The organism is Nocardioides jiangxiensis, assembly GCF_030580915.1.
Classification (GTDB): Bacteria; Actinomycetota; Actinomycetes; order Propionibacteriales; family Nocardioidaceae; genus Nocardioides; species Nocardioides jiangxiensis.
Genome location: NZ_JAUQTA010000001.1, coordinates 1,134,214 through 1,247,276 on the forward strand (window position 1 = coordinate 1,134,214; position 113,063 = coordinate 1,247,276).

General features: G+C 71.6%; 110 protein-coding genes and 4 tRNA genes (1 of these 114 running past the window's edge). 43 read left to right on the forward strand and 71 right to left on the reverse strand.

All coding sequences use genetic code 11. The features are described from left to right. The first annotated feature begins 20 nt into the window (after window positions 1–20). Genes Q5722_RS05560 through Q5722_RS05575 form a run of 4 tightly spaced genes read left to right on the forward strand, consistent with a single transcriptional unit; the run spans window position 21 to window position 4,882 of the window. On the forward strand, window positions 21–815 hold the full coding sequence (locus Q5722_RS05560) for a PP2C family protein-serine/threonine phosphatase (protein ID WP_305027215.1): 795 nt from the start codon (window positions 21–23) through the stop codon (window positions 813–815). Next, window positions 812–2,422: an FHA domain-containing protein gene (locus tag Q5722_RS05565; RefSeq protein ID WP_305027216.1), complete on the forward strand. Its 1,611-nt coding sequence runs from the start codon at window positions 812–814 to the stop codon at window positions 2,420–2,422. The genes Q5722_RS05560 and Q5722_RS05565 overlap by 4 nt, the downstream gene beginning before the upstream one ends. Continuing rightward, window positions 2,419–4,188 (forward strand): serine/threonine-protein kinase, encoded by a 1,770-nt coding sequence (locus tag Q5722_RS05570; protein ID WP_305027217.1) that lies wholly within the window; start codon window positions 2,419–2,421, stop codon window positions 4,186–4,188. Before Q5722_RS05565 ends, Q5722_RS05570 begins: the two co-directional genes overlap by 4 nt. 4 nt (window positions 4,189–4,192) lie before the next feature. After that, window positions 4,193–4,882, forward strand: a complete 690-nt coding sequence (locus tag Q5722_RS05575; RefSeq protein WP_305027218.1) for a hypothetical protein — start codon at window positions 4,193–4,195, stop codon at window positions 4,880–4,882. A 34-nt stretch (window positions 4,883–4,916) separates the two neighbouring features. Here the strand turns inward: Q5722_RS05575 and Q5722_RS05580 are convergent, their stop codons facing one another. The 6 genes from Q5722_RS05580 to Q5722_RS05605 form a co-directional block, all read right to left on the reverse strand. Then, the gene (locus tag Q5722_RS05580; protein WP_305027219.1) at window positions 4,917–6,077 is read right to left on the reverse strand and encodes an acyltransferase family protein; all 1,161 of its coding nucleotides are present in this window, start codon (window positions 6,075–6,077) and stop codon (window positions 4,917–4,919) included. A 103-nt stretch (window positions 6,078–6,180) separates the two neighbouring features. Next, window positions 6,181–6,606, reverse strand: coding sequence for a phosphomannose isomerase type II C-terminal cupin domain (locus Q5722_RS05585; protein WP_305027220.1), 426 nt, complete (start codon window positions 6,604–6,606; stop codon window positions 6,181–6,183). Between the two features lie 134 nt (window positions 6,607–6,740). Beyond that, window positions 6,741–7,727, reverse strand: a complete 987-nt coding sequence (gene ygfZ, locus Q5722_RS05590; protein ID WP_305027221.1) for a CAF17-like 4Fe-4S cluster assembly/insertion protein YgfZ — start codon at window positions 7,725–7,727, stop codon at window positions 6,741–6,743. A gap of 15 nt (window positions 7,728–7,742) precedes the next feature. Continuing rightward, window positions 7,743–8,372, reverse strand: coding sequence for a hypothetical protein (locus tag Q5722_RS05595; RefSeq protein WP_305027222.1), 630 nt, complete (start codon window positions 8,370–8,372; stop codon window positions 7,743–7,745). A 168-nt stretch (window positions 8,373–8,540) separates the two neighbouring features. Continuing rightward, a complete protein-coding gene (locus Q5722_RS05600) occupies window positions 8,541–8,945 on the reverse strand; it encodes a Fur family transcriptional regulator (protein ID WP_305027224.1) in 405 nt (134 codons plus the stop codon). After that, window positions 8,945–9,460, reverse strand: a complete 516-nt coding sequence (locus Q5722_RS05605) for a heme-binding beta-barrel domain-containing protein (protein ID WP_305027225.1) — start codon at window positions 9,458–9,460, stop codon at window positions 8,945–8,947. Before Q5722_RS05605 ends, Q5722_RS05600 begins: the two co-directional genes overlap by 1 nt. Window positions 9,461–9,558: 98 nt before the next feature. Between Q5722_RS05605 and Q5722_RS05610 the strand changes: the two genes are divergently transcribed. Next, the gene (locus tag Q5722_RS05610) at window positions 9,559–9,918 is read left to right on the forward strand and encodes a DsrE family protein (RefSeq protein WP_305027226.1); all 360 of its coding nucleotides are present in this window, start codon (window positions 9,559–9,561) and stop codon (window positions 9,916–9,918) included. A gap of 45 nt (window positions 9,919–9,963) precedes the next feature. Here Q5722_RS05610 and Q5722_RS05615 read toward each other — a convergent pair whose 3' ends face one another. Beyond that, on the reverse strand, window positions 9,964–11,436 hold the full coding sequence (locus tag Q5722_RS05615; RefSeq protein ID WP_305027227.1) for a sugar transferase: 1,473 nt from the start codon (window positions 11,434–11,436) through the stop codon (window positions 9,964–9,966). A gap of 187 nt (window positions 11,437–11,623) precedes the next feature. Between Q5722_RS05615 and Q5722_RS05620 the strand changes: the two genes are divergently transcribed. From Q5722_RS05620 to Q5722_RS05630, 3 genes are read left to right on the forward strand one after another with little or no spacing between them, the layout of a single operon-like run. After that, the gene (locus tag Q5722_RS05620) at window positions 11,624–13,024 is read left to right on the forward strand and encodes a tyrosine-protein kinase domain-containing protein (RefSeq protein ID WP_305027228.1); all 1,401 of its coding nucleotides are present in this window, start codon (window positions 11,624–11,626) and stop codon (window positions 13,022–13,024) included. An 11-nt stretch (window positions 13,025–13,035) separates the two neighbouring features. Beyond that, window positions 13,036–14,358: an O-antigen ligase family protein gene (locus Q5722_RS05625; protein ID WP_305027229.1), complete on the forward strand. Its 1,323-nt coding sequence runs from the start codon at window positions 13,036–13,038 to the stop codon at window positions 14,356–14,358. A gap of 4 nt (window positions 14,359–14,362) precedes the next feature. Further along, window positions 14,363–15,580, forward strand: coding sequence for a glycosyltransferase family 61 protein (locus Q5722_RS05630; protein WP_305027230.1), 1,218 nt, complete (start codon window positions 14,363–14,365; stop codon window positions 15,578–15,580). A gap of 74 nt (window positions 15,581–15,654) precedes the next feature. Here Q5722_RS05630 and Q5722_RS05635 read toward each other — a convergent pair whose 3' ends face one another. The 4 genes from Q5722_RS05635 to Q5722_RS14935 all read right to left on the reverse strand — a co-directional run bounded on the left by Q5722_RS05635 (window position 15,655) and on the right by Q5722_RS14935 (window position 17,749). Beyond that, window positions 15,655–15,951, reverse strand: a complete 297-nt coding sequence (locus Q5722_RS05635) for a DUF1416 domain-containing protein (protein ID WP_305027231.1) — start codon at window positions 15,949–15,951, stop codon at window positions 15,655–15,657. A gap of 45 nt (window positions 15,952–15,996) precedes the next feature. Further along, the gene (locus Q5722_RS05640) at window positions 15,997–16,845 is read right to left on the reverse strand and encodes a sulfurtransferase (RefSeq protein ID WP_305027232.1); all 849 of its coding nucleotides are present in this window, start codon (window positions 16,843–16,845) and stop codon (window positions 15,997–15,999) included. Window positions 16,846–16,886: 41 nt separating this feature from the next. Continuing rightward, entirely contained in the window at window positions 16,887–17,354 is a 468-nt protein-coding gene (locus Q5722_RS05645; protein WP_305027233.1) for a DUF4395 domain-containing protein, read from the reverse strand. 131 nt (window positions 17,355–17,485) lie between these two features. Beyond that, a complete protein-coding gene (locus tag Q5722_RS14935) occupies window positions 17,486–17,749 on the reverse strand; it encodes a putative leader peptide (RefSeq protein WP_369415012.1) in 264 nt (87 codons plus the stop codon). On the opposite strand from Q5722_RS14935, the gene Q5722_RS05650 reads away from it, so the two are divergent. The 3 genes from Q5722_RS05650 (at window position 17,697) to Q5722_RS05660 (ending at window position 20,864) form a co-directional block, all read left to right on the forward strand. Continuing rightward, window positions 17,697–18,695 carry a hypothetical protein gene (locus tag Q5722_RS05650; RefSeq protein ID WP_305027234.1) on the forward strand — a complete coding sequence of 333 codons (999 nt, stop codon included), beginning with the start codon at window positions 17,697–17,699 and terminating at the stop codon, window positions 18,693–18,695. The two genes, Q5722_RS14935 and Q5722_RS05650, sit on opposite strands and share 53 nt — an antisense overlap. 73 nt (window positions 18,696–18,768) lie before the next feature. Further along, a complete protein-coding gene (locus Q5722_RS05655; protein ID WP_305027235.1) occupies window positions 18,769–19,764 on the forward strand; it encodes a hypothetical protein in 996 nt (331 codons plus the stop codon). Window positions 19,765–19,856: 92 nt separating this feature from the next. Then, window positions 19,857–20,864 (forward strand): hypothetical protein, encoded by a 1,008-nt coding sequence (locus tag Q5722_RS05660; protein ID WP_305027236.1) that lies wholly within the window; start codon window positions 19,857–19,859, stop codon window positions 20,862–20,864. A gap of 64 nt (window positions 20,865–20,928) precedes the next feature. Here the strand turns inward: Q5722_RS05660 and Q5722_RS05665 are convergent, their stop codons facing one another. From Q5722_RS05665 to Q5722_RS05690, 6 genes are all read right to left on the reverse strand, one after another. Further along, entirely contained in the window at window positions 20,929–22,119 is a 1,191-nt protein-coding gene (locus Q5722_RS05665; protein ID WP_305027237.1) for a glycosyltransferase family 4 protein, read from the reverse strand. A 23-nt stretch (window positions 22,120–22,142) separates the two neighbouring features. Next, on the reverse strand, window positions 22,143–23,120 hold the full coding sequence (locus Q5722_RS05670) for an NAD-dependent epimerase/dehydratase family protein (RefSeq protein WP_305027238.1): 978 nt from the start codon (window positions 23,118–23,120) through the stop codon (window positions 22,143–22,145). A gap of 103 nt (window positions 23,121–23,223) precedes the next feature. Then, window positions 23,224–24,090, reverse strand: a complete 867-nt coding sequence (locus tag Q5722_RS05675) for a sulfotransferase domain-containing protein (protein WP_305027239.1) — start codon at window positions 24,088–24,090, stop codon at window positions 23,224–23,226. Next, complete coding sequence (locus Q5722_RS05680) at window positions 24,077–25,381, reverse strand: lipopolysaccharide biosynthesis protein (protein WP_305027240.1); 1,305 nt, start codon at window positions 25,379–25,381, stop codon at window positions 24,077–24,079. The genes Q5722_RS05675 and Q5722_RS05680 overlap by 14 nt, the downstream gene beginning before the upstream one ends. Then, window positions 25,381–26,289 carry an FkbM family methyltransferase gene (locus tag Q5722_RS05685; protein ID WP_305027241.1) on the reverse strand — a complete coding sequence of 303 codons (909 nt, stop codon included), beginning with the start codon at window positions 26,287–26,289 and terminating at the stop codon, window positions 25,381–25,383. Before Q5722_RS05685 ends, Q5722_RS05680 begins: the two co-directional genes overlap by 1 nt. Next, window positions 26,286–27,317, reverse strand: a complete 1,032-nt coding sequence (locus Q5722_RS05690) for a hypothetical protein (RefSeq protein ID WP_305027242.1) — start codon at window positions 27,315–27,317, stop codon at window positions 26,286–26,288. The genes Q5722_RS05685 and Q5722_RS05690 overlap by 4 nt, the downstream gene beginning before the upstream one ends. A gap of 160 nt (window positions 27,318–27,477) precedes the next feature. On the opposite strand from Q5722_RS05690, the gene Q5722_RS05695 reads away from it, so the two are divergent. Beyond that, complete coding sequence (locus Q5722_RS05695; RefSeq protein ID WP_305027243.1) at window positions 27,478–28,572, forward strand: NAD-dependent epimerase/dehydratase family protein; 1,095 nt, start codon at window positions 27,478–27,480, stop codon at window positions 28,570–28,572. A 57-nt stretch (window positions 28,573–28,629) separates the two neighbouring features. Here the strand turns inward: Q5722_RS05695 and Q5722_RS05700 are convergent, their stop codons facing one another. Further along, a complete protein-coding gene (locus Q5722_RS05700) occupies window positions 28,630–29,709 on the reverse strand; it encodes a glycosyltransferase (protein ID WP_305027244.1) in 1,080 nt (359 codons plus the stop codon). A 69-nt stretch (window positions 29,710–29,778) separates the two neighbouring features. Between Q5722_RS05700 and Q5722_RS05705 the strand changes: the two genes are divergently transcribed. After that, a complete protein-coding gene (locus Q5722_RS05705; protein WP_305027245.1) occupies window positions 29,779–30,537 on the forward strand; it encodes a class I SAM-dependent methyltransferase in 759 nt (252 codons plus the stop codon). Between the two features lie 64 nt (window positions 30,538–30,601). Continuing rightward, complete coding sequence (locus Q5722_RS05710) at window positions 30,602–31,051, forward strand: thioredoxin family protein (RefSeq protein WP_305027246.1); 450 nt, start codon at window positions 30,602–30,604, stop codon at window positions 31,049–31,051. Between the two features lie 42 nt (window positions 31,052–31,093). Here the strand turns inward: Q5722_RS05710 and Q5722_RS05715 are convergent, their stop codons facing one another. Further along, window positions 31,094–31,681 (reverse strand): serine O-acetyltransferase, encoded by a 588-nt coding sequence (locus Q5722_RS05715; protein WP_305027247.1) that lies wholly within the window; start codon window positions 31,679–31,681, stop codon window positions 31,094–31,096. 50 nt (window positions 31,682–31,731) lie between these two features. Then, window positions 31,732–32,001 (reverse strand): MoaD/ThiS family protein, encoded by a 270-nt coding sequence (locus Q5722_RS05720; protein WP_305027248.1) that lies wholly within the window; start codon window positions 31,999–32,001, stop codon window positions 31,732–31,734. A 65-nt stretch (window positions 32,002–32,066) separates the two neighbouring features. On the opposite strand from Q5722_RS05720, the gene Q5722_RS05725 reads away from it, so the two are divergent. Both Q5722_RS05725 and mshD read left to right on the forward strand, forming a co-directional pair. Then, window positions 32,067–32,792, forward strand: coding sequence for an MtrA family response regulator transcription factor (locus Q5722_RS05725; RefSeq protein WP_305027249.1), 726 nt, complete (start codon window positions 32,067–32,069; stop codon window positions 32,790–32,792). Between the two features lie 73 nt (window positions 32,793–32,865). After that, window positions 32,866–33,711, forward strand: coding sequence for a mycothiol synthase (gene mshD / locus Q5722_RS05730; protein ID WP_305027250.1), 846 nt, complete (start codon window positions 32,866–32,868; stop codon window positions 33,709–33,711). A 67-nt stretch (window positions 33,712–33,778) separates the two neighbouring features. On the opposite strand, the gene pstB is transcribed toward mshD, so the two are convergent. From pstB to Q5722_RS05755, 5 genes are all read right to left on the reverse strand, one after another. Next, window positions 33,779–34,558 carry a phosphate ABC transporter ATP-binding protein PstB gene (pstB, locus tag Q5722_RS05735; protein WP_305027251.1) on the reverse strand — a complete coding sequence of 260 codons (780 nt, stop codon included), beginning with the start codon at window positions 34,556–34,558 and terminating at the stop codon, window positions 33,779–33,781. Between the two features lie 26 nt (window positions 34,559–34,584). Further along, window positions 34,585–35,643 carry a phosphate ABC transporter permease PstA gene (pstA, locus tag Q5722_RS05740; protein ID WP_305027252.1) on the reverse strand — a complete coding sequence of 353 codons (1,059 nt, stop codon included), beginning with the start codon at window positions 35,641–35,643 and terminating at the stop codon, window positions 34,585–34,587. After that, the gene (gene pstC, locus Q5722_RS05745; RefSeq protein WP_305027253.1) at window positions 35,640–36,578 is read right to left on the reverse strand and encodes a phosphate ABC transporter permease subunit PstC; all 939 of its coding nucleotides are present in this window, start codon (window positions 36,576–36,578) and stop codon (window positions 35,640–35,642) included. The genes pstA and pstC overlap by 4 nt, the downstream gene beginning before the upstream one ends. Before the next feature lie 125 nt (window positions 36,579–36,703). Then, complete coding sequence (pstS, locus tag Q5722_RS05750) at window positions 36,704–37,822, reverse strand: phosphate ABC transporter substrate-binding protein PstS (protein WP_305027254.1); 1,119 nt, start codon at window positions 37,820–37,822, stop codon at window positions 36,704–36,706. 182 nt (window positions 37,823–38,004) lie between these two features. Beyond that, on the reverse strand, window positions 38,005–38,892 hold the full coding sequence (locus tag Q5722_RS05755) for an NUDIX hydrolase (protein WP_305027255.1): 888 nt from the start codon (window positions 38,890–38,892) through the stop codon (window positions 38,005–38,007). Between the two features lie 48 nt (window positions 38,893–38,940). Between Q5722_RS05755 and Q5722_RS05760 the strand changes: the two genes are divergently transcribed. Then, window positions 38,941–39,990, forward strand: coding sequence for a hypothetical protein (locus Q5722_RS05760; RefSeq protein ID WP_305027256.1), 1,050 nt, complete (start codon window positions 38,941–38,943; stop codon window positions 39,988–39,990). A gap of 7 nt (window positions 39,991–39,997) precedes the next feature. On the opposite strand, the gene Q5722_RS05765 is transcribed toward Q5722_RS05760, so the two are convergent. Further along, window positions 39,998–42,079, reverse strand: a complete 2,082-nt coding sequence (locus Q5722_RS05765; protein ID WP_305028338.1) for an RNA degradosome polyphosphate kinase — start codon at window positions 42,077–42,079, stop codon at window positions 39,998–40,000. A gap of 157 nt (window positions 42,080–42,236) precedes the next feature. Here Q5722_RS05765 and Q5722_RS05770 point away from each other — a divergent pair, with 157 nt between their 5' ends. After that, window positions 42,237–43,262: an alpha/beta hydrolase gene (locus Q5722_RS05770; RefSeq protein WP_305027257.1), complete on the forward strand. Its 1,026-nt coding sequence runs from the start codon at window positions 42,237–42,239 to the stop codon at window positions 43,260–43,262. Between the two features lie 66 nt (window positions 43,263–43,328). Here the strand turns inward: Q5722_RS05770 and Q5722_RS05775 are convergent, their stop codons facing one another. The 8 genes from Q5722_RS05775 to Q5722_RS05810 all read right to left on the reverse strand — a co-directional run bounded on the left by Q5722_RS05775 (window position 43,329) and on the right by Q5722_RS05810 (window position 49,184). Continuing rightward, window positions 43,329–44,330 carry an inorganic phosphate transporter gene (locus Q5722_RS05775; RefSeq protein WP_305027258.1) on the reverse strand — a complete coding sequence of 334 codons (1,002 nt, stop codon included), beginning with the start codon at window positions 44,328–44,330 and terminating at the stop codon, window positions 43,329–43,331. Window positions 44,331–44,334: 4 nt separating this feature from the next. Continuing rightward, window positions 44,335–44,952 carry a DUF47 domain-containing protein gene (locus tag Q5722_RS05780; RefSeq protein WP_305027259.1) on the reverse strand — a complete coding sequence of 206 codons (618 nt, stop codon included), beginning with the start codon at window positions 44,950–44,952 and terminating at the stop codon, window positions 44,335–44,337. 76 nt (window positions 44,953–45,028) lie between these two features. Beyond that, on the reverse strand, window positions 45,029–47,221 hold the full coding sequence (locus Q5722_RS05785; RefSeq protein ID WP_305027260.1) for a heavy metal translocating P-type ATPase: 2,193 nt from the start codon (window positions 47,219–47,221) through the stop codon (window positions 45,029–45,031). After that, window positions 47,208–48,065 (reverse strand): DUF8832 domain-containing protein, encoded by an 858-nt coding sequence (locus Q5722_RS05790; RefSeq protein ID WP_305027261.1) that lies wholly within the window; start codon window positions 48,063–48,065, stop codon window positions 47,208–47,210. Before Q5722_RS05790 ends, Q5722_RS05785 begins: the two co-directional genes overlap by 14 nt. Then, complete coding sequence (locus tag Q5722_RS05795) at window positions 48,062–48,268, reverse strand: heavy-metal-associated domain-containing protein (RefSeq protein ID WP_305027262.1); 207 nt, start codon at window positions 48,266–48,268, stop codon at window positions 48,062–48,064. Before Q5722_RS05795 ends, Q5722_RS05790 begins: the two co-directional genes overlap by 4 nt. 18 nt (window positions 48,269–48,286) lie before the next feature. Further along, window positions 48,287–48,586 carry a metal-sensitive transcriptional regulator gene (locus Q5722_RS05800; RefSeq protein ID WP_305027263.1) on the reverse strand — a complete coding sequence of 100 codons (300 nt, stop codon included), beginning with the start codon at window positions 48,584–48,586 and terminating at the stop codon, window positions 48,287–48,289. Window positions 48,587–48,628: 42 nt separating this feature from the next. After that, a complete protein-coding gene (locus Q5722_RS05805) occupies window positions 48,629–48,796 on the reverse strand; it encodes a hypothetical protein (RefSeq protein ID WP_305027264.1) in 168 nt (55 codons plus the stop codon). Window positions 48,797–48,980: 184 nt separating this feature from the next. Beyond that, a complete protein-coding gene (locus Q5722_RS05810) occupies window positions 48,981–49,184 on the reverse strand; it encodes a cold-shock protein (protein WP_045548871.1) in 204 nt (67 codons plus the stop codon). Window positions 49,185–49,509: 325 nt separating this feature from the next. Between Q5722_RS05810 and Q5722_RS05815 the strand changes: the two genes are divergently transcribed. The 5 genes from Q5722_RS05815 to Q5722_RS05835 all read left to right on the forward strand — a co-directional run bounded on the left by Q5722_RS05815 (window position 49,510) and on the right by Q5722_RS05835 (window position 54,794). Next, a tRNA-Lys gene (locus Q5722_RS05815) sits at window positions 49,510–49,582 on the forward strand. A 239-nt stretch (window positions 49,583–49,821) separates the two neighbouring features. Next, complete coding sequence (locus Q5722_RS05820; protein ID WP_305027265.1) at window positions 49,822–50,178, forward strand: ArsR/SmtB family transcription factor; 357 nt, start codon at window positions 49,822–49,824, stop codon at window positions 50,176–50,178. Beyond that, on the forward strand, window positions 50,175–50,861 hold the full coding sequence (locus Q5722_RS05825) for an aquaporin (RefSeq protein WP_305027266.1): 687 nt from the start codon (window positions 50,175–50,177) through the stop codon (window positions 50,859–50,861). Before Q5722_RS05820 ends, Q5722_RS05825 begins: the two co-directional genes overlap by 4 nt. After that, a complete protein-coding gene (locus Q5722_RS05830) occupies window positions 50,861–51,271 on the forward strand; it encodes an arsenate reductase ArsC (protein ID WP_305027267.1) in 411 nt (136 codons plus the stop codon). The genes Q5722_RS05825 and Q5722_RS05830 overlap by 1 nt, the downstream gene beginning before the upstream one ends. Before the next feature lie 142 nt (window positions 51,272–51,413). Continuing rightward, the gene (locus Q5722_RS05835) at window positions 51,414–54,794 is read left to right on the forward strand and encodes a coiled-coil domain-containing protein (protein WP_305027268.1); all 3,381 of its coding nucleotides are present in this window, start codon (window positions 51,414–51,416) and stop codon (window positions 54,792–54,794) included. 95 nt (window positions 54,795–54,889) lie between these two features. Here Q5722_RS05835 and Q5722_RS05840 read toward each other — a convergent pair whose 3' ends face one another. After that, window positions 54,890–56,335, reverse strand: coding sequence for an NAD(P)/FAD-dependent oxidoreductase (locus Q5722_RS05840; RefSeq protein ID WP_305027269.1), 1,446 nt, complete (start codon window positions 56,333–56,335; stop codon window positions 54,890–54,892). Between the two features lie 197 nt (window positions 56,336–56,532). Here Q5722_RS05840 and Q5722_RS05845 point away from each other — a divergent pair, with 197 nt between their 5' ends. The 3 genes from Q5722_RS05845 to Q5722_RS05855 are packed head-to-tail and all read left to right on the forward strand — an operon-like array spanning window position 56,533 to window position 58,208. Next, a complete protein-coding gene (locus Q5722_RS05845) occupies window positions 56,533–57,471 on the forward strand; it encodes an ATP-binding protein (RefSeq protein WP_305027270.1) in 939 nt (312 codons plus the stop codon). Next, a complete protein-coding gene (locus Q5722_RS05850) occupies window positions 57,468–57,884 on the forward strand; it encodes a fluoride efflux transporter FluC (RefSeq protein WP_305027271.1) in 417 nt (138 codons plus the stop codon). The genes Q5722_RS05845 and Q5722_RS05850 overlap by 4 nt, the downstream gene beginning before the upstream one ends. Then, complete coding sequence (locus Q5722_RS05855; RefSeq protein ID WP_305027272.1) at window positions 57,885–58,208, forward strand: fluoride efflux transporter FluC; 324 nt, start codon at window positions 57,885–57,887, stop codon at window positions 58,206–58,208. 7 nt (window positions 58,209–58,215) lie between these two features. Here the strand turns inward: Q5722_RS05855 and Q5722_RS05860 are convergent, their stop codons facing one another. The 3 genes from Q5722_RS05860 to Q5722_RS05870 all read right to left on the reverse strand — a co-directional run bounded on the left by Q5722_RS05860 (window position 58,216) and on the right by Q5722_RS05870 (window position 58,935). After that, entirely contained in the window at window positions 58,216–58,569 is a 354-nt protein-coding gene (locus Q5722_RS05860; RefSeq protein WP_305027273.1) for a metallopeptidase family protein, read from the reverse strand. 79 nt (window positions 58,570–58,648) lie between these two features. Next, window positions 58,649–58,722, reverse strand: a tRNA-Asp gene (locus tag Q5722_RS05865). Between the two features lie 140 nt (window positions 58,723–58,862). Then, window positions 58,863–58,935 (reverse strand) — tRNA-Glu (locus Q5722_RS05870). A gap of 112 nt (window positions 58,936–59,047) precedes the next feature. Here Q5722_RS05870 and Q5722_RS05875 point away from each other — a divergent pair. From Q5722_RS05875 to Q5722_RS05885, 3 genes are all read left to right on the forward strand, one after another. After that, a tRNA-Phe gene (locus Q5722_RS05875) sits at window positions 59,048–59,124 on the forward strand. Window positions 59,125–59,216: 92 nt separating this feature from the next. Further along, complete coding sequence (locus Q5722_RS05880) at window positions 59,217–62,150, forward strand: SCO7613 C-terminal domain-containing membrane protein (RefSeq protein WP_305027274.1); 2,934 nt, start codon at window positions 59,217–59,219, stop codon at window positions 62,148–62,150. A 21-nt stretch (window positions 62,151–62,171) separates the two neighbouring features. Next, complete coding sequence (locus tag Q5722_RS05885; protein ID WP_305027275.1) at window positions 62,172–63,467, forward strand: hypothetical protein; 1,296 nt, start codon at window positions 62,172–62,174, stop codon at window positions 63,465–63,467. Window positions 63,468–63,473: 6 nt separating this feature from the next. On the opposite strand, the gene Q5722_RS05890 is transcribed toward Q5722_RS05885, so the two are convergent. The 6 genes from Q5722_RS05890 to Q5722_RS05915 form a co-directional block, all read right to left on the reverse strand. Beyond that, window positions 63,474–63,671, reverse strand: a complete 198-nt coding sequence (locus Q5722_RS05890; RefSeq protein WP_305027276.1) for a BldC family transcriptional regulator — start codon at window positions 63,669–63,671, stop codon at window positions 63,474–63,476. Between the two features lie 221 nt (window positions 63,672–63,892). Beyond that, the gene (locus Q5722_RS05895) at window positions 63,893–64,084 is read right to left on the reverse strand and encodes a DUF3073 domain-containing protein (protein ID WP_305027277.1); all 192 of its coding nucleotides are present in this window, start codon (window positions 64,082–64,084) and stop codon (window positions 63,893–63,895) included. A gap of 216 nt (window positions 64,085–64,300) precedes the next feature. Then, complete coding sequence (purM, locus tag Q5722_RS05900) at window positions 64,301–65,359, reverse strand: phosphoribosylformylglycinamidine cyclo-ligase (RefSeq protein WP_305027278.1); 1,059 nt, start codon at window positions 65,357–65,359, stop codon at window positions 64,301–64,303. Window positions 65,360–65,386: 27 nt separating this feature from the next. After that, complete coding sequence (gene purF / locus Q5722_RS05905; RefSeq protein WP_305028339.1) at window positions 65,387–66,964, reverse strand: amidophosphoribosyltransferase; 1,578 nt, start codon at window positions 66,962–66,964, stop codon at window positions 65,387–65,389. A gap of 62 nt (window positions 66,965–67,026) precedes the next feature. Next, on the reverse strand, window positions 67,027–68,385 hold the full coding sequence (locus Q5722_RS05910; RefSeq protein WP_305027279.1) for a dipeptidase: 1,359 nt from the start codon (window positions 68,383–68,385) through the stop codon (window positions 67,027–67,029). 47 nt (window positions 68,386–68,432) lie between these two features. Next, window positions 68,433–68,999, reverse strand: coding sequence for a TetR/AcrR family transcriptional regulator (locus Q5722_RS05915; protein WP_305027280.1), 567 nt, complete (start codon window positions 68,997–68,999; stop codon window positions 68,433–68,435). Window positions 69,000–69,106: 107 nt separating this feature from the next. On the opposite strand from Q5722_RS05915, the gene Q5722_RS05920 reads away from it, so the two are divergent. After that, complete coding sequence (locus tag Q5722_RS05920; RefSeq protein WP_305027281.1) at window positions 69,107–70,501, forward strand: MFS transporter; 1,395 nt, start codon at window positions 69,107–69,109, stop codon at window positions 70,499–70,501. An 18-nt stretch (window positions 70,502–70,519) separates the two neighbouring features. Here the strand turns inward: Q5722_RS05920 and Q5722_RS05925 are convergent, their stop codons facing one another. From Q5722_RS05925 to purL, 4 genes are all read right to left on the reverse strand, one after another. After that, window positions 70,520–70,879, reverse strand: a complete 360-nt coding sequence (locus Q5722_RS05925) for a sterol carrier family protein (RefSeq protein ID WP_305027282.1) — start codon at window positions 70,877–70,879, stop codon at window positions 70,520–70,522. Between the two features lie 41 nt (window positions 70,880–70,920). Further along, window positions 70,921–71,343: an alternative ribosome rescue aminoacyl-tRNA hydrolase ArfB gene (gene arfB, locus Q5722_RS05930; RefSeq protein ID WP_305027283.1), complete on the reverse strand. Its 423-nt coding sequence runs from the start codon at window positions 71,341–71,343 to the stop codon at window positions 70,921–70,923. Further along, window positions 71,336–72,631, reverse strand: coding sequence for an MFS transporter (locus Q5722_RS05935; protein ID WP_305027284.1), 1,296 nt, complete (start codon window positions 72,629–72,631; stop codon window positions 71,336–71,338). The genes arfB and Q5722_RS05935 overlap by 8 nt, the downstream gene beginning before the upstream one ends. Before the next feature lie 102 nt (window positions 72,632–72,733). Then, complete coding sequence (gene purL / locus Q5722_RS05940; protein WP_305027285.1) at window positions 72,734–74,992, reverse strand: phosphoribosylformylglycinamidine synthase subunit PurL; 2,259 nt, start codon at window positions 74,990–74,992, stop codon at window positions 72,734–72,736. Between the two features lie 260 nt (window positions 74,993–75,252). On the opposite strand from purL, the gene Q5722_RS05945 reads away from it, so the two are divergent. Further along, window positions 75,253–76,647: a glycoside hydrolase domain-containing protein gene (locus Q5722_RS05945; protein ID WP_305027286.1), complete on the forward strand. Its 1,395-nt coding sequence runs from the start codon at window positions 75,253–75,255 to the stop codon at window positions 76,645–76,647. An 82-nt stretch (window positions 76,648–76,729) separates the two neighbouring features. Here Q5722_RS05945 and Q5722_RS05950 read toward each other — a convergent pair whose 3' ends face one another. From Q5722_RS05950 to purS, 3 genes are read right to left on the reverse strand one after another with little or no spacing between them, the layout of a single operon-like run. Next, window positions 76,730–77,068 (reverse strand): DUF3817 domain-containing protein, encoded by a 339-nt coding sequence (locus tag Q5722_RS05950; RefSeq protein ID WP_305027287.1) that lies wholly within the window; start codon window positions 77,066–77,068, stop codon window positions 76,730–76,732. Beyond that, on the reverse strand, window positions 77,068–77,736 hold the full coding sequence (gene purQ / locus Q5722_RS05955) for a phosphoribosylformylglycinamidine synthase subunit PurQ (RefSeq protein ID WP_305027288.1): 669 nt from the start codon (window positions 77,734–77,736) through the stop codon (window positions 77,068–77,070). Before purQ ends, Q5722_RS05950 begins: the two co-directional genes overlap by 1 nt. Next, entirely contained in the window at window positions 77,733–77,981 is a 249-nt protein-coding gene (gene purS, locus Q5722_RS05960) for a phosphoribosylformylglycinamidine synthase subunit PurS (RefSeq protein WP_305027289.1), read from the reverse strand. The genes purQ and purS overlap by 4 nt, the downstream gene beginning before the upstream one ends. Window positions 77,982–78,100: 119 nt before the next feature. Here purS and Q5722_RS05965 point away from each other — a divergent pair, with 119 nt between their 5' ends. Next, window positions 78,101–78,997 carry an alpha/beta fold hydrolase gene (locus Q5722_RS05965; RefSeq protein WP_305027290.1) on the forward strand — a complete coding sequence of 299 codons (897 nt, stop codon included), beginning with the start codon at window positions 78,101–78,103 and terminating at the stop codon, window positions 78,995–78,997. A 201-nt stretch (window positions 78,998–79,198) separates the two neighbouring features. On the opposite strand, the gene Q5722_RS05970 is transcribed toward Q5722_RS05965, so the two are convergent. From Q5722_RS05970 to Q5722_RS06000, 7 genes are all read right to left on the reverse strand, one after another. Continuing rightward, complete coding sequence (locus Q5722_RS05970; protein WP_305027291.1) at window positions 79,199–80,770, reverse strand: long-chain-fatty-acid--CoA ligase; 1,572 nt, start codon at window positions 80,768–80,770, stop codon at window positions 79,199–79,201. A gap of 101 nt (window positions 80,771–80,871) precedes the next feature. Then, complete coding sequence (locus Q5722_RS05975; protein ID WP_305027292.1) at window positions 80,872–81,576, reverse strand: TetR/AcrR family transcriptional regulator; 705 nt, start codon at window positions 81,574–81,576, stop codon at window positions 80,872–80,874. Window positions 81,577–81,626: 50 nt separating this feature from the next. Further along, window positions 81,627–83,345 (reverse strand): aldehyde dehydrogenase family protein, encoded by a 1,719-nt coding sequence (locus Q5722_RS05980; RefSeq protein WP_305027293.1) that lies wholly within the window; start codon window positions 83,343–83,345, stop codon window positions 81,627–81,629. Further along, a complete protein-coding gene (locus Q5722_RS05985; protein WP_305027294.1) occupies window positions 83,342–84,511 on the reverse strand; it encodes an oxygenase MpaB family protein in 1,170 nt (389 codons plus the stop codon). Before Q5722_RS05985 ends, Q5722_RS05980 begins: the two co-directional genes overlap by 4 nt. Window positions 84,512–84,649: 138 nt before the next feature. Next, complete coding sequence (locus Q5722_RS05990) at window positions 84,650–85,540, reverse strand: phosphoribosylaminoimidazolesuccinocarboxamide synthase (RefSeq protein ID WP_305027295.1); 891 nt, start codon at window positions 85,538–85,540, stop codon at window positions 84,650–84,652. 33 nt (window positions 85,541–85,573) lie between these two features. Further along, window positions 85,574–86,065, reverse strand: coding sequence for an SRPBCC family protein (locus tag Q5722_RS05995; protein ID WP_305027296.1), 492 nt, complete (start codon window positions 86,063–86,065; stop codon window positions 85,574–85,576). A gap of 21 nt (window positions 86,066–86,086) precedes the next feature. Further along, entirely contained in the window at window positions 86,087–86,713 is a 627-nt protein-coding gene (locus tag Q5722_RS06000; RefSeq protein ID WP_305027297.1) for a TetR/AcrR family transcriptional regulator, read from the reverse strand. A 122-nt stretch (window positions 86,714–86,835) separates the two neighbouring features. On the opposite strand from Q5722_RS06000, the gene Q5722_RS06005 reads away from it, so the two are divergent. From Q5722_RS06005 to Q5722_RS06015, 3 genes are read left to right on the forward strand one after another with little or no spacing between them, the layout of a single operon-like run. Further along, complete coding sequence (locus tag Q5722_RS06005) at window positions 86,836–88,038, forward strand: DUF2306 domain-containing protein (protein WP_305027298.1); 1,203 nt, start codon at window positions 86,836–86,838, stop codon at window positions 88,036–88,038. Window position 88,039: 1 nt separating this feature from the next. Then, window positions 88,040–88,381, forward strand: coding sequence for a DUF2834 domain-containing protein (locus tag Q5722_RS06010; RefSeq protein WP_305027299.1), 342 nt, complete (start codon window positions 88,040–88,042; stop codon window positions 88,379–88,381). A 9-nt stretch (window positions 88,382–88,390) separates the two neighbouring features. After that, on the forward strand, window positions 88,391–88,708 hold the full coding sequence (locus Q5722_RS06015; protein ID WP_305027300.1) for an antibiotic biosynthesis monooxygenase family protein: 318 nt from the start codon (window positions 88,391–88,393) through the stop codon (window positions 88,706–88,708). 76 nt (window positions 88,709–88,784) lie between these two features. Here Q5722_RS06015 and purB read toward each other — a convergent pair whose 3' ends face one another. The 4 genes from purB to Q5722_RS06035 all read right to left on the reverse strand — a co-directional run bounded on the left by purB (window position 88,785) and on the right by Q5722_RS06035 (window position 95,100). Next, window positions 88,785–90,203: an adenylosuccinate lyase gene (gene purB, locus Q5722_RS06020; protein WP_305027301.1), complete on the reverse strand. Its 1,419-nt coding sequence runs from the start codon at window positions 90,201–90,203 to the stop codon at window positions 88,785–88,787. Between the two features lie 104 nt (window positions 90,204–90,307). Beyond that, window positions 90,308–91,606 carry a phosphoribosylamine--glycine ligase gene (gene purD / locus Q5722_RS06025; protein ID WP_305027302.1) on the reverse strand — a complete coding sequence of 433 codons (1,299 nt, stop codon included), beginning with the start codon at window positions 91,604–91,606 and terminating at the stop codon, window positions 90,308–90,310. Window positions 91,607–91,625: 19 nt separating this feature from the next. Next, complete coding sequence (locus Q5722_RS06030) at window positions 91,626–94,613, reverse strand: efflux RND transporter permease subunit (protein ID WP_305027303.1); 2,988 nt, start codon at window positions 94,611–94,613, stop codon at window positions 91,626–91,628. Continuing rightward, window positions 94,606–95,100 carry a hypothetical protein gene (locus Q5722_RS06035; protein ID WP_305027304.1) on the reverse strand — a complete coding sequence of 165 codons (495 nt, stop codon included), beginning with the start codon at window positions 95,098–95,100 and terminating at the stop codon, window positions 94,606–94,608. Before Q5722_RS06035 ends, Q5722_RS06030 begins: the two co-directional genes overlap by 8 nt. Before the next feature lie 173 nt (window positions 95,101–95,273). Here Q5722_RS06035 and Q5722_RS06040 point away from each other — a divergent pair, with 173 nt between their 5' ends. Together Q5722_RS06040 and Q5722_RS06045 are read left to right on the forward strand one after the other, a co-directional pair. Continuing rightward, window positions 95,274–96,515: a sensor histidine kinase gene (locus Q5722_RS06040; protein ID WP_305027305.1), complete on the forward strand. Its 1,242-nt coding sequence runs from the start codon at window positions 95,274–95,276 to the stop codon at window positions 96,513–96,515. Then, complete coding sequence (locus Q5722_RS06045; protein WP_305027306.1) at window positions 96,512–97,168, forward strand: response regulator; 657 nt, start codon at window positions 96,512–96,514, stop codon at window positions 97,166–97,168. The genes Q5722_RS06040 and Q5722_RS06045 overlap by 4 nt, the downstream gene beginning before the upstream one ends. 96 nt (window positions 97,169–97,264) lie before the next feature. Here Q5722_RS06045 and Q5722_RS06050 read toward each other — a convergent pair whose 3' ends face one another. Next, window positions 97,265–98,551: an adenylosuccinate synthase gene (locus Q5722_RS06050; RefSeq protein WP_305027307.1), complete on the reverse strand. Its 1,287-nt coding sequence runs from the start codon at window positions 98,549–98,551 to the stop codon at window positions 97,265–97,267. Between the two features lie 202 nt (window positions 98,552–98,753). Here Q5722_RS06050 and Q5722_RS06055 point away from each other — a divergent pair, with 202 nt between their 5' ends. Beyond that, entirely contained in the window at window positions 98,754–99,650 is an 897-nt protein-coding gene (locus Q5722_RS06055) for a diacylglycerol/lipid kinase family protein (RefSeq protein ID WP_305027308.1), read from the forward strand. A gap of 68 nt (window positions 99,651–99,718) precedes the next feature. On the opposite strand, the gene Q5722_RS06060 is transcribed toward Q5722_RS06055, so the two are convergent. Then, the gene (locus Q5722_RS06060) at window positions 99,719–102,043 is read right to left on the reverse strand and encodes an MMPL family transporter (RefSeq protein WP_305027309.1); all 2,325 of its coding nucleotides are present in this window, start codon (window positions 102,041–102,043) and stop codon (window positions 99,719–99,721) included. 169 nt (window positions 102,044–102,212) lie between these two features. Here Q5722_RS06060 and lysS point away from each other — a divergent pair, with 169 nt between their 5' ends. After that, window positions 102,213–103,940, forward strand: coding sequence for a lysine--tRNA ligase (gene lysS / locus Q5722_RS06065; RefSeq protein ID WP_305027310.1), 1,728 nt, complete (start codon window positions 102,213–102,215; stop codon window positions 103,938–103,940). Window positions 103,941–103,942: 2 nt separating this feature from the next. Here the strand turns inward: lysS and Q5722_RS06070 are convergent, their stop codons facing one another. Next, window positions 103,943–104,350: a DUF3151 domain-containing protein gene (locus Q5722_RS06070; RefSeq protein ID WP_305027311.1), complete on the reverse strand. Its 408-nt coding sequence runs from the start codon at window positions 104,348–104,350 to the stop codon at window positions 103,943–103,945. A gap of 80 nt (window positions 104,351–104,430) precedes the next feature. Between Q5722_RS06070 and Q5722_RS06075 the strand changes: the two genes are divergently transcribed. Further along, the gene (locus tag Q5722_RS06075; protein WP_305027312.1) at window positions 104,431–105,948 is read left to right on the forward strand and encodes a DHA2 family efflux MFS transporter permease subunit; all 1,518 of its coding nucleotides are present in this window, start codon (window positions 104,431–104,433) and stop codon (window positions 105,946–105,948) included. 35 nt (window positions 105,949–105,983) lie between these two features. On the opposite strand, the gene fbaA is transcribed toward Q5722_RS06075, so the two are convergent. From fbaA to Q5722_RS06090, 3 genes are all read right to left on the reverse strand, one after another. Beyond that, a complete protein-coding gene (gene fbaA, locus Q5722_RS06080; protein WP_305027313.1) occupies window positions 105,984–107,006 on the reverse strand; it encodes a class II fructose-bisphosphate aldolase in 1,023 nt (340 codons plus the stop codon). An 84-nt stretch (window positions 107,007–107,090) separates the two neighbouring features. Next, on the reverse strand, window positions 107,091–107,651 hold the full coding sequence (locus tag Q5722_RS06085; protein WP_305027314.1) for a hypothetical protein: 561 nt from the start codon (window positions 107,649–107,651) through the stop codon (window positions 107,091–107,093). An 84-nt stretch (window positions 107,652–107,735) separates the two neighbouring features. Beyond that, window positions 107,736–108,071 (reverse strand): hypothetical protein, encoded by a 336-nt coding sequence (locus Q5722_RS06090; RefSeq protein WP_305027315.1) that lies wholly within the window; start codon window positions 108,069–108,071, stop codon window positions 107,736–107,738. A 78-nt stretch (window positions 108,072–108,149) separates the two neighbouring features. Between Q5722_RS06090 and Q5722_RS06095 the strand changes: the two genes are divergently transcribed. Beyond that, window positions 108,150–108,500, forward strand: a complete 351-nt coding sequence (locus Q5722_RS06095; protein WP_305027316.1) for a hypothetical protein — start codon at window positions 108,150–108,152, stop codon at window positions 108,498–108,500. Window positions 108,501–108,520: 20 nt separating this feature from the next. Here Q5722_RS06095 and Q5722_RS06100 read toward each other — a convergent pair whose 3' ends face one another. Next, entirely contained in the window at window positions 108,521–109,201 is a 681-nt protein-coding gene (locus Q5722_RS06100; RefSeq protein ID WP_305027317.1) for a TrmH family RNA methyltransferase, read from the reverse strand. An 18-nt stretch (window positions 109,202–109,219) separates the two neighbouring features. Between Q5722_RS06100 and Q5722_RS06105 the strand changes: the two genes are divergently transcribed. Together Q5722_RS06105 and Q5722_RS06110 are read left to right on the forward strand one after the other, a co-directional pair. Continuing rightward, window positions 109,220–109,897, forward strand: a complete 678-nt coding sequence (locus Q5722_RS06105; RefSeq protein ID WP_305027318.1) for a DedA family protein — start codon at window positions 109,220–109,222, stop codon at window positions 109,895–109,897. A 13-nt stretch (window positions 109,898–109,910) separates the two neighbouring features. Further along, window positions 109,911–111,119: a pyridoxal phosphate-dependent aminotransferase gene (locus Q5722_RS06110; RefSeq protein WP_305027319.1), complete on the forward strand. Its 1,209-nt coding sequence runs from the start codon at window positions 109,911–109,913 to the stop codon at window positions 111,117–111,119. Window positions 111,120–111,128: 9 nt separating this feature from the next. Here Q5722_RS06110 and Q5722_RS06115 read toward each other — a convergent pair whose 3' ends face one another. Together Q5722_RS06115 and clpB are read right to left on the reverse strand one after the other, a co-directional pair. Beyond that, a complete protein-coding gene (locus Q5722_RS06115; RefSeq protein WP_305027320.1) occupies window positions 111,129–112,205 on the reverse strand; it encodes a hypothetical protein in 1,077 nt (358 codons plus the stop codon). Next, window positions 112,202–113,063, reverse strand: the 3' end of a protein-coding gene (clpB, locus tag Q5722_RS06120) for an ATP-dependent chaperone ClpB (protein ID WP_305027321.1). It continues 1,748 nt past the right edge of the window; the window shows 862 of its 2,610 coding nt (coding positions 1,749–2,610); its start codon lies off the right edge, out of view; the stop codon is at window positions 112,202–112,204. The genes Q5722_RS06115 and clpB overlap by 4 nt, the downstream gene beginning before the upstream one ends.

Sequence of the window (113,063 nt, forward strand, 5' to 3'; positions counted from 1 at the left end):
GGTGCATCACGGGAGAGCAGGTGGCTGTGCAGCTGGAGATGGGGGCGGCGTCCCACGTCGGCGCGGTCCGGGCCCTCAACGAGGACGCCTGCCTGGCCGCCACGCACCTGGCCGTGGTCGCCGACGGCATGGGCGGGCACGCGCGCGGCGACGTCGCGAGCCGACTCACCGTCGACGCGTTCCGTCCCCTCGCCGGTCGCCGCGACCTCTCCGCCGACGACGTACGCCGTGCGGTCGTCGCCGCCAACGCGGCCCTCCTCGCCGACGCCCGGACCAACCCGGAGCACGACGGCATGGGGACGACGCTGACCGGCATCGCCCTGATCGACCACTTCGGCTCTCCGCACTGGCTGGTCTTCAACGTCGGCGACTCGCGGGTCTACCGCCTCGGCGACGGCGGCATCCGGCTGCTCACCCACGACCACTCCGAGGTCCAGGAGCTCGTGGACGCCGGCCGGCTGACCGATGAGCAGGCGCGCATCCACCCGCTCCGCAACATCGTGACCCGGTCCCTGGGCTCCGACCCCGCGCCCGAGGTCGACGTCTGGATCTTCCCCCCGGCCGCGGGCGACACGTTCCTGCTGTGCTCGGACGGCCTCACCAACGAGCTCGACGACGCCACGATCCTGCAGATCGGCCGCGACTCCGCCTCCCCCGAGTCGGGAGCGGCACGGCTGGTCGCAGCGGCGGTCGAGGCCGGCGGCCGCGACAACGTCACGGCAGTCATCGTGCGCCTGCCCGGCACCGACCTCGCCGACGACGCCGCACTGGCGACGACCGGCCCACGCGCCCGCTTCCTGGAGGACGAGCGATGACCACCACGTTCACGCCCGGCGAGGCCGTGGCGATCTGCGGCGAGAGTGCCCGGATGCTCGTCGGCATCCGGATCGACGACCCGCGCCTCCCCCAGCTCTGGGACGCCGTCCGGCCGTCGTCCGCGACCGCCGTCGACGGTGTGCTCGGGCTGCTGCTCGACGAAGGCTTCGGCGCGATGCCGGCCTTCGCGGTCGTCACCGGTGACGCCGCGACCGCCCGGGTCGTGGTCCGCCACCCCGCGGTGGTCGAGGCGGTCGTGGACGGCACGCCCGTCACGCTGACCGCGACCCCCGGTGGGACCTGGGCCGACGTGACCCTCGAGGGCGCCACGTCGTTCGTGCTGCGGGCGGACGCGGGGGTCGGCACCACGGTCCAGCTGCCGCTTCACGTCGGTGTCACGCCTGCGGGCGCGGTCACGGTGGCGGTGGCCTCTGCGGATGCCGCGCTCGCGCCGGACGAGGCCGCCCCGATCGCATCCCCGACCGTCGATGAGGAGCGCTCACAGGGCGAGGTCGCAGCGGCGACCCCTCCCCGGGCGACCACTCCCGGTGCCCCGCAGCGTGAGCCGGTCACCGCGCCGGCCGAGGACGTGCCCGACGACGTGGCCGACGAGCTCGACGAGCCGACCGGCGACGCGGCCGACGACCCCGACCCACTGGCGGCGCGGGCGCAGACGTTCCATGCACTGCTGACCTCGGACACCTCCGACCGTGATGCGCTCCTGGCCCAGCTGGCCGAGGAGCCCGCGGAACCCGACGCACCTGCAACCACCGCGGTCGACGAGGAGGTGTCCGCGCCGGCGACCTCGCTGACGGCGGTGTGGAAGGCCGACGACCCGGTCGCGTCCGATGACCAGACGGATGAGGCGGACGAGCCCGAGGAGGCGGCCACGCCGGCCGCCGGCTCAGCTCCCGCTCCTGCTCCTGCTCCCAGCAACGGACTCATCGACGGTGTCCCGTGGCTCAGGGGCGACTGGACCCCTCCGCCGGCCGAGGAGCGTCGTGCGCCGTCGTTCGAGACTCCGGCGCGGCCGGCCCCGCCGCCCGCTCCCGCCGCGAAGCAGCCGGAGCCGGCGGCCGAGGGACGCGAGCAGCAGACGCTCAACCGTGCCGACCTGCTCAAGGAGCTCGGGTCGGCTGGCATCGTCGGACCGAGCGTGCTCGCGGTCGACTGCCCGGCCGGGCACCCCACGCCTGCGCACGAGCCGACCTGCCGGCTGTGCGGCACGCCGGTGAGCGACAGCCAGGAGCCCCGCCAGATCCCGCGGCCCGCGCTGGGTGCGCTGGTGCTGGCCAACGGTGACCGCCTCGTGCTCGACAAGGACGCGGTCCTGGGCCGTGCGCCGTTCGAGCCGGAGGGGTCAACCGAACGCCCCCACCTGCTCCGCGTCGGCGAGTCCGGCGAGATCAGCCGCCAGCACGCCCGGATCACCCTCGACGGCTGGCACGTCATCGTGCGCGACCTGGGCACGGCCAACGGCACGACGCTGACCCTGCCCGGCGGCTCGCCGCAGCAGCTGCGGGCCCACGAGGACTACCAGCTCGAGAACGGCGCCGAGATCGGCATCGCCGACATCGTGACGCTGCGCTACGAGGTGAGGCCGTGAGCGCCGACGAGCGGGGCCCCGAGCTCCCCGGCCTGGAGTTCCAGCACAAGCTGGGATCGGGCGGGTTCTCCGACGTCTACCTGTACGAGCGGCAGCGGCCGCGCATGCAGGTCGCGGTGAAGGTACTCAAGGCCGACATCATGGACGCCGCACAGCGGGCCCAGTTCGTGGCCGAGGCGGACACGATGGGCGAGCTCGCCGAGCACCCCTACATCGTCCCGGTCCTCGGCGCCGGCACGGCATCGGACGGCCGGCCCTACCTCGAGATGCGCTACTACCCCGGGCCCGACCTGGCCGAACGGGTCAAGGCGCAGCCGCTGTCGGTGCCCGACGCGCTGAAGATGGGCATCCAGCTGGCGAGCGCGATCGAGACCGCGCACCGGGCCGGGATCATCCACCGCGACATCAAGCCGCAGAACGTCCTGATCAGCTCCTACGGCGTGCCCGGCCTGACCGACTTCGGCATCGCCGGCCGCCCCGGTGACGCCGACGAGGACGAGAACGTCGGCGTCTCGATGCCGTGGTCCCCTCCCGAGGTCCTCACCGGCGCCTCCAACGGCTCGCAGGCCTCCGACGTCTACTCCCTCGGCGCCACGCTGTGGAACCTCCTGGTCGGGCGGTCGCCGTTCAGCATCCCGGGCGACGACAACTCGCAGCGGGCGCTCTTCACCCGCATCGTGCACTCCAAGCCGCCGATGACCGGCCGCGCCGACGTGCCGAGCAGCCTCGAGCGGCTGCTGGCGCAGGCGATGGCGAAGAAGCCGGAGCACCGTCCGCGCAGTGCGATGGACCTGGCCCGCCACCTGCAGCGGGTGGAGCAGGAGCTGCGGCTGGCCCGCACCGAGATCGTCGTCCTCGAGCACACCCACGACGCGGTCCGGGGCGCGGGCAGCGAGCCGTTCTCACAGACCCCGACGCAGACGCTTCCCGAGACGACGCCCGAGGGTGCCGAGCGGACGACCCTGCGTGTGCCGGTGGCCCCGTCCACCCCCGTTCAGGGACCACCGTCGGGCGGCAGCGCACCGACGGCCCGCCGGCCCGTGCGGGCCACGACGGGCGACGCGCCGACGACCGCCCGACCGACCCGGGCCGCACCGGGAACGGCACCGGGAACGGCGCCGGGAGCGGCGTCGCGGGCTGCGTCGGGAGCGGCGCCGACGACCGCCCGGCCGACGCGGCCCACCGGCGCGCCACCTGCCAGCGTGGGCGCAGGAGCTGCATCCGGGGCCGCCCCGACCATGGCCCGGCCGGCCCGAGCCGCAGCTCCTGCCGCTGCCCCGACGGCCGCGCGTCCGGTGCGTGCGGACGAGCGGCCGCGCGGCGACGGGTCCGAGGGCGCCACCGGAACCGGCCGCTGGCTCGCGATCGGCGCAGCCGTGGCGCTGCTCGCGGCGTCCGTCGCGATCGGCGCTTTCCTCTCCCGCGGCGGTGACGCGGACGAGCCGAAGCCCGGCACGCTCACGCAGGGCGGCGGGGCGAGCGGCCCGGCCGACGTCAACGTGGACCTGGACCCGGCCATCCCCGTGGTCCGGGTGGTGAAGGTCGCCGGCGACAAGGTCACCTTCGCCTGGGACCGTGAGCAGAAGGGCGACTGGTTCCAGTACGAGGTCGTCTCGAGCAACGGCGCGGTCGCCCGCCAGTGGAAGCGCACGGACAAGACGTCCGCGACCGTGACCGCGCTCCCCGACGGCGTCACCTGCATCGCGGTGCAGGCCCGCCGGGGCACGTCCGGTTCCACCGACGCCGGCCGAAAGTGCGCGAGGTGACGGCGTGAAGGCGACGGTCGACTACTGCGGCGAGATCCACGAGGTGACCGCCGACGCCCAGGTCTGCGTCGGTCGCGAGGGCGACCTCGTGATCGACGACAACCCCTACCTGCACCGACGCTTCCTGGAGTTCACCTACGTCGACGGACTGCTGTGGCTCGCCAACGTCGGCAACGCACTGACGGCGACGATCGCCGACGGCCACGGCCTGGTGCAGACGTGGCTCTCCCCCGGCGCCCGCGTGCCGCTGGTCTTCCCGCACTGCGTCGTGTGGTTCACGGCCGGCCCGACGACCTACGAGCTCGACGTCTCGCAGGACGCGGCGCCGTTCGCCACCGCCGTGGAGGAGCAGCCCGGCGACGGCGCCACGACCATGGGCCGGGTCAGCTTCACCCCTGACCAGCGCCTGCTGATCCTCGCCCTGGCCGAGGACATCCTCCGTCGGGGCAACCGGGGCGCGGGCGCCATCCCGCACTCCCGCACCGCCGCGGAGCGGCTCGGCTGGACGACGACGAAGTTCAACCGCAAGCTCGACAACGTCTGCGAGAAGCTCGCGAAGATGGGCGTCCGTGGTCTGGTCGGCAGCACCGAGCGCACGGCGAGCAACCGCCGCGTGCGGCTGGTCGAGTACGCCCTTGCGGCACGGCTGGTGACCATGGACGACCTGGTCTGGCTGGACTCGATCGACGCCTGAGGTCACCCTCAGGCTGACCGGTCAGAGTTCCCGCTCAGCGAGCCCGGCGGCCGCGGAGCACCGGCCGCTCGACGTACCTCCAGGTGAGGGCGGCGAGCACGTAGGTGACCGCGACGACTGACGCGACGTTGGCCAGGAAACCGACCGTCGTCTGGGGCGCGGTCCAGCCGAGGCGGCCGAACAGCAGGATCACCGGCAGGTGCCAGAGGTAGACGCTGTAGGAGATCTCGCCGGCCCAGTGCACGGGAGGCGCCGCGAAGAAGCCGGCGACCCGGCCCAGGCCCCGACCCGGCGGCCGTGTCGCGATGAGCAGGACGACGCCTGCCCAGAAGAGTCCCCAGCCGGTGTCGTACCAGGTGGGCAGCAGGGCAGCGACGGCCAGCCCACCGAGCACGAGAGCGGCGATGGCGCCGAGCCGCGCCACCGTGCGCGAGGTACCTCGCCAGCGGACGAACAGCACGGCACAGCCCATGCCGATGCCGAGCAGGTCCGCCTGCACGAGCACCGAACGGGCGAAGACGGCCTGCCAGGTCGGTCCCCAGTCGGCGAAGAACGCCTCGACCGGGTTCATGCCGGCCAGCACGAGGTGGACGTGCACCCACTTGGCCACGAGGCCGGTCGCGACCAGCAGCACCGGGCCGGTCCACGCCACCACCGGAGCGGGTACGCCGAGGCGGCGCGTGCCCAGCGCGAAGGCCAGCCCGGCGAGCGCCGGCAGCAGCAGGTAGAAGCAGAGCTCGACCGTCAGCGTCCATGCCGGCCCGATGCCGGTCATCACGGTGCCGGGCAGCAGGGTCTGCAGCAGCGAGCCGTTGACGACGGTGAGGACCGGGTGGGTCCAGAGCCAGCCGGTCTCCGGGAGCGTCGGAGGCATGCCAGCGTCGACGCGGAACGGCGCGACCGTGGCGACGCCCAGCACGAATCCCGACGCCCCCAGCACCAGGAGGTACGCCGGCACGATGCGCCGCACCCGGTTGGCGGCGTACCGACCGACGCGCGCGGGCTGTCCGGCGAAGCCGGCCGCCACGAAGGGGCGGTAGAGCAGGAACGCCGACAGCACGAAGAACATGACCAGGAAGAGCGGTGCCCGCTGGATCAGCGACGGCAGCGGACCCAGCGGCGCCGCGGTGCCGAGGTTGAGCCAGACGTGGGCGATGACGATCGCCAGGGCACCGAGGCCCCGCAGGCCGTCCATGCCGGCGAGGCGCCCGGCTCCGACGGCGTCGGGGGAAATGCGGTGCGGGCCCGGACCGGCAACCGGTCCGGGCCCGCTCACGAAGGTCAACGCGGGTCGTCCGTCAGGCGGAGGCAGACGCAGCCTGGACGGCGACCGTGCCGTCGCCGTGGTCGTCGTCGCACTCGCAACGGCCGTAGTCGTCCTCGAGCCGGACGATGTCGTCCTCACCCGTGTAGGCACCGCGCTGGACCTCGATGATCACGAGCTCCTCGGCGTGCTGGTTGGTGATGCGGTGGGCGGCACCCTGGGCGACGTCGATCGACTCACCCGGGCCGGCGATGACGTCCTTGCCGTCGACGACGCAGGTCGCGATGCCGAAGATGACCACCCAGTGCTCGGAGCGGTGCTTGTGCGTCTGGTAGCTCAGCCGCTGGCCGGGCTTCACGTGGATTCGCTTCACCTTGTAGCCGGCGGCCTCGTCGATCGTGTGCCACGAACCCCACGGGCGCTCGGCGTAGTCGGTCACCATCGCGGTGTTTTCCTCCACTGTCTTCCCCGTCCTTCTGAACGCGCCAAGCGTACGCGCAGAACGTGACCGTTGGTCGCGGCTCTGCCGAACGTTCGCGGTCTTGTCACGTTACCCCGCGCCGATAACCGGGACATTTCAGACAGGGACGGGGCTCAGCGCAGGTTCGGGCGGACGTGAAGGCCGATCTCCGGGTCGACGACGACCTCCTGGGCGGCCGGCATGCCGTCGACGCTCAGCACCGCGTCGACCGGGACGTTGCGCTTGACCAGGGCCAGCGCGATCGGCCCCAGCTCGTGGTGGCGGGCCGAGGTGCCGACGACGCCGACCTCCTTCTCGCCGTGCAGCAGGGGCGTGCCGACCGCGGGGAGCCGGTTCTCCGAGCCGTCGAGGTGGAGCAGCACGAGGCGGCGCGGCGGCCTCCCGAGCGTGTGCACGCGGGCCACGGTCTCCTGACCGCGGTAGCAGCCCTTCTCCAGGTGTACCGCCGCCTCGCCGAGCTCACCCGGCACCGAGGACGCCGGCACCCAGCCGACCTCGTTGGGGATCGTGCGGTGGTCGGTGTCGAGCCCGAGACGCGGCTCGCCGCGCTCGATGCGGAGGGCCTCGAAGGCCCACAGGCCCGCGGCAGGGCCGGCCGCCTCGGCGTACGACGCGAGGCGCTCGCGCGGCACGAACTCGTACTTGCCCTCGCCGGCCCCCGTGGCCCGCCAGGCGACCGCGAGCTCGTCGGTGGCGTCGGCGACCTCGACCCGGGTCATGAAGACCATGCGGCCGAGGAAGGCGCGCAGCGCCTCGCCGGCACCCGGCTCGGTGTGCGCGAGGAACGCCTCGCCGTCGTCGACTCCGGTGAAGGCGTGCTCGACGTGCCCCTGCGGGCTGAGGATCAGTGCCGTGACCCAGCGCCCGGCCGGCAGGTCGGTGAAGTGCTGGGTGGTCAGGTTGTGCAGCCACGAGAGCCGCTCGGGTCCGGAGATCCGGACGACGTCACGGTTCGACAGGTCGACGAACCCCTCGCCCCCGGCGAGCAGGCGCTGCTCGCCGTTGAAGGACCCGTAGTGCGCCGCGACGGGCGCGTCGATGCCGTCGCCGGCGACCGCGCCGGGGAGGTCGAGGAGGGGGCTGCGCCGGATGTCACTCACCCGACAAGACTACGGTCAGGCCGGAACGACGAGCTGGTCGGCCGCCGCGAGCGGGGCCGCGACGCGCAGGTGCTCCGGCATCCAGTGGAGGGCGAAGTCACCGGCCTCGTCTGCCAGCCGTGCGGCTGCGGCCATCGTCCGCCAGCGCTCGACCAGCGGGCTCGAGGCAGCGGTCGCGAGCCAGTGGTGCGCCGTGCGACGGGCGATGTCCTGGGCCAGCTCGTGCACGTCGACGTCGGTGTCGAAGGTCAGGGTGAGCACGGTGTAGTCGCCGTCATCGAGCTGGATGACGAGGCGCAGCGCGTCGCCGCGGAGGAAGCCGTGCCCCGCAGAGGCGCCGACGGCGACGATCCAGTCGAGGCGGACGTGGCCGGCCAGGATGCAGTCGGCGGCCGGTCGGCCGCCCGTGAAGACCACGCGCGCATCCGTGACGAGGACGTCGACACCGCCGCGGCGTACGACGATCCCGTCGCGCACGTGCCCGTCGCGCTGGGTGCGGATCGCCAGCGAGCGGGCCTCGAGGTCACGCACGGCGCCGTCCTCGTCGCGCAGCACGACCGGGAGCTCGGAGCCGGCCGGGTTCACGACCGGGTAGAGCTCGTCGGCCATCAGGCGGTGGGACCGGAGGGCGACAGGGAACGGCACGGCAGAACTCACTCACGTGGGACGGAAGCGTCCCCCGATGGACACCTTGGCGATGCCCGCTATCCAACTTTTCCGACACGTGCCGTGCAAGGCACAAGCGCTGTGAGACCGCGCACATCGGACATCCCGGACCAGGCTCGCTGATCGCGGCGATCGCCGGGCGACCGCTCAGCGGCAGTCCCGGCAGGTGCCGAAGACCGTCAGGTGGCCGACGTCCGGCACGAACCCGTGGTCGGTGTCGAGTCGGTCGAGCAGCGGGCCGAGCAGCTCGGGCCCCACCGAGATGACCGTCCCGCAGGTGCGGCACACGAGGTGGAAGTGCTCGTGGTCTCCGACGGAGTGGTACGTCGGGGCGCGGTCGCTGAGGTGCGCGTGCCGCACGAGCCCGAGCTCCTCGAGGACCTCGAGGTTGCGGTAGACGGTCGACAGGCTGAGCGACGGCTGGGCCTCACGGGCGGCGACCAGGACCTCGTCCGGCGTCGCGTGCCCGAGTCGCTCGACGGCGTCGAGGACGAGGCGGCGCTGCGGGGTGAGCCGCTTGCCGGCCCCCTTGAGCCGGTCGCCGAGGTCCATCAGCCCTTGGCGCGCTGCAACCGCGCCCACAGGTGCGGGGTGAGCGGCTGGTCCATGGCGGCCATGTCATAGGCGTAGAGCAGGTCACCCTCGACGTTGCCGTAGAGGCGCTTGCCGCCCTGGACCGGCTTGGCGGTCTCGGTGGCACCGACCGCGTCGGTCACGATCTCGAGCTTGCCGCCCTCGGCGTTGCCGACGTAGATCTCCACGAGGCCGGTGTTGTGCGCCAGCACGAGCTCGACCTTCCCGACACCCATGCCGGTCTGCTTGCAGCGCAGGAAGCCGGTCTCGATGGCCGCCTTGCGCACCTCCTCGCCCGTCTCGGGGTCGATGATCCAGCTGCGCGCCATGTAGTGGAAGAACGGGCGCCCGTCGTGCGTGAAGATCAGCTCCTGGCCGAACTGGAAGCCCTCGATCGTCGGGAAGTCACCGTGGCCGTTGCCGCGCCACGTGCCGAGCATCCAGGCCACGGGGCCCATGTCGGGGTGCAGGTCGGAAGGAAGCTCGAACACCATGGCGCGCAGTGTAGTTCGCGGGCCACCCGCACCCGCGGCCGGCAGGCGCAGACCCGGGCCGTGGCTCCGATCCGACCCGGCGCGCCTACGCTTGGCGCATGCGAGCGCTGAGGATCAAGGTCACCTGCGGCCCGGAGGACCCCGAACGCTGCAACCAGGCGTTCACGGTCGCGGCTACCGCCGTCGCCGCCGGCGCCGACGTGGGCCTCTGGCTCACCGGCGAGGCCGCATGGTTCGGCGTGGCGGGGCGCGCCGAGGCATTCGAGCTCCCGCTCGCCGCTCCCCTCGCCGACCTGCGCGACGCGGTGCTCGCGGGCGGTCAGGTGACGGTGTGCACGCAGTGTGCCGACCGTCGCGGCATCACCGCCGCCGACCTGATCCCCGGCGTCCGGGTGGCCGGCGCCGCCGTGTTCACCGAGGAGATCCTCGGCGACGGCGTCCAGGCACTCGTCTACTGACGACCCCGCCCCCGGCGAGCGAGCCTGCCGGGCGGACAGCTCCCGTCAGTACGCGCCGCGGCTCATGACGACCGCGCGGGCGGTCTTGAGCATGATGATGACGTCGCTGACGATCGACCAGTTGTCGACGTAGTAGAGGTCCATGCGGACCGCCTCCTCGAAGGGGAGGTCCGAGCGCCCGGAGATCTGCCACAGGCCGGTGAGGCCGGGGCGCACCAGCATGCGGCGGTGCATCTCGGGCGGATAGAGCTCCACCTCGCGAGCCAGCGGCGGGCGCGGCCCGACGAGCGACATGTCGCCGCGCAGGACGTCGAAGAGCTGCGGAAGCTCGTCGAGGGACCACTTGCGGATCGGCCCGCCGACCTTCGTCACGCGCGGGTCGTTGCGCATCTTGAAGAGCACGTCGTCGACGTCGTTGAAGTCGCTGAGCTCCGCCAGCTTCTCGTCGGCGTCGACCACCATCGAGCGGAACTTCGTCATCTTGAACGTCGTGCCGTTGCGGCCCATCCGCTCCTGGCGGAAGAAGACCGGGCCGCGGTCGCCCAGCTTCACCGCGAGAGCGATGGCGATCATCAGGGGCGACAGCAGGAGCAGCATCAGCGACGCCACGACGATGTCGAAGGCCCGCTTGGCGAGGCCACCGGCACGACGTACGCCGGGCTCCTCGATGTGGACCAGCGGCAGGCCGGCCAGGTGCCGCATGTGGACGCGCGGACCCGCGACGTCGATCAGCGAGGGGACGACGACCAGGTCGACGTTGCGGCCCTCGAGCTCCCAGCCGATCTGGCGCAGCGCGCGGGACGTCGACGTGCCGCCGCCGCCCACGAGGACGGTGTGGGCGTCGGTGAGCTCGCACGCCTCGACGATCGACTCGACACCACCGAAGAGCGGGACGGGGAGGCTGACGTCGGCGGCCTCGCGGCCGAGGCCGGGCACACAGGTGCCGACGACCTGGAAGCCGAGCTGGGGGGTGCGCCCGAGCTGGGTCATCAGCTCGTCGAGCGCCCCGGGCTCGCAGACGGCGACCACGCGGGTCAGGAGGTGGCCGCGCCGACGGGCACCGTGCACCACCTTGCGCACCGCGTAGCGGCCGGCCAGGAGGCCGAGCACCCCGCAGCCGAAGTAGAGGACCACGAACGCACGGTCCATGTGCTGGTCGCCCAGGAAGGCCACCGCACCCAGCAGCCCCGCCGCGACGCAGCTGCTGGAGACGACGAGCTGGAACTCCTCGTAGCCCGCCCCGAGGACCCGTCGGCGGTAGGCGCCCCGGAAGCAGAGCGTGCCGAGCCACAGGAGAGCGATCCACGGCGTCACGACGATGTCACGGATGTCGGCGACCGGCCCGTCGGGCAGGTACGGCTCGACGAGCCCGGTGAACGTGTGGGCGAGGAGGCCCGCTGCGGCCAGGACGGTGACGTCGAGGCCGGCGGCAGCCAGCATGACCAGGCGCAGCTGGCGCACGAGCGACACCTGTCGCTGCGCCACCACCGCACTCGGTCGCTCGGCGAGATAGGTCACCCTGATCGAGTCCCTTCACGAAGACCCCCCGGTCACAACGAAAACGAGCCTATGCCGCCGGGGTCACGTGTGTATCGCGAATGTCCGTGTTCAAGACATCGTGGCGGGGCGCGGCGTCACGACGTGGACCGCCCCACGTCTAGACTGCGACCCGTCTCGGAACGATCCGCCTCAGCAAAGGGTGAACGTGGACTTCAAGGAACTTCTCCGCACTCTCCGACGTCGATGGAAGACCATCGCCGCGATCACGCTCGTCGCGGTCATCGGGAGTCTCACCCTGTCGCTGCGCGCGACGGAGATCTACCAGTCGACGGCGCAGGTCTTCATCACGACCGACAGCAGCAACGTCCAGGAGACGGCCCTCGGCAACACCTACACCCAGCAGCGCATGGACACCTATGCGCAGCTGGCCACCCACCGGGTCCTGCTGGCCCAGGTCATCGACCAGCTCAACCTCGAGCTGTCGCCCACCGACCTGGCTGGCCGGATCCACGCCGAGGTGCAGCCCAACACCACCATCCTCCGGATCACGGTCTCCGACACCGACCCGAAGAACGCGCAGAAGATCGCGCAGGTCGAGGCGGACCAGCTCGTGGAGTTCCTCCGCAAGCTCGAGACCCCCTCGACCTCCGAGGTGTCGCAGATCCAGCCGACGGTGACCGACCCGGCCACCTTCAACCCGGTCAAGGTCTCGCCGCAGACCTCGCTGAACCTCGTCGTCGCCCTGCTGATCGGCCTCACGACCGGTATCGCCGTCGCGATCGCCCGCGAGCTCCTCGACCAGACGGTCAAGTCGGCCACGGACGTCGAGAAGGCTGCCGATGTGCCGCTGATGGCGGCCATCGGCTACGACCCGTCGGTCGAGAAGAGCCCCCTCGTGCTCGACATCTCGTCGTTCTCGCCGCGTGCCGAGGCGTTCCGCCTGCTGCGCACGAACCTCCAGTTCCTCGACCTGGACCACCCGCCGCGCGCCATCGTCATCACCTCGTCGGTCTCCGGCGAGGGCAAGACGACCTCCTCGACCAACCTCGCGCTCGCCCTGGCCCAGGCCGGTCGCCGCGTCCTGCTCGTCGACGGCGACCTCCGTCGTCCGCGCGTCGCGCAGCTCATGGGCATGGACGGCTCCATCGGCCTCACCACGGTGCTCGTCGGCCGGACCAAGCTGGAGGACTCCATCCAGCGACACAAGGAGTCCGGCGTACACGTCCTCGCGTCCGGCCCGACCCCGCCGAACCCGTCGGAGATCCTGCAGGCCAACGCCACGCACGACCTGCTCGGCCGTCTGCGCGACGCCTACGACATCGTCATCATCGACGCCCCGCCGCTCCTGCCGGTCGCCGACGCGGCGCTGCTGGCCACGGCCGCTGACGGCGCCATCATCGTCACGCGCCACGGCAAGACCACCCGCGACCAGCTCGAGGGTGCCGCCCACCGCCTGGCGGCCGTCGGCGCCCGCACCTTCGGCGTCGTGCTCAACATGGCGCCGAAGCGGTTCGGCGAGATGAACTACTACTACTACTACGCCGAGGAGGCCGAGCCGTCCGCCAAGGGCTCCGGCAAGCGCTCCTCCGGTTCCCGCCGCGCCTGACGCGGCCACCGATGCAGTCCCGCGGTCTGGTCCTCAACGCCGCCGGAGCGATCTTCGCGCTCGGGCTGGTGTACCTCAGCTTCGGCAACCTGCTGTACGGCGAGGTCGCGATCGTCGTCTGCCTCGGCCTGGGGCTGCTGGTCCTCCTCGGGCCGGACCGCCTCGGGCTCGGGCTGATGGTGCTCGGCTACTTCCTCGCGCCGCAGGACAACTGGCGACCCTCGGCAGCGGCACCCATCGCGTTCTCGGACGTCGTCATGGCCCTGGGCTTCGCCCTCATGGCGCCGCGACTGCTGGCCAACCGGATCCGCCTGCCCCTGCTGTTCACGGTCGGCGCGTTCGGCGTCATCGTGACGACCCTGGCCACCTCCGCCCTCGCCGCCTCGCCCTCGGCCAGCATCAGTCCCGGGATCCGGCTGATCTTCGCCTCGGTCCTGCTGCCGGCGGTGATCGTGCTCTGGGGTCCGTCGACGGTCTGGGTCAACCGGCTGCTCGGGGCGTACGTCGTGGGCCAGGTCTTCTCGACGATCTACGGCCTGGCCCAGGGCGCGCTGCTCAACAACCGCTACCAGGGCACCACCACGCACCCGAACTTCTTCGGCATGTGCGGCCTGCTCTCGGTCGCCGCCTGCTTCCACCTCTACTTCACCGTGCGTCGTGAGTACCGCTGGCTCGTGGTGCTCGGCGGCCTCGTCGCGCTGTACTCGATCACGCTGAGCGGCAGCCGGGGCGCCCTGCTCGCGGCCGTCCTGATCATCGCGCTCTTCCCGTTCGCCGAGCGCTCGGCCCTGTCCATCTGGGGACTGATCATGGCCGCCGTCCTCGCGGTGCCCGGCCTCAACTGGCTGGTCAGCAACTTCCCCGACAACCCGCTCGTGTCGCGTGTCTTCGGCGGCGAGGACAAGTCCGTCGGCTACTCCGACGACGTCCGCACCAACGCCCTGCACCAGGGCTGGGACCGCTTCCTGGGGCATCCCATCATCGGCAGCGGCTACGACCAGCTGCTCGAGACGCACAACATCTACCTCCAGGTCGCGATCGCGATCGGAGCGCTGGGCCTCGGCGCCTGGCTGGTCATGGTCTTCCCGTTCGTGTCCGTCCTGACCACGAGCCACCCGCTCCACCGCCTGGGCTACATCAGCCTCGCCTACCTGGCCATCGGCATGACCGAGCCCAGCCTGTGGGAGCGGATGACCTGGGCGCCGATGAGCCTCGCGCTGCTCGCCGCGCTCCCCGGTTCCCACGGGTCCGACGACGAGCCGTCGCCGGCCCCGGATGCATCGGACGCCTCCGACGCGCAGCCGCCGCGTCGTACTCTCCGCCTGGAGGTCTGAGACCGTGCCCCGCCTGCCCGCAGCGCTCGAGCCTGCCTTCCCGCTGGTGAAGCGTGCGCACCGCGCCGCGACCCGCTCCACCGGGCGCGCGACCCGACGCCTGGCCGCCGCCTCGCCCGGTCCGCGGCGCCTGCCCGCCACCGGCACCGAGTCCTCGCTGCTGACCGCGCGCCTCGAGCCGGACGCCGTGACCTACCACCCGGCCGGCCCGGCACAGCACGTCGACCGGGGCGTCGCGGTCGGGTGGCCGGCGGACCACCCCGTCTTCCGTGCCCGTCGCACCTCGGACGTGCCGGCCCGGTTCGTCCTCGACATCGCCGACGGCACCGTCGTGGGGACCTACGCCGCCCACATCACGCCCGGCGGCATCCTCGACTACGAGACCAGTGACTACTTCGGCATCAAGGGCTGGAAGGAGCACCCGCTCTACCTTCGCCCGCGCCTCCCCGAGGCGGAGTACGTCGACGGCACCGTGGCGTCGCTCGGCACGCGCGGCACCTACGGCAACTACTACCACGCGCTCTTCGACATGATCCCGCGCTGGGGCATCCTCCAGGACGCGATGCCCGGGGTCGTGCCCGACGTCCTCTACGCCAACCGCAACACCCGGTTCTCCCGGGAGCTCCTCGAGATGATCGGGCTCGGCGACGTCCCGGCGCTGGAGCCGACCAAGCACGCGTGCTACCGGGCCAGGCGCCTGCTGGTGCCCTCGCAGCCCAACTACGGCAACACCGCTCCCCCGGACACCATCGACTGGCTGCGTACCCACCTGCCGGCCACCCGGCGCACCGACCTGCCGAAGCGCATCTACGTCTCGCGCGGAGCGGGCCGGAACACCCGTCGCGTGAACAACGAGGACGAGGTGCTGGCGGTGCTCAAGCCGCTCGGCTTCGAGGTCTTCGATCCGGGTGCCGTGTCCGTCCGGGAGCAGCACGACCAGTTCGCCACCGCCGAGGCCATCGTGGCCCCCCACGGTGCGGCCCTGACCAACCTGGTCTTCGCCAGCCCCGGCGCGAAGGTGCTGGAGTTCTTCGCGCCGCGTTACGTCGAGACGGTGTACTGGGCGATCACCTCGCAGCTGCCGGACGTGACCTACCGCTACCTGCTCGGCCGCCCGTATGACACCCGTCCCGCGGGTGCACCGATGGACCGGGTCATGGAGGACATCACCGTCGACCTCGACGACCTCCGGATCGCACTCGAGGACCTCGGCCTGCACTGAGTCCCCGGCTGCGCGTCCCGACGACGAAGGCCCGTCACCCCTGCGGGTGACGGGCCTTCGTGGCTGCTGTCAGGTCAGAGAGCGATCTCGACCTCGGCGATCGAGCCGACCGCCGCGATGACCTTGCGGTCGACGGTCTCCGCACCCGGCGCGAGCGTGCGCAGGGTCCACTCGCCGTCACCGGCGAAGAAGCGGAAGTGGCCGGTCGCGGACACCGGGACCTCGGCCGTGAACTCGCCCGACTTGTCGAGCAGGCGCACGTAGGCGACGCCGACGGGCGAGCCGTCCTTGGTCACCTGGCCCTGGATGATGGCCTCGATCTTGGTGTTGATGCCGTCGAGCGGCAGGCCACCCTCAGTAGCTCCACACATGTTGCTTGTCTCCTAGAAGTCTCGAGAAGGCGCGAGCGGTGAGGCTCAGGCCTCGCCCGGCTCGTCACCCAGAGCGATCGGAACGCCGACGAGCGAACCGTACTCGGTCCAGGAGCCGTCGTAGTTCTTCACGTTCGGGGCACCGAGGAGCTCCTGCAGGGCGAACCAGGTGTGCGACGAGCGCTCACCGATGCGGCAGTAGGCGATGGTGTCCTTCGAGAAGTCGACGCCGGCCTCCTCGTAGATGGCCTTGAGCTCCTCGTTGGAGCGGAAGGTGCCGTCGTCGTTGGCAGCCTTGGACCACGGGACCGACGCGGCGGTCGGGACGTGGCCGGCGCGCTGGGCCTGCTCCTGCGGGAGGTGGGCCGGGGCGAGGAGGCGACCGGCGAACTCGTCGGGCGACCGGACGTCGACCAGGTTCTGCACGCCGATGGCGGCGACGACGTCGTCACGGAAGGCGCGGATCGAGAGGTCCTGGTCCTGCGCGGTGTAGGTCGTGGCCTCACGCTTGACCGGCTCGTCGGTCAGCTCGCGGGCGTCGAGCTCCCACTTCTTGCGGCCGCCGTCGAGGAGCTTGACGTCCTGGTGGCCGTAGAGCTTGAAGTACCAGTAGGCGTAGGCCGCGAACCAGTTGTTGTTGCCGCCGTAGAGGACGACGGTCGAGTCGTTGGCGACGCCCTTGTCGGACAGGAGCGCCTCGAACTGCTCCTTGTTGACGAAGTCGCGACGGACCTGGTCCTGGAGGTCGGTAGTCCAGTCGAGCTTGATCGCACCACGGATGTGGGAGCGGTCGTACGCCGAGGTGTCCTCGTCGACCTCGATCAGGACGACCTGCGGGTTGTCGAGGTTGTCCTCGACCCACTGGGCGGTGACCAGCACGTCTTCGCGAGCCATGTTCTCTCTCTTCTCTACTACGGGGATTGGGGTGAAGGGTGTCAGTTGGTGGGGGCGGGCCGGTAGGTCAGGCGCTTGAACAGCAGGTAGACCTCACATCCCAGGCAGAAGCCGAACAGCGCGTTGAGCAGCGCTGCGGCCAGCGCGAACCCGACGGCGATCGCACCGACTGCGTCGAAGCCGAGCGGCCAGAAGACCAGGGCGATGAGCGCGAAGGTCAGGCCGACCTGCTGGGCGAAGCGCGGCGGGGCCGCGTCCTCGAGATGGGCGGGCGGGGCCAGCCGCGGCCGGATGAAGCGGCGGAACGCCCAGGCGTGCGGCGTACGGCTGACGCCGAGGAGGGCACCGATGCCGAAGAGGACGGTCTGGAGCGCCAGCAGCGCGATGCCGTACGGCGAGGGCGACAGCAGCAGCGCGCCGGCCAGGATGACGACGGTGACGGCTGCCGCGAACTGCGGGCCGCGCGGGTCGACCTGCGCGCGCTGCGCGACAGTGGTGGCGGTGCTCATGTTCTTGCTCCTGTGCCCCGGAGACGAGGCGGACGGTTCACATCACGGACGAGAAGGCGGTCCCGGCGGACCGGGGACGTCGTGGGGGCGGTCGAGCGCCTGCGCCGAAGGGCGCGGAAGGGGACGTCCCGTCAGGACATTCGACACAGCGACGACGCAACGCGCAGGAGATCCACCGCGCGGCGCTCGGTCAGCATGGTCGTGAACATGTGCCCGACTCTAGGAGTCGCCGAAAACGTCCTCCAAATCGTCATCTCGCCATATGAGATGCCTGTCCGCAAAATGAGACGCCTGAGACGAGGCCGCGCATCCGGTCTGGACCACTGGCTACACTCACGGACTGTGCGTCGCCTCCTGCTCCTGATTGTGGCCGTCCTGCAGCGGACCCCCGTCATCGAGTGGCTGCGGACCGCCCGCGGCTGGCGCGACCAGTACCTCGACCCCCAGGTGCGCCAGCTCCGCTCGGTGGTCCGCCAGATGGAGCGCGGTCAGGTCGACATCCTCTTCCTGGGCGACTCCAGCGCCACCTTCTTCGGACCCGGCGACGTCGACCGGCGTCGGTTGCCGGAGATGCTCGGGGCCGAGCTCGGGCAGCGCGTGGCCGTGATCGCGGGGCCCGGCTACAACCCGCCCCTCTACAGCGAGCTCGTGCGGATCCTGGGCACGCTCCCCCAGCGCCCGCGGGCGGTCGTCCTCTCGCGCGCGGTCCGGACGAGCTGCGCGACCCATGTCCGCCAGCACCCCGAGTACGGCTACCGGCGATCGATCGCGACGCTGCGGCGTGCCTCGGGGGCGCACGGCCTGCGGGCGTTCTCCCGCAGCAACCGCCGCACACCGCAGGAGTACGCCGCCTTCGAGGCGCTCCCGGTGCGCACGCGCTGGGAGCGTGCCTCGACCATCGGTGGCTTCCTGGCGCTCGTCCGGGGGCGTCGCACCGCGGGCGGCGACCTGGCCACCCAGCAGGCACTCTTCGACTACTTCCACGGCGAGCTGCTCGACCCCGGCATCGCCACGGTCGGCGAGCTGACGGAGCTGGCCGCCCGGCTGCGGGCCTACGGCGTGCCGGTGGTGCACTACTACCCGCCGATCCCGGTCGAGCGCGGCGAGCAGTACTTCCCCGGCGAGTTCGAGGCCCAGGTACGCGCGTCGTACGCAGTGGTCGACGGCGTCCTCGAAGCCGGGCTCGGCGACCTCGGCGCGCTCGTCGAGACGCCCTTCGACACCCCCGACGACGAGTTCATCGACCCGACCGACGGCTCCGAGCACTGGAACGAGAAGGGCCGGGCCCGGATCGCGCGGCGGATCGCCGAGCTCGTGCAGCAAGCACGCGTCGACGCCTGACCCTCCAGGTCCTCCTGCCCACCGACGGCAGCGGCGTCCGGGCGGGCCGTCCGGCTCACTACATTGGGGAGTTGTGCGACGTTTTGTGATGTTCCTCGTGCGGCTGCTCAACCACACGCCGATCATGCGCTGGTTCCGGACGGCGCGTGGCCTGCGCGACCAGTACGTCGACCCGCAGGTGCGGCAGCTGCGCGGCGTCATCCGGCAGATGGAGCGCGGTGAGATCGACGTGCTCTACCTCGGCGACTCCAGCTCGACGTTCTTCGGCCAGGACGATGCCGACCATCGCCGGCTGCCGGAGATGCTCGAGGCCGAGCTCGGCCGACGGGTCACCCTCCTCGCGGGCCCCGGCTACAGCCCCGAGCTCTACGCCGAGTTCGTGCGCCTGCTGGCCACGCTCCCGCAGCGCCCGAAGGCCGTCGTCCTCACCCGTGCGGTGCGGATCTGCTACGCGGTCCATGTGCGCCAGCACCCGGAGTACGGCTACCGGCGCTCGGTCGAGACGCTGCGTCGGGTACCCGACGCGCAGCACCACCTGCGCGCCTTCGACCGGCGCAACCGCCGCACGCCGGCCGACATGGAGCGCTTCCGCGCGCTGCCGGTCACCACCCGCTGGGGTCGCGCGAGCACGGTCGGCGGATTCCTCGACCAGGTCCGCGGACGCCGGGGCGGCCCGGAGGTGCTGGAGCGCCAGCAGGCCCTGTTCGACTACTTCCACGGCGAGCCGGTGACGCCGGACCACCCCGAGCTCGTCCACCTCCGGATCCTCGCCGAGCGGCTGCGCGACTACGGCGTGCCGGTCGTGCACTACTGGCCGCCGATCCCGGTCCACAAGGGCGAGCAGTACTTCCCGGGAGAGTTCGCCGGGCACGTCCACGCCGCCTACGACGTGTGCCGGGCGCCGTTCGAGGAGGTGCTGGGCGGGCAGGCTCTCCTGGTCGAGTCGCCCTTCGAGACCCCGGACGACGAGTTCATCGACAGCGCCGACGGTTCCGAGCACTGGAACGACGCCGGCCGGCTGCGGATCGCCCGGAGGATCGCTGAGCTGCTGCGCGACGTCGGGCTCTGACGCACCCGCGCAGCCCGCCCGCACGACGCGGGCAGGGCACAATCTTCCCGAAACCGGCACACGCCACCCCGGGCGCTGACTACCTTGACGCCGTGCAGCAACTGAAGCACCACCTCGTGGGAGTCCTCAACCGCACCCCGGCCATGGACGCGTTCCGCACCGCCCGCGGCGTGCGCGACGAGTACGTCGACCCCCAGGTCCGCCAGCTCCGTTCGGTCGTGGCCGAGATGCGCGCCGGCCAGATCGACGTGCTGATCCTGGGCGACTCGACCACCACCTTCTTCGGTCGCGACGACGCCGACCCGCGCCGCCTCCCCGAGATGCTGCAGGCGGAGCTCGGCCGCGACGTCCGCCTGCGCCTCGTCGCCGGGGCCGGCTACCACCCGGGGCTCTACGCCGAGTTCGTGCGCGTGCTGGGCACGCTCGAGCAGCGCCCACGAGCGGTCGTGGTCAGCCGAGCGATCCGCACCTCCGGGCGGGTAACGCACGTGGCCCGCCACCCGGAGTACGGCTACGAGAGGTCGATCGCCGCCCTCGCCGCCATCCGCGACGCAGACAGCAGGATGCGCGCCTTCAGCCGTGCCAACCGCAGGACCGAGGCCGAGACGGCCGCCTTCCACGCGCTCGAGGTCGAGACGCGGTGGCAGCAGGCACGCACGATCGGCGAGTTCCTCGAGAAGGTCCGGGGCCGGAGGGGCGGCGCCGAGGACATCGACCAGCAACGAGCCCTCTTCGACTACTTCCACGGCGAGACGTTCACCGAGCGGCACGTCGACCGTGCCCGGCTCCTGGGCGAGCGGTTGCGCGCGTACGGCGTCCCGGTCGTGCACTACTGGCCGTCGATCCCCTGGCAGCGGGGGGAGACGTACTTCCCGGGTGAGTTCCGCGCCCACTGCGAACAGAACTTCGCCGTGCTCCGTCCCGCCTTCGACGACGCCCTCGGGGACCTCGGCCTGACCGCGGAGGGTCCCTTCGACACCCCGGACGACGAGTTCATCGACGCCGCCGACGGCTCGGAGCACTGGAACGACAAGGGACGGGCACGCATCGCGAAGCAGCTCGCCGCATGCCTGCACGAGACCGGAGCCCTCGGCCGCTGACGCCGTACGACGCGACGCGGCCCCCGTCCCGGAGGACGGGGGCCGACGTACGACGTGCAGCAGGTCAGCGCGCGGCAGACCGAAGGATCGCCTCGAACCTGTCGACGCAGCCCTCGAGCTCGAACTCCCGCTCGGCGAGCGCACGCGAGTCCTTGCCGATCTGCTGGGCACGGGCATGGTCGGCGAGCACCTCACGGACCCAGGCGGCAGCCGCCGGGACCGAGTCGTCGGACGGCGGGAGCACGCAGCCCCCCACCTGGTCGACGAGCTTCGCGGCGAGATTCTCCGACGGCATCAGGCCCAGGATCGGCCGGCCCGCACAGAGGTAGGACAGCGTCTTGGACGGCACGGAGAACGCGCCCGCCGACTGCTCGAGCAGCACGACGAGGACGTCGCCGGAGCCGAGCACCTCGGGCAGCCGCTCGTAGGGCTGGAACGGCAGCAGGGTCAGCGGGACGCCGAGGCGCTCGGCCTCCGCCTGCACGACAGGCGCCGCCGGGCCCTCGTTGACCACCACGAGCCGCACCGGGGTGCCGGCGTCGATCACGGCCCGGGCCACGTTCGGCAGCAGCTCGGGGTTGTGCTTGAGACCGAGCGTGCCGGAGTACAGCAGCGTCTGCACGGCGTCGACGCCTTGTTCGCGGGCCCACGCGTTGTCGCGCGCCACCGGGTAGATCTCGTCGAGCGGCGCCCAGTTGGTGATCACGGTGGTCTTGTCGGCCGTGCCCCAGGAGCGGTGCACGTCGACGAAGGCGTCGGTGATCACGACGATCGCCGCCGCGCGTCGCGAGCACCAGCGCTCCGCCCAGCCGATGACCTTGCCGACCAGCTTGAACGCCGGCGACAGCTTGTCACCCGCGAACGAGGTGATCGCGACCGCCTGGACGTCCTGGTGCCACAGCACCCATGGCTTGCGCAGCACCAGCAGGATCAGCGTCACGACCGCGAGCGTGGGGATCGGCACGTTGGAGAAGAGCACCACGTCGGGCCGCAACCGGCGTACCTGCCGGGCCAGCTCGAAGCCGAAGCCGAGCTCCTGGAGGAGCCGGGGGCCGAAGCTCGTCTTCTTCACCGAGCGCCCGACGGCGATCGGCTCGAAGCGGATCGTCTCCCCCGGCTCCGCCCGCAGGTGCCCCTTGCCGGAGGCATAGGCGTCGCAGTAGGAGTGGGTCACCTGGTGCCCACGACCTGCGAGCGCCCGGCTCAGCTCGACCTGGAAAGGATGCCCGCTGTAGTCGTGGACCAGGATCTTCATCAGACTGCGCTCAACCCTCCGGGTCAGCCCTGGGCGGCCTTCACCTGGTCGTAGACCCAGCGGTAGGTCTTCTCCATGCCCTCGAGCAGGGAGATCGACGGCTCCCAGCCGTAGATCTCCTTGATCAGGGTGTTGTCGGAGTTGCGACCACGGACACCCTGCGGGGCGTCCAGCTGGTAGTTGCGCTTGCACTTGATCCCGGCGAAGCCCTCGACCATCGTGTAGAGGTCGTTGATCGAGATCAGCTCGGACGAGCCGAGGTTGACCGGGATCGGGCTGTCGCCCTTGAGGAACATCTGCGAGCCCTTGACGCAGTCGTCGACGTACATGAACGAGCGGGTCTGCTCGCCGTCGCCCCAGATGTCGATCTCGTGGTGACCGGAGATGACGGCCTCCGCGATCTTGCGACAGGTCGCCGCCGGAGCCTTCTCGCGGCCGCCGGTCCACGTGCCCTCCGGGCCGTAGACGTTGTGGTAGCGCGCGACGCGGGTCTGCAGGCCGAAGTCCTCGAGGAAGTGGCGCGCCATGCGCTCGGAGAAGAGCTTCTCCCAGCCGTAGCCGTCCTCGGGGTCCGCCGGGTAGGCGTCCTCCTCCTTGAGGGCGGTGATGTTGGGGTCGGTCTGCTTCGAGCCGTTGTAGACACAGGCGGAGGACGAGTAGAAGTAGCGCTCGACCTCGGCGGCCTTGGCCGCCTCCAGCATGTGCGTCGACGTGTTGACCGTCAGCATGCACAGCGCCTTGTTGTTCTCGATGAAGCCCATGCCGCCCATGTCGGCGGCCAGCATGTAGACCTCGCGCGCGCCCTCGGTCTGGGCGAAGGCGTTCTCGCGCAGCGACAGGTCGGCGACGACGTTCTCCACGCCCTCGTGGACCTGGTACCACTCGTCGATCGGCTTGATGTCGACCGAACGCACGGACAGGCCCTGCTTCACGAGGTCGGCAACCAGGTGCCCACCGATGAAGCCGCCACCACCAGCGACCAGTACGTCGACATTGCTCACGGAACTACCTCCAAGGAAGAAATCACAGTGGATGCGCTGCCCCCGGCGCGGTGTGATGAACGAGGCATCACGCGAAACGTGACGATACCTTGGGTGACCCCGCTCACCCGACGTATCCCAAGCGGGCCATCGCGTCGCCACACATCTCCTCGATGTGTGCGACGTGCGCGGGGGCGAGCTGGCCGCGCCAGCCGTCGATGGTGCCGCTGTGGAAGGTCATCGCACCAGTGTTGAAGATACGCTCCGCGTAGACCGGCGCGACCTTCCCGGCGTCCTCGACGCCGATGTGGTCGAGGATCCGCGCCACCTGCTCGACCTGGCTGTCCGAGGCGCCGCCTCCCTGCGAGCCGACCAGGTCCTCGAATCGGACGGTCAGGACGCCGGGCTGGTCCAGCCATCCGGCGTACGCGTTGAAGAGGACCTCGATGGGCGGCGCGGAGAGCGGGTCACCGGGCTCGCCGTAGCCGTGCACGATCGCGTCCATCAGGGCCTCGTCGGTCGGGAACATGCCCAGGACCTCGTCGCGGCTGCCGACGTGCTCGGCCGTGCGCAGGTAGTTGAACGCCGAGACGGCGAGGGCTCGCGGGTCACGGATCGCCATGACGGTGCGGACGTCGGAGGCGGCCAGCACGTCCGTGATCGGCGACAGCGCAGGCAGGTGCGTCGTCATGTACGACGAGGTCCGCACGCGCCGGATGTTCTTCTGGAGCTCGCTCGCGGCCGTCTCGGGGTGCGCGAAGTGGGAAGCCTCGAGCTGCACGAACCGGCCGGAGTACCGGAAGCCTGGGAGCTGGTCGAGCAGGGCCGTGACCAGGTGCGTGCCTGCCTTGGGGATCGAGTTCGCGACCACGCGCGGGCCCGGGGGCGCCGGCCGGACACGGTCGATCGCGCGGTAGGTCGCGATCGCGGGCTTGCGCAACGTGGAGCTGCGACGGATCCGGTGCGCGAACGCGGACTCACGGAGCGGCATGGGTGTCCTCCTCGGACGGTGCGGTGAGGTCGGGGTCGACAGGGGGCGTGACCGTCGGGACGGACACGGGCCGCTCGGGACGGCGCAGCAGCAGGGCGAGCAGGACGCAGGACAGGGCACCGACGGCGGCGAGACCGACGACCGCGCCCTCGAGGTCGGCGAGCAGGGCGCCACCGCCCACCGCAGGCACCAGCAGCACGGCACAGAGCAGCTCGATGCTCGAGGCCGTGCCGGCGTGGCCTCGGGCCTGGACCCCGGCGGTGAGGACGAGCCGGAAGGCGAGCAGCCCCCACGCGAGGATCATCAGGCGCGCCGGCGGGATCGCGGGGATGAACTCGGGTCCCATCAGGATCCGCATCACCGGCGAGATGACCGCCTCGAGACCGAGCGTGATCAGCAGGTCGAGGGCTGCCGAGACCAGCAGCCACCTGCGCAGCCGGGCAGCGCGGGCCGCGCCGGAGACCGCGGTCAGCCGCGGCAGCAGCATGCCCGCGACGTTCGCGAGCGCGAGGGCGGCGACGTTCGTGACGGTGACGGCCGTGGCGTAGTAGCCGACCTGGACCGCCCCCAGCACGAACCCGACGATCAGGACGTCGAGCCCGAGGTTGAGGCCGTTGATGCCGCTCACGTAGCTGCGGCGGGCGAACGCGCGCGTCTCGGCGGGGTCCGCGCGCAGCGCCGGGTCACCCGTCGGGCGGCGCAGCTTCCTCCAGCCGTAGAGCAGGCTCAGGCCACGCACCGGCACCACCACGAGCAGCACCAGCGCGGCGGACCGCATCGGGTGCACGACGAAGAGCAGGACCACCATGAAGACGTACGTCGCGACCCCGAGCAGGCCGAAGACGTTGACGTCGCGCACGCGGCCCTCGCCCCGCAGCATCGCGCCCAGGATCGCCTGCCAGAAGCCCCACGTGGTCATCAGCACCGTCGCGGCGAGCAGCAGCACGTAGTGGTCGCTCCCCCGCGCCTGCAGGGCCACCACGCCGACCGCCAGCACGGCGCCGAGGACGGAGAGCGAGACCCACGCGCGACCACGGCCGCGCATGACGTCACGCGCAGGCCCTCCGGCGCTGGCGGTGAACGCAGCGATCGTCGGGATCACGCCACCGAGGCAGAACTGACCCACGAGGATCGTCGCCATCATGACGATCGCGAGGTGCCCGCGCTCCTCCGGCCCGAGCATGCGGGCCAGCAGCGGTGCGGAGACCACCGTGAGCAGCTGCGCCCCGACGGCCGCCGCCACGAGCGAGAGGATCTCGCCCAGTGACCGGCCCCGCAGCCGCGCCAGCATCAGCGCGGGTCGGTGAGCGGGCCGGGCACGAGCTTCTCGATCGCGGCGAGGCCCTCGGCGTCGGAGGGATGCACCACCGCGACGTCCCAGTAGTGCTGGGCACGGAGGCCGACCTTGTGGTCGAGCACCGACGCGAGCGCGCCGATCTGGTCGACCGTCGTGCGGCCGAGCGGGAGGCCCGCGTTGTCCCAGACCGCGACGTCGCGGTAGCCCAGCGCCCCCAGCTTGCCCCATACCTCGAGCGGCTCGTTGCCCGCGAGACGCGACAGTGCGTGGTCGTACTCGAAGAAGAGGACCGGGGGCTGGTCCTTCCAGGCCTCCGCGATCATCGGGATCAGCGCGACGTCGTAGCCGTCCGTGTCCGACTTGGCCAGGCGCAGCGTCGCGAAGTCGGCGTACCGCTCGCGGAGCTGCTCGGCGGTGACGAAGACGATCGCGTCGGCGCTGTCGACCACCTCGAAACGGGTCGTGCCGCCGGACCGGACCGCCTGGACAGGCGTCGAGGTGCCGTCCGTCGAGAGCAGCGCCTCGACGACGGTGACGCGCTGGTCGCGGTCGGTGTTGATGTGCAGGAACTCCAGGTACGCCGAGTCGCCCTCGACGCAGAGGACCTTGCCGTCGACCGCGTCGAGGATCTGCAGCGTCGAGTCGCCCACGTTGGCGCCCACGTCGAGGACCGTGAGCGGCGTGGACCCGGCACCGAGCTCCTTGGCGAGCTCGACGAGGTTCTGTCCGTAGACCGACCCCTCACCGGTGTAGTCGGGCAGGCGGTGCGACCAGGGCAGGACCATGTAGGTGCCCTGGACGTTGCGCACGACCTTGCGGTTGGGGAACCGGTCACGCACCGCCCACGAGGCGTGCTGCCGGACCTTGCGCGGAAGGGTCTTGATGTCCATGCGGCGGCTCACGCGCCCTTTCGGTTGGCGATGGAGGAGAGGCGGTGGAGCTGGCGCATCAGCCAGACCACGTGGGGACCGGTGCCCAGCCAGCGGACGACCGTGCGGGCGCGGCCCTGCGGGATCAGCCGACGCAGCGTGCGGGCCAGGCGGCCGTTCGCGCGGACGATCACGCCCTCGATCTCCCGCGCCACCTCGACCGACAGGGCCACGTCGGCGTGGACGACCGGGTCGGGGGCCGGCATGGCCTTCGGCATGGTGCGCGTGGAGTTGGTGGTGGTCGCGTCGGCACCGAAGCCGACGTTCTCGACCATGTTGACCGCCGGCGTGGCGGCGTACGTGCCGAGAGCGCCCATGGTGGCCCAGAGGTGGCTGTCCCAGTTGAACTGGCGCACGTCGCGGGAGTCCATGACCTCCTGGAAGTACGCGCGGCCGCCGGCGGTCACGAACCGGGAGGCGTCGTGCGGGTGCAGCCGGACCGGGACGCCGGCCACCTCGCCCTCGGGCCCGCCGGCCTGCCAGGTGCGCGGGAAGACAGCGCGGTGCTGCTTCCAGGCCCGCGCCCAGGTCGCCCAGCCCCAGATCGAGGCGTAGTGCGAGAAGCCGTAGGACCTGCCGTCGAAGAACCGCTGGGGCACGAACATCGAGTTGCCGCCGATGTAGGCGACCCGCTCGTCGTCCTCGAAGTGGTCGAGCATGACGTCGGCGTAGTCGAAGAAGGAGAGGTCGGGGAAGCAGTCGTCCTCGAGGATCACGGCGCGGTCGACCTGGTCGAAGACCCAGTCGAGGCCGAGCTCCACGTTCTGGTCGACGCCGACGTTGTGCTCCCAGTACTTGCGGTGCACCTCGCAGGGCCAGTCGATGTCCTCGAGGACGCTGCGCACGGCGGCCGTTCCGACGGCGTCGTCCTCGCGTCCCTCACGCGGGCCGTCGCACAGCAGGAACAGCTGCGAGGGCTTCGCGGAGCGGATCCGGTCGAGCGTCGCAGCGGTCTTGTCGGGTCGACTGAACGAGATCAGGACCACAGGAGGGGTCGGCACGGCGCGCAGCCTAGCAACGGGTGAGGGCCAGTTCGTCCGGATGGACACGCCTGTAACGAACTGGCAACCCGGTCCTTGTACGGTGAGCCACGTCACCCGGTCCGCGCCGGGGGTTCTAGGGTGCGGGCCGGCTCATTCACGCTTTGAAGGGAACCCACACGTGACCGACTTCTGGTTCGGCAAGCGCGTCCTGATCACCGGTGGAGACGGCTTCGTCGCCTCCAACCTGACCGAGGCGCTCATGCGCCGGGGTGCCGTCGTCACCATCACGGTGCGCCACCAGCGTCCCGCTCCGACCTCGGTCCTGCTCAACAGCGAGCTGCGCCCCGACGTCGAGGTCACCGAGATGCGTGACTACTCCGAGGTGCAGCGGATCATCAACCGCCACCAGATCGACACGATCTTCCACCTCGCGGCGTCCGCGATCGTCTCGGACTCGGCCCGCTCGCCGATGTCGACGTACCAGAACAACATCGAGCCGACCCTCAACCTGCTGGAGGCCGCCCGCATCAACGGCGTCGAGCGCGTCCTGCTCGCCTCGACGGACAAGTCGTACGGCGACCACGCCGACGTCGACGACACCGAGCCGCTGCCGTACCTGGAGACGCACGCGCTCCGCGGCATGGACGTCTACTCGTCCTCGAAGGCCTGCGCGGACATGATGGCGCAGTCGTACTCGTTCCAGTACAAGCTGCCGGCGCTCATCGTGCGCTCGTGCAACATCTACGGCCCGGGCGACCTGAACTTCACCCGCCTGATCCCGCGCACCAGCCTGCGGATGATGGCGGGCAAGGCCCCCGTCATCAACCTCGGCAACGCGGACGTGCTGCGCGAGTACATCTACATCGACGACCTGTGCGACGCGTACATGTTCCTCGCCGAGAACATGGAGCGTCACTACGCCCAGGAGATGCCGACCCGCGGCCGCGCGACGTACGGCTGGTCGTCCTACAACGTGGGCGCCTTCACCTCCGGCCTGGGCCTCGAGCCGCGCGAGTTCTCCAACATCCGCTCGGTCACGCAGGTCATCGACACCATCGGCAAGGTCGTCGGCTCGGACCTCGAGCCGGTCACCATCCCGAAGCCCGACAACTTCATCGAGATCCCGGACCAGTTCCTGGACTCCAAGAAGCTGCACGACTTCGGCTACACGCCGAAGATCGACTTCGAAGAGGGTGTCGAGCGCTCCGTCGAGTGGTACCGCAACCACTCCGCGCTCTTCAACAAGCTGGGCGCCAAGTACGTCCTCAGCTGAGCCGACAGCACGAGGGCCCGCCACGGATCTCCGTGGCGGGCCCTCGTGCGTCGTGGGTCACCGCCGGGCGGCGAGGTCCTCGCGGATCGTCCGGGCCATGCCAGCCCAGGTGAAGTCGTCGGTGTGCAGCCGCGCCGCGGCGAGCTGCTCCGGGGTCGCGGCGATCGCGGCGCGGATCCGGTCCGCGAGGGGCCCCGGCTCGATCGAGGTGGCCACCTCGGCAAGGCCTCCGGTCACCTCGCGCAACGCCGGGTCGGCAGAGATCACGACCGGGATGCCCAGGCGCTGCGCCTCGATCGGCGGCAGCCCGAAGCCTTCGAAGTCCGAGGGGAAGACCACCAGCCCGGCACCGGAGAAGCACTCGGCGAAGGCGTCGTCGTCGAGCCACGGCATCAGCTCGACCCGGTCGGCGATGCCGAGCTCGGCGACCTTCCGCGTCGCGGCCTCGCGGTCGGCACGCCCCATGCCGATGAGGCGCAGCGTCCACAGCGCGTCCGTCGTGCAGAACTCGGCCCAGGCAGCGAGGACGGCGTCGACGTTCTTGTTCGCGAAGTGGCCGAACGCCAGGGCGTAGAGGCCCGCGCTGGCCGCCGGGCCCGACGGCGTCGGCCAGCGGTCGACATGGTCGGAGCCGAGGCGGGCCGGGATCGCCTTGCCCCGCGTGGACGGGTGGAGGCGGACGACGTCGTCGCGGGTCCGCTCGGAGATCGTGTAGATGCCGTCGGCGAGCCGGAAGCTCAGCGCGTACGACGCGCGGCGCGCCGCCCGGCGGCGCGCACTGAACTGCTCCGGGCGCAGCTCGTGGCGCAGGTCGGTCAGGATCACGCCGCGCGGGGTCGAGCCGGTGCCCGCCAGCGCGGCAGCGACCACGCCGCACAGGAACAGGTCGGCGCCGAGACGGCGCGCGGCCCGGCGCGGTCCGGTCGTCCGCAGCCAGGCAGAACCTGCCGTGCCTCCGCGTGGCGGGGTGAGCTGGTGCAGCTCGACCCCGTCCGGAACGGCGAAGGCCGGCGCGCCTGAGACGAGCACGGTCAACCGGTCCTCGGGCGCCACCTCGCGCCAGCCCTGGAGGAGGTTCTCGAGGATGACCGCGGAGCTGCCCGCCTTGACGACGAGGGCATCGATGACGACGTGCACGACCGGAACCCTAGCGGTGCGTGAGACCTGGACCACGCACCGTCATCCAGCGCCGCTACCCTTCCGCGCATGGCCACCGACACGCGCTGCGTCCTCTGCTCCACGCCCACCGAGCTCTTCGACCGGGCGCGGATCATGCAGAAGTACGACGTGGACTTCCACCGCTGCCCCGGCTGCGGCCTGATCAGCCTCCCCGACCCGACCTGGCTCGACGAGGCCTACGGCCCCACCATCTACGCCGGCGACGAGGGCCTGCTGCGGCGCTGCCGGATCCAGGGCCTCGTGACCAGCGCGATCATCCGCTCCGAGGGGATCAGGCGCGGCCGCTTCCTCGACTGGGCCGGTGGCACGGGCCTGCTCACCCGGATCATGCGTGACAAGGGCTTCGACTACTACCGCAACGACCCCTACATCGACAACGCGCTCGCCAAGGGCTACGACGCCGAGGTCGAGGGCCACTTCGACCTGGTCTCGGCGTTCGAGGTGGTCGAGCACCTCGCCGACCCCATCGCGGACATGAAGGCCGTGGCCGACGTCACCGACCGGATCTTCATCAGCACCCACCTGCAGCCCAAGGACAACCCGCCGAAGGCCGACGACTGGTGGTACTACCAGCTCGACTCCGGTCAGCACATCGCCCTGCACACGGTCGAGTCGCTGACCCTCCTCGCCGAGGCGCTCGGCATGCAGCTGACCACCGACGGCGACAAGTACCACGTCTTCCACCGGGTCCCGCTCAAGCCGGGGACGAAGCTGATCCTGTCGCGCGGCCTCTCCTCGGTGCGGCGTGGCGCCACCGACCTGGCCCGCAAGGCCCTCGGCCGCTGACCCGGACGCTCGTACAGCGAGGTCGCGTCGGAATGTCGCGACATCCCCGACCGTTGGAGACCCCGTGAGCACCGGAGCAGTCGTCCTCGTCATCGCCGTCGTCGGCGCCGTCGTCTTCGGACTGGTCCGCGCCGCCACCGACGGCCGCTTCCGCGGCACGCACCGGGTGCGCCACGTCCTCGACGAGCCCGTGACACCGGAGCCGGCCGAGTCCGTCCTGCACGGCACGCCGTACGAGGCGGAGCTGGGCAGGCGCGCGACGCTGCTGCAGTTCTCGAGTGCGTTCTGCGCGCCGTGCCGGGTGACCCGCCGGATCCTCGAGGAGGTCGCCGCGGTCGTCCCCGACGTGGCGCACGTGGAGATCGACGCGGAGCACCACCTCGACCTGGTCCGTCACCTCGGCGTGCTGCGCACGCCCACGACGCTCGTCCTGGATGCTGCCGGGCGCGAGGTCACCCGTGCGGCGGGAGCGCCCCGCAAGGAGCAGGTGCTCGCGGCCCTCGCCACGGTCTGAGCCGGCCGGCCCCGCCGACGGCCCGCGTCGGACGCGGCCGGGTCAGTCGAGGTCGCCGGCAGCCAGCGGGCGGCCGAGCACGAGCTCCCAGCCGACGGTCTTGAGCTCCTTTGCCGGCATGCCGCCGACGACGGTCAGCTCGGGGACGTCCCGGGTGACCACCGAGTTGGCGCCGACCACGCAGCCATCGCCGAGGTGGCGGGGTCCGACCACCGTCGCGTTCGCACCGATCGTGACGTGGTGGCCGACGACCGGGAAGCCCCATGCCGCCGGGTCGCCACCGCGTCCGGGCTCGCCCAGCGTGGCGCCCTGCGCCATGCGCAGGCCCCGGCCCGCCACGACTCCCCCACCGATCACCACACCGCTCGAGTGCATCAGCGCGAAGCCCGGCCCGATGCGCGCGTCGGGATGGATCTCGGCGCCCGAGATCATGACGCCCCACGCCCGCAGGACGAACGCGAGCGGACGCAGCGGGGTCCGGGCCAGCGCCTGGCCGATCCGGTAGAGCACGACCACCTGGACCTGAGGCGTGACGACGAGCTTGCCGATCACCTTGACCCAGAAGAGCGGGCCGGGCACGCGCGTGTGGTCGACGTTGGCCTTGAGGTCGGCAGCGATCAGGCTCCACATGGCGCACATCCTGCCGCAGACCGCGGTGGGACCGAGCGCGGATGCCGGACTCAGCCGCCGGCGAACGGTGGCAGGAACTCCACGACGCTCCCGGGCTGGACGGCGTCCGCGCCGGGCTGCTGCCCGTCGACGAGCACCGAGCACACCGCCAGGACGCCGGCGAGCCGGTCGCTCTCCGGATGCCGTGCGAGTGCCGCCTCGCGCAGCCCCGCGACGCTCAGCGGGCCGTCGTACTGCTCCTCGGCGACGCCGGCGGCCGCACGTGCCCCGGCCCAGTAACGGACCGTGATCGTGGGCGCAACGGGCGCGGGCAAGCTCATGTCCGATATTCTGCCGGGACCGGCCATGAACCCGACCGTGGGCCCGCAGTTCGTGAGGAGGCGCGATGAGCACCCTGCTGCTTCTCACGAGCGCCCTGCAGTCGTCGGCCGAGGTGCTTCCCGGCCTCGCCCTGCTCAGCCACCAGGTGAAGGTCCTGCCGGCCGAGGGCAGCGCGCTGCTCGAGGCGCCCGACTCCGACCTCGTCCTGGTCGACGGTCGTCAGGACCTCGCCCACGCGCGTGACCTGTGCCGCCTGATGCTGGCGACCGGATCCGACGTTCCCGTGATGCTGGTGCTGACCGAGGGCGGCCTCTCCGTGGTGAGCGCCGACTGGGGCATGGACGAGATCGTCCTGACCACCTGCGGCCCCGCGGAGCTCGAGGCCCGCATCAAGCTCGCGATCGCCCGCAACGTCGCCCGGCGCAACGCCGACGACCCCGACGCCCACGTCATCCGCTCCGGTGAGGTCGTCGTCGACGACGCCACCTACACCGCGCGCCTGGGTGGCCGGCCGCTCGACCTCACCTTCAAGGAGTTCGAGCTCCTCAAGTACCTCGCGCAGCATCCGGGCCGCGTCTTCACCCGGCAGCAGCTGCTGCAGGAGGTCTGGGGCTACGACTACTTCGGTGGCACGCGCACCGTCGACGTCCACGTGCGTCGGCTCCGCGCCAAGCTCGGCCCGGAGAACGAGAACCTGATCGGCACGGTCCGCAACGTCGGCTACCGGTTCGTCGTCCCCTCACGGGGCGCGAGCGCCGACGCCGAGGCCGAGGAGACCGCCGACGCCTGAGGGCTCGGCCGGGCGCATCCATCGCGCCACCGGCACACGAGGGCGGCCTCGGTCGGCGACTAGGGTCGCCCCCATGCGCGTGACCACGTACGACGACACCGCGGCCGCCGCGGTCGCACGGATCGCGCGGGCCTGCCACGAGGCGGACGGCCGCGATCCCCTCGACGAGGCAGCCCGGCTGCACCTCGCCCACCACGGCCTGCGGGCGTCCGCGCTCTGGCTCAGCGCCGACGGCTTCGCGCTCGCCCGCTCGGTCACGGGACACGTCGAGCTGGACCTGGCGGTGGCACCGGGCGGCCGGCGTACCGGCGAGGGCACCGCGCTGCTCGCGGCGGCCCTGGCCGAGGTCGGGGCGCGCGAGGTCCGGGCCTGGTCGCACGGCGACCATCCGGGCGCGGCCGCGTTGGCCGCCGCCACCGGCTTCCGGCGCGACCGCGAGCTGCTGGTCCTGGCACGCCCCCTGCCCGTCGAGGACGGACGGGAGCAAGACCTGCGCATCCGCGCCTGGCAGCCCGGCGACGCCCCGGAGCTGCTGCGGGTCAACGCTGCGGCGTTCGCCCACCACCCCGAGCAGGGCGGCATGGACGCCACGAACCTGGCCGAGCGGATGGCGGAGCCGTGGTTCGACCCCGCGGGCCTGCTCGTCGCCATGGACGGCGAGCGCATGCTCGGCTTCCACTGGACCAAGGTCCACGGGCACGCCGGCGACGGCGAGGTCTACGTCGTCGCCGTCGACCCGCCCGCGCACGCTCGGGGGGTCGGCGGAGCCCTGCTGCGGGCCGGCCTGCGCCACCTCGCGGCGGCCGGAGCTCGTCGGGTCTTCCTCTACGTCGAAGCCGACAACGCGCCGGCCCTGGCCCTCTACCGCGGGCTCGGCTTCAGCACCGACCACGCGCACGTGCAGTACGTGCGCCCGTGATGCGGCGAGGCCCCGGCCGCAGGTGCGGTCGGGGCCTCGCGGCGTACTGCTGCGCGCGGTCGCCGGCTCAGCCGAAGCGGCCCGAGATGTAGGCCTCGGTCGCCTCGTTCTCCGGCGTGGAGAACATCTTGGTCGTCTTGTTGAACTCGACGAGGTGACCGGGCTGGCCCGCGGCCTTCAGGTTGAAGAAGCCGGTGAACTCCGAGACGCGCGCCGCCTGCTGCATGTTGTGGGTGACGATCACGATCGTGTAGTCGGTCTTCAGCTCGTGGATCAGGTCCTCGACGGCCGCGGTCGAGATCGGGTCCAGGGCGGAGCACGGCTCGTCCATGAGCAGGACCTGCGGCTCCACCGCGATGGCGCGGGCGATGCAGAGGCGCTGCTGCTGGCCACCGGAAAGGCCCATGCCGGGCTTGTTGAGGCGGTCCTTGACCTCGTTCCACAGGTTGGCGCCGGTGAGCGCCTTCTCGACGATCGCGTCGGCGTCGGCCTTCTTCAGCTTCTTGGCGTTGAGGCGGTTGCCGGCCAGCACGTTGTCGTAGATCGACATCGTCGGGAACGGGTTGGGCCGCTGGAACACCATGCCGACGCGACGACGGACCTGGACCGGGTCGACGTTCGCGGCGTAGATGTTCTCGCCGCCGAGGTGGATGTCGCCCTCGACGCGGGCGCCCGGGATCACCTCGTGCATGCGGTTCAGCGTGCGCAGGAACGTCGACTTGCCACAGCCGGAGGGGCCGATGAAGGCGGTGACCGAGCGCGCCTTGATGCTCATCGAGACGTCCTCGACGGCCTTGAAGTCGCCGTAGTAGATGTTGACGTTCGAGACGTCAATGCTCTTTGCCATGTTCAGTGCTTCCTTCGGGGCCCGGGTCAGTGACCGGTCTTGGGGGCGAAGATCTTCCCGATGATCCGGGCGACGATGTTGAGGACGAGGACGATCAGGACGAGGACGAACGCCGCACCCCAGGCGACGTCGAAGTCCTCCGGGTGTCCCTTCGCCTGCGAGCTGTAGACCAGGACCGGCAGCGTCGTCATGAAGCCGTCGAAGACGTTCCAGTTGACCTTGGTGGTCAGGCCGGCGATCAACAGCAGCGGAGCGGTCTCGCCGACCACGCGCGCGATCGCGAGGGTGACGCCCGTGACGATGCCACCGAGGGCCGTCGGCAGGACGACCTTCACGATCGTGCGCCACTTCGGCGTGCCCAGCGCGTACGCCGCCTCGCGCAGCTCGTTGGGCACCAGGCGCAGCATCTCCTCGGTGGAGCGGACCACGATCGGCACCATCAGCAGCGAGAGCGCTGCTGCGCCGCCGAAGCCGGACCGGTAGGCAGCCCCGAAGAGCAGGGTGAACAGCGAGAAGGCGAACAGGCCCGCCACGATCGAGGGGATGCCGGTCATGACGTCGACGAGGAACCGGATCGCGGCGGCCAGCTTGCTGCCGGCGCCGTACTCGATCAGGTAGATGGCGGCGAAGATGCCCAGCGGCACCGACATGAGGGCTGCCGCCACCGTGATCACGAGCGTGCCGACGATGGCGTGCAGGATGCCCGTCGGCTGGTGCAGCGCGAGGATGAAGGCGTCCTGGCCAAGGAAGGTGCCGTTGATCTGCGGCGCACCGTGGCGAACCACCGTGTAGAGCAGGGAGACCAGGGGCACGAGGGCGACCAGCAGGGTGCCCCAGACGAGCGACGTCACCAGCCGGTCCACGGCCGCCCGGCGGCCCTCGACGGCGAGGTACCACAGCGGCAGCAGCACGAGGTAGGCCAGGCCGCTGAAGACGGCGGTGCCGGCCAGGCCGCCGCCGATGATGACCTCGCCCAGGAGCACGCCGATGCCCAGCGCGACGACACCCGCGATCACGGGCGCGAAGCGCGGCAGCCGACCGGAGGTCAGCTCGGAGGAGGCGAGAGGGGCGTCGACGACGTTCATCGGGTGGTGTTCCTCTCGGCGCGGGCGACGATCAGACGCGCGGCGAAGTTGACCAGGAAGGTCAGGACGAAGAGCACGAGGCCGGTGGCGATCAGGACCGCGACCTTGCCGGGGGTGCCCTCCTTGTAGTTGGAGGCGATGTTGGCAGCGATGCTGGTCGAGCTCTCGTTGCCGAGCATGTTGAAGGTGACCAGGCTCTTGCCGGCCGAGAGGACCATCGCGACGGCCATCGTCTCGCCCAGGGCGCGGCCGAGACCGAGCATCACCGCGGAGACCATGCCGGAGCGGGCGTAGGGGAAGACCGCGTACCGGATCATCTCCCAGCGGGTGGCACCGAGCGCGAGCGCGGCCTCCTGGTGGAGGCGCGGCGTCTGGGCGAAGATCTCGCGCGTGATCGAGGTGATGATCGGGAGCACCATGATCGCCAGCACGATGCCGGCGGTGAGGATCGTGCGGCCGACGGGGTTGACGCCGCCGCCCTCGTTGCCGGCGAAGAACGGCAGCCAGCCGAGGTGGTCGTTGAGCCACGCGTACGACGGCACGATGGCCGGCGCGAGGACGAGGATGCCCCAGAGGCCGAAGACGACGGACGGAACCGCGGCCAGCAGGTCGATCACGTACGCGATCGGGGTGGCGAGCCTGCGCGGCGCGTAGTGGCTGACCATCAGCGCGATGCCGATGGAGAGCGGGACCGCGATCACGAGCGCGATCGTCGCGGCGTAGACCGTGCCGAAGACGAGGGGCCACACGTAGTGGAGGAAGTCGTTGGCGCGCGGCGGGTCGTAGAACGCGGCGTCCTGGAAGAGACCGTCCCAGCCACGCAGGATGAGGAACAGGAAGACGCCGGACAGAGCCACGACGATGGACAGGCCTGCAGCGAGGGCCAGCCCCGAGAAGATCCGGTCGCCGAGGCGACTCGGCGGTGTGTCCGCCATGGATTCTGCGGTGGTCGCAGTCACAAGCTTTCCTCCGGGTGAAGCGGGTGTGGAACGCGTGAACGGCGGGCCGGTCGAAACCGGCCCGCCGCACACGATGTCATGCCGTGGTCTGGCAGGTGACCTTACTTGGCAGCGATCTTCGCCACGATGGCCAGCGCCTTGTCGGCGACCGCCTTCGTGAGCGGGGCCGAGCCGGCCTCGTCGGCAGCGGCCTGCTGGCCGTCACCGAGGATGTAGGTCAGGTAGCCCTTCACGAGGTCGGCCTTGGCGGCGTCCTCGTAGTGCTGGCAGGCAACCAGGTAGGAGACGAGGATCGCCGGGTAGGCGCCGGCCTCGGTCGTGGTGCGGTCGATGTCGACGGCCATGTCGGTGGCCGGGCGGCCCGCGACGGCCTTGGAGAGCTCGACGACCTTCGCAGCGCCGTCGGCCGACGGGGCGTTGTAGGAGTCGCCGACCTTGAGGGAGGCGACACCCAGGTCGAGGCCCTTGAGCGCGGAGTCGTCGGCGTAGCCGATCGTGCCCTTGCCCTTGGAGACGGAGGCGACGACACCCGAGGTGCCCTCGGCGGCGAGGCCACCCTTGACCGGGAACGCGTCAGCGGCCTCGTACTTCCACGACTTCGAGGCCTTGCCCAGGTAGTCGGTGAAGTTCTTCGTGGTGCCCGAGTCGTCCGAACGGTGGACCGGCGTGATCGCCAGGTCGGGGAGCTTCGCGTCCTTGTTCTGGTCCGCGATCGCCTTGTCGTTCCACTTGGCGATCTTGCCGTCGAAGATCTTCGCGATCGTGTCGGAGTCGAGGTTCAGGGTCTTCACGCCGGGGACGTTGAAGAAGACCGCGATCGGGGAGACGTACGCGGGGACCTCGATGATGTCCTCGCCACCGCAGCGCTTGTTGGCGGCGGAGAGCTCGCCCTCGTCGTCCTTGAAGTAGGAGTCGGTGCCCGCGAAGTCGACGCCACCCTGGTTGAACTGGGTGCGGCCGTCGCCCGAGCCGACCGGGTTGTAGTTGACGGTCACGTTGCCGCCGGTGAGGCCCTGGAAGCCGGTGGCCCAGGCGCCCTGCGCCTTCTCCTGCGCCGAGGAGCCGGCGCCGTTGAGCTCGCCGGAGAGCGACGCGACGTCGTTGGAGGCGCCGGTCGGGTTGGTGGTGGCGTCGTCGTTCGAGCCACAGGCGGTGAGGGAAACGCCGAGCGCGAGCGCGGCGACGGCCGGGACGACCCGGCGGGCGGAAGTGGCGATCACTTCGAACTCCTGATGTCTGGTTGGACTGTCGCGGAGGACGCTAGGGACGCGAAGTGTCCGAATTCGTGGGCGCAGGTGAACGGACGGCAAATGGTCGTCGCCCTTTCGGGACCATCTGGCTGTCAGCGAGACGACGATCACGGAAACTGGCCTTGCGCAGGCCCACTCCGGCGCTTAAGGGATCAGCGGACCGCGTGCCGCTCGGTGGCGACGACCTGGCCGTCGCGGTGGTGGACCACGACCATCTCCCCCGGCTCGAGGCGGGGGTCCTCCAGGCCGAGCACGTCGAAGATCGCCGGCAGCACGGGTCGGTGGCTGCACAGCACCGTGCGACGGCCGCGGTCGACGAGCTCCTGCACCCGCTCGGCGACCCCGAGGCTGGTGGCGCCCTCCTCCGAGAGGCCGTCGTCGGTGGCGATCCGCCGGCCGGTGGCGTCGGCGTACGGCACGAGGGTGGTGACGCAGCGCGTGCTGCTGGAGCTGACCAGCCTCCGGACGTCGTACGCCGCGAGGAGGGGCACGAGCCGGTCGGCCTGGTGCTCGCCCAGCTTCAACAGGGGGCGGAACCGGTCGTCGGCCCGCCAGCGCGACCGCGCCCGTGCCCGGCCGTGGCGCAGCACGATCAGGGTGGTGGTCCGCTTGCGACGCTCGAGGGCCTGCTCGAGCGTCGCGCGGTCACGGGAGTAGCTGAGGCGCGTCGCCGCCTCCTCGAGCGGGACCCAGGCGACCTGGTCGATCTCCCGGTTGGGCACGTACGCCGACACGTCGTCGCCGTCGAGCGGCCGGGCCATCCAGTAGTGCACGACCTTGGAGCGACCGCCCTGCACGACGTAGAGCTGGTCGTCGAGCGGCCGTCCGAGCCGGACGGCGAGGCCGGTCTCCTCCGCGACCTCGCGCACCGCGGCGACGGCGGCGTGCTCGCCGCGGTCGAGCTTGCCCTTGGGGAAGGACCAGTCGTCGTACTTGGGACGGTGGACGAGCAGCACCTCGAGGACGCCCTCGCGGCGGCGCAGCACGATCGCACCCGCCGCCACGACGGGGGCGACGGGGACCGGACGGCTGGAAGACACGGCGCTAGTCTCACATCACCGCAGCCGCTGCATGAGGGAGACCGCACCGTGACCGTCCGGCACGTCCTGATCGGGCGCACCCGTCGTGGCCTGCTGGTCCGGGGCGTGGCCCTTGCCGCGGCCCTCGCCCTCGTCCTCGCGTACGCCGCCTGGCCGCGCTCCACCGCGCTCTCCCGCGCCACGGAGCTGCTGCCGACGGCGACCGAGCGCGTGCTGTGGACGGACTGGGCCGGCATCCGCGAGGCCGGCGACTGCCGCGCCTGGCCGGCCTGCGAGGGCGACCTCTCCGACGAGGACCTGGACTCCTCCTCCGTGCTCATCACCTCGGCCGACGCTCTCCAGCAGCACTTCCGGTGGGGCCCGCAGAGCATCGGCTGGGAGCTCCTCGGCCAGGCCACCTCCGGGCAGGTGCTGGTCATCGGCGGCCTGTCGGACGACCGGATCGACGCGATCGCCCGTGCCTACCAGGAGGCCGGGTTCACGCCGCCGAAGGACCACCGCACCGACGGCGGGGTCTGGGAGGGCGGCGCGGACCTGCTCAGCACCCTCGACATCCAGGAGCCGCTCTTCTCCGACGTCGCCTTCCTCCCGGACCGCGGTGTGCTGCTCAGCTCGGACAGCCCGGCCTACCTCGCCGACGCGGTGAAGACCGCCCGCGACGGCGACGGCCTCGACTTCGCGCTGGTACGCCGCCTCGGCGCACCCCTCGCCGCCGTCGGCCTGGCCGGCGACCGCGCCTGCGCCGAGCTCTCCTTCGCCACCGCGGACAGCGACGCCCAGGCCCAGGCGACGCAGCTGGTCGCCGACGCCGGGGGTGTGACCCCGCTGGCCGGCTACGCCGTCGGTCTCGGTGCCCGACGCGCCTGGACGGCCGCGTTCGCCTTCGAGAACGGTGACCTGGCCCAGCACGACCTGCTCCCCCGCCGACGCCTGGCCGTGGCCGACGACCCGGGCCAGATGGTGAGCTACCCCGACCTGTTCACCGTCGACGACGCCGAGCGCGACGGCAGCGAGGTCGAGCTGTCGGGCCGCGCCCGCCCGTCGGCGTACGCGCTGTCGCAGGTGACCCAGGGCCCGGTGCTGCTGGCTTCCTGCTGACCCGGCGTCAGCGCTTGCGGCGCTGCGCAGCGATCAGCTCGGCCTGCAGGTCGACGGTGCCGCCGTTGTGCTTCCAGGTGCCGTCGGCCGCGAGCTCCCAGGCAGAGGTGTCCTCCGCGAACGCGAGGTCCAGCAGCGAACGGACCTTCTCCACCTGCGCCTCCCCGGGCAGGCGCACCAGCGCCTCGACGCGGCGGTCGAGGTTGCGGTGCATCATGTCGGCCGACCCGATCCAGGCGACCGGCTCGCCGCCGTTCTCGAAGCAGAAGACGCGGGAGTGCTCGAGGAAGCGACCGAGCACGGAGCGGACCTGGATCGTCTCGGAGAGGCCGTGGACGCCGGGACGGAGCGCGCAGATGCCGCGCACCAGGAGCTGCACCGGCACGCCGGCCTGCGAGGCGAGGTAGAGCGCGTCGATGACGCCTTCGTCGACGACGGAGTTCGCCTTCAGCCGTACGCCGGCCGGCCGCCCCGCCTGGTGGTGGGCGATCTCGCCGTGGATCTGCTCGACCAGGCCGTCGCGCACCGAGTCGGGGGCGACCAGGAGCTCGGCGTACCGGGCGTTGCGGGAGAAGCCGCTGAGGTTGTTGAAGAGGTGGGCGACGTCCTCGCCGATCGCGTCGTCGGCCGTGAGCAGGCCGAAGTCCTCGTAGAGGCGCGCGGTCTTCGGGTTGTAGTTGCCCGTGCCGATGTGGGTGTAGCGCCGGATGCCGTCGGGCTCGTCCCGCACGACCATCGCCAGCTTGCAGTGGGTCTTCAGGCCGACCAGGCCGTAGACCACGTGGACTCCGGCGTGCTCGAGCTTGCGGGCCCACCGGATGTTGTTGGACTCGTCGAAGCGGGCCTTGATCTCGACCAGCGCCATGACCTGCTTGCCGGCCTCGGCGGCGTCGATGAGGGCGTCGACGATGGGGCTGTCGCCGGAGGTGCGGTAGAGCGTCTGCTTGATCGCGAGGACGTGCGGGTCGGCGGCCGCCTGCTCGATGAAGCGTTGCACCGACGTCGAGAACGAGTCGTACGGGTGGTGCAGGAGGACGTCTCCGCGGCGCATGGCCTTGAAGACGTCGACCGCACCGGCGCTCTCCACGGGCGCCAGCTGGCGGTTGGTGGAGGGCACGAACGCCTCGAACTTGAGGTCGTCGCGGTCGAGGTCGGCGATGTCGTGGAGGCCCCGCAGGTCAAGCGGACCGGGGAGGTGGAAGACCTCCTGCTCGCTGATGCCGAGCTCGGAGACGAGCAGGTCGAGCACCTCCGGGTCCATGGACTCCTCGACCTCGAGCCGCACGGGCGGACCGAACTTGCGGCGGAGCAGCTCCTTCTCGAGTGCGGCCAGCAGGTTCTCGGCGTCGTCCTCCTCGACCTCCAGGTCCTCGTTGCGCGTGACCCGGAAGGTGTGGACCTTGAGCACCTCCATGCCCGGGAAGAGCTTCTTGAGGTGCTCGCCGATGACGTCCTCCAGCGGCACGAAGCGCTGGTTGCCGAGGGAGACGAAGCGGTCGAAGATCGGCGGCACCTTGACCCGCGCGAAGTGCTCCTTGCCGGTCTTCGGGTGGCGCACCACCACGGCGAGGTTGAGCGACAGTCCCGAGATGTACGGGAACGGGTGCGCCGGGTCGACCGCGAGCGGGGTCAGCACCGGGAAGATGCGGGCCTTGAAGAGCTTCTTGCAGTACTTCTGCTCGTCCTCGTCGAGGTCGGCCCAGCGGACCAGCTCGATGCCCTCCTCCAGGAGGGCGGGGACGACCTGCGTCTGGAAGACGGCCGCGTGGCGGTCCATCAGCTCGCGGGTGCCGGACCAGATCGTCTCGAGGACCTCCTTGGGCAGGTGGCCGCTCGCCGAGCGCACCGCCACGCCCGCGGCGATCCGCCGCTTGAGGCCCGCCACGCGGACCATGAAGAACTCGTCGAGGTTGCTGGCGAAGATCGCCAGGAAGCGGGCCCGCTCCAGCAGGGGCAGGTGGGTGTCCTCGGCCAGCTCGAGCACGCGCTGGTTGAAGCGCAGCCAGGACTGCTCACGGTCGAGGAAGCGGTCGGGGAACGCCTCGAGTGCCGAGACGGCCTCCTCGTCCGGGACGTACGGAGGCTCCACGTCGAAGGTCCCCAGGGCGCCGGCCGGGCGCTCCGCGAGCGGCCCCTCGTCGATCGAGCCGCCGGTGTGCGAGGGAAGGGCTTCGGAAGTCACGGCACGAGTGTTTCACCTCACGGTGAACGGCAGATGACGCGACGCACCCGCTACCGTCGGCGCCGTGCGTATCGACCTCCCCGTGCCCCTGAAGTCCGCCGCGATCCGCGGCCTGCTCGCCCTGCCACGTCCCGCGCTGCGGGCCTTCGCCGGCAAGCCGGTCGTGATCGACGGCAACACCCTCGACCTCGAGGCCCAGGCGGTGCTCCGCATGCTCGCCCTGACCCGCGAGCCCGAGTTCGGCATGGGCCCGATCGACGAGGCCCGCGCCAACACCATCGCCAACAGCCGGGCCGTGGGCGGCGCCCAGCCCATCGGCTCGGTGCGCGACCTCGAGGTCGCGGGAGTCCCGGCCCGGCTCTACGTCCCGCGCGCCGGCTCCGAGGCACTGCTGGTCTACATCCACGGTGGCGGCTGGATCGTCGGCGACATCGACTCGCACGACTCCACCTGCCGTGTCCTGGCGGAGAAGGCCGGGGTCCGGGTCCTCTCGCTCGACTACCGGCTTGCGCCGGAGCATCCGTTCCCGGCCGCCTACGAGGACTGCATGGCGGCGTACCGCTGGGTCGCGGCGCATGCCGCAGACCTCGGCGCGGACCCGGCCCGGCTCGCGGTCGGCGGCGACTCGGCCGGCGGCAACCTGTCGGCAGCGGTGGCGCTGCAGGCCGCCGAGGAGGGCCTGCCCCTCGCCTTCCAGCTGCTGATCTACCCGGCGACCGACCCCAGGGCCGGCACCGAGAGCCACCGGCTCTTCCGCGAGGGCTTCTTCCTCACGGGCAACCTCATGGACCGCGCGACCGCGAGCTACGCCCCCACCCCGGAGAAGCTGGCCGACCCCCGCTACGCGGTCATCGACGCCGAGGTGCCGGCTGGACTGGCACCCGCGTACGTCTGTACCGCGGGCTTCGACCCGCTGCGCGACGAGGGTGAGGCGTACGCCGAGAAGCTGATGGCCGCCGGCGTCGAGGTCGAGTACGAGTGCTTCACCGGCCAGATCCACGGCTTCGCCAACTGGACCGGCGCCGGCCGCTCGGGCCCCGCCGCCGTCGCGCGCCTCGCGGAGGTCCTGAAGGCCGGCCTCGCCCGCTGACCAGACGACGAACGCCCCGCCGGTCCGGAGACCAGGCGGGGCGTTCGTCGTTGCACGTCCGGGCCCTCAGACAGGCAGGACCAGCTTCAGCACGCCGTAGGACGCGGCGGCCGCGAGGGCCGCGCACGGGAAGGTCAGTACCCACGCCATGACGATCGTGCCGGCCATGTTCCACTGGACCGCACGACGACCCCGGGTGGCACCGGCACCCATGACCGCCGAGGTGATCGTGTGGGTGGTCGAGACGGGCGCCTTGAAGTGGATCGCCATCACGTAGAGGACGCTGGTCGCGACCGACTCGGCGGCGAAGCCCGAGGGCGGGTCCAGCTTGATGATCTTGCGACCGATGGTCCGCATGATCCGCCAGCCGCCGGAGTAGGTGCCGAGGCTGATCGCGCCGGCCGCGCCGAGGATGACCCAGAGCGGCAGGTGGTCGATGTCGTACCTGCCCGAGTCGTAGGTGACCAGGGCGATGAGGATGACGCCCATCGTCTTCTGCGCGTCCTGGAGGCCGTGGCCGAGCGCGAGCGCCGCGGCGGAGAAGACCTGGAGGAAGCGGAAGCGGCGGTTGATCACGTGCGGGTTGCGCTTCCGCAGGATCCAGGTGAAGGCCAGCATGAGCAGGAACGCGAGCGTGAAGCCGACCACCGGGGAGACGACCATCGGGACGATGACCTTCTCCTTGATGATCGACCAGTTGACCGTCGCACCGCCGACGAGGCCGGCGCCCACCAGGGCGCCGATCAGGGCGTGCGAGGAGGACGAGGGCAGACCGAAGTACCAGGTGATCAGGTTCCACGTGATGGCGCCGATGAGCGCCCCGAGGACGATCACCAGGCCGTGCGTGCCGCTGATCTCGCCGATCGTGTCGGCGACGGTGTGGGCCACCTCGGTGCCGATGAGGGCACCGATGAAGTTCATGACGGCCGCGAGGATGAGCGCGACCTTCGGCGTCAGGGCGCGCGTCGACACCGAGGTGGCGATCGCGTTGGCTGCGTCGTGGAAACCGTTCGTGTAGTCGAACGCGAGGGCGATCACCACGAGGGTGATCAGGACGGCGAGCTCCACGAGGTCAGGACTCCTTGACGGCGATCTGCTCGACGATGTTGGCCACCGTCTCGAAGCCGTCGATGCCGCTCTCGAGCGACTCGATGATGTCCTTGAGCTTGAGCACCTCGAGCGCCTTGAAGTCGCCGCTGAAGAGCTCGGCGAGGGTACGCCGGAAGGTCTTGTCGCCGGTGTTCTCGAGGCGGTTGACCTCGATCCAGTACTCCGACATGTCCTTCATGGACTGGAGCTTCGGCATCGCGGCAGCGGTCACCTCGGCGCACTGCTGCAGCACCTCGACGAGCTTGGAGACACCGGCGGGGATCTCCTTGACCTCGTAGAGCAGGATCTCGTCGACTGCCTCGTCCATGAAGTCCATGACGTCGTCGAGGCCCGAGGCGAGGGCGTAGATGTCCTCGCGGTCGAAGGGCGTCACGAAGGTGCTGTTGACGCGCCGCACGATCTCGTGGGTCGTCTCGTCCGCCTGGTGCTCGGCCTCGCGCATGCGCTGGGCCACCGCCTCGCGGTCGGCTCCGTCGGCGAGCATCTCGGCGAGCAGGCCGGCGCCCACCACGAGGTGCTGCGCGGACGCAGTGAAGAGGTCGTAGAACGTCGTGTCGACAGGACGGATGCGGAAGGCCACGGTGAACTCCGGGTGAGGAGGAGCGGAACGCGAAACATGCTAGGGGCAACGGCGGCGTGTTGCGCAACGCGCGGGGTCACCGCACGGGGTGGAATCCCCGCAACCGGAGGCTGTTCGTGACGACGAACACGGACGACAGGGCCATCGCGGCCCCCGCGAGCATCGGGCTCAGCAGGCCCGCAGCGGCGAGCGGGATTCCTGCGACGTTGTAGGCGAAGGCCCAGAACAGGTTCGCCTTGATCGTGCGCAGCGTGCGTCGCGAGAGCCGGATCGCGTCGACCGCGGTCATCAGGTCGGTGCGCACGAGGGTCAGGTCTCCCGCCTCGATCGCCACGTCGGAGCCGCTGCCCATCGCGATGCCGAGGTCGGCCTGCGCGAGAGCGGCCGCGTCGTTGACGCCGTCGCCGACCATCGCGACCACCCGGCCGCCGGCCTGGAGACGGCGTACCTCGGCGAGCTTGTCGGCAGGCAGCACCTCCGCGATCACGGTGGTGATGCCGACGCGCCCGGCGACGGCGCGCGCGCTCCCGGCGTTGTCGCCGGTCAGGAGCACGACCTCCAGCCCGAGGTCGCGGAACCGCCGGACCGCCTCGGCCGAGGAGGGCCGGACCCCATCGGCCACCCCGAGCACCCCGCGCGCCCGGCCACCCCAGGCCACGACGACCGTCGCCTCACCGCGGGAGGCAGCGGCGTCGACCGCGCCGGCGAGACCGTCACCGAGGTCGATGCCGCGTTCCTCGAGCAGCTGTCGGCGGCCGACCAGCACCGGCTCCCCGTCCACCCGCGCCTCGGCCCCGAGGCCCGGCAGCGCCCGGAAGTCCGGGGCAGGACCGACGCCGGCCACCGCCGCCACGACGGCCTGTGCGACCGGGTGCTCGGAACCGGCCTCGACAGCGGCGGCCCGCCGCAGCACGTCGGCCGCGTCCTCACCCTCGGCGGTGACCGTCGAGGCGAGGACCATCCGGCCCTCCGTCACCGTGCCGGTCTTGTCGAGCACGACCGTGTCGACGCGGCGCGTGGACTCGAGGACCTCGGGCCCCCGGATCAGGATGCCGAGCTGGGCACCACGGCCCGTGCCGACCATCAAGGCCGTCGGCGTCGCGAGGCCGAGCGCACAGGGGCAGGCGATGACCAGAACGCTGACGGCCGCGTTGAGGGCCAGACCGGCTGCGGCACCGCTGCCCAGCCAGAAGCCGAGGGTGCCGATCGCGACCACGATGACGACCGGTACGAAGACGGCGGAGACCCGGTCGGCGAGGCGCTGGACCGCGGCCTTGCCGTTCTGGGCCTCCTCCACGAGCTGGGCCATGCGGGCCAGCTGGGTGTCGGCGCCGACGCGCGTCGCCCGCACCACCAGACGGCCCTGGGCGTTGACCGACGCCCCGACCACCTCGTCGCCGGGGCCGACCTCGACCGGCACGGGCTCACCCGTGAGGAGCGAGACGTCCACGGCGGAGAGACCGTCCTCGACGACACCGTCGGTCGCTACCCGCTCGCCGGGGCGCACGACGAAGAGGTCGCCGACGGCCAGCTCCTCGACCGGCACCCGGCGCTCGACACCGTCACGCAGGACGGCGACGTCGCGCGCGCCGAGCTCGAGCAGACGACGCAGCGCGTCACCCGCGTGCCGCTTGGCCCGCGACTCGAGCCACCGCCCCGCGAGGAGGAAGGTCGTGACACCGGTCGCCGCCTCGAGGTAGATGTCCCCCGCACCGCCGGTGCGACGCGGCACGAGGGAGAACTCGTGCACCATGCCGAGGTGGCCTGCCGTGCCGAGGAAGAGGGCGAAGACCGACCAGCCGAACGCCGCGAGCGTGCCCAGGCTGACGAGCGTGTCCATGGTCGAGGTCCCGTGGCGCGCGTTGACGAACGCCGCCCGGTGGAACGGCCAGCCCGCCCACAGCACCACCGGCGTCGCGAGCACGAACGAGACCCACTGCCAGCCCGCGAACTGCCACGCGGGCACCATGGCCAGCAGGACGACCGGAAGGCTCAGCCCCGCCGAGAGCAGCACCCGCAGGCCGGGCGAGACCGCCGGCGCGGCCGCCGGCGCGCTCGCGTCTGCCACGGCGTACCCGGCTGCCTCGACGGCGTCGACCAGCTGCTGCCGCGTCACCTCGGGCGCGATCGCGATGGAGGCCTTCTCCGTCGCGTAGTTGACCGTGGCCGTGACCCCGTCGAGCTTGTTCAGCTTGCGCTCGATGCGGTTGGCGCAGGACGCGCAGGTCATGCCCTCGATCTGGAGCTCGATCCGGTCAGTGGTGGTCATGGCCTTCCCCATCACCCATGTCCATGCCGCCCATGTCCATGTCGTGCCCGCCCATGCCGGCGCCGTCGATGCGCTGGACGAACGTGGCGTCGTGGACCGTGCCGTCGACCTGGAAGTCGAGGTGCAGCACCCAGAGGCCCGAGCTACCCGCCTCGACGTGGAAGCCGACCGTGTTCGCCTTCGCCGCCATCGCGTGCGCATGCAGGTAGTCGAGCGACTCCGTGCGGATGCCGACGAGGTGACCGCCGGCACCCAGGTAGGGCTGCAGCGTCACCGGAGCGCCACCCTTCGTGACGGTGAAGGTGTACGCCGTCCCGTCGGCCCGCAGCGCGACGTCGTACCCGTCGACGGTCGCGGTGTCGTTGACCGCCATCGCGCGCGTCGCGCGGCGGTCGCCGTCGACGGTGAAGTCGGCGGTCAGCACCTGGGCGTCCGCGCCGGTGGGTCGCGTGTCGGCGTACAACCGGAACTCGCCCCCGACCAGGTCGGTCGCGACGCTCCAGACACCGTCGGAGAACGCGGGGTGGAGGTGCGCGTAGATGCGCGGGTCGGCCTTCTCCGCCACGATCAGGTGCAGCTTCTTCTCGTGGACCGTGTCGTAGTCGGTGACCACCGTGCCTGCCGGGTCGAGGACCTCGAAGCGAAGCTCCTGCTTCCCGGACCCGGCAGCGGGCAGGTCCGTGTCGCCCACGAGCTTCACGGTGTAGGGAGCGGTCGGGCCGCCACCGTCCTTCGGAGCGCCGTCCTTCTTGTTGCCGGCGACCTGTCCCAGACCGAAGGCGAGCACGAAGGCACCCACGGCGACGAGGATGAAGACCACGCGGTTGCGCATCAGCTGGGTCATGCGAGCTGGTACCCCGCCTCGGTGACGGCCGCCTCGACGGCCTCGCGCGACAGCTCGCCGTCGCTGGTGACGGTGACCGCGCCGGTGGGCAGGTCGACGCGCACGTCGGTGACACCGGCGACCTCCTGCAGCTCCTCGGTGACCGAGGCGACGCAGTGGCCACAGGTCATGCCGGTGACGGTCCAGGTGCTGGTGGTGCTCATGGGAGTCCTTTCGGGTGGTCAGGAACGGAGGAGGCGGGCGATGGCGGCGGAGGCTTCCCTGACCTTCTCCTCCGCCTCGGCGTCGCCCGCACGGGCTGCACGCACGACACAGTGGCCGAGGTGGTCCTCGACGAGGCCCATCGAGACGGCCTGCAGGCCCTTCGTGACGGCGGAGACCTGCGTCAGGATGTCGATGCAGTACTGCTCCTCCTCCACCATGCGCTGGAGGCCGCGCACCTGGCCCTCGATACGGCGCAGCCGCGTGAGGTAGGCGTTCTTGTCACCGATGTAGCCGTGGCCGGCATGCGTGTCGTGCATACCGGCCACAATACCCCTAGGGGGTATATCTGTTCCCGCTGGCTACGCGAGATCCTCCTCGGGCGCCGGTACGACGCCGAGGATCTCGTCGATCTCCTCCTGGTCGAGCGGGCCAGCCGCCTCGCTCGCCGCGATGATCAGGTTCGTCGTCATCTCGACCTCCCCGAGGAGGTCAGGGTCCTCGAGTGACACGTCGAACTGGTCGGACATCTCCGCCTCCCTCCGGTTGTTCCCTCACACCCATCGTGCCGGACGTTTACCCACGCCGCACGGAAAGTCCCGCTTTGGGATCCACGGAGTGGACCCCGGAGAACGGGAGGAGCCCCGGACCCCAGCAGCTGCTGGTGTCCGGGGCTCCGGTTGTCAGAGACAGGTGCGTCTCGGACGGTGCGCCTCAGAGGGGGCGAACGTTCTCCGCCTGCGGGCCCTTCGGACCCTGCGTGACGTCGAACTCGACCTTCTGGTTCTCGTCCAGCGACTTGTAGCCGTTGGTCTGGATGGCGGAGTAGTGGACGAAGACGTCGTCGCCGCCGTCCTCCTGCGCGATGAAGCCGAAGCCCTTCTCAGCGTTGAACCACTTGACGGTGCCCTGAGCCATTGCTCTTCTCATTTCTGTTGCCGGGGCGAGAGGCCGCCAAGGTCGACGGCCCCACAACACGTGCGGTGACACGTCGCTCCGACTCGAAATGCTGGGACCCCGAGGAAGATACGCCGTTGGATCACAAACTCCGCGGGCGTCACACCTGCTGGAACTTGCACCTGTTGCGTTGGCAACACTAGCAACGAACACCCCCGATGGAACCCCCGCCTGCAATGAACTCTGGGGAACAGGCGTGTAACACCCTCACCGAACCGGTCGCACCGGCCGAAGCAGACAGGGGCGGCCGTAGACTCCCGACCCGTGCCGGGCGCGCTCCGAGCACGGGCCCTTAGCTCAATTGGCAGAGCATCGGACTTTTAATCCGCGGGTTGTGGGTTCGAGTCCCACAGGGCCTACCGACTCCGTTCGCGTTCCGTCGTGCGGCGCCGCGGCCGACGGCCACCGCGCCGCACGACCCCTGCTCAGCAGCAGGGAACGCCGCCACAGCAGTCGCTGTCGTCGCCGGCCCTGGCGCAGCACGCGGCCTCGATCTCGGTCATCACATCCTCCTCCCCATATCGATCTCCGTCGATGTTTGACCATCGGCCATTCATCGACTCTTGTCAATATCTATGTCCATCGATATCTTCGGGCCGTGCCCACGAACGCGCTCGACCTCACACCGACGCAGGCGGCGACCTGTTGCTCGCCCCTGACCTCGACGCCACTGACGAGCGAGCAGGCGGCGGACGTCGTCCCGCTGCTCAAGGCCTTGGCCGACCCGGTCAGGCTGCGCCTGCTGTCGCTGGTGGCCGCACACGAGGGCGGCGAGGCCTGCGTGTGCGACCTCAACGACGCGTTCGACCTCTCCCAGCCGACGATCAGCCACCACCTCAAGGTCCTGCACGAGGCCGGGCTGCTCGGCCGCGAGAAGCGCGGCACGTGGGTCTACTACTCCGTACGCCGCGACGTGCTGCAGGACATCGCCACCCTGATCGGCGGCGCACGGTGAGCCCCTCGCCCTTCACCCGGCGGTGCGTGGCCGAGCTCGTCGGCACAGCCTTCCTCGTCGGCAGCGTCATCGGATCCGGGATCATGGCCACCGCCCTGAGCCGCGACGTCGGCGTCCAGCTGCTCGCCAACAGCCTGGCCACCGGAGCGGCCCTCGTCGCCCTCATCCTCACGCTCCAGCCCGTCTCCGCGGCGTTCAACCCGGTGGTGACCCTCGCCGAGGCGGCGCTGGGCGGGCTGCCGTGGCGCGAGGCCGGCCTCCTCGGTGTCGCCCAGGTCGTCGGCGGCTCCCTCGGCGCAGTGGTCGCCAACCTCATGTTCGGGCTCGACGCCGTCGCCCTGTCGAGCCACAGCCGGAGTGGCGGCGGCGTGTGGTTGGGCGAGGTCGTCGCGACCTTCGGCCTGGTCCTCGTCGTGTTCGGGGGCATCCGCTCGGGACGCACCGACACCCTCGCCTTCGCGGTCTCCGGCTACATCGTCGCCGCCTACTGGTTCACCTCGTCCACGTCGTTCGCCAATCCCGCGGTCACCGTCGCCCGGATGTTCTCCGACACCTTCTCCGGGATCGCCCCCGGCTCCGTGCCCGGGTTCGTGCTCATGCAGCTGCTGGGAGGCGCGCTCGGGCTCGCCGTGGTACGCGTGCTCTGGCCGAGGCTCTCCCCACTCACCCCTCAGGAGTCCTGATGACCCGGCCCACCGTCCTCTTCGTCTGCGTGCACAACGCTGGCCGGTCGCAGATGGCCGCCGGCTTCCTGCAGCACCTCGCGGGCGACCGGATCGATGTGCTCTCGGCCGGCTCCGCCCCGAAGGACGAGATCAACCCTGTCGCCGTCCAGGCCATGGCCGAGGCGGGCATCGACATCACCCACAACACGCCGAAGGTGCTGACCGACGAGGCCGTGGAGGCTTCCGACGTCGTCATCACCATGGGCTGCGGCGACGCGTGCAGGTTCTACCCGGGGAAGCGCTACGAGGACTGGCAGCTCGACGACCCTGCCGGGCAGGACATCGAGGCCGTCCGGCCGATCCGCGACGAGATCCGCACCCGGATCGAGGCCCTCGTCAGCGACCTGCTCGAGACGCCCCAGGCCTGAGCGCCAATTGTCGGGCGGTACTGCGTAACGCCAGCCGGACGCTGTAGTTTCGGCATGTATGAGGCCGACCACACCGCCCGGCGAGGGCACGCCGCGCGACGGCGGGGAGGTCGCACCTGAGTTTCGGGAGGACGAGGACGCCATGTCCGCGGAGAGCACTGAGCCCACGCACGACGTGGAGGAGTCGCCTGACGACATCGTCCTGAGGATGGCCCAGCAGGCCGTCGAGACCGGGGAGAACGCTGCACCGAAGATGCCGGTCAGCCCTCGGGCCGCGCTGTGGCGGCGCGTCCGCGGCGTGACGGGCACCGACGAGGAGGAGCCCGAGCCGGACGCGGAGGAGCCCTGGCTCCCCGCGGAGCTCCCGGCGGCACCGCTCCACCTGGACGACACCGCCGACGACGCGCCGCTCGGCGACGACCGCATCCTCGGCCAGGCGCGCTCCGTCCTCGACAACCCCGAGGAGGGCCCGACCGCGGGCGAGCGCCCCTCCTGGCTGGACCGCCTCACCCAGCACGACAAGGGCACGGAGAAGCGCCCGACGGCGCCGACCCCGGAGCCCGCTGCGCCCGCGCCGACCGAGGCCCGCGCTGACACGGCGGACGCGCCCGAGACCGGCGCCGGCCGGCGCACGCGGCGCACCCAGCGCCGTCCGGCGGACACTCCCGCGGTGGCCGGCTCCGCCCCTTCACCGCCGACCGACGACGTCGACACGATGCGCAAGGCCGCTGTCGCCCGCGCCACCCAGGGACTCGCTGCCGCCGCCGAGCGCGCCGCTGCCGAGCAGGAAGCCGCGGCCCTGGCCGCCGCCGAGAAGGCGAACCGCGAGCGCGCGGCGGCCGAGCGCGCTGCCGAGGCCGAGCGGGTCGCCGCCGAGCGACTTGCCCAGGAGCAGCGTGCCCTCGAGAGCGCCGCGGCCGCCGAGCGCGCAGCCGCCGAGCGCGCAGCCCGCGTGGAGGCCGCGGCTGCCGAGCGGCTGGCCGCCGAGCGCGCCGCCGCCGAGCGCGCTGCCCACGCTGAGGAGGAGGCCGCCGCTCGGGCAGCCGCCGAGCGCCGGGCAGCGGAGAAGGCAGCAGCAGCAGAGAAGACGGCGACCGAGCGGGCACTGGCCGAACAGGCCGCACACGAGCAGGCCCAGATCGCCGAGCAGGCGGCCGCCGAGCGCGCCGCGCTCGAGCTGTCGGCCCAGCACCAGGCCCGTGCCGCGGAGAAGGCGGCGGCCAAGCGTGTCGCCGCAGAGAAGGCAGCCGCCAAGCAGGCCGCCATCGAGAAGAAGGCCGCCGAGGAACGCGCGGCCGCCGAGCACGCCGCAGCCGCCCATGCCGCCGAGGCGCAGCGCGTCGCCTCGCAGCGCGTCGAGGCCGAGCGTCGGGCCGCCGAGCAGGCGGCCGAGGCCCAGCGCCTCGCCGAGGCCCGCATCGAGGCCGAGCGGATCGCCCAGGTGCAGGCCGCAGAGGCCGAGCGCCTGGCCACGGAGCGCCTCGCGGAGGAGAAGGCCGCCCGCCAGCGCGCGAGCGAGGCCGCACACTTCGCGAACCTCCGCCTCGAGGCCGAGCGCCGGGCCGCCGAGGAGGCCGCTCTCGCCGAGGAGGCCGCACAGGCCAGGCGCCTGGCCGAGGACCAGGCCCGCACCGAGCTCCAGCAGCGCATCGCCGCCGAGAACGCCCGGCTCGCCGAGGTCCAGCAGAACGAGCTGGCTCGCGCCGAGCACGCCCGGGCCCTCGCCGCCAACGAGGCCGCCCAGGCCGAGGCCCTGCGCCTCGCCGCCGAACAGGCCGAGGCCGAGCGGATCGCCGCCGAGCAGCGGGCTGCCGCCGAGCAGGCTGCCGCCGCGCTCGCGGCGGAGGCCCAGCAGCTGGCCGCGCAGCGCGTCGAGGCGGAGCGTCGCGCCGCCGAGCAGGCCGCCGAGGCAGAGCGCCTGGCCCAGGCCCGGATCGAGTCGGAACGGGCGGCTGCCGAACAGGCCCAGGAAGCCGCCCGCCTCGCCGCCGCCCGTGTCGAGGCCGAGCGCGCCGCCCAGGCGCAGGCGGACGAGGCTGCCCGCACGGCCCAGGCCCGCATCAGCCTCGAGCGTGAGGCCCAGGCGCGCGCCGCCGAGGTCGAGCGACTGGCCGCCGAGCGGCTCGCCGAGGTCGAGCGGCTTGCCGCCGAGCGACTGGCCGAGGAGAAGGCCGCCCGCCAGCGCGCGAGCGAGGCCGCACATTTCGCGACCGTGCGACTGGAGGCCGAGCGCCGCGCGGCCGAGGAGGCCGCGCTCGCCGAGGAGGCCGCCCAGACGCTGCGGGCGACCCAGGAGCAGGCCCGCGCCGAGTTCGAGGCGCGCATGGCCGCAGCCCAGAGCGAGGCGGAGATCCTGGCCGCCGATCGCGCAGAGGCCGAACGCCGTGAGGCTGCGCGTGTGGCCGCCCAGGAGGCAGCACAGGCCGATGCCGAGCGCCTGGCCGCCGCCGAGGCATCGCGAGTCGAGGCCGAGCGCCTCGCAGCGGAGCGGGCCGAGGCGCAGCGCCGCGCCGCCGAGCAGGCCGAGACCGAGCGCGTCGCTGCCGAGCAGGCCGAGACCGAGCGCGTCGCTGCCGAGCAGGCCGAGACCGAGCGCCTCGCCGCCGAGCAGGCCGAGACCGAGCGCCTCGCCGCCGAGCAGGCTGCGGCCGAGCGGGCCGAAGCCGTGCGCGTCGCGGCCGCGGAGGCCCAGCGCGCCGCCGAGGCAGAGCGCGCCGCAGAGGCACGACGGGCGGCGGAGGCCGAGGAGGCCGTCCGCTTCGACGCCGCACAGGCCGAGGCGCCTGCCGAGCGCACGGGGTCGCGCGCGCTGCCGATCCCGCCCGACACCGGCGCGGTCTCGGCGTCCCCTGCTGCTGCGCGCCACCGTGACGACGGCACGGGCGAGCTCCCAGCGGTGCCGGCGGCGTTCGCACCGCCCGCGGCTCCGGCTGCGTTCGCTGCCCCGGTCGTGCCCGCACCGCTCGCCGCACCCGTCCACCTCGCCGAGTCCGCCGTCGAATCCCTCGTCGAGTCGACCAGCTCCTTCCCGGCGGTGTCCGCGGCAGCGACTGCGCCTGCGGTGGAGACGACCGGGGCGATCGAGCGGATCCATGCCCCGGGCGGCGCCGTCGACTTCGGACGCCGCGGACCGTCGCCCCTGGTCAACGGGCTGCTGCAGGCCACCCTCTTCGCTCTCGCGATCGCGGCTGTCTACCTGGCCTACCAGGACCCGTCGAAGGTCACGGTCGGCGTCGCTGCGGCCCTGTGCGTCGCGCTGCTCTTCTTCGCGTTCCGCTCCGGCGGTGGCCAGTCCCACGTGCGCATCGAGGACGGCATCCTCGAGGTGGTCGAGGACCAGTCGCGCTACAAGTTCGACCTGACCAACCCGCGCGTGGTGCTCGAGATGCCCGAGCCGCCGACCAGCCGCAAGTGGAAGCTGCTCATCCACCGCGCGAGCATGGCGCCGTACGAGATCGACGGTCGACTGGTCGACCCCCAGCAGTTCACCGACGTGATCCGCCAGTTCCGTCCCGACCTCTGACGGACCCGACGACGGACGGCGCGCGACCGGACGACGCGAAGGGCCGCGGACACCTCACGGTGTCCGCGGCCCTTCGTCGCAGTGGAGGTACGCCGTCAGCCCGCCGCCGACTCGTGCGTGCCGCGCTTGCCGGAGTCGGTCAGGGCCGACTCCTGCTCGGCCTTCGCCTCGAGCTTCGCGCGGACCTTGTTCCAGTCGGCCGGTGCCGACGCGACCGCAGCTGTACCGCCGTCGAGCCGGTTGATCGCGCGGCGGGCGAAGATCTGGGTCTCGGTGATCACCCGCTCGGAGCGACCGTGGCCGAGGAAGCTGACCAGCCAGTGGCCGAGCGCGTAGACGCGGTTGCGGTAGCCGGTCATGTAGGCCAGGTGGACGGCCAGCCACATGAACCAGGCGATGATGCCGCTCAGGGTGAAGTTGCCCATCTTCACGACCGCGCTGAAGCGCGAGATCGTGGCCATCGAGCCCTTGTCGAAGTACTTGAACGGCTTGAGCTGCGGCTTGCCGGCCAGACGTCCCTTGATCGTCTTGGCGGCGTACTTGCCGCCCTGGATCGCGACCTGGGCGACGCCCGGGAGGTTGTCGAGGGCGATCATGTCGCCGACGACGAAGACCTCGGGGTAGCCGGGCAGCGTGAGGTCGGGGTTGACCGCGATGCGGCCCGCACGGTCGAGGGAGGCGCCGGTCTGCTCGGAGAGCGTGGTGCTGAGCTCGCTGGCCTGGACGCCGGCCGCCCAGACCTTGCAGCCGGACTCGATGCGCATCGGCTCGGCGTCCTTGAACTGGACGGTGAGGCCGCGCTCGTCGAGGTCCGAGACGAGGCCGCCGAGGATGACCTCGACGCCGCGCTTCTCGAGCGACTTCTTGGTGACCTCGCCGAGCTTCTTGCCGAACGGCGGCAGGACCTGCGGGGCGGCGTCGAGCAGGATGACGCGCGCCTTGGTCGTGTCGATGCGGCGGAAGTCCTTGCGCAGGGTGCGGTGCGCGAGCTCGGCGATCTGGCCGGCCATCTCGACACCGGTCGGGCCGGCGCCGACGACGACGAAGGTCATCCGGCGCTCGCGCTCCTCCTCGGTCTCGGCGAGCTCCGCCAGCTCGAACGCGCCGAAGATGCGGCCGCGGAGCTCGAGGGCGTCGTCGATCGACTTCATGCCGGGGGCGAACTCGGCGAAGTGGTCGTTGCCGAAGTACGACTGGCCGGCGCCGGCAGCGACGATCAGGGAGTCGTACGACGTGACCGTCTCGCGGCGCTGGATCTTCGAGGTGATCGTCTTGTTGGCCAGGTCGATGTCGGTGACCTCGCCCAGGACGACGCGGGCGTTCTTCTGGCCGGACAGCACGTCGCGCGTCGCCGGCGCGATCTCGCCGGGCGCGAGGATGCCGGTCGCCACCTGGTACAGCAGCGGCTGGAAGAGGTGGTGGTTGGTCTTCGCGATCATGGTCACGTCGACGTCGGAGCGCTTGAGGCCCTTCGTCGCGAACAGACCACCGAAGCCGGAGCCGATGACCACGACGTGGTGGCGCTTGGCAGTGTCAGTCATGTACTGGCCTTTCCTGGGCAGACCCTCCCGCGGACGCCCTCCCCGCGGGCGCGCCCCTAGCCTGCCACCTTGCACGGGGGTCGCGTCCAGCGGCCCACCCCTTTGCCGTCCAGCGTCCGAGATGTCGGTTGTGCAAGCATGGTGTTCGCCCCAGTGTGAGCGACATTACGCAAACCATCGCAGACGGAGACGCGCGCGTGCCCCTCAGCCAGCCAGCCATCCACCTGGACCCCGGTCCCGGGTGCGTGAAGCAGGCGCGCCTCTGGGTCGGTGACGCCTTGCGCGAGCTCGGCCGCGAGGAGCTGGTGGAGACTGCCGAGCTCGGTGTCTCCGAGCTCGTCGGCAACGCCCTCCTGCACGCCCGCGCACCGATCCGCCTGCGGATGCGCGGCACGCAGGAGCACCCGCGCGTGGAGGTGCTCGACGGTTCGCACCAGCCGCCCACGCCGCCGGTGCGGCTCCCCGACGGCGAACATCTCACGACCGTGGGGCGAGGGCTCGAGATCGTCGCGATGACCGCGACCGCGTGGGGAGCCGACATCGACCGGCAGGGAAAGGTCGTGTGGTTCGAGCCGGCTCCCTCGATGGCCGAGGAGCCGACGGTGGCGGGCGACATCTTCCATGCCGAGCCGCCCCTGCCACCCGACACCGATGTCGACGAGGGCCTGTCCGTGGTGCTCCAGGACCTTCCCGTCGACCTGTACGCCGAGACCTACGTGCAGCACCAGGAGCTGCGTCGGGAGCTCCGTCTGCTGTCGCTCGCGCACGGCGAGACCTACCCGATCGCCTCGAGCATCTCCCGGGTCTTCCGGAGCTTCGACGAGCAGCTCCACCGCTCGGGTGGCACGGAGGCCCTCGATGCCGCGCTCGAGGGCGAGGTCGTGACCAAGACCATCGACGCCACGCTGGTCGTGCCGTCCACGCTCCCGCACACGGCGAGCAGAATGATCGACATGCTCGAGCTGGCCGACACCTTCTGCCGTTCCGAGCGCCTGCTCTCCCTGGCCACCTCCCCCGACCAGCGCGCCTTCCGCCGCTGGTACCTCGGTGAGTTCGTCCGCCAGGGCGACGGCGAGGCGCCGATGCCGTGGTCTGACGAGCTCCTCGGCCTCGACGGCGACGGGCACACCGCGTGAGGCAGCCTCCCCGGCCGCTCTTCGTCGTGGCGGCCGCGCTCGGCGGTGCTGCGGGAGCACTCGCACGCTGGGGTGTCGACCAGGCCTGGCCGGCCGGCACCGGCTTCCCGTGGGGCACCCTGACGATCAACATCACCGGCAGCTTCCTGCTGGCGCTGCTGCCGGCGTTCGCCACCGTCCGCCGCCATCCGGTGCTGCCCGTCCTCCTCGGCACCGGCGTGCTCGGCGGCTGGACCACCCTGTCGACGTATGCCAACCAGAGCCGGTCGCTGATCGCGGAGGGACACGGCGGGACGGCGTTGACCTACGTGGCGACGACGCTGGTGGCCTGCGTGCTCGCCGTGCGGCTGGCCCACGTGTGGTCCTCCCCCGCGGCGCAGGAGGAGTTCGAGGCCGAGGAGGGCAACGAGTAGATGGACGCCCTCCTCGTCGTCGCCGGTGCGTCAGCCGGCGCGCCGCTGCGCTACACCGCAGGCCACTACCTCGACGACCGCCTTCCCCTGGGGACGCTGCTGGTCAACGTCGTCGGCGCCTTCCTCCTCGGCCTCTTCACGGGGCTCGCGCTCGACGGGCACCAGATGGCCCTCCTCGGCACCGGCTTCTGCGGGGCGCTGACGACATACTCCGCGCTCGCCGTGAAGTCGGTCGAGCTCGGGCGTCGCACCGGCACGGCGTACGCCGTGGGCACCGTGCTGCTGGCGCTGGGCGCAGCACAGCTGGGCTTCCTCGTCGCCTGACCCGCCCCTAGCCCCAGCCCAGGTCGTGGAGCCGGCTGTCGTCGATGCCGAAGTGGTGCGCGATCTCGTGCACCACGGTGATCCGGACCTCGTCGGCGACCTCCTCCGCGGAGTCGCACATCGCGAGGAGGTTGGACCGGAACAGGAGGATCCGGTCCGGCAGCTCGAAGCCGTCCTGCACGCTGCGCTCGGTCAGCGCGATGCCGTCGTACAGGCCGAGGAGGTCGGGGTCGTCGGACGGCGCCCGATCCTCGACCAGCACCGCGACGTTGTGCACGAGCGCCGCCAGCGCGTCCGGGATGGCGTCGAGCGCCTCGTCCACGAGTGCATCGAAGGCCTGGTTGCTCATCTCGACCGGCACACGGTCATCCAACCAGACCGGCACGGCCGGAAATGACACCAGCCCGGATCTCGTGAGAGATCCGGGCTGGTGTTATCGGCGACCCCGACGGGACTCGAACCCGCGGCCTCCGCCGTGACAGGGCGGCGCGCTAACCAACTGCGCTACGGGGCCAGTGCTTCGTGGTGAAGCGAGTGGAACCTTAGCCCATCTGCTGCCAAGACTCACAATCGAGGGTCCTGCTGGCTGATGGACCCGTGGTGCCGGAGCCGCTCAGCCACCGAGCCGCACTTCCTGCGACTCGCTCCTCCTCGCACCCCCTACCGGATTCGAACCGGCGCTACCGCCGTGAAAGGGCGGGGTCCTGGGCCGCTAGACGAAGGGGGCCCGCCCAGGCGCCAGGCGCTCGAGCCCGCTCAGCATAGGGCCAGCGAGGAACCACCCCCAAATGGCCGTTTTCATGCCTGGGGCCCTCCTGCTGTATGGTTCTCGACGGCCCGGCCAGGTAGCTCAGTTGGTACGAGCGACCGACTGAAAATCGGTAGGTCGGCGGTTCGACCCCGCCCCTGGCCACCAGCACAGCCGCAGGTCCCCGGACCTGCGGCTGTCGCCATTTCTGAGTAGGTCCGCCGACGCGGCGAGATGTCCCGCAGCCGCACGCTGGGCGCATGTTCCTCTACGCCGACCGCACCGTGTGCCCCCGCTGCCGCGCACCCCTCCCCGCCCTCACGGCCGCGTGCGCGCGATGCCACGCCGACCTCGACGGCCCCGCTGCCTACGACGTCTTCGTCGCCCTGCAGGCCGTGGACCGCCTGGTGGCCGAGCTGGCCGACCGGCCCCTCGTCGCCTCTGGCGCAGCCATCACCGGGGCCGCCGAGCCCAGCGTGGCGCTCCGAGTCACGAGCAGCGGCCGTGACACGGCAGGTCCCGCCCCTCGTCGGGCCCACCGACCCACCGTGCCGCCCGTCGGTGCCGCACCTCGCCACGTACCGGTCCTGTCCGGCCTGACCGTGCCGAAGATCCTGCTCGGACTGGGAGCCCTCTGCCTCGTCGTCGCCGCCGTCGTCTTCCTTGCCGTCGCCTGGAGCGCGCTCGGGGTGGGAGGGCGCACGGCCGTGCTCGTCGGCTTCACCGGCGCGGCCGCCGGCCTCGCGGCCTGGAGCGCCCGGAGCAGCCTGCGCGCAGGGGCGGAGTCGCTGACGACGGTGGCCCTCGGCCTCTTCCTCCTGGACCTGGCCGGTGCACGCAGCTCGGGCTGGTTCGGCGACCTGGGGGTGGTCGGCTTCGCCGTCCTGGCCGGCATCCTCCTCGCCCTGGCAGCCACGTCGGCAGCGATCGCGACACGTCGTACGCCGGAGCCGCGGCTGCTCAGCGCCGAGGTCGTCGTGCTCCTCGGGACGACCGCCGCACTCGTGGCGACGGCGGGCTTCGAGTGGGCCACCCCGGCCCTCTGGACGCTCGGCGTCACCCTCTCCGCTGCAGCGATCGCGCTGGTCTGTCGCGCACTCCGGCTCGGCGTTCCCACGACCGGGCTCGGTGGCGTCGCCTGCCTGGCGTGGGTCGGGCTCGTCGCCACCGGCCTCGTCCGCGCAGCCACCCATCCCGCCTGGGAGGCACTCTGGGCCGGCAGGCACGCGTGGCCCCTCCTCGCCGCAGCCGTGGTCGCCGCGGCGCCCGCTGCCGTCGGCCGGCTCCCGATCACCCTCCGGGTCGGCGCCTGCTCCGTCGCGGTGCTGCTGCTGTCGCTGCTGCTCGCCTGCCCCGGCCTCGACGAGGACGCCGTTCCGGCGACGCTCACGCTGGTCGCCGTCATCGCCCTCCACGCAGCCGCTGCCACCCTCCTGCCCCACCCCTGGCGCCTCGTGACCGCGGTCCCCCTCGGGATCGCCGGCTCCGTGGCGGCTCTCCTCGCACTGGCAGCCGCCGTGACCTCGCTGACGACGTCGAACCTCCTCGACCACGGCCTCTGGACCGGCGACAGCAGCGCACAGGTCGCGACCGATGCGCTCCCCGCTGCGTGGTCGATCCTGCTCCCCCTCACGGTGGCGGCCGCCTTCGTGGCCGTGGCAGGGCTCCTCCGGATCGCCGGCTCACCGGCCGTCCGCGCGGTCCTCACCCCGGCCGCCACCACCCTCGTCGCTGCCGCGTCGCTGTCGCCGGTGATCGTCGGCGTTCCCCGCTACGTGGCGGTCCTGGTCCTCGTGGCCGCTGCGGGCTCCCTCGTCACGTGGGCACTGCTCCGTCGGCGGGCCGCGGGCTGGCTGGCGGCCGCACCGCTCGGCGTCCTCGCCGTCGGCGCCGCTCTGGCGGACGACGGCCTGACCATCGGCGTCCTCGTCCTGCTGACCGCCGCCTGTGCCGCTGCCGAGCACCCGCGGTCACCCGCCCGGCTCCAGGAGGCCGCGCACTGGGCGCTCCCCGCGGCGCTCGGAGGCACCACGTGGGCGCTGGCATCGGCGTACGACGTCGACGGCGGCTGGCGGGCCGCTCCGGTCGTCGCGGCAGTCGCCGCCCTTGCGCTGGCCCGTCCGTCCGGCGGGCACGAGACGTCCGGACTGGCCGTGTCCCTCGCCGCGATCACCGTCTCCTCCGGCTTCGTGCCGGTGGACCTCCGTCTGGTCGCGGGCCAGCTGACCGCGACCGGCCTCGCCGCCACCCTCGTCGGCCTGCTCCGCCGCCGCGAGGCGACCCTCGTCGGCATGGCGCTCCTCGCAGCAGCCGGCCTGGCTGCGTGGCCGGACGCCGTCACGGCCGTGGTCGTGCTCGCGACCGGCCTCGCCGTCTCCGTGCTCCACGAGGTACGCCGCGCAGCACCGGTTGCGGACGTCGCCCGCGCCGCCACGCCCGTCGCGGCCGCCGCGCTGCTGTGGGCCGCCGGAGACCTCGCGGGACTCAGCGGCGGGTGGACCGGCGTGCCGGTGGTGGTGGTGCTCGGGGTGCTCCTCGCATGGAAGGCGGACGTGGCGCGCGAGGTGCCCGCCGCCGTCGCCGCGCTGTGCGTCGCACTCGCCAGTCCGGCCTCGCTGCCCGACCCCCAGGCATGGACGGCGGTCTACCTGACCCTCGGCGGGGTCGCGTGCACCGCGTCCGCCCTGCTCCACGCCGACCGCCGCCGGGTCGGCTGGGTCGGCCTGGCCCTCCTCACCCTGGCCACCTGGCTGCGCCTGGACCAGCTGGGCGTCGGCACCGTCGAGGCCTACACGCTGCCGCTCGCGGTGGTCCTGCTCGTGCTCGGCACCGTCGCGCTGCTCCGCGGGGAACGGTCGAGCCTCCAGACGCAGGGCTCCGGACTCGCGCTCGCGCTCGTCCCCAGCCTGCTCCAGGCCCTCGCCGACCCCGTCGCCCTGCGCGCCGTCCTGCTGGGTGCCGGGTGCGTCGCTGCCGTCACGGTCGGCGTGCAGCGTCGCTGGGCGGCGCCGCTCCTGGCCGGCGGCGGCACCCTGGCGGTCCTGGTGCTGCGACAGATGACGATGGCGCAGGCGCTCCCGCAGTGGGCCCTGATCGGCCTCGCCGGGACCGCCCTGACCTTCGTCGGCCTGACCTGGGAGAAGCGGCTCGCCAACGTACGCACGGCAGCCGGCTACCTCCGCGGGTTGCGCTGACCCGACCGCTACCCTCGCGGCATGATCCCGCCGCTGGCACTCGCCCACCGGTTCCGCCCGGTGCAGCTGGTCCAGCACGAACGGCGCTCCGGGTTCCGGGCGCCGTTCGTCGCCGTCGAGGCGCAGCCCGATCCCTCGATCCGAGCCACCCACGTGGGCCTGGCCTCGGGGGGATGCACGCTCTCGGCCACCTACGACGCCCGCCGGCGCCGCGTGACCCTGCACATCGAGGTCCCGGGCGGCAGCAGGCGCTTCGCCAGCCGCCGGCACGGCCGGGTCACGAGGCCACCGCAGGCCCTCGCGCTCGCCCTCACCGGACGCTGGCTGACCGCCTGGAGCCGCGACACCGCGGAGGGTGAGTGGCGCGCGCGCTGCAAGGTCGACGCCACCGACTTCGTCGAGGTCCGCACCCCTGACTTCCTGGCTGGGCTCGAGGTCCTGGACCCGGTCGGCGCCCTCACGTGGCGGTCCGGCACCTACGGGCAGATCGGGCTGCGGGACCTGCACCTCGTGACCGACGCCGACGGCTCGGCGTACGTCCGGGAGGGGCGGTACTGGCTGACCGCCACCCAGGCCGGCCCGGGCTTCGCCGACGCCGCACAGACCGGCGTCTGGTCCTGGCTCCCTGGCACCGACGACCTGCGACCCGAGTCACTGCTGTGGTGGACCCGCGACGGGCTGGTGCACGGCGACCACGCCGTGCACCTCGTACGCGGGGACGACCGCTGGCACGTGCTGGCGAGCACCTGGGGCGACTTCGACCGCACGCGCGTGGCGATCACCTACGCGACGACCGATGCCGACCTCCTCGCCGGTGAGCACGTGGTCGAGGCCCTCGAGCTCGCGCTGCCGCAGCCACCGGGACCCCACGTGGGCGTGTGGGACCCCCACCTGACCCGCACCGACGGCCAGTGGCACCTCGCCTGGGTGGCCGCGAGGAGCTTCTTCGACTTCCGCCCGGCACTCGGCCGGGCTCCCGAGCCGTCAGGCCCGTGGACGCTGGTCGGCACGGCCGAGGACCGCACCGCGACGGAGGGGTGCGTGATCGTCCGGACCGATGCCGGCTGGCGGCTGCTCGCCAGCGACGGCGCGGACAACGACGCCGGGCAGCGCGAGCGCTACCCGGCGTTCGACCTCACGATGCGCGAGGTCGGTGAGCTGGAGGCGGCGTACGGCAGCAACATCCCGTGGCCGAGCGTCGTCCGCCACGGGGGCGGCTGGTCGATGATCACCTTCGACGGCACGCCCTACGGCGGCCGCCTTCCGGGCTACGGGACGCATGGAGACGTCCTCGTGCTCCGGTCAGACCAGCCCTGAGCTCGCTCAGTCGTCGTCGGTCGCCGCGTCGAGCAGCGCCCGGACCTCCGACTGGCGGAAGCGTCGGTGACCGCCGAGCGTACGGATGGAGCCGATCTTGCCGGCCTGGGCCCAGCGCGTGACGGTCTTGGGGTCAACGCGGAAGAGCGAGGCCACCTCCGCCGGCGTCAGCAGCGGATCATCGTCGACAGAAGTCGCAGTCATGGGGTGCACACCTTCCCGAGTTGGTTCACGTCGAGTGGAACCCGAATTCCACTCGTTGTCGCACCGGTCACCCGAAGGCAACCGACCCCCGCAACACGTCCAGCCTGCCACACGGGTCGCGGAAGTCGCCATTTGCGCGCCGACCACGTGACCGAGGTCACCAGGCGTCCAGGCATGCCAGCGACGCTGACCGCGAGGCGGTCAGCACGACACCGACGGCGTCAGTCGCGCGAGTCGGAGTACTCCGACCAGTCGCCGTACTCGTCCTCCGGCGCGGAGTCGGTCTGGCTCGTGTAGGAGCCCGACTGCGAATGCAGCTCGTTGGCCAGCGCCCCGAAGTCCGTGTCGTGCGTGCGGTACTTCAGGTCGCGGGCGACCTTCGTCTGCTTTGCCTTGGCTCGGCCGCGTCCCATAGGAGCCGACCCCCTCGCGCGTCTGCCGGGGCCGGCTGATGCCAGCACACCCGGTCTGGGTTCAATGTCTCGTGGAGCCAACGCTACCGGGTCCCCGGTCGTTCCCGCGAACCAGGGCGCCTTATTTGGACGTGGACAAGCCCACACAGCGCGAACGCCGAGCGGTCGCCGCCCCGGACCCCCGTCGCGCAGCGCGCCCCGGGAGCCCGCCCGCGGTCACCAGCCGGGGTGCTGGCCGGTCAGCGTGACGCTGCCGTCGCCCGCCACGACCTCGCCCGCGACCCACGCCTCGACGCCGTGCTCGGCGAGCGTGGCGATGGCCGTGTCGACGTCGCCGGCCGGCGTCAGCGAGACCATGCCCACACCGCAGTTGAGGGTCGCCTCTAGGCTGGCCTGGTCGACGCCGCCGGCCGTGCGGACGACGTCGAAGATCGGCTGCGGCGTCCAGGACCCGCGGTCGAGCGTCGCCGAGAGGTGGGCCGGCATGACGCGGGCCAGGTTGTTGGCCAGGCCACCACCGGTGATGTGCGCCATCGCGTGCGTGCCGGTGGCGTCGGCGAGCGCGAGGCAGGCCTTGGCATAGATCTTGGTGGGGATGAGCAGCTCCTCGCCGAGCGTCGAGCCGAGCTCGTCGACCTGCCGGTCGAGCTCCCAGCCGAGCTTGGTGAAGAAGACGTGGCGCGCCAGCGAGTAGCCGTTGGAGTGCAGGCCCGAGGCCTTCATCGCGATGACGATGTCGCCGGCCTCGACCTTGTCCGCACCCAGCAGGCGGTGGGCGTCGACGACACCGGTCGTCGCGCCGGCCACGTCGTACTCGTCGGGGGCGAGCAGGCCCGGGTGCTCGGCGGTCTCGCCGCCGACCAGGGCGCAGCCGGCCTCCGTGCACGCCTCGGCGATGCCCTTGACGATCGCGGCGATGCGCTCGGGGACGACCTTGCCGGTGGCGATGTAGTCGGTCATGAAGAGCGGCTCGGCGCCACAGACGACGAGGTCGTCGACGACCATGCCGACCAGGTCGAAGCCGATCGTGTCGTGCTTGTCCATCTTCCGCGCGATGTCGACCTTGGTCCCCACGCCGTCGGTGGAGGTCGCGAGCAGCGGGCGCTCGTACTTCTTCAGCGCGGAGGCGTCGAAGAGACCGGCGAAGCCACCCAGGCCACCGAGCACCTCGGGACGCCGGGACTTCGCCACCGACTCCTTCATGAGCTCGACGGCGAGGTCGGCCGCGACGATGTCGACGCCGGCCTCGGCGTACGCGTTCGGGGTCTCAGGCACGGGGATCTCTTTTCGCAGTACGTCGGGTCAGGGGCGCGAGAGCGCGTCGGAGGCGCCGCCGGCGGAAGCGGTGGTGGCCACGCCGTCGAGCGGGTCGACGACGCAGCAGGGGTCCTGCTGGATCTCCAGCACGTCCTTGCCGCGGACCTCGGCCAGCGGCACGGGGTACTCGCCGTCGAAGCAGGCGCGACAGAAGGAGTCCATCGGCAGGGTCGTGGCGTCGACGAGGTCCTCGAGGGACACGTAGCCGAGCGAGTCCGCGCCGATCGAGGTCGCGATCTCGTCGGGCGAGAGGCCGTTGGCGATGAGCTCGGCACGGGTCGCGAAGTCGATGCCGTAGAAGCAGGGCCACTTGACCGGCGGGCTGGAGATCCGGACGTGGACCTCCTTGGCGCCCGCCTCGCGAAGCATGCGGACCAGTGCGCGCTGGGTGTTGCCGCGGACGATCGAGTCGTCGACGACGACCAGGCGCTTGCCCTCGATGACGTCGCGCAGCGGGTTCAGCTTGAGCCGGATGCCGAGCTGGCGGATCGTCTGGCTGGGCTGGATGAAGGTGCGACCGACGTAGGAGTTCTTGACCAGTCCCACGCCGTAGGGGATGCCGGACTCCTCGGCGTAGCCGATCGCCGACGGCGTGCCGGACTCCGGCACCGGGATGACCAGGTCGGCATCGGCGGGGAACGCCTGCGCGAGCTTGCGGCCGATCTCGACGCGGACGCTGTGGACCCGCTTCTCCGAGATGATCGTGTCGGGACGCGCGAGGTAGACGAACTCGAAGAGGCAGCCCTTCGGCTTGGCCTCGGCGAAGCGCCGGGTGCGCAGGCCGTCGGCGTCGATGATGATCATCTCGCCGGGCTCGACCTCGCGGACGTAGGAGGCACCCACGATGTCGAGGGCGGCGGTCTCGGAGGCGACGACCCAGCCGCGCTCGAGGCGACCGAGCACCAGCGGCCGGATGCCCTGCGGGTCGCGGGCGGCGTAGAGGGTGTTCTCGTCCATCCAGACGAGGCAGTAGGCGCCGTGGACCTGCGGCAGCAGCTCGGCGGCCTTGTCCTCGACGCTGCCGTCGCGGTGCAGTGCGAGCAGCGCGGTGAGCACCGAGGTGTCGTTGGTGGCACCGCCCGGACCGCGCAGGTCCGAGGGCAGGCCGCCCTCGGCGTCGGCGATCTCGACCAGCTTGTCGGCGAGGTCGGCGGTGTTGGTCAGGTTGCCGTTGTGCGCCAGCGCGATCGAGCCGTTGGCCGTGGGGTGGAACGTCGGCTGGGCGTTGTGCCACGTGCTCGCACCGGTAGTGGAGTAGCGCGCGTGGCCGATCGCGACGTGTCCCTTGAGAGCCTCGAGGGTGGCGTCGTCGAAGACCTGGGAGACCAGGCCCATGTCCTTGTAGACGAGGATCTGCTTGCCGTTGGAGACCGCGATGCCCGCCGACTCCTGGCCGCGGTGCTGCAGCGCGTAGATGCCGTAGTACGTCAGCTTGGCGACGTCCTCGCCCGGCGCCCAGACGCCGAACACCCCGCACTGGTCCTGAGGACCCTGGTCCTGGGGATCGAGGGCAGCGGTCAGTCGACCGTCGCCACCCTTGCGCGCGCGGGGCTGGGACACCATGGACACGGGAGCAATCCTAGGTGGTCAGCGGAGGCGCGCCGACCGGTCTCGGGTGCTGTCCATCACAAGGTGGCCGCGCCGAGCTTCTGCAGCAGCAGCGTCTCGGCCACGCAGACCCGCTCGAACTCCGCCAGATGCAGCCCCTCGTTGGCGCCGTGGGCCCGCGTGTCGGGGTCCTCCACGCCTGTCACCAGCACGCTGGCCTGCGGAAACGCGTCGAGGAACTCTGCGATGAAGGGGATGGAGCCGCCGACGCCCATATCGACGGGCGCGGTGCCGTCCCAGGCCTCGGCGAAGGCGCCGCGCGCCGCGTCGTACGCCGGACCGGTGGCGTCGATCTGCGTCGCCTCGCCCGTGTCGACCGGCGTGACGGTGACCCGGGCGCCCCACGGGGCGTTGGCCTCGAGGTGGCGGGTGAGGCAGTCGAGCGCGTTGGCGGCCGTGTCGCCGGGCGCGACGCGGAGGCTGATCTTGGCGCGGGCGCCCGGGACGAGCGTGTTGGAGGCGCCGTCGACCTTGGGTGCATCGAGCCCGATGATGCTGAGGCTGGGCTTCGTCCAGAGCCGGGCGACGGCGCTGCCCTCTCCGATGAACTCGACACCGTCGGCGATGCCGGACTCGGCGCGAAGCCGGTCCTCGGGGTAGTCGATGTCGGCGGCCGGGCCGGCGTGGAGGCCCACGACGGCCACGTTGCCGGCGTCGTCGTGGAGCGTCGCGATCAGGCGGCTCAGGGCGATCAGGGCATCGGGGACGAGGCCGCCCCACATGCCGGAGTGCACGCCGTGGTCGAGGGTGCGGACCTCGACGTCGGCGCGGACCAGGCCCCGCAGGCTCGTGGTCAGTGCAGGGACGCCGATGTCCCAGTTGGCGGAGTCGGCGATCACGATGACGTCCGCGGCGAGCTCGTCCTTGTGGGCCGCGAGCAGCGCGGGAAGGGTCTCGGAGCCGACCTCCTCCTCGCCCTCGATGAAGAGCTTCACGGTGACCGGGAGCGCATCGCCCAGCGCCCGCGCCGCCGCGAGGTGGGCGATGATGCCCGCCTTGTCGTCGGCAGCACCGCGGGCGTAGAGGCGGCCGTTGCGCTCGGTCGGCTCCCACGGTGGGGTGTCCCACTCGGCGTGGTCGTTCTCGGGCTGGACGTCGTGATGGGCGTAGAGCAGCACGGTCGGGGCGCCCTCCGGGCCACGCTTCTCGCCGATGACGGCCGGCGGGGCCCCGTCGTGGGCGCGCACGATGCGCGCGTCGAAGCCCTCGGCACGGAAGAGGTCGCGCGTGGCCTCCGCACTCCGCTCGACCTCGCCGGCGCGTGCCGGATCGGCGCTCACGCTCTGGATCCGGACGAGTGCCTCCAGGTCCTCACGGAGCTGGGGCATGAGCTGCTGGATCGTGGAGCGGACGGCGCCGGCGCTGCTGTCGGTCATGCCGCCGAGGCTAGCGGCGCGGTCGTCGCGCGACAGTGCCGCCGGGGTCACGACCCGACAACGGTTGGCGCCAGCAGCCCGTCCACGAGCACGTCGGCCAGGGGTGCGAACGCGGACTCGTCCAGCTCGCCCTGGTCGACGACCATGGCCAGCCCACCCACGAGCCGTGCCAGCTGGACGCCGTCGACTCCCGGGCGGAGGTCGGCGCCCAGCGCCTCGACGACACGGCCGCTCGCCTGCGCGAAGGCCGCGGCCTTCGTGGCGATGCGCGACTCGTCGTCCCCGAGGGCTGCGGTCAGCCTGGCCGCGGCGCCCTTGCTGTAGGTCACCTCGGCGACACCGCCGCGGACCCAGGAGAGCAGGCGCTCCCGCGGCGACCCGTCGACGGCGATCGCCGCGTCTGCCGCGGCGTCGAGCCGGTCGATGAAGGCCTGCATGAGCGCATTGAGGAGGTCGTCGCGGGTCGGGAAGTGGCGGTAGAGGGTGCCCGCTCCGACGCCGGCCCGGCGGGCGACCTCGTCGAGCGGAGCCTCGAGGCCGCGCTCCCGGAAGACCTCACGCGCAGCCTGGAGCAGTTTGTCGTGGTTGCGCTTGGCGTCGGCCCGCACGGACACCTCACTTGCTAAACGGAGACACTCTCCGTATCGTGGACATCGAACCGGAGGAACCCTCCGTATCGCCAGTCTACGACAGGCCCACAGGCCGGAACAGGACCTCATCCGTGGCCACAGCCCTCACCACCAGTGCCGCCGCGCGCCCCACCGTGACCCGGGGATCTGCGGTCGGCATGGGCGCCGTGCTCGTCGCCCAGCTGATGCTCGTGCTCGACGCGACGATCGTGAACGTCGCCCTGCCCCACATCGCCACCGACCTCCACTTCTCGCCCGCGTCGCTCTCGTGGGTGCTCAGCGCCTACGCCCTCGCCTTCGGCGGACTGCTGCTGCTCGGCGGCCGCCTCGGCGACGTCCTCGGGCGGCGGCGTACCTTCCTGGCGGGTGTCGCGATCTTCACCGCCGCCTCCCTCACCGGCGCGCTCGCCCCCTGGGGCTGGCTGCTGGTCGCCGCGCGGGCCCTCCAGGGCGTCGGCGCCGCCCTGTCCGCGCCTGCCGTGCTGGCGCTGCTGACCACCAACGCGCCCGACGAGTACGCCCGGACCCGTGCCCTCGCCCTCTTCTCGGCCGTCTCCTCCGGCGGCGGCGCCCTCGGCCTGATCCTCGGCGGCACGATCACCGAGACGCTGTCGTGGCGCTGGACCCTCACCATCAACGTGCCGATCGGGCTGGTCGTCCTCGCCCTGGTCGCCCGTCTCGTGCAGGAGACGCCGCGGCGTACCGACCGGTTCGACGTGCTCGGTGCGGTCACCGCGACCGGCGGCGCCGTGGCCCTGGTGTGGACGTTGACGCGCGCGGACTCCGTCGGCTGGACCGGCCCGCAGACCCTCGGCGGCTTCGCGGTCGCGCTCGCCCTGTTCGCCCTGCTCGCGGTCGCCGAGCGGCGCCACCCGCACCCGCTGCTGCGTCCCTCGCTGCTGGCCGACCGGCGCCGGATCGCGGCCCTGGTCGTAATGGCCAACGTCTACGCCGGCATGCTCGCTGTCTTCTTCGTGCTCGCCTCGTGGTTCGCGCTCCAGCTCGGCTACAGCCCGCTCCGTGCCGGGCTCGCCTTCCTCCCGCTCCCGGTCGGCGTCTTCACGATGTCGCGGATCACGCCGCGGCTGGTCCGGGCCGTCGGCCGCATCCCGCTGATCCTCACCGGCGTCGGCCTGCTGACCACGTCGTACGCCCTCCTGCTTCGGCTGGACGCCGGCAGCACCTGGCTCACCGGCATCCTCCCGTCGGTCGCGATGCTGGGCGTGGGCGCCGGGCTCACCTTCATGCCGATCACCGCGACCGTCCTCGACGGCGTCCCCCACGAGTACGCCGGGTCGGCGTCGGGCCTGCTCCAGACCATGCAGCAGCTCGGCGGCGCGATCGGCCTGGCCGTGGTGGCCAGCGTGCTGGCGGCATTCCACGTCGACGGGGACTTCACCGCCGGCGGGCACGCCGGCATCGTGGCCGGCTTCGTCCTGTCGCTGCTCGCGTTCGTCAGCGCCCTGACGCTCGCGCGTCGGCGGTGATCCCGCGGACGGTGCGACTCAGGCCAGCGGGAGGTAGGGCGCGAGGTCGGTCCGCTCGCCGCTGGCCCTGAGCGCGCCGGACTCGGCCGCTTCGTGCCAGGTGATCGCCCCCGTGGCGAGCGCGAGCCAGGTCGCGGCATCGGTCTCGACGACGGCCCGCGGGGTGCCGCGCGTGTGCCGGCCACCCTCCACGGCCTGCACCGCGCCGTACGGCGGCACCCGGACCTCGACGGAGTAGCCGGGCGCGCGCCGCTCGAGGAGCCCGAGCGTGTCCTTGACCAGGACCTTGAGCTCGGCCCGCTGCGCGGTGCCGGCCCGCCACGCGGCCCACGCAGCGGAGAGCACCGCCGGGTCGACGGCTCGCTGACGGGGAGGCATGGGTCCATTCTCCCCGGCCCTCGCGAGCGCCACGCACCCGGTCAGTCGAAGCGGCCGGCCCGGCCCCTCTTGATCTCGCCGCGCTGCTTCTTGCCCGCGAGCCGGCGCTCCTGCGAGCCACGCGTCGGACGGGTGGGACGCCGCTTCGGGGGAGGCGGGGCCGACGCCTCGCGGAGGAGCTGGGCCAGGCGCTCCCGGGCGGCACGACGGTTGGCCAGCTGGTTGCGGTGCTCGCTGGCCGCGATGGTGAGGACGCCGTCGGCAAGCCGCGGCGCGAGGCGGGAGAGCAGGCGCTCGCGGAGGTGCTCCGGGACCGAGGGCGCCCGCGCCACGTCGTAGGAGAGCTCGACGCGGCTGTCCGTGGTGTTGACGCCCTGGCCGCCCGGTCCGGACGAGCGCGAGAACCGCTCGCTCAGCTCCGCCTCGGGTACGACGAAGCGTGACGTGACGACCAGGTCAGGCATGTCCGGCCTCGCCGTCCGGGAACACGCGCATGCCGAGCAGCGGCGAGAACCAGACGGGGGCGATGGCGACCACCGACAGCGCCACGCCCACCCACAGCGTCGGCACCAGCCCGATCCCGTCGGCGAGGACTCCCGCCAGCAGGGAGGAGATCGGCATGACACCCCACACGACGAAGCGTGCGGAGGCGTTCATGCGACCCAGCAGGCGGGGCGGGCAGACGCGCTGACGCATGCTCACCTGGGTGATGTTGTAGGCCAGGATGGCACCCGAGAGCAGGAACTCCGAGGCCACCATCAGCGCCAGCGCGAGCCAGAGCGGGAGCAGCGGCGCAACGGGCCAGATGACGACACCGACGGCGATCGCGACCGTGCTGAGCGGGATCAGCGTGCCCTCCCCCACGAGCCGCCCGAGCCGGGCGGCGAGGACTGCGCCGACGACGCCTCCGGCAGCCCCGACGCCGAAGACGGCGCCCATCACCCAGGGCTCCAGGGCGAGCTCACGCAGGAAGAGCACCGGCATCAGCGTGAAGATCATCGTGTTGCCGAGGTTCCCGATCGCGGTGCTCCCGATGATGCGTCGGAGCAGCTCGTGGCCGAGCACGAACCGGAGCCCCTCGGGGATCGCCCGTCGCAGCGGCTCGTGGTCCGCGCGCGAGGTCGGCACCTCGCGGTCACGCACGCGGGTCAGGAGGACGGCAGAGACCAGGTAGCCCACGCCGTCGGCGAGGATCAGCAGCGGGGCAGTGACGACCTTGAGCAGCAGGCCACCCACGGCCGGACCGGCGATGTGGGCGATCTGCGCAGTGCCCTCGAGCCGGGAGTTCGCCCGCGGGACCTCGGCGGCCGGCACGAGGAACGGCACGTAGGACTGGTACGCCACGTCGAAGAAGACGGTCGCGACACCGATCACCGCCGCCACGGCGTAGAGGTGCCACATCGCGAGGTGCCCGCTCAGCCACAGCACGGGGACGACGACGGATGCCGCCACGCGGACGAGGTCGGCGGCGATCATCACCCGCCGCTTGAGCCAGCGGTCGACCCACGCACCGGCCGGCAGCCCCACGAGCAGGAACGCCGCGGTCGTCGCGGCATTGAGGACGCCGACCTCGAAGCTGCTCGCACGGAGCAGCACGACCGCCACCACGGGCAGGGCGAGCATGCCGATCTCGCGGCAGAAGACCGAGGCCGTCTCGCCCGCCCAGAACGCCCGGAAGCCGGGCCCGAGGCCGACGGCGGGCGGACGTCCCGGGGTCGCTGCGCCGGTGGTGCCGGCGAGGTCGGAAGTCACCCCGTCAGCCTGTCACGGCCGCACGCTTGGCATCCACACCTTTTCGCGGGAACGCCGAAGGCCCCCACCGCCAGGCGGTGAGGGCCTTCCAGGGCGCGGGGATCAGGCCATCGCAGCCGGGAGCGTGGCGCTCCAGGCCTCGCGGACCTCGGCGATCGGGAGCTCGAACTGGCCCTCGACGACGATCGCGTCGCCGCCGGTGGTGCCGAGTGCCGTGGCGGGGACGCCGTGCTTGGCAGCCAGCGCCTCGAGCTCGTCGGCGCGGCCGGCGTCCACCGTGACCAGGACGCGGGCGGTCGACTCGGCGAAGAGCCCCAGGAAGGCGTCGCCCTGGAGCGACACCGTCGCGCCGATGGAGTTCTTCAGGGACGACTCGACCAGCGCCTGGGAGAGGCCGCCGTCGGAGAGGTCGTGGGCCGAGGCGAGCAGGCCGACGCCCTCGAAGAGCAGCGCGGCGAGCGCCTTCTCGGCGGCGAAGTCGACCTTCGGCGGCAGGCCGCCGAGGTGCCCGTGGACGACGTGCGCCCACTCCGAGCCCGAGAGCTCCTCGCGGGTCTCCCCGAGCAGGTACACCGCCTGGCCCTCGGCCTGGAACGACGAGGGAGTGCGCTTGGTGACGTCGTCGATGACACCGAGCACGGCGACGACGGGCGTCGGGAGGATCGCGGTCTCGCCGGTCTGGTTGTAGAGCGACACGTTGCCGCCGGTGACCGGGGTGCCGAGCTCCTGGCAGCCCTCCTTGAGGCCGGTGCAGGCCTGGGCGAACTGCCACATGACGGCCGGGTCCTCGGGGGAGCCGAAGTTGAGGCAGTCGGAGACGGCGAGCGGCTGGGCGCCGCCGGTCGCGACGTTGCGGTACGACTCGACCAGCGCGAGCTGGGCGCCGGCGAACGGGTCGAGCTTGGCGAAGCGGCCGTTGCAGTCGGTGGACACGGAGACACCGAGGTTGGTCTCGTCGTCGATGCGGATCATGCCGGAGTCCTCCGGCTGCGACAGCACCGTGTTGCCGCGGACGTAGCGGTCGTACTGGTCGGTGATCCACGACTTGTCGCACAGGTTGGGCGAGGCGGCAAGCCTGATGACGGTCTCGCGGAGCTCGGCACCCGTCGTCGGGCGCGGGAGCTTCTCGGCGCCGTCGGCCTGGAGGGCGTCCTGCCACTCCGGGCGCTCGAACGGGCGGTTGTAGACCGGGCCCTCGTGGGCGACCGTGCCCGGCGGGACGTCGACGACGGTCTGGCCGTGCCAGTCGATGACCAGGCGGCCGGTCTCGGTGACCTCGCCGATGACCGCGGCTTCGACGTCCCACTTCGCGCAGATCGCGAGGAAGGCGTCGATGTTCTTCGGCTCGACGACCGCCATCATGCGCTCCTGCGACTCGCTCATGAGGATCTCCTCGGGCGAGAGCGTGGAGTCGCGCAGCGGCACCTTGTCGAGGTGGACGTGCATGCCACCGTCACCGGCCGAGGCGAGCTCGGAGGTGGCGCAGGAAAGGCCCGCGCCACCGAGGTCCTGGATGCCGGCGACCACGTGGGCGGCGTACAGCTCGAGGGTGCACTCGATGAGGAGCTTCTCCATGAACGGGTCGCCGACCTGGACGGCCGGGCGCTTGGCCGGGCCGTCGGCGTCGAAGGTCTCCGAGGCGAGGACGGAGACGCCACCGATGCCGTCGCCACCGGTGCGCGCGCCGTAGAGGACGACGAGGTTGCCCTCGCCGGTCGCGTTGGCGAGGTGCAGGTCCTCGTGGCGCAGGACGCCGACCGCGAGGGCGTTGACGAGCGGGTTGCCGAGGTAGGTCTCGTCGAAGACGGCCTCGCCACCGATGTTGGGCAGGCCGAGGCAGTTGCCGTAGCCGCCGACGCCCGCGACGATGCCCGGCAGGACGCGGTGGGTGTCGTCGGCGTCCAGCGGGCCGAAGCGCAGCGGGTCCATGACCGCGACCGGGCGGGCGCCCATCGCGATGATGTCGCGGACGATGCCGCCGATGCCGGTCGCAGCACCCTGGTACGGCTCGACGTACGACGGGTGGTTGTGCGACTCGACCTTGAAGGACACGGCGTAGCCCTGGCCGATGTCGAGGACGCCGGCGTTCTCGCCGATGCCCGCGAGCATGGGACCGCGCGGGGTCTCCTGCTTCAGCTCACCGAACTGGCGCAGGTGCACCTTGGACGACTTGTAGGAGCAGTGCTCCGACCACATGACGGAGTACATCGCCAGCTCGGACGACGTGGGTCGGCGGCCCAGGATCTCGCGGATGCGGGCGTACTCGTCCTCCTTGAGGCCGAGGTCAGCCCACGGCTGCTCCCGCTCCGGGTCGGTGCTCGCGACGGCGACGGTGTCCAGGGCAGATCGGCTCTCAGTCACGGTAGGAGATTCTACGGGCGTACGGCGCCACCCCCGACCGCGCGTCCGGGGCTGGCCGGACCGAGGCTCCGCCGCACGCGGAGCGCTCGTGCGGCGAGGGGGCGGTTGCCGCCGCGCGGCGTCTGGCGGCAGCGGTGCCACCGGCGCCGACACCGCCTCTGACCTGCGAAAACTACAAATTTGTAGTTCGTCGTGACCTCTGTTGCTGATGTGACTGGAGTGGTTAACGTGGTCCCTCACCTCACCCTCGGAGAGTTTTCATGCGCGCCCTCGCCCGGACCCGGACGGACCTGCGGACCCCGCAGGCCCCACAGATCCGCACCCGCCTGACCACGACCCTGGTCGCCTTCGCGGCGCTCCTCGGCCTCGGCCTCGGTGGGGTCGCGCTGACCCGCGACGGGGGTGTCGCCGCGCTGGCCGCGGGGAGCAACCCGACCACGCCGGGCGCGTTCACCGGCTACGGCTTCGACCAGTGCCTGGCGCCGACCCAGGCCAAGATGGACACCTGGCTGGAGAGCTCGCCGTTCCTCGCCGTCGGGATCTACATCAGCGGAAACTCGCGGGCCTGCCGCTCCCAGCCCAACCTCACGCCGACCTGGGTCTCCACGCAGCTCGCGAAGGGCTGGCGCCTCCTGCCGATCACGCTCGGGCCCCAGGCCAGCTGCCAGCCGCGCTTCCCTCGCTACAACGACGACCCGACGATCAACCCCGACCCCGCGAACTACTACGCCAAGGCGAAGGCGCAGGGCTCACTCGAGGCCGACCGGGCGGTGACCGCCGCGAAGGCACTCGGGATCGTCCCGGGCAGCACCCTCTTCTACGACCTCGAGGGCTTCGACCTCAGCAACACCGACTGCCGGGAGTCCGCGCTCCGCTTCGTCCACGCCTGGGACATCCGCCTGCACCAGCTCGGCTACGTGGCCGGCTTCTACTCCAGCGCCAGCTCGGGCATCAAGATGGTCGACGACGCCCGCGTGAACCACCCCGGCGTCTTCACCCTCCCCGACGTCCTCTGGATCGCGCGCTGGGACGGGCAGCCGAACACCACCACCGAGACGCGTTACCTCCGCACCGACGGCTGGACCGGAGGCGTCCGGGTGAAGCAGTACCAGGGCGGCCACGACGAGACCTGGGGCGGCGTGACCATCACCATCGACCGCAACTGGCTCAACGTCGGCGGCGGCTCCCGGTCTGCGACGGAGACGCACTGCGACGGCGTGAAGGTGGACTTCACGAGCTATCCGAAGCTCACCCTCGGCATGACCCGTCCCGAGGTCCGCGCCGTGAAGTGCTTCCTGCGCGAGCAGGGCATGACCGGCATCAGGCTCAACGACTACTTCGGCAGCGGGCTCGCGAGCGCGATGGCCACCTGGAAGTCGCGCAACGGCTTCGCTCCCAGCGCGTCCTGGTACAGCGGCCACTGGACCGCGCTGCTGGCCCACGGCGGCTCCGGCTGGCAGAAGCGCGGATCGACCGGCGCCAACGTGTGGCGCCTGCAGCGGGCGCTCGCCGCCCGCGGCCTGGCCAGCCCGCTCACGGGCGTCTACGACGGCACCACCGAGTCCGCGGTCCGGACCTACCAGTCGCGGGTCGGCATGACCTCGAGCGGGGTCGTGACACCGACGATGTGGACGCGGCTGACCCACGGCAGGTGACGAAGGCGAACGGCTGACGCGGGAGAACGACGAGGCCCCGCCACCCGAGGGGTGGCGGGGCCTCGCTGCGTCAGGAGCGGAGTCAGCCCTGGACGGGCTCCGCGTCGTCGCTGCTGTCGTTCCAGCTGTCGGCGAGGAGACCGGCCTTCTCGGCGTACAGGTCGAAGACGACGGTGAAGAGCGGCGGGATCGAGGAGAGCAGGCCCAGGCCGAGCTGCTTCTTCGACCACCTCGCGTCGAGGCCGACCCGCAGGGTCACCATCACGAACGCGATGAACGCGACGCCGTGGATCGGACCCATGACCTGGACCCCGATCTCGTCCTTGACGACGACGTACTTGAAGAACATGCCGACCAGCAGACCGGTCCACGAGACCGCCTCCGCGATCGCGGCGACACGGAAGGCCCTGAGCGGAGACATCAGGCGAAGACCGACGCTGCGAGCGAGGTGAAGAAGCCGAGGCCGTCGACGCCGGGGCCGCACAGCTCCTCGACCGCGTGCTCGGGGTGCGGCATCAGGCCGACCACGTTGCCGCGCTCGTTGGTGATGCCCGCGATGTCGCGCAGCGAGCCGTTGGGGTTGACGTCGAGGTAGCGCGCGACGACCCGCCCCTCCCCTTCGAGCATGTCGAGCGTGGCCTCGTCGGCGACATAGGAGCCCTCGCCGTTCTTGAGGACGACGGTGATCTCCTGGTCCTTGGCGTAGGCGCTGGTCCAGGCGGTCGTGTTGTTCTCGATCCGGAGCTTCTGGTCGCGGCACACGAACTTGCGGTGGTCGTTGCGGATCAGCGCGCCGGGCAGCAGGTGCGCCTCGGTGAGGATCTGGAAGCCGTTGCAGATGCCGAGGACCGGCATGCCCTTGCCGGCCGCCTCGATGACCTCGGTCATCACCGGCGAGAAGCGCGAGATCGCACCGCAGCGCAGGTAGTCGCCGAACGAGAAGCCACCCGGGAGGACGACGGCGTCGACCCCCTTCAGGTCGTGGTCGCCGTGCCACAGGGCGACGGCCTCGTTGCCACCGATGGTGACCGCGCGGGACGCGTCGACGTCGTCGAGCGTGCCGGGGAAGGTGACGACGCCGATCTTCACTGGGCGTCCTCGACGCGGACGACGAAGTCCTCGATGACGGTGTTGGCCAGGAGGGTCTCCGCCATCTTCTCGACCTGGGCGAGGGTGGCCTCGTCAGCCGTCTCGACCTCGAGCTCGAAGCGCTTGCCCTGGCGGACGTCGGTCACGCCGGAGAAGCCCAGGCGCGGGAGGGCGCCGTGGACGGCCTTGCCCTGCGGGTCGAGGATTTCCGGCTTGAGCATGACGTCGACGACGACACGGGCCACGATGAGCTCCTTGAGAAGTGCGGCTTGCCCTTGGTTCCGGGCACGCTCATCCTACGGGCGCACGCCCACCGGTCGGGTGTGGTGCCCAGCACCCGGCCCCGGGTTGGCAGGATGACGCCATGGCGACCCCGCGACAGCGCACCCTGACCACGTCCGACGGCGTACGGCTCGCGGTCCAGGAGCACGGAGACCCGGCGCACCCCACGGTCGTCGCGATCCACGGCTACCCCGACGACCACCACGTCTGGGACGGCGTCGTCGCGGCACTGGTCGACCGCTTCCACGTGGTGACCTACGACGTCCGCGGCGCCGGCTCGTCGGAGTCCCCCTCGGGTCGCCGCCACTACACGATCCCCCGCCTCGCGGCCGACCTCGGCGAGGTCATCGACGGGGTGGTGGGCGATCGACAGGTGCACCTGCTGGCGCACGACTGGGGATCGATCCAGACCTGGGCCCTGGTCACCGACCCGGCCTGGGCCGATCGCCTGCTCTCCTACACCTCGGTCTCCGGCCCCGACCTCGACATGGTCGGCGTCTGGCTGCGCGGAGTCCGCGAGCGGCCCCGGGCCATCGCGCGGCAGCTGCTCGACTCCTACTACATCGCGCTCTTCCAGCTGCCCCTCCTGCCCGAGGCCGCCATCCGGCTCGGCGTCCTCGACAGGCTGGTCCGGCACTCGGCCAGGCACGGGCTGTCGGCCGACGCGCCGGTGCGCGACAAGAGCCGCTCCGATGCCGAGCGCGGCCTCGCCCTCTACCGGGCCAACTTCCTCCCGCGGCTGGCACGGCCGGCTCCCCGGCGTACGACGGTGCCGGTGCAGGTGCTCGCACCGACCGGCGACCTCCACGTCGACTCCGAGACGCAGCGCACGGCCCCGGCCCCCTGGTGCGACTCGCTCGCGACCCATGAGGTCGAGGGCAACCACTGGGTGGTCGAGCACTCCCCCGCGCTGGTCGCCGCCCACGTCTCACGCTTCGTGGACGAGAACTCCGGCAAGGCCGACCGCCCCCTCTTCTGACTCCGCCGAGACGGGGCCCGTAGCAACGCGAGACGACGACTGAGCGAGCACCGGTCGAGCTTGCTCGATCCGGCGCGAGCGAGGGAGGAGTGCACGAGCGAAGCGAGTGAGACGGGCCTTGTGCCGGCGTTCGCCGGCACAAGGCCCGTCTCAGCGTCGCAGGAGGCCCGTCTCAGCGTCGCACGGGCCCCGTCTCGCGGATCAGCGCGGGATCTCGCGCTTGAGGATCTTGCCGGTGGCGGTCATCGGCAGCGCCGGGACCACCTCGACGATGCGCGGGTACTTGTACGCCGCGACCTGCTCCTTCATCCACGCCTGGATCTCGTCAGCCTCGGCCGATGCGCCCGGCTTGAGCACGACGACGGCCTTGATCTCCTCGCCGTGGGTGTCGTGCGGAACGCCGATCACGGCGGCCAGCGCGATGGCCGGGTGGGTGAGCAGGACCTCCTCCAGCTCACGCGGGTACACGTTGAAGCCGCCGCGGATGATCATGTCCTTGGACCGGTCGACGATGTAGTACCAGCCGTCGGCGTCCTTCTTGGCCAGGTCGCCGGAGCGGAACCAGCCGTCGGCGTCGATCGCCTCGGCGGTCGCCTCGGGACGGTTGTAGTAGCCCTTCATGACGTTGGGGCCCTTGATCGCGATCTCGCCGACCGTGTCGGGGTCCTCGGGGAGGTCCTCGCCCGTCTCCGGGTCGATGAGCTTCATCGACACGTCCTTGATCGGGACGCCGATCGAGCCCGGTCGGACCGGCTGGCCCACCGGCGAGAACGACGCGACCGGCGAGGTCTCCGACAGGCCGTAGCCCTCGAGCACGGTGACGCCGAAGACCTTCTCGACCTGCTGGTGGACGGCGACGGGAAGCGCAGCGCCACCGGCGACGGCGCAGCGCAGCGTGTCCTTGACGTGCGCGGCGGCGTCCGGGTTCTCCGCGGCGGCGGCGAGCAGGCCGACGTACATGGTCGGGACGCCGCCGAAGACGGTGACCTTCTCCTTGACCATGAGGCCGAGGGCGGCGTTCTGCTCGAAGCGCGGCAGGAGCACGAGGGTGCCGCCGGTCGCGATGGTGGCGTTGTGGATCGCCGTCTGGCCGAAGGAGTGGAAGAGCGGGAGGACGCAGAGCGCCGTCTCGGGGCTGCCAGCGGTGAAGCCGAAGAGCTCCTGGCTGGTCTCCTGGTTGGAGAACATGTTGCTGTGGCGCAGCTCGGCACCCTTCGGCTGGCCCGTGGTGCCCGAGGTGTACAGGATGACCGCGGTGTCGTCGGAGTCCGTGGCGACGGTCTCGAAGACGGGCGACTTGCCGGCCATGCCCTGGCCGAGGGTCTCGGTGCCCTCGATCGGCGAGGCAGCGGTCGGGTCCGCCATGATCATGAAGAAGTGCTCGCAGCCCGCGGCACCGTTGAAGCCCTCGTAGCACTCGGCGCCGATGGCGAGGTCCGGCGTGCCCTGGAAGGCGAAGACGGCCTTCGCCTCCGAGTCGTTGAGGTGGTAGGCCACCTCGCGACCCTTCAGCAGCACGTTGAGCGGGACGACGGTCGCACCGGCCTTGAGGATGCCGAAGTAGACGATCGAGAAGTACGGCAGGTTCGGGCAGCTCAGGGCGACCTTGTCGCCGGGCTCGATGCCGCGCTCGACGAGGAGGTTCGCGACCTGGCTCGCCGCTCCGTTGAGCTGCGCGTAGGAAAGACGGGTGTCACCGAGGACGAGGGCAGTGCGCTCCGGGTACGCCGCAGCGGAGTCGTCGAGGATCGACGCGAGGTTCAGGGTGGCCATGGCGGGCACTTTAACGTGACCCACCGCACGCGCCAGCGGATCCGTATTGTCCGAGACGGCGCGCACCACTTACTACGGCGACGAAGGAAGCCGGGACGGCCTCACGCCGGGGGAAGCAGGGGCGTGTCGACGTTCAGGTCGAGGCCGTAGGACTGCGCGCGCTCGGCGATCTGGGCCGAGATCGCGTCGGAGAGGACCGCGACGACCCGCTCCCGCGGAACGAGCCGCGGCTCCTGCGTCATCCAGTGGCCGATGGTCGCGCGGACCTGGCCGATGATCCCGGCGAAGACCAGGTGCATCTCGGCCATGGACTCGTCGGAGAGCTCGATGCCGCGGGCCGCCGCCACGCCACGCGGGATGCCGGAGAGGAAGTCGGCGTACGTCGCGATGATCCGGTTGAGCTCGCTGACCTCGCCGTCGCCCAGCTCGCGCTCGACCAGGCCGTGGAGCGCCGGATGGGCGTCGACCCACTCGACCGCGATGCCGATCATGTGCGACGCGACCTCGCGCAGGGTGCCGCGGTAGTCGACCGGGCCGGTGATCAGCGAGAACGCCCGCTCGAGCACGTCTGCCTGGACGGCGCGCACCAGCTGCACCCGGCCGCCGAAGTGGCGCTGCACGACCGTGCGGACCAGTCCCGCGCGCTCGGCGACGTCCTGGAGGGTGAGCTCGGCCCCGACCGGCGAGTCCTCGACCACGGCGGCACCGGCGTCGAGGATCAGGCGACGCCGCTCCTCGCGATGGGCGTCCCAGCGCCTGTTGCGGCCGTCGCGGACCGGCTCGTCGGGGAAAGCGGCAGGGGGCACGCGCGGCAGTCTGCCACGCGTGCCCCCTGAATTCTTCAGCGATGAACCTTTCAGCCGCGCAGCGCGGGCGGGAAGATCTTCAGCAGGTTGCCCCACGAGCGCTTGCCGCCGTACGCCGCGAGCGCCTTGCCGGACTTCGCCGCCGTCTTCGCCGTGACGAACCACGGCATCGTCGGCGCCATGGTGAACTCGCCCTTGAGGTAGGAGACCGGGAACGGGTGGAACGGGCCACGGACGACCGTCTTCTCCGAGTCGGCGATCAGGTGCGTGTTGTGGACGACGCCGATGCCGGAGCCGACCTGCTCGAGCGTGTGGCCCGGGAAGGCGCCCCACGTCGCACCGCCGAGGAGGAAGGCGATGCCGCTCCAGACGTTGATGCCGACCGCGCCGTAGCGCAGCGCGGCCACGAGCTCGTCGAAGCGGGCGCCCATCTTCTTGATGTCGCGGGGGTGCACGATCATCGAGGCGCCGAGCGTGCCGTCGAGGCGGTCGTTGGAGAACGCCACCGCGTTGGCGAGGAAGTCCGCGCCCAGGCCGGGCAGCTCGGTGATGCCGAGGACGGCGGCGAAGTACTCGCCGTCGTACAGCTCGGTCGGGCTGTCCTCGCCGAGCGTCACGAGGGTGCAGCTGCCGACCTGCTCCGCCGCGTCGCCGTAGGTCGCCTTGGCGCGCTCGATCGAGGCCTGGCCGTTGGGGTACCACGGCGCGCGCGGGGTGATCTCGCGCAGGACCGTGCGGATGGCGTCGAGGAAGGCGTCCTTCTGGTCCCAGTCAGCGGAGATCAGCAGGGCCTGGCCACCGATGCAGTTGTGGCCGGCGTTGTGCAGGCGCTGCGTGACGACGTGCTCCGCCTGGTAGACGAGGTCGCTCTTGGCCCACGAGCCGGGGACCACGATGATCGGCGAGACGCCACCGAGCTCGGAGGTCATCTCCTTGGCGAGCTGCGGGGTGCCGGCCTTGCGGTTCTTCTCGGCGTCCTTGCCGACTCCCCAGACGATCGCGTCGTGGGTGCGGGCCGAGCCGGTGATGTGCACGTGGACGATGTCGGGGTGGTTCGTGAGGTAGCCGCCGACCTCGGCGCCGCCGTTGACGACGCGGACCAGGTCCGCCTCGATGAGCGGCGCGAGCGCGCGGTCGTAGACCGGCTTCAGGTGCTGGAACGTCGGGTTCAGCTTGATGACCGAGGCGCGGTTGAAGGCGACCAGCTCGTACGCCGCGTCGAGCGGCGCGATCGCGGAGATGTTGCCCGCACCGAGGACGAGGCCGACGCCGCCGTTCTGGTGCTCGGCCTTCGCGCCGAGGCCGGCGGAGGCCTTCGCCTGCTCGGCACTGATGCCCGGCTTCAGCCAGACCTCGGCGACGAAGCCGTTGAAGAGCAGGTTGTCCTTGAGGTCCTCGGGCAGCACCCGGACCTTGGTCTGACCGGTCGCGGTCGTGGAGAGCTTCAGTCCGTCGATCGGGGACTTGCCGGCGGCCAGCTTCTCGAGCGACGTGGCGTACTCGGCGAACATCGGCGCGGTGGCGGCCGGGCCGCTCATCCACTCCTCGCCCTCGTAGGAGCCGGACGGGACGCCCTTGGCGGCGGAGGCCGCGCCGGCCCACGCGCCGGCCTCGGCCGCGATCGTCTTCTGGGTCGCCCGGAGCAGCTCGGCCCGCGCCGGCAGCTCCATCTCGGCCCAGGTGGCGATGCCCGTGGCGAGCTGCGCCACGGCGGCGTCGAGCTCGGCGGGCGTCGCGGGGGTCATGTCGTACACAGCCTCGGCGGTCATCGGGCGACCTTGTCCTTCTGCTCGCGGTTACGGATCGTGCCGCCGGCCTCGCCGACGGTGTCAAAGGCGATGATCTCGTCCTTGTGGTTCTTCTCGTAACCCTTGATCTTGCCAGCCTTGCGGGCCTCGACCTGCTCTGCCCAGATCTCGCGCGGGGTGCGCAGGAACCCGAACTCGGCGCGCGCCTCGGCGTTCTCCCAGACCTTCTCGTTGAGCGGCTTCACACCGTTGACGTACGGCGCCACGATCGGCATCGTGCGCGGCGTCATGGCCTTGACGATCTTGAGCTTCAGCACCGGCGGGAGCAGGTGGATCGTGAGCAGGATCGGCTTGAGGGCGACGATCGCGGCGAGGTCGGTGGCACGGCCCTGCGGGCGGCCGCCCATCTCGCGCATCCACTGCGGCATGGTCGCGAGGACGGCGCGGCTGGTGAAGGTGTTGACGGTCCAGCGGATGTTCCACGGGACCCACTTCGGCAGCGAGGAGAGCTGCATGTCGACGAGGAAGTCGAACATGTCGAGCATGCCCTCGGAGGCCACCATCTTCGGGCGGAACTCCTCGAAGTACGCGGCCACCTCGGCACGCGTGCGCGGCAGGCTGTCGACGTCGATGGTCTGGAACGCCGCGGCGACGGCGCACTCGCGCCAGTACTCCAGCTCCTCCTCCTCCGACAGCTTGCCCGGGCCGAACATCTCGTAGGAGATCAGGATCGAGTGCCACGCGGTCAGGTGGATCCACTTCTGCGACTCGGGGTTGTTGGCCGCGAACTGCTGGCCGGTGACCGGGTCGACGCCGATGGCCCGCTGGTGGACCTTCATCAGGATGTCGGAGGACTTGAGCACCGACTGGGCGTCGCCGTAGAGGATCGTGGCGAAGTACTGCATGGTCCGGTCGAAGCGGAGCGGCGTGCGCTGCTTGACCTGGCCCGAGGCGATGACCGCCGCCGCGAGGTGCGGGTCGAGGTGCTCGATCGTCACCGCCCGCGAGAACCCGATCAGGAACGACGTCGGGTAGATCCAGACCCGGCGCGCGACCGAGTCCTTCGCGAAGAACCCGTAGTCCCGCATCGGCGTGATCGCGTCACGCGCGTCGACCGTGTTGCCGGCGTACGCCTCGGCCATTCCCAGCTCCTTGCCCTCTGCAGAGTTATCCGGTGCGATCCGCACCGCGTAACAAGATAAGCGCTACAGGGCGACGCGGATACCCACGCGGAACGCGGCGCTCATCACACCCGACGGGAACGACGACGGCCCGGATCCCCTTGCTGCCAAGGAGATCCGGGCCGTGGGCCGCGCGGGGTCAGGTCAGAACTTCTCGCCCGTCAGCAGCTCGTACGCCTCGACGTACTTGGCGCGGGTGAGGTCGATGACCTCCTGCGGGAGAGCCGGGGGCTGCTCACCGGACGACTTGTCCCAGCCCGAGTCGGGCGAAGTGAGCCAGTTGCGGACGATCTGCTTGTCGAAGCTCGGCTGGGTCTGGCCCGGCTTCCACTCCGCGGCCGGCCAGAAGCGGCTGGAGTCGGGCGTCAGCACCTCGTCGGCCAGCACGAGCGTGCCGTCCTTGAGCGTGCCGAACTCGAACTTCGTGTCGGCCAGGATGATGCCGCGCTCGCGGGCCATCGCCTCGGCGCGCTTGTAGACGAGCAGCGTCTGGTGCTTGAGCGCGGCCGCCGCCTTCTCGCCCACCGTCGCGGCGACGGCCTCATAGGAGACGTTCTCGTCATGGTCGCCGACCTCGGCCTTGGTGGCGGGCGTGAAGAGCGGCTCGTCGAGCCGGCTGCCGTCGACCAGGCCTGCGGGGAGCTTGATGCCGCAGACCTCGCCGGTCGCGTTGTAGTCACCGAGGCCGGAGCCGGTCAGGTAGCCACGGGCGACGCACTCGACCGGGAACATCTCGAGGTTCTGCACGATGACCGCGCGCCCCTTCACGACATCCGGGACGTCGGTCGAGACCAGGTGGTTGGGCGCGATCTCCTGCAGCTGGTCGAACCACCACAGCGACATGCGCGTGAGGATCTCGCCCTTGTCGGGGATCGTCGACGACAGCACGAAGTCGTACGCCGAGATGCGGTCGCTGGCCACCATCAGCAGGTTGCCGGCGTACGCGCCCTCGTCGATCCGGTAGAGGTCGCGGACCTTCCCGGAGTGGAGGTGCGTGGTGCCCTCGATCGCCGGGGCCTCGGGGATGTTCAGCATGCGCGCAGCCTATCTGCGCGCGGGCGACGAGGCTCAGGCAGGGAAGTAGGCGCGGGTGTCCTTCTCGAGCCGGGCCAGGTCCAGGCGCCTGACCAGGCCGAGGACCAGGCCCTGCAGCGGGCCCGGCACCTTCGGCTCGACGACGAACTCCCAGAGGAACTCGCACCCGCCGTCGGACAGGGGTGTGACCGTGTAGCGCTCGCCGAAGCGGCGCAGCAGCGGGATGTTGGCCGACTCGACGGTGAACGCCGTCACCCGGGTCGCCTCGTCCCAGAGGAAGTAGCGCTCCTGCCCCAGCAGGCCGTTGGCAGCACGCACCTCGCGCTCGGTGCCGACGCCGAAGGGCTTGCCTGTCTTCCACGTGACCCGCTTCAGGCCCGTGCACCAGTGCAGCGGGCGGCTGCCGTGGAGCTCGCGGAAGACCTCGTCGGCGGAGCGGCTGGTGCGGACCGTGAAGCGATGGGTGAACGGGCGGCCGACCTCGAAGTCGGCGTCGGTCACGGGCTGCAGCGAGAACGACGGCATGGACGCATCGTGGCACGGAAGTCAGGCGGTGAACGGGATCGACCGCGCAGCCGCCTCCGCGTCGTCGCCCAGGCCGACGGCGAGCGCCCGCATCCACGAGGCGACGAGCGGCTCGGGAGGCGCCGGCATCGCGTCGACGTAGCCGGCGAGCTCCGCCACGACCAGCCCGTGCCAGGAGATCCACAGCTGCAGCGCAGCGGCGTACGGCGTACCCACGGAGAGGCGTCCGTCGCGGTAGGCCCGGCGAACGACGGCGTGCATGACCTCGAAGGCCTCGGCGCCCTGCATCAGCTCCGCGCCGTCGCGACGGTGGCCCGCCAGCGGCGAGACCGCGTAGATGACGCGGTAGAGGTGGGGGTGCTCGTGGGCGAAGGAGCGGTAGCGCTCCCCCAGCTGCACCAGGTCGGCGACGGGATCCCCGGTCGACGGCACGGTGGCCATCTCCGCAGCCAGGAGCCCGAAGCCGGCGTCGACCACGCTCGCCACCAACCCGCCGAGCGACCCGAACTCCGAGTACACCGCCATCGTCGAGGCACCGTAGGCCGCGGCCACCCTGCGGGTGGAGACAGCCTCGGGCCCCTCCGCCTCGAGGAGCTCGAGCGCGATGCGCGTCAGCTCGTCGCGGCGGGTGCGGAGAGGAGCGGTCACGCGCCGACCCTAGTCCGCGGCGGCCGCACTGTGTCCGGGAACACCCAGCAGCCGGGTGTCCGCGACGCGGTGATCCACCTACGCTCATCAGGTCGATATTTCACTGTTATGACGGAGGCGGCATGGCCACCCTCGCTACACGCACAAGGACCACGGCAGGCGTCGTGCTCGCCGTCCTGGTCGCGTTCTACGCGCCGATGACCCTGACCTACTTCTGGAACGGCCCGTCCGGACCCAACCTCCAGGACCACGTCTTCGAGTTCCTCGTCTCGCCTCGCTTCGCGTTCGGCCTGGGCTCCGGCCACGACGTCCGTGCCGACGGTTCGGCGCCGCACTTCGCGACGTTCGCGACCACCTACACGACGATGTGGCTGCACTCGACGATCGGGACGCTCACGCTGGTCACCGGCCTCTCGCAGTTCTCCGAGCGGCTGCGCCGTCGCAACATGGCCCTGCACCGCACCCTCGGCAAGGTCTTCATCCTCGGCTGCCTCGGCGTCTTCGCCACGGCCTCGTCGTACCTGCTGCAGACGGACTCGCGCCTGGTCTTCTCCGGCCCCGCGTTCGAGGAGGTGCTGTGGCTCCTCGCCGCCGGCACCGCGGGCCTGGCGATCCTCGCGTTCGTCTCGATCCGTCGCCGCGACCTCGTGGCGCACCGCGAGCTCGCGACCGCGGCCTTCGCCCTGATCTGCTCCGCCGGCTGGCTGCGCGCCATGTGGCTCTCCGTCGAGCCGGTCGCCCACATGGGCAAGGAGATGGACAACCTCTTCGGCATCCAGTTCGCCGCGGCGTTCCTGATCACCTGCGCGATGGTCTACGTCCGCCGCTTCTGGCGCGGACAGCGCGGCGCGGACAGCCCGCTCGCCACGGGCCGCGCGGTCCGGGTCGCCGCCGCGACCGGCGCCCTCGGTGTCCTCGTCCTGGCGGTCGTCGCCGCCCGGACCGACTGGTACGCCGCCCACCCGAGCTGGTTCGTCGCCGGCCCCTGGCCGGTCATCCTCGGCGCCGCACTCCCGTGGGCCCTGCACACCTCGTGGCTGGGCTGGATGGCGGCGCGCGCCGGCCGCCGCGGTGACGTGGCGGCCCACGCGGCATGGCGGACCTACCTCGTCGGTGGCCTGGCCGGCCCGGCGGTCGGCGCCCTCGGCCTCGGCTTCGCGCGGGTCGTGCACGGCATGCCGCTGCAGCAGGCCTGGTTCATGGTCGGCTACCTGTGGGGCGTCGGCCTGGTGCTGGCGTACGCCGCCCACGCGACGCTCACCACGCGGTGGGCGAAGCGCCGCCCGGTGGCCGCGCCGGTTTCCGCCGAGCCGGTCGCGGCCTGACGTGGAGCGCCGGGTCCACCTTGCGATCGCCATCGTCGCGCTGGTGGCGACGCAGGCGGCGCTGGTGTGGCACGTGGCGAGTGGCCGGGGCGCAGCCGACTTCCTGACCGACGCGGTGGCGACGCCGGCGGGCGTCTTCGTGGTCGTCGACCTCGTGGCGGTCGCCTGCGCCGCGCTGGTCTTCATGGTGACGGAGGGGCGCCGGCTCGGCATCCGGCACCTCTGGATCTACGTGGTGCTCACCTTCACGGTGGCCATCAGCGTCGCGTTCCCGGCGTTCCTCATGGTGCGCGAGCGGCAGCTGCGCTGGCAGGACGGGCGCGGCCGTCCCACTGCTGCCTAGGCTGGCGCCATGCCCGTCGTGAAGATCAACGCCATCCACGTCCCCGCCGAGGCCGGCGCCGAGCTCGAGAAGCGCTTCGCCGCCCGGGCCGGCGCGGTCGAGAAGTCGCCCGGCTTCCTCGGCTTCCAGCTCCTGCGCCCGACCGCAGGCGACGACCGCTACTTCGTCGTCACCCAGTGGGAGTCGGAGGAGGCCTTCGCCGCCTGGCGCGACGGCGACGCGCGCACTGCGCACGCCTCCGCCCCCGGTGAGGCGCCGAAGCGTCCGGTCGCCACCGGTGCGGACCTGCTCGAGTTCGAGGTCGTCCTGGACGTGAAGCCCGCCTGAGACAGCAAGAGCCCCCGACATGCCGCGCGTACGGCGTGTCGGGGGCTCTTCGCGTGTCAGCGGCCCGGAGGCTGCGTCAGAGGATCGCGCCGGGGTCGTACCTCGCGGCCTCGGGGTGCTGCGCGACGAGCGCCTCGACCTTGGCGACGACGGCCTTGACCTGGTCGACGGCCGCACCGGTGAACTCGATCGGGTTGGCGACCAGCGCGTCGATCTGCTCGCGGGTCAGGCCGAGCTCCTCGGAGGCGGCGAGCTTGGCGAAGACGTCGTTCTCGACCTGGCCCTGGCGCATCGCGAGGGCGGTGCCGACGGCGGCCTCCTTGATGACCTCGTGGGCGGTCTCGCGGCCCACCCCGTTGCGGACCGCGCTCATCAGGACCTTGGTGGTCGTGAGGAACGGCAGGTAGCGGTCCAGCTCGCGCTGGATGACCGCCGGGAACGCGCCGAACTCGTCGAGGACGGTGAGGAAGGTCTGGAAGAGGCCGTCGACGGCGAAGAACGCGTCGGGCAGCGCCACGCGGCGTACGACGGAGCAGGAGACGTCGCCCTCGTTCCACTGGTCACCGGCGAGCTCGCCGACCATGGAGAGGTAGCCGCGGGTGATGACGGCGAGGCCGTTGACGCGCTCGCACGAGCGGGTGTTCATCTTGTGCGGCATGGCCGAGGAGCCGACCTGGCCCTCCTTGAAGCCCTCGGTCACGAGCTCGATGCCGGCCATCAGGCGGATCGTGGTGGCGAGGTTGGACGGGCCCGCGGTGATCTGGACGAGCGCGGAGAGCGTGTCGAAGTCGACCGAGCGGGGGTAGACCTGGCCGACGCTGGTGAAGACGTTGCTGAAGCCGAGGTGCGCGGCGACCCGGCCCTCGAGGTCGGCGAGCTTGGAGGCGTCGCCGTCGAGCAGGTCGAGCATGTCCTGCGCCGTGCCGACCGGGCCCTTGATGCCGCGGAGCGGGTAGCGCGCGATGAGCTCCTCGAGGCGCTGGACGCCGACCAGCATCTCGTCGGCGATGGTCGCGAAGCGCTTGCCGAGGGTGGTGGCCTGGGCAGCCACGTTGTGCGAGCGACCGGCCATGACCGTGGTCTCGTGCTCCGCGGCCAGGCGCGCGAGGCGGGCCAGCGTGGCGACGGCGCGGTCACGGATGATCGCGAGGGAGGAGATGACCTGGAGCTGCTCGACGTTCTCGGTGAGGTCGCGCGAGGTCATGCCCTTGTGGATGTGCTCGTGACCGGCCAGCGCGCAGAACTCCTCGATGCGCGCCTTCACGTCGTGGCGGGTGACCCGCTCACGCGCGGCGATGGAGTCGAGGTCGACCTTGTCGACGACGGCCTCGTAGGCCTCGATGACGCCGTCGGGGATCGCGATGCCGAGGTCCTTCTGGGCCTTCATGACCGCGATCCAGAGCTGGCGCTCGAGGACGATCTTGTGCTCGGGGCTCCAGATCGAGGCCAGGTCGGCGGCGGCGTAGCGGGTCGCGAGAACGTTAGGCACAGTCACGGTGGAAGATTCTCCCACGCGTCAGCGCCACGTCCGAACCGAGTCGAGCGCGCTGGCCTCCGCACCCAGCATCAACGGGCGCACCCGACTCGCGGCCGCGCTCCTCAGCCCTCGAGGACGGCGGCGCCCTCGATGACGCCGAGCGGCTCGGCGGCGATGTCGGAACGACGCTGCATGCCCGGGAACGTGATCAGGTCGGCGGCGGCGTAGGCGCGCGCACGGGCGTCGGCGATGTCGTAGCCCGTGGCGCGCACGGCGAGCACGCGGCCACCGGCGGTCACGAGGTGCTTGTGGTCCGGCTCCGCCTCCGAGGGGGCGGCGACGATCTCGGTGCCGGCGTGGATCACGTCGACGTCGGCCACACCGTTGGCGTTGCCCACGCCGGAGATGACGTCGCCCTTCGACGACGACTCCGGGTAGCCGGCCGAGGCGAGGACAACGGTGACCGCGGCTCCGTCGCTGAAGACCGGCGCCTCGACCTCGTGGAGCCGGCCCTCGGCCGCGGCGTGCAGCAGCTCGCCGACGCCGGACTCGATGAGCGCGAGGACGGGCTGGATGTCCGGGTCGCCGAAGCGCACGTTGAACTCGATGACGCGCGGCCCCGCGTCGGTGAGCGCCAGGCCGACGTAGAGGCAGCCACGGAACGGCGTGCCGCGGCGGGCCATCTCGTCGAGCGTCGGCTGGACGACGGTCGCGATGACGATGTCACGCAGGTCGGCGGGGGCCCACGGCAGCGGGCTGTAGGAGCCCATGCCGCCGGTGTTGCCACCACGGCCACCGTCGAAGATCCGCTTGAAGTCCTGCGCCGGCTGGAGCGCGTACGCCGTGGCGCCGTCGCAGACCGCGAAGACGGAGACCTCCGGGCCCTTGAGGAACTCCTCGATGACGACCCGGCCGCAGGCCTCCGCGTGGGCCAGCGCCTCGGCCCGGTCGTTGGTCACCACGACACCCTTGCCGGCCGCGAGCGCGTCGTCCTTGACGACGTACGGCGCGCCGAAGGTGTCGAGCGCCTCCGCCGCCGCCTCGGGGGTCGTGCACGTGAAGGAGCGAGCGGTGGGGACGCCAGCCGCCTCCATCACGGACTTGGAGAACGCCTTGGAGCCCTCGAGCTGGGCGGCCTCCTTCGACGGGCCGAAGACGGCGATGCCGGCCTCCGTCACCGCGTCGGCGACGCCTGCGACCAGCGGCGCCTCCGGACCGATGACGACGAGGTCGGCCCCGATCGAGACCGCCAGGGCGGCCACGGCGGCGCCGTCCATCGGGTCGACGTCGTGGAGCGTGGCGATCGCGCCGATGCCCGGGTTGCCGGGGGCAGCGTGCACCTCGCTCACCTGGGGGTCGCGCGAGAGGGCGAGCGCGAGCGCGTGCTCACGGCCGCCGGTGCCGATGACGAGGGTCTTCACAAGCGCGGGATTCTACGTGTCAGTGCGCCCTCGGTGCTGCCGGCCACCACAGCCGCGGGCCGACGAGCGCCGCGAACGCCGGTACGACGAGTGTCCGCACGACGAAGGTGTCCAGCAGCAGGCCCATGCCGATCGTGAACCCGACCTGCATCAGCGTGACCACGTGACCGGACATCATCGCGAAGACGCTGGCAGCGAAGATCAGGCCGGCCGCCGTGATGACGGAGCCGGTGACGGCCAGAGCCCGGGCGACGCCGGCAGGCGAGCCGTCCGGTGCCTCCTCGTGGATCCGCTTGATCAGCAGCATGTTGTAGTCCGCACCGACGGCGGCGAGGATCACGAACGCGACCGACGGCACCGACCAGTCCAGCGGCTTGTCCAGCAGGATCTGCCAGACGAGGGTGCCGAGGCCCATCGCGGCGGCGTACGAGAGCACGACCGTGCCGAGAAGGAAGACGGCCGCGACGACGCTGCGCAGCAGGACCAGCAGCACGAGCAGTACGACGGCCAGGGCGATCGCGGCGACGAGCCGGAAGTCGTTCGTCGACAGGTGGCGGATGTCGTCGAGGCTCGACGGCATGCCGGCCGACTCGACGCTCGCCCCGGCGAGCGGGCCATCGGAGAGGGCGTCCTGCGTGGTCGTCCGGAGCAGGCGCGTGCGGTCGAGGGAGGCGTTGCCGAAGGCGTCCGTCGCGCCGACCACGACCATGCGCGCCTCGTGACCGTCCGCACTCATGAAGAGTCCGCGGGCCAGCGCGAAGCGCTTGTCGTTGAACGCTGCGGGCGGCAGGTAGAAGCCGCCGACCGAGGTGTCGCCGGTCGCCCGCGCCGTCGTCGAGAGGTACGCCGACGCGTCACCCAGACCGGTGCCCAGGTCGCCCATCCTGCCCGCGATCTGGCCGGTGCCGTCGGCGACCCGGCCCGCACCGTCGGCGACCTTGCCGGCGCCGTCGGAGAGGTCACCGAGCTTGTCGGCCATGGTGGCCTGGCCGGCCCGCAGCTGCGCGGCGCCGGCGTCTGCCTTGTCGAGGCCGGCCTGGATCCGGGCCAGCCCGCTCTCCAGGTCCGTCGACCCGTCGGCGATCGCCCGGGCGCCGGCGACGGCGTCGCGCAGGCCCGGGATCAGCTGGTCACGCTCGCCCACCCAGATCTGGTAGATCCCGTCGCGCGCCTTGCGGCAGGCCGGGTCGACGTTGCAGGTGAGGCTCCTGGTCTTGAGCGCGTCGTAGGCCATGCCGAGGCCGTCGACCGCGAGCTGCGCGTTGGCGAGTCCGTCCTCGAGGCCGTCGGCCAGGCGAGCAGCTCCCGCGCGCAGCCGTGCCGACCCCGCGTGGGCGTCGTCGGCGCCGGCGGCGAGGCGGGACAGGCCGCTCGACAGCTCATCGGCACCCGCGAGCAGGCGATCGGCGCCGTCGACGGCACGCGAGGCGCCGGACGCGACCCGGCCGGCACCGCTGCTCAGCGCCGCAGCGCCGCGGTCGAGGCGCGAGGCGTCTTTCACACCGGAGGTGACCTGGTCGGAGGCCTTGCCGAGGCGCTTGCCCGCGACGCCCATCTGGTAGCCGAGCGAGGCCTGCTTGATCGGCGTGCCGAGGGGGCGCGAGATGGTGCGGACCGACTGCACGCCCCGGAGCCGGGCGACCGATCCGGCCGCCTGCTCGATCGCGGCGATGTCACGGGCGTTGCGCATGTCGTGGTCGCTCGTGATCAGCACGTAGTCGGCGAGCACCTCGTTGGCCGGGTAGTGGTCGGCGAGCAACCGGTAGCCGATGTTGCTCTCGGTGTCGTGCGGCTGCACGCGGCGCTGGTCGTAGCCGAGGTCCATGAGCGGGAAGACCGAGGCCAGCAGCACCAGCGGCAGCAGCCCGAGGGCCAGCACCTTGGCGGGATTCGCCACGACGTACGCCGCGACGCCGGCCCAGCTGGCGCCACCGGCGCCGCCCCGGGCTGGCCGCGGATCGAGCCAGCCGCGCGGGGCCAGCAGCGCGATGACGGCCGGCAGCAGGGTGAGGCTGAGGAAGAGCGAGAGCGTGACCGCCAGCGCGATCGCCGGGCCGACCGTGTTGAAGAAGCCGATCTGGGCCAGGCCCATCGCGGCCGTCGCGAGGACCACCGTGACGGCGGAACCGACGATGATCGAGCCGACGCGGCGGGTGGCGATCTCGGCCGCCTCCCTCGGCTCGTGTCCCTCGCGGCGCAGCTCGTGGAAGCGGCTCAGCAGGAAGATCGCGTAATCGGTGGCCGCACCGAGCACGATCGCGGTCAGCATCGACGCGGTGAACGTCGAGACGTGGAACCAGCCCAGGTGGCCCGCCGTCGCGGCGATGCCGCGGCCAGCACCCAGGCAGGCGCCGATGAAGCCGAGGATGACGCCGAGCGTCGCCCAGGACCGGTAGAGCAGCAGCACGATGACCGCGATCAGACCGAGCGTGATGGCCGTGATCCGGCCGAGGTCGTGCTCGATGGTGTCCTGGGTGTCCGTGATCGTCGCCGCCGGACCGGTGACCGCCACGGAGAGCCCGTCGGGGACGTGGGCCGCCACCGTGTCGCGCAGCTCGTGGATCTCGCGCGCGCTCTGCGGCGTGCCGACCTGGCCGGGGAAGCCGACCTGCAGGTAGACCGCCTCGCCGTCGCGACTGACCGTGCCCTTCCAGATCTGCTCCGACCCTAGGTCGGCGACCTGCGTGACGTCCGTGTCCTGCGCGCGGATCCGCTGCGCGAGCTCGCCGAACCAGCGTCGGTCGGCGGCCGTCAGCCCGCCGGTGCGCTCGCCCGCGACGAAGACGACGGAGTTCGTCGTGCCCGTGCCGAAGGCGTCGTCCATGTGGCGGTACGCCGCGATCGAGGCTGCCGAGCCCGGCACGAACGCCGTGTTGTCGCGCGCGATCACGTCCTCGAGCTGCGGGACCGCGGTGTTGAGGCCGACGATCACCGCCAGCCACAGGAGGATGACCAACGGCGCGCGGCGCACGGCCAGGCGGGCGACGTTCTCCATGTGCTCAGGCACTCGCCTTCATGAGTCGGAACGAGAGGCGCTCCCGCAGCCAGCCGTCACGGCGGGCGGGGACGTCGATGTGGGCTGCGTTGGCGACGAACGCCCGACCGGCGTCCGCCGCGATCCCGACCGGGGCGCCGAGCGAGGCGAGGCCGGCCGCGACCGCGACGGTCCGGTGCAGGTTGGCGTCGGGGCGGGCCAGGGCCGGCTCGTCGGCGTACGCACGCAGGATGCGGTGGATGCCGGGCAGCTCTGTCACGACGGCCTGCCACGCCTCGGCGACCGAGGCTCCCGGCAGGTCGTGGAGCTCGAGGGCGAGCTCGATCCGGCCGGTCACGCGGCGGGCGAAGGAGTCGTGGAGCGCCACGAGGAGGCCGGCGCGGTCACCGAAGAGGGCAGCCAGGGCGTCCGACCACGGGAGGTCGGCACCTGCGTCCAGCTCCGTGACGACGTCGCGCAGGGCTGCGGTGCGACGGTGGTGGATCTCCCAGGCGTTCATGACGACTCCTTTGTCGGGGACGGCTCGATGTCCCGGACGCTACGGAGCCGACTGCGTGTGACACAGCGTTCCACGGACGGGTTCTCCAGGTCCTCCCGAAGGCGGACAAACCGACGTGATGCTCCTCCCACGGGCGGATGTGTCCACCCCTGCTGCGCCCCTACGCTGGAGCGGTGACTGCACGGGCCCTCATCGCCACGCTCGCCGACCGGTGGGCGCGTCAGGGCTACCCGCAGTTCGTCTGGTGGATCCCGGCGGTCATGTACGTCTCCAGCACGTTCGCCTTCGTCGCCGCGATCGTCCAGCGCACCGGGCAGGACGCCGTGCTGCCCGCGTGGGGCCTCGTCGCCGTGGCCTCGCTCCCCTGGCTCGTCGACGCACTCGGCGGACGCCTGCCGTGGCTGCCCACGGTGGTCATCGCGACGGCACCGGTCGGCGCCCTGACGGTGCTCTACCCCGTCGACTACGACTTCGCCCTCTTCGCGCTCGTCATGCTCGCCGGCCACCTCGGCTCGCTGGAGCGCTTCGTCGACAGCGCGATCGGCGTCGCTCTGATGGCTGCGACGTTCGTGGGCCTGAGCGTCACCGGGCACCTGCCGGGCGTCGGCTTCTGGCTGACCACGCTGGTGATCGGCTGGGACATCGGCTTCATCATGCGGTTCCAGCAGCTGCGCATCGACGAGCAGGAGCGTGCCGCCAGCGACCGGCAGTCGCGCGCCGTCCTCGCCGAGCGGCAGCGCATCGCCCGTGAGGTCCACGACGTCATCGCCCACTCACTCTCCGTGACCCTGCTGCACCTCTCGGCTGCGCGACGCTCCCTCGAGGACGAGGACGTCGACCTCGGCGAGGCCACCGACGCGCTGCGCGACGCGGAGTCGACCGGCCGCCAGGCGATGGCCGACATCCGCCAGACCGTCGGGCTCCTCGGCGTGGTCGCCGGCGAGGTGCACGCGACGCCCGACGCCCGGGACATCCCGGCGCTCGTACAGCAGTTCGCCGACGCCGGGCTGCGGGTCACGCTCGACCTGACCGGCGACCCCGCGCTGGTCACGCCGTCCGTCGGCCTCGGCCTCTACCGGATCGTCCAGGAGTCGCTGGCCAACGTCGCGAAGCATGCCCCGGACGCGTCCGCGCGCGTCGTCGTCGACGTACGCCGGACCCGGCAGCGGGTGCGCGTCTGGAACTCCCTCGCCGCGCCGGCGGGGTCCGCGGGTGCCGACTGCGCGGGGATCCGGGGCATGGAGGAGCGGGCACGCCAGCTCGGCGGCACGCTGACGGCGGGGCCGGCCGACCAGGGGTGGCTCGTCGACCTGCAGACCCCCGCCAACCTCCGGTGCCGGCTCGGGTTCCCGGCCAAGGGACTGACGATGAGGAGCCTGCAGTCGCTGGGCTCCGGCGTGACGGAGAGCCGATGAACGACGTTCGCGTGCTGCTGGTCGACGACCAGGAGCTGGTCCGCTCCGGCCTGCGCCGGATCCTGCGCCGCAAGGACGGCTTCGAGATCGTCGGCGAGTGCGGCGACGGCGACGAGGTGCCGGCTGCGGTGGAGGCGCTCCAGCCGGACGTGGTGGTCATGGACCTGCGCATGCGGCGGGTCGACGGCATCGAGGCGACCCGGCGCCTGGCCGCGACGCCTGCGTCACCGCCCGTGCTCGTGCTGACCACGTTCGACGACGACGAGCTGCTCTCGGGCGCCCTGCGGGCCGGAGCCGCCGGGTTCCTGCTGAAGGACTCTCCCGCCGAGGACCTGGTCCGCGCGGTCCACGCGGTCGCTGCCGGCCAGGCGCTGCTCGACCCGGCCGTGACCCAGCGCGTGCTCGCCGCCTACCGCGACGGCACCGGCCTGGCGACGGCCGGCGTGACCCCCGACGAGCTCACCGCACGCGAGATCGACGTGCTCCGCCTGATGGGTCGTGGCCTCTCCAACGGCGAGATCGCCGACGAGCTGGTCATCTCCGAGGTGACCGTGAAGAGCCACGTCGGACGGATCTTCACCAAGCTCGACCTGCGGGACCGCGCCGCGGCGATCGTCTACGCCTTCGACGCAGGGGTCGTCAGCCCCCAGTAGCGCCGGGACGGGGCCTGTGCCGCGCCGAGACGGGGCCTGTGCCGCGCCGAGACGGGGCTTGTGCCCGGCACAGGCCCCGTCTCGGCGGGAGGGTGATCAGTCGCGGGGCGGGACGATCGTCTGCTCGCGGCCCGGGCCCACGCCGATGCCCCAGAACGGCGCACCGGAGAGCTTCTCCAGGGCACGGACGTAGACCTGCGCGTTCTCCGGGAGCTCCTCGAACGTGCGGCAGCCGGAGATGTCGGTCTGCCAGCCGTCGAAGTACTCGTAGATCGGCTTCGCGCGCAGGAACTCGGTCTGCGTCATCGGCATCTCCTCGACGCGCTCCCCGTCGATCTCGTACGCCACGCAGACGGGGATCCGCTCCCAGCTGTCGAGCACGTCGAGCTTGGTCAGGAAGAACTCCGTCAGGCCGTTGACCCGCGCCGAGTAGCGGGCGATGACGGCGTCGTACCAGCCACAGCGGCGGGTGCGACCGGTCGAGACGCCGATCTCGCCGCCGATGCGCTGCAGGTTGGCGCCATCCTCGTCGAAGAGCTCGGTCGGGAACGGGCCCGAGCCGACGCGCGTCGTGTAGGCCTTGATGACGCCGATGACCCGGTCGATGCGGGTCGGGCCGATGCCGGCGCCGGTGCAGACACCGCCCGCGATCGGCGACGACGAGGTCACGAACGGGTAGGTGCCGTGGTCGACGTCGAGCATCGTCGCCTGGGCGCCCTCGAAGAGGACGGTCTTGCCCTCGTCGAGCGCCTTGTTGAGCAGCAGCGAGGTGTCGGCCACCATCGGCCGCAGCCGCTCGGCGTACGACGTGAGCTCGGCGACGACCGCGTCCACCTCGATCGCGCGACGGTTGTAGACCTTGGTGAGGACGTGGTTGCGCAGGTCGAGGGCGGCCTCGACCTTCTGGCGCAGCACCTCCTCGTCGAAGAGGTCGGCGATGCGGATGCCGACACGGTTGACCTTGTCGGCGTACGCCGGGCCGATGCCGCGACCGGTGGTGCCGATCATGTTCTTGCCGAGGAACCGCTCGCTGACCTTGTCGATGGTCGCGTGGTAGCTGGCGATGACGTGCGCGTTGGCGGACACGACCAGGTTGGCCACGTCGACACCGCGCTCGATCAACCCGTCGAGCTCGCGGAAGAGCGCCTCCGGGGAGACGACGACGCCGTTGGCGATGACCGAGGTCGCGCCGGGCGTCAGGATGCCGGAGGGCAGCAGGTGGGTGGCGTACTTCTCGCCGTTGACCACGATGGTGTGGCCCGCGTTGTGACCGCCCGAGGTGCGGACGACGTAGTCGATGGGGTCGGTGGTGGCGAGCAGGTCGGTCGCCTTGCCCTTGCCCTCGTCGCCCCACTGGGCGCCCAGAACCACGATCGCTGGCATGTGGTGCTCCTTGTCCTACGGAGTCCCTCCGCCAGAGGCGGCTGCTCGACGCATGTGAGTACTTGTAGGTAGTGCAGTGTCCGGTCCAGAAACGCTTCGAGCCCCGGCAAGACCGGGGCTCTTGCGGCCACACGTTACCAAACCGGCCCCGAACACGGGGTTTCCACGCATGACCGTGGGGACCGCTGGCAACCTTGCCGGCATGACCTCACTCCTCGTCGTGGCGAACGCCGCCGCGGGCACCGCGGACCGCGCCACCCTGGACCGCGCCCTCCTCGTGCTGGGCAAGGGGGCCGCCGTGGAGCTGGTGACCACCGCGTCGCCGGACGAGCTCGACGCCGTCCTGGCGACGGCCGGGGACCGGATCGTGGTCGTCGCCGGCGGCGACGGCTCGCTGCATGCCGTGGTCAGCGCGCTCCACAGCCGCGGCGACCTCGCCGGGCGCACGCTGGGCCTGCTGCCGCTCGGCACCGGGAACGACTTCGCCCGGGGCACGGGCGTCCCCCTCGACATCGAGGAGGCTGCCCGCACCCTCCTCTCCGGTACGCCGACCCCGGTCGCGCTCCTCGTCGACGACCGCGGCGAGGTGGTGGTCAACAACGTGCACGCAGGCGCCGGTGCCGCGGCCAGCCGGATCGGCGCCGCCGCGAAGGAGCGCCTCGGCACGGTCGGCCTCGGGCGCCTGGGCTACCCGCTCGGCGCACTGGTCACGGCCGTGCGCCCGCCGACCGTCCGGCTGCGCGTCGTCGTCGACGACCAGGTCCTCGCCGACCCCGCGGAGCCCACGCTGATGGTCGCCCTGGGCAACGGCCCCCGGGTCGGTGGCGGCGCCCCGATCAACCCGGATGCCGACCCCGAGGACGGCGTCGTCGACGTCGTGCTCACCAAGCCTCTCGGCCCCCTCTCCCGCATCGGGTACGCCGCGCAGCTCGCCGTCGGCAGGCACCCGGGCAACGACCGCGTCGTGCACGTGACCGGCCGGACCGTCACCGTCCGCGGCGAGGGCTTCTGGTGCTCCGCGGACGGCGAGCTCGAGGGCCCGGTCACGGCGCGGACCTGGCGCATCGTGCCGTCGGCGTACTCCCTGCTGCTGCCCTGAGCCCGAGGGCCTGACGCAGCACGACGGCCCCGCGTCGGGGAGGGTGCGGGGCCGTCGTGGTCTCGGGGTCAGACGCCGGCCAGGACGCGGTCGCCCTCGTCCAGGTCGTCGTCGTGACGCGTGATCGACCGGCGCTCGAGCTTCTCGCCCTCGACGTCGACGTTGGGCAGGATCCGGTCGAGCCAGGCCGGGAGGTACCAGGCCTTCTCGCCGAGCAGGTACATCAGCGCCGGGATCAGCACGAGCCGCACGACGAAGGCGTCGAACAGCACCGCCAGGGCGAGTGCGAAGCCCATCGACTTCACGATCACGTCGTCCATCAGGATGAAGCCGGAGAAGACCGCGGCCATGATCACGGCCGCCGCCGTCACGACCCGGGCACTGTTGCGGAACCCGTCGACGACGGCCTCCCGCGTCGAGGCGCCGTGAACGTGTGCCTCCCGCATCCGGGTCACCAGGAAGACCTGGTAGTCCATCGCCAGACCGAAGACCACGCCGATCAGGAAGATCGGGATGAAGCTGACGATCGGCTGCTCCGGGAAGAGCCCGAACGCACCCTTCTGGAAGACCTCCACCGTCGCACCGAGCGTCGCCAGCACCGAGAGCAGGAAGCCCGCGGTCGCCGTCAGCGGCACCAGCAGCGAGCGGAAGACCAGCATCAGCAGGAGGAACGCCAGGCCGATGACGACCGCCAGGTAGGGCACGAGCGCACTGTTGAGCTTGTCGGAGATGTCGGCCATGACCGGCTGGGTGCCGGTGACGGCGAGGTCGACACCGGTCTCCTTCTCCACCGCCGGCTCGCCGGCGCGGATCGTCTTGAGCAGCGCGTCGGTGGCGGCGTCGTCCGGGCCGGTCTTCGGCTCGATCAGGATGACCGCACCCTTGTCGGTGCCCGGCTGGGCGACCACGCGGGCGACGCCGTCGAGCGAGCGCGCCCAGTCCGCCACCTTCGTGTACGCCGCCTGCTTGCTCGCCGCGTCTCCGGTGAGGCCGCGGGCGTCGACGACCAGCATCATCGGGTCGAGCCGGCCGGGCCCGAAGCCCTCCTCGATCAGCTGGACCGCCTGGTAGCGCGAGCTGTCGGCAGGCGCCGTGGCGTCACCCGGCATGCCGAGGTGGAGGTCCTTGAAGGGCAGGGCGACGGCGCCGAGCGCGATGACGACGGCGAGCGCCCAGACGACCGGCTTGCGCCCGATCAGGCGGGCGAAGCGGACGCCGTTGTTGAGCACCGCACCGTCGGCGTCGCGCCGCGGGACGTAGCGGCGCACGCGGCCGCCGAACGCCTTCGACTTGAGCATGCCGAGCAGCGCCGGCAGCAGCGTCAGGGCCACGAGGACCGCGACGGTGACGGTGATCGCGGCACCGATGCCCATCCAGCCCAGGAAGGGGATCCCGACGACGGTCAGCGCCGCCAGCGCGATGATCACGGTCAGGCCGGCGAAGACGACGGCCGACCCCGCGGTGCCGACCGCCAGGCCGGCGGCTTCCTCACGGTCATCGGTGTGCTCGAGCTCGCTGCGGTAGCGGCTGAGGATGAAGAGCGTGTAGTCGATGCCGACCGCGAGGCCGATCATCATGCCGAGCATCGGGGTCGAGGACGGCAGCTCGGTGAACGCCGTCAGCGCGGTGATGCCGATGCTGCCGAGGGCCACACCGATGATCGCGGTGACGATCGGGAGACCGGCGGCCACGAGGGCACCGAAGGTGAGGACCAGGACGACGAGCGCGATCGCGATGCCGACGAGCTCGGCGGTCGCGTTGGCGCCACCGGCGGCCTGCATGCCCGCGCCGCGGACCTCGATCTGGAGGCCGGTCGCCTTCGCCACCTTCGCCGCGGTGTCGAGCACCTCGGTCTGCATCGCGGGCGTGACGTCGGCGACGGACTTCACCTGGAAGGTCGTCGAGATGAGGCCGATGCGGCCGTCAGCGGAGAGCGAGGGCTGCGCGGCCAGCTGTGCCTGGAGGATGGCGGCGGCCTGGTCGACGGAGACGCCCAACGCCTTCGCGGTGGCGGGAGCCGCAGCCTTCGCCTGGGCCGGGGTCCACAGGTACGGGATCTGGTCCGGGACCTTGTCCAGCGCGCCGAGCGCGCTGGTCAGCTGCGTCACGTCGTCGGCGTACTTCTTCTCGGTGAGGGCGTGGCCCTTCGGCGCCGCGACGACGACCTCGATCGAGGCCGCCTCCGTCGGCGACTGGGCGCCGTCCATCAGCTCGGGCAGCTTCTCGGATGCCTCGACGGACTCCAGGCCCGGGATCGTGAAGGCGTCGGAGAAGGGCTTGCTCATCGTGCCGGCGACACCACCGACGACACCGATGACGAGCAGCCAGCCGACGAGGAAGAAGGGCCAGCGGCGGTACGCCGTCTTGCCGAGGCGGTAGAGCAGGGATGCCATGGGTGGGCGCTCCTTTGGAGATCGGGAATGCCCATATCGTTGCAGTCCCCAAAGTTCAGCGGGAGCGACTTTGGTCGAGCGTGGGTGTGACTCCGGTAGCGTTTCGGCCTGCACGTGAGCGCTCACGGGCACGGACTTGGCGATGGAATGCGGTAGGGAGCGGGCAGCGATGGCACGAGGCGGCAAGCAGCAGGAGCCCACGGACTGGGTGACCCGCGCCGCGGACGACGCGATCCGGCACGCGGCGGGCTCCGGCGACCCGGCTGCGATGGCGGCGTACGTCGAGGGCGGGGGGCTCGTCACCGTGGCCTCCGGCGCCTCCCCCTCGGGCCCGATCCACCTCGGCAACCTGCGCGAGTTCCTCACCCCGCACTTCGTGGCCGAGGAGCTCCGCCGCCGCGGCGTGAAGACCCGCCACCTCCACTCGTGGGACGACTTCGACCGCTACCGCAAGGTCGGCGCGGGCATCCCGCCGGAGTGGGCCGAGCACATCGGCAAGCCGCTGACGGCTGTCCCGGACCCGTTCGGCTGCCACGACAACTGGGCCGAGCACTTCAAGGCTCCGCTGCGGGCTGCCCTGCAGGAGATGGGCGTCGAGGTCGAGGAGATCTCCCAGACCGAGATGTACCGCTCGGGCGCCTACCGCGACCGGATCCTCCACGCCGTCGCGAACCGCGACGCGATCGAGCGCGTGCTCGCGACGTACCGGACGAAGCCGGGCCAGCAGGCCGCCGAGGTCGAGGACGAGCAGGAGGCCGCAGCCCTGGCCGACTCGGTCGCTGCCGCCGAGGACCTGGACCGCTTCCCGTACAAGCCGTGGTGCGGCCGGTGCGGCAAGGACACCACGTCGGTGTCGTCCTACTCGGACGAGACCCATGACCTCGCCTACACCTGCACCTCGTGCGGCTTCGAGGGCTCGACCAACCTCGCCACCGAGGACAACGGCAAGCTGGTCTGGAAGGTCGACTGGCCGATGCGCTGGGCCTTCGAGGGCGTCAACTTCGAGCCCGGTGGCCTCGACCACTCGACGCCCGGCTCGTCGTACACCGTCGGCAAGGAGCTCGTCTCCGAGGTCTTCGGCGGCCGTGCCCCGGCGTACGTCGCCTACGCCTTCGTCGGCTTCGCCGGCATGCAGAAGATGTCGTCGTCCTCGGGCGGTGTGCCGATCCCCGCCGACGCACTCAAGGTCCTCGAGGCCCCGATGGTGCGCTGGCTCTACGCACGCAAGCAGCCGAAGCAGGCCTTCACCATCGACTTCGGCCCCGAGGTCGTCCGCCTGTACGACGAGTGGGACGCGCTCGGCAAGAAGGCCGCCAACCCGGAGAAGCGCGACGGCGCCGTCCTCGCCTGGGAGCGGGCCGTGTCGACCTCGTCGGCCGGTGTCCTTCCCGTGTCGCCCGTGACCGTGCCCTTCCGGGTGCTCTCCGGCGTCGCCGACGTCACCGCCGGCTCCGCCGAGCAGATCTCGCGCATCGTGTCGCACGTGGGCTACGCCCACGACTCGGTCGCCGACCTCGAGCCCCGCCTGGGCCGCGCCATGAACTGGACCGAGGAGTTCGTCCCGGAGTCAGAGCGCACGATCGTCCGCGAGTCTGCCGATGTCGAGCTGCTCGGCTCCCTGGGCGCCACGGAGCAGCAGTGGCTCTCGCTGCTGCTGGAGCACCTGCCGACCGGGGAGCTCGAGCTCGACGAGGTCACCACCCTGGTCTACGGCGTTCCCAAGCTGGCCGCCGGGCTGGCGCTCGAGGACCAGCCGACCGAGCAGGTCAAGGCCGACCAGAAGGCCTTCTTCACGCTGCTCTACAACCTGCTGGTCTCGGCCGAGCGCGGCCCGCGCCTGCCCACGCTGATCGTGGCGCTGGGTGCGGAGAAGGTGCGGAGCCTGCTCTCCGCCTGAGCTCAGTCGTCCAGCAGCACGTCGTACGCCGTGGGGCTGCTGCTGCGCAGGAACTCCGCGCAGCGCTGCCACTCCTCGTCCTCCCCGATGACGCGCGCGGCCTCCGCGAGCAGCGCCAGGCACTGGAGGAAGCCGCGGTTGGCCTCGTGCTCCCACGGGACCGGTCCGTTGCCGCGCCAGCCGTTGCGGCGCAGCAGGTCGAGCGCACGGTGGTAGCCGACCCTGGCGTAGGCGTAGACCGCGAGGTCCGGTGCCCCGGCGTCGCGGGCGGCGACGGCCAGCGCCGCCCAGGCCGTCGGCGAGGCGGGGTGGCGACGGGTGACGTCCATCGGCTCGGCACCCTGTGCGAGCTCGACGGCCGCGGGGTCGTCGGGCAGGTGGACGGGGTCGGGGCCGGCGAGGAGATCCATGGCCCACACCCTGCCACGCCCCGCCGACATTCCTCCTGCGGGAGGATCCGCATGTCAGTGGCCGGTGCTTGGATGAGCCCATGACTTCTCAGGACAGCGCCGTCCAGACACCGCCCACGAAGGACCCGTGGCCGGCCCTCTGGGCGCTCGTGCTCGGCTTCTTCATGATCATGGTCGACACGACCATCGTCTCGGTCGCGACGCCCGCGATCATCGAGGACCTCCATGCGGAGGTGAACTCCGTCGTCTGGGTGACCTCGGCCTACCTCCTCGCGTACGCCGTGCCCGTGCTGATCACCGGGCGACTCGGCGACCGGTTCGGTCCGAAGAACCTCTACATGATCGGTCTCGCCGTCTTCACCGCTGCGAGCCTCTGGTGCGGCCTCGCCGGCTCGGTCGAGTCGCTGGTCGTCGCGCGGATCGTGCAGGGCCTCGGCGCCTCGATGATCACGCCGCAGACGATGGCGATCATCACGCGCATCTTCCCTGCCGAGCGCCGCGGCCAGGCGACCGCGCTGTGGGGCGCCACCGCCGGCGTCGCGCTGCTCGTGGGCCCGCTGCTCGGCGGCGTGCTGATCGACAGCCTGGACTGGAGCTGGATCTTCTTCGTCAACGTGCCGGTCGGCCTGATCGGTCTCGTGCTCGCGTTCCGCCTCGTGCCCCGCCTGCAGACGCACGACCACCACTTCGACTGGCTCGGCGTCGTCCTGAGCGGCGTCGGCATGTTCCTGCTCGTGTTCGGCATCCAGGAGGGTCACCGCTACGACTGGGGCACCGTCACCGGCTTCGTGAGCGTGCCGCTGATGATCGGCGGCGGCCTCGTCGTGCTCGCCCTGTTCGTCCTCTGGCAGGCACGCAACAAGGCGGAGCCGCTGGTGCCCCTGGGCCTCTTCGGCGACCGCAACTTCTCGCTGGCCAACCTCGGCATCGCAACCGTCAGCTTCGCGTTCACCGCCATCGGCTTCCCGCTCATGCTGTGGGCCCAGGTCGTGCGCGGCCTCAACCCGACCCACGCAGCCCTGCTCCTGGTGCCGATGGCGCTCATGTCGATCCTGCTCGCTCCGGGCGTCGGCAGGCTCACCGACCGGGTGCACCCGCGCAACCTCATCGCGGTCGGCTTCGCGACCCTCGCGGGTGCGATGCTCTGGCTCGCCCTCGGCCTCGCCCCCGACGCGAAGTACGCCGTCCTGCTGATCCCGATGGCACTGATGGGCTGCGGCTCGGCCTGCATCTGGGCACCGCTCACGGCGACCGCCACCCGCAACCTCCCGCTGCACCTCGCCGGCGCCGGCGCCGGCGTCTACAACGCCTCGCGCCAGATCGGTGCCGTGCTCGGCTCGGCTGCCATCGCCGTCCTGATGGATGCGCGCCTGTCGGCCAACAACGTCGCCTTCGACCCGACCGACACCAAGGCCCTGGCCCAGATGGCGCAGGCGACAGCGGAGCAGAAGGCGGTCTTCTTCGACCACTTCAGCACGTCGATGGGTCAGTCGCTGCTGGTCACGCCTGCTGTCCTGCTGCTGGGGTTCGCGGCTGCGCTGCTGCTGATCCGTCCGAAGGCCGCGGTGCCCGGAGCGGCACCCGTGCTCGTCGACTGACGCCACCCGGACACGCGAGGCCCGTCTCGGCGGGATCAGCCGATCGACGTACCGGCGGAGCGCAGGTTCTCGCAGGCGGTGACGACCCGGGCCGCCATGCCCGCCTCGGCGAGCTTGCCCCAGGCGCGGGGGTCGTAGGCCTTCTTGTTGCCCACCTCGCCGTCGACCTTGAGGACGCCGTCGTAGTTCTTCATCATGAAGTCCACCGCCGGGCGGGTGAAGGCGTACTGCGTGTCGGTGTCGACGTTCATCTTGATGACGCCGTAGTCGACCGCGGCCGAGATCTCCTCGGGCAGCGAGCCCGAGCCGCCGTGGAAGACGAAGTCGAAGGCCCGGTCCTTGCCGGTGAGCTCCTTGACGGCCTCCTGCGCGTGCAGCAGCACCTCCGGGCGCAGCTTGACGTTGCCCGGCTTGTAGACGCCGTGGACGTTGCCGAAGGTCAGCGCGGTCAGGTAGCGGCCGTTCTCGCCGGAGCCGAGCGCCTTGATGGTGGCGACGGCGTCCTCGGGCGAGGTGTAGAGCTTCTCGTTGATCTCGTTCTCGACGCCGTCCTCCTCGCCGCCGACGACACCGACCTCGATCTCGAGGACGACGTTCGCTGCGTTGCAGAGGGCGAGCAGCTCCTCGGCGATCTGGAGGTTCTCGGCGAGCGGCACGGCCGAGCCGTCCCACATGTGCGACTGGAAGTACGGCAGGCCGCCGTTCTTCACGCGCTCGGTCGAGGCCGCGAGCAGCGGACGGACGAACCCGTCGAGCTTGTCCTTGGGGCAGTGGTCGGTGTGGAGCGCGATGTTGACGGGGTAGTTCTTCGCGACCTCGGCGGCGTACGCCGCGAAGGCGAGCGAGCCGGTGACCATGTCCTTGACGGTCGGACCGGAGAGGTACTCCGCGCCACCGGTGGAGACCTGGATGATGCCGTCCGAGCCCGCCTCGGCGAAGCCCTGCAGGGCCGCGTTGAGGGTCTGCGAGGACGACACGTTGATCGCCGGGTAGGCGAAGGAGCCGGACTTCGCGGCATCCAGCATCGCGGCGTACTTCTCAGGGGTGGCGATGGGCATCGCGAGGCTCCTCGAAAGGCGTCAGGGGATCGTCAGGGCCAGCCTAACGGTGCCCACGCACCGGCCCCACCGATGCCCGCTGGCTCAGGCGGAGGCGACCCATGCAGCGGGGAAGGACCGACGGCTCGGCGCCCAGTCGATGTCGACCGGCGACCCGTCGGCCTCGAGGAGCCACGAGCGGACCGCCACGCGGAGCTCCCGGGGCACCACGCCGTGCGCGCGCAGGCAGGCGCGCGGCACCGTCACGCCGGCGAGGTCGGGAAGCCGGTAGCCGGTGTGGGTCTCCAGGCCGGCACATGCGACCCGGTTGCCCGGACCGATCGGGGTGCGCCACCGCTCGACGGCGAAGACCTCGCCGACGAAGTCGTCGCCCCGCCACCGGAGCCGGATGCGGAACTCCGGACCCCGGTCCGTGCGGTCGGTGTCCACGAAGGCGTTGACGATCCCGCCGGCGGCGGCGAAGGACACACTGACGTCGAGGGTCTCCGCACGGTGGACCACCGTCACGCTCTGGATGTCGCTGTAGCCCGTGTCGGGGACGTCACCGGCCCGGTCGCGCACCGTCCACGACTCGGCCCGGGCCGGGGCGGCAGCCCCGACGACCGCGACGAGGGCCGTCGCGACGGCCACGATGGATCTCCGCATCACTCCCCCTTCGCCGCAGCCACCCGTGTGCTGCTTCGACGACAGTAGACGCCCGACACCTCGGAGCGGCAGGGGGAATCGGTGTCAGTGGCGGCAGTCGACCGCGTACACCGGCCGGACGGTGTGACCGTCGACGTCGATGCCGTGCGGTGCGACGTAGATGAATCCGTTGGTCGAGTGCTCGGTGAGGCAGGTGGGCCAGCCACCCGCGTGGAACGTGCCGTCGGTGTCGAACCACGGCACCGAGGTGGCGATCTTCGCGGTCCAGGTCGGCCCCTCGAAGCTCGCGGTCTGGCCGCTCACCGACGCCTGCGTCTGCTTCCACTGCGCCGAGCTCTTGTTGGCGCCCACCATGAAGCCGAAGACGGCCCCGAAGAGGAGCAGGAACACGGCGAAGACGGCGATCAGCGGCTTGGGCATGCGCCCAGTCTTCCGTACGCCGGAAGCGACGGCCACGATCGACCGTGCGGCGCACGCCACACGGCGTAGATTCCGGCCATGAAGACATCTCCGGAGGCGATCGCCCTCGCCAGCTTCACCTTCGTCGTCGCCGTGCTGCTCGGGGGCTGGCAGCAGATCGCGATGCTCGCGGTCGGACTCGTCTCCCGGTTCTCGCCCGTGCACGGCCCGACGGGCGACGCCCTGATCGTGAGCCTCTCCGTCTCGGTCCTCGCCATCGTGGCGGCCGTCGCGGCGCGGTCCGCGGCCGCCGTCACGACCGGGTGGGTGAAGGTGCTCGGAGACGCCACAGTCCTCCTCGCCGCCCTCGTCGTGCTCGCCGCGATCGCCCTGGTGCTGGGCTCGGTCGCCCGCGACGGCCTCGCGCCGTGGGGTCGCTACTTCGGCTGACGGCAGCGCCGGCTCTGGCCTCAGCCGCGCCAGACCCCGCCGTCGACAGCGCCGAGGTCGGCGTACGTCCGGATCCAGGAGTGCATGGCGATCGCGGCCGCGGCCGACGCGTTGATCGAGCGCGTCGAGCCGAACTGTGCGATCGAGAAGGTCCCGTCGCAGACCTCCCGCGCAGCCGGCGACAGCCCGGGGCCCTCCTGGCCGAAGAGGAAGCAGACCTCCCGCGGGATCTCCATGGTCTCCAGGTGGGAGGACCCGGGCAGGTTGTCGATGCCGAGCAGGCGGACCGGCGACGGCAGCCCGTGCAGGTACGCCGCGAGCTCCTCCGCATCCGCGTGGTGCCGGATGTGCTGGTACCGGTCGGTGACCATGGCACCACGGCGGTTCCAGCGCTTGCGGCCGACGATGTGCACCTCGGCAGCGAGGAACGCGTTGGCCGACCGCACGATCGTGCCGATGTTGAAGTCGTGCTGCCAGTTCTCGATGGCGACGTGGAAGGTGTGGCGCCGGGTGTCCAGGTCGGCGCGGATCGCCTCCAGCGTCCAGTAGCGGTAGCGGTCGACGACGTTGCGCCGGTCGCCGTCGCGCAACAGCTCGGGGTCCCACTGCGGGCCGGTCGGCCACTCCCCCTCCCACGGCCCGAGCCCGACCTCCTCCGGCCCGTGCGGCATCGGGTCGTAGGGAGCACGTGATTCGGGCATGCCGACTAGTGTGCCCTCGTGACTGCGCACCCCGTGATGATGCCCTTCCTGCTGGGCATGAGCTGGATGGACCCCGAGTGGTGGCTCAACGAGTTCGGGGGTGCGTTCTTCTGGATCAGCCTCGTGATCGTCTTCGTGGAGTGCGGGCTCTTCTTCCCGTTCCTCCCCGGTGACACGCTGCTGTTCGCGATGGGGCTCTTCATCGCCGGAGACAAGATCGACGTCGTGCCGGGCCCGGAGGCCCTCGACCTCCTCGTCGCGCTCGCGCTCTTCACGGCCGCCGGCATCGCCGGGAACATCGCCGGCTACGAGATCGGCCGGGCGATCGGCACGCCCCTGTACGAGCGCGAGGGCCGGATCCTGAAGAAGAAGTACTTCGACCAGACGCACGCCTTCTTCGAGAAGCACGGCAACAAGGCCCTCGTCATCGGCCGCTTCGTGCCGTTCGTCCGGACCTATGTCACCGTCGTCGCGGGCGTCTCCCAGATGGAGCGCCGGCGCTTCATCACGTGGAGCCTCGTCGGCGCTGCACTCTGGGTGCTCTCGATCGTGCTGCTGGGCTACTTCCTCGGTGCGGCGTTCCCGGGCCTGGGCGAGAACATCGACAAGGCGATCATCGTGATCCTGGCCTTCTCGGTGATCCCGGTCGCCTACGAGTGGTGGAAGCACAAGCGCCACGCCCGTACCACCGTCTGACTAGGCTCGGGGCATGGCCCTGCGCCGCCTCTCCGGGTTCCGCCCCCAGCCCCGCCGCAGTCGTACGTCGGCACGCGTCGCCGCGATACCTCCGACGGTCTTCAGCCGCATGTCGGCGCTCGCCACCGCCACGGGAGCGGTCAACCTCGGCCAGGGGTTCCCTGACACCGACGGCCCCGCGAGCGTGGTCGACCAGGCCGTCGCGGCGTTGCGGAGTGGCCACAACCAGTACTCCCCCGGCGTCGGCACCGCCGGTCTCCGTCGCGCCATCGCGGCCCACCAGTGGGCGCACTACGGCATCACGGTCGACCCGGAGACCGAGGTCGTCGTGACGACAGGCGCGACCGAGGCGATCGCCGGCGCCCTGCTGGGCCTCGTCGACCCCGGTGACGAGGTCGTCGCCCTGGAGCCCTTCTACGACTCCTACGCCGCGATGACGGCCTTCGCCGGCGGCGTGCTGAAGGGAGTGCCGCTCCGCGCACCCGACTTCCGTCTCGATCCTGATGACCTCCGGGCTGCGATCACGCGGCGTACGAAGGTCCTGCTCGTCAACACCCCCCACAACCCGACCGGCACCGTGCTGAACCGGGAGGAGCTCGAGCTGCTCGCCCGCGTCGCGGTCGAGCACGACCTGGTGGTGGTCACCGACGAGGTCTACGAGCACCTCGTCTACACCGGCCACGAGCACGTCCCCCTGGCGACCCTGCCGGGGATGGCCGAGCGGACGCTCACCCTGTCGAGCGTCGGCAAGTCGTTCAGCCTGACCGGGTGGAAGGTCGGCTGGGCCACCGGCCCGGCCGAGCTGGTCTCGGCCGTGCTGGGAGCGAAGCAGTGGCTCAGCTTCACCAGCGGGGCACCGTTGCAGCCGGCGGTGGCCTGGGCCCTGGAGCACGCGCAGGACTGGCCCGCTGCGCTGGCGCGGGACCTCGAGGCGCGGCGCGACCTGCTCTGCGACGGGCTCGACGCCCTCGGCCTGCCGACCCGCAGGCCCGAGGGCACCTACTTCGCCGTCAGCGACATCCGGCGGCTCGGCTGGTCTGATGGACTGGAGTTCTGTCTCGCCCTGCCCGAGCGGGCCGGCGTGGTGGCGATCCCGCTGCAGGGCTTCTACGCCACCGGCTCGCGCGACGGGGAGCAGCTGGTGCGGTGGGCATTCTGCAAGGAGCCGGCCGTGCTCGAGGAGGGCCTGCGCCGGCTCGGGGCAGCCGACCTCACCCGCTGAGGCGGGAAGTCAGTGGCGGGACACCCAGCGAGCCACCTCCGGCCGCAGCAGCAGGTAGGCCGTGACCAGGCCCGCCACAGCGGTGACGACCGGGAAGATCGCAGCGATGCCGAACGACGACAGCATGCCGCTCGCGATCGACGAGACCACGAGCACCGACCGGGCCCAGGCGACACGTCGCATGACGAGGACGGCGAGCACCGCGGCGCCGAGCGCCCAGAGGCCGAAGACCGCGCATCCGACGACAGCGGCGACACGGACCTGCGCGACGGTGGCGGTCGCCCCCGCCTCCGGCTGCCACTCCTTCGCCTTCGCGATGGCCTCGCGCACGACGGTGTCGTCGGTGAGAACGGTGTGGACCGCGAACGCCAGGACGGCCAGCACCACCGAGGTGCCGATCCAGGTGAGAACGGCCGCCGCGAGCAGCGCCGGCGGACGGCCCTCGACCGGCGCGTACGCCGCGGACCCACGGGCCAGCCCGTAGCCGGCGTACGGCGGGGGGACGTCGGAGGCCACGCCCGGCGGGACCGGAGGCAGGTGCGGGGCCTCGACCCGCGACGAGGGCGCGGGCGGCGCAGGCGGCACCGGCGGGACCGGCGGCTGCGCCCCACCCGGTGACCGCGGGGGCTGAAGGAGGAACGTCGGCTGCCGCACCGGCCGCCCGGCAAACCAGTCGCGTGCCGGCCCCGACCACAGCAGCATCGCCGAGACCGCGACGAGCGAGGCGGCGACGGAACCGGAGAAGAGACCGGACACGAACAGCGGGACCGCGACGATGGAGAGCGCGAGCCGTGACTGCTTGTGGCGCTGCAGCACGAACCAGCCCAGGACGCACGCCGCCGCCCCCAGGCCGCCGGCCACGACGAAGACGGTGTGCAGCACCTGCTGCACACCGTCGACGCCCATGCCGAGCCCGTCGAAGGGAGGCTCCGACAGCGACTCCTTGATCCGCTCCTGGCTCTCGATCGACCGCAGCCTGATCACGGCATCGAACATGCCGGCCACCAGGAACGCCGACGACAGGATGGTGACCCATCCGGCGACGGTGACCTGGGGCGGCCGGGCCGCGGTCGACTTCTCGCTCATGCGGACATTGTGGCGGTGAGCGACAAGCCCGCGTCCTCCTCGCCCGCCGTGCGGTCGACGAGGACTGTGCCGCCGTCGTTGACCTCGCCGGAGATCAGCATCCGCGCGAGCGGGTCGCCGATCGCCGTCTGCACGAGCCGGCGCAGCGGCCGGGCGCCGTACGCCGGGTCGTAGCCGGTCGCCGCCAGCCACTCCTTGGCCGCCTCGGTGACCTCCAGGTGGATCCGGCGGACGGCGAGGCGCCTGGTGAGCAGGTCCAGCTGCAGGTCGACGATGTGGGTCAGCTGCTCCTGGCTGAGGGCCTCGAACATGACCACCTCGTCGAGACGGTTGAGGAACTCGGGCTTGAAGTGGCTGCGGACGACGCCCATGACCGACTCGCGCTTCACCTCCTCGCTCAGCGTCGGGTCGACCAGGAACGGCGAGCCGAGGTTGGACGTGAGGATCAGCAGCGTGTTGCGGAAGTCGACCGTGCGGCCCTGCCCGTCGGTGAGCCGACCGTCGTCGAGCACCTGCAGCAGGATGTCGAAGACCTCGGGGTGGGCCTTCTCCACCTCGTCGAGCAGCACGACGCTGTACGGACGACGGCGGACCGCCTCGGTCAGCTGGCCGCCCTCGTCGTAGCCGACGTAGCCCGGAGGGGCGCCGACGAGGCGCGCGACGCTGTGCTTCTCGGCGTACTCGCTCATGTCGATGCGGACGATCGCCCGCTCGTCGTCGAAGAGGAAGTCCGCCAGCGACTTGGCCAGCTCTGTCTTGCCGGTACCCGTGGGGCCGAGGAAGAGGAAGGAGCCGGTCGGCCGGTTGGGGTCGGCGATGCCCGCCCGCGACCGGCGTACGGCGTCGCTGACCGCGCGC

Coding starts and splice junctions, on each gene's coding strand:
- Q5722_RS05720 (WP_305027248.1), bottom strand. CDS start 32,001: ATGAGCTTGCCCGCGCCCGTTGCGCCCACGATCACGGTCCGTTACTGG.
- purF (WP_305028339.1), bottom strand. CDS start 66,964: ATGGTGTCCCAGCCCCGCGCGCGCAAGGGTGGCGACGGTCGACTGACC.
- Q5722_RS05600 (WP_305027224.1), bottom strand. CDS start 8,945: ATGGACCTCGGCGACCGGCTCAAGGGGGCCGGCAAGCGGCTCACCCCG.
- Q5722_RS06035 (WP_305027304.1), bottom strand. CDS start 95,100: ATGAACGCCTGGGAGATCCACCACCGTCGCACCGCAGCCCTGCGCGAC.
- Q5722_RS06060 (WP_305027309.1), bottom strand. CDS start 102,043: ATGGCATCCCTGCTCTACCGCCTCGGCAAGACGGCGTACCGCCGCTGG.
- Q5722_RS06050 (WP_305027307.1), bottom strand. CDS start 98,551: ATGCCAGCGATCGTGGTTCTGGGCGCCCAGTGGGGCGACGAGGGCAAG.
- Q5722_RS05795 (WP_305027262.1), bottom strand. CDS start 48,268: ATGAGCACCACCAGCACCTGGACCGTCACCGGCATGACCTGTGGCCAC.
- Q5722_RS05665 (WP_305027237.1), bottom strand. CDS start 22,119: ATGAAGATCCTGGTCCACGACTACAGCGGGCATCCTTTCCAGGTCGAG.
- Q5722_RS05925 (WP_305027282.1), bottom strand. CDS start 70,879: ATGCCTCCCCGTCAGCGAGCCGTCGACCCGGCGGTGCTCTCCGCTGCG.
- Q5722_RS05890 (WP_305027276.1), bottom strand. CDS start 63,671: ATGACTGCGACTTCTGTCGACGATGATCCGCTGCTGACGCCGGCGGAG.
- Q5722_RS06070 (WP_305027311.1), bottom strand. CDS start 104,350: ATGGATCTCCTCGCCGGCCCCGACCCCGTCCACCTGCCCGACGACCCC.
- Q5722_RS05970 (WP_305027291.1), bottom strand. CDS start 80,770: ATGGCCACCCTGAACCTCGCGTCGATCCTCGACGACTCCGCTGCGGCG.
- Q5722_RS06015 (WP_305027300.1), top strand. CDS start 88,391: ATGCCCGTCGTGAAGATCAACGCCATCCACGTCCCCGCCGAGGCCGGC.
- Q5722_RS06100 (WP_305027317.1), bottom strand. CDS start 109,201: ATGCCCGAATCACGTGCTCCCTACGACCCGATGCCGCACGGGCCGGAG.
- Q5722_RS06110 (WP_305027319.1), top strand. CDS start 109,911: ATGGCCCTGCGCCGCCTCTCCGGGTTCCGCCCCCAGCCCCGCCGCAGT.
- Q5722_RS05790 (WP_305027261.1), bottom strand. CDS start 48,065: ATGACCCAGCTGATGCGCAACCGCGTGGTCTTCATCCTCGTCGCCGTG.
- pstC (WP_305027253.1), bottom strand. CDS start 36,578: ATGGCGGACACACCGCCGAGTCGCCTCGGCGACCGGATCTTCTCGGGG.
- Q5722_RS05610 (WP_305027226.1), top strand. CDS start 9,559: ATGCGAGCGCTGAGGATCAAGGTCACCTGCGGCCCGGAGGACCCCGAA.
- Q5722_RS05950 (WP_305027287.1), bottom strand. CDS start 77,068: ATGTCTCCGCTCAGGGCCTTCCGTGTCGCCGCGATCGCGGAGGCGGTC.
- Q5722_RS05980 (WP_305027293.1), bottom strand. CDS start 83,345: ATGACCGCCGAGGCTGTGTACGACATGACCCCCGCGACGCCCGCCGAG.
- Q5722_RS06045 (WP_305027306.1), top strand. CDS start 96,512: ATGAACGACGTTCGCGTGCTGCTGGTCGACGACCAGGAGCTGGTCCGC.
- Q5722_RS06115 (WP_305027320.1), bottom strand. CDS start 112,205: ATGAGCGAGAAGTCGACCGCGGCCCGGCCGCCCCAGGTCACCGTCGCC.
- Q5722_RS05625 (WP_305027229.1), top strand. CDS start 13,036: ATGCAGTCCCGCGGTCTGGTCCTCAACGCCGCCGGAGCGATCTTCGCG.
- Q5722_RS05785 (WP_305027260.1), bottom strand. CDS start 47,221: ATGACCACCACTGACCGGATCGAGCTCCAGATCGAGGGCATGACCTGC.
- Q5722_RS05910 (WP_305027279.1), bottom strand. CDS start 68,385: ATGACCGACAGCAGCGCCGGCGCCGTCCGCTCCACGATCCAGCAGCTC.
- Q5722_RS05965 (WP_305027290.1), top strand. CDS start 78,101: ATGGCGACCCCGCGACAGCGCACCCTGACCACGTCCGACGGCGTACGG.
- Q5722_RS05715 (WP_305027247.1), bottom strand. CDS start 31,681: ATGTGGAGCCTGATCGCTGCCGACCTCAAGGCCAACGTCGACCACACG.
- Q5722_RS05565 (WP_305027216.1), top strand. CDS start 812: ATGACCACCACGTTCACGCCCGGCGAGGCCGTGGCGATCTGCGGCGAG.
- Q5722_RS06095 (WP_305027316.1), top strand. CDS start 108,150: ATGAAGACATCTCCGGAGGCGATCGCCCTCGCCAGCTTCACCTTCGTC.
- Q5722_RS05605 (WP_305027225.1), bottom strand. CDS start 9,460: ATGGTGTTCGAGCTTCCTTCCGACCTGCACCCCGACATGGGCCCCGTG.
- Q5722_RS05895 (WP_305027277.1), bottom strand. CDS start 64,084: ATGGGACGCGGCCGAGCCAAGGCAAAGCAGACGAAGGTCGCCCGCGAC.
- Q5722_RS06005 (WP_305027298.1), top strand. CDS start 86,836: ATGGCCACCCTCGCTACACGCACAAGGACCACGGCAGGCGTCGTGCTC.
- Q5722_RS05810 (WP_045548871.1), bottom strand. CDS start 49,184: ATGGCTCAGGGCACCGTCAAGTGGTTCAACGCTGAGAAGGGCTTCGGC.
- Q5722_RS14935 (WP_369415012.1), bottom strand. CDS start 17,749: ATGACGGGGGTCCGCTGCAGGACGGCCACAATCAGGAGCAGGAGGCGA.
- pstA (WP_305027252.1), bottom strand. CDS start 35,643: ATGAACGTCGTCGACGCCCCTCTCGCCTCCTCCGAGCTGACCTCCGGT.
- arfB (WP_305027283.1), bottom strand. CDS start 71,343: ATGCCTGACCTGGTCGTCACGTCACGCTTCGTCGTACCCGAGGCGGAG.
- Q5722_RS05945 (WP_305027286.1), top strand. CDS start 75,253: ATGCGCGCCCTCGCCCGGACCCGGACGGACCTGCGGACCCCGCAGGCC.
- Q5722_RS05880 (WP_305027274.1), top strand. CDS start 59,217: ATGTTCCTCTACGCCGACCGCACCGTGTGCCCCCGCTGCCGCGCACCC.
- Q5722_RS05800 (WP_305027263.1), bottom strand. CDS start 48,586: ATGCACGACACGCATGCCGGCCACGGCTACATCGGTGACAAGAACGCC.
- Q5722_RS05680 (WP_305027240.1), bottom strand. CDS start 25,381: ATGCTGGCGCGGCTGCGGGGCCGGTCACTGGGCGAGATCCTCTCGCTC.
- Q5722_RS06055 (WP_305027308.1), top strand. CDS start 98,754: ATGACCTCACTCCTCGTCGTGGCGAACGCCGCCGCGGGCACCGCGGAC.
- mshD (WP_305027250.1), top strand. CDS start 32,866: ATGCGCGTGACCACGTACGACGACACCGCGGCCGCCGCGGTCGCACGG.
- lysS (WP_305027310.1), top strand. CDS start 102,213: ATGGCACGAGGCGGCAAGCAGCAGGAGCCCACGGACTGGGTGACCCGC.
- Q5722_RS05640 (WP_305027232.1), bottom strand. CDS start 16,845: ATGGCTCGCGAAGACGTGCTGGTCACCGCCCAGTGGGTCGAGGACAAC.
- Q5722_RS05675 (WP_305027239.1), bottom strand. CDS start 24,090: ATGCCGCTCCGTGAGTCCGCGTTCGCGCACCGGATCCGTCGCAGCTCC.
- Q5722_RS06075 (WP_305027312.1), top strand. CDS start 104,431: ATGACTTCTCAGGACAGCGCCGTCCAGACACCGCCCACGAAGGACCCG.
- pstB (WP_305027251.1), bottom strand. CDS start 34,558: ATGGCAAAGAGCATTGACGTCTCGAACGTCAACATCTACTACGGCGAC.
- Q5722_RS05580 (WP_305027219.1), bottom strand. CDS start 6,077: ATGGACGGCCTGCGGGGCCTCGGTGCCCTGGCGATCGTCATCGCCCAC.
- Q5722_RS05830 (WP_305027267.1), top strand. CDS start 50,861: ATGACCCGGCCCACCGTCCTCTTCGTCTGCGTGCACAACGCTGGCCGG.
- Q5722_RS05990 (WP_305027295.1), bottom strand. CDS start 85,540: ATGCTGAACATCCCCGAGGCCCCGGCGATCGAGGGCACCACGCACCTC.
- Q5722_RS05835 (WP_305027268.1), top strand. CDS start 51,414: ATGTCCGCGGAGAGCACTGAGCCCACGCACGACGTGGAGGAGTCGCCT.
- Q5722_RS05885 (WP_305027275.1), top strand. CDS start 62,172: ATGATCCCGCCGCTGGCACTCGCCCACCGGTTCCGCCCGGTGCAGCTG.
- Q5722_RS05725 (WP_305027249.1), top strand. CDS start 32,067: ATGAGCACCCTGCTGCTTCTCACGAGCGCCCTGCAGTCGTCGGCCGAG.
- Q5722_RS05855 (WP_305027272.1), top strand. CDS start 57,885: ATGGACGCCCTCCTCGTCGTCGCCGGTGCGTCAGCCGGCGCGCCGCTG.
- Q5722_RS05705 (WP_305027245.1), top strand. CDS start 29,779: ATGGCCACCGACACGCGCTGCGTCCTCTGCTCCACGCCCACCGAGCTC.
- Q5722_RS06090 (WP_305027315.1), bottom strand. CDS start 108,071: ATGCCCAAGCCGCTGATCGCCGTCTTCGCCGTGTTCCTGCTCCTCTTC.
- fbaA (WP_305027313.1), bottom strand. CDS start 107,006: ATGCCCATCGCCACCCCTGAGAAGTACGCCGCGATGCTGGATGCCGCG.
- Q5722_RS06085 (WP_305027314.1), bottom strand. CDS start 107,651: ATGCGGAGATCCATCGTGGCCGTCGCGACGGCCCTCGTCGCGGTCGTC.
- Q5722_RS05645 (WP_305027233.1), bottom strand. CDS start 17,354: ATGAGCACCGCCACCACTGTCGCGCAGCGCGCGCAGGTCGACCCGCGC.
- Q5722_RS05635 (WP_305027231.1), bottom strand. CDS start 15,951: ATGTGTGGAGCTACTGAGGGTGGCCTGCCGCTCGACGGCATCAACACC.
- Q5722_RS05995 (WP_305027296.1), bottom strand. CDS start 86,065: ATGCCGTCGTTCTCGCTGCAGCCCGTGACCGACGCCGACTTCGAGGTC.
- Q5722_RS05805 (WP_305027264.1), bottom strand. CDS start 48,796: ATGTCCGACCAGTTCGACGTGTCACTCGAGGACCCTGACCTCCTCGGG.
- Q5722_RS05840 (WP_305027269.1), bottom strand. CDS start 56,335: ATGACTGACACTGCCAAGCGCCACCACGTCGTGGTCATCGGCTCCGGC.